Genomic DNA, 114,082 nt, shown 5'->3' with positions numbered 1-114,082 from the left:
GAGGTCTTCTACCTCACCGCCCGCACCAAGGCGCACGACGTCCGCTGGGATCTCACCCTGGACTGGTCCAGCGGCAACCGCCGCGGCACCGTGCACATCGACGACGGCGGTGTCCCGTTCCGCACCAGCGCCGACGTCGGCCGCCCCGGCTACGACTACCCGCTGGGCGGCGGCGAGTGGATCAGACGGGAGGAGCAGCCGGGAACGCGATGAGGGGGTACGGGCGGCGAAGCTCCCGCCGGTCGGCCCGCCCGCGAAAACGGCGGCGGTGAGTCCGCGCCGGGCCTCCTGGGCACAGACACCGGCCCCCTGACAACAGGGGGCCGGCGGCGGAATGCCGGGGATGGGGGTGCGGGGCCTGTCGGGCGGCTCACCTGCACGGATACGGCGACGAGTGCGGGCCGGACTTCCTCGGCGGACCCGCAGCGCCCCTTCGCCCAGTGACCCACCGGCCCCGGACAAAAAAGGCCGATCGAACGCCGGAAAAGGGGGGGTGTGGGTGGCGAAGCCCCCACCCGCGCGGCGAAGCCGCGCAAAAACAACGACGGCGAGCCCGGCCCGCGCTTTCCGCGGACACGGCTCGCCGATCGCCGTCGTGCGCCGCCAGGGACTCGAACCCCGGACCCGCTGATTAAGAGTCAGCTGCTCTAACCAACTGAGCTAGCGGCGCCCGCTGACGTCGTAGACCTTAGCACCCTGGTCGGCGGGACCGGAAATCGATACCCGCAGGGCGGCCCGGGTGGCCCGGACGGCCGCCCACAGCAGGACCTCGGGGCCCGGCAGCCACGGCCGTACCGTGTCCGGGGCGACGAGCCAGCGGGCGTCGGACCGGTCGGCGGCGGTGTCGCCGGCGACCGGCGGCACGGTGACCGGCGGCACGGTGACCGCGTCGCCCCGGCCGTGGCAGAGCAGCGGCGGCAGTTCGGCGCGGCGCCCGGCGCCCCACTCCTCCCAGCCGAGCAGGGACGGCAGCCGCTGGGCGGTGCCCGGGGCGGCGAACAGCAGCACGCGGCCGCGGAAGACGGCCACCGGGCCGGAGCCGGGCCCCTCGTCCCACAGCCGGTCCAGCATCCGGCGGCCGAAGACCATCGGTGCGTTGACCACGTCGAACACGGTGCCGCAGGGCAGGACGACCGGGGCGTCCGGGCGTTCCCGCCAGAGCGCGAGAGTGCTGCGGGGATGGGGGCCCGCCGAGGCCAGCCAGGCGGCACCGTCCGGGGTGACGTACGACACGTGCGACGCGTTCCCAGTACTGCTCATGGCGCATACGTCTACCTGCCGTGAGCGGCCGGTTCCCCTCGGTTGCCGAAATCGGGGACAGGAACGGACCGTACGGGGTATCTTGCCCGCCCGGCATATGCCTACACGGGGTTGCCCGCGGCCCCGGCCGGCCGCCGGCCGTCACACGGGGTCGGCGTGTCCGTCACACGGGGCCGACGTGTCCGTCACACGGGGCCGACGTGTCCGTCACACGGGGTCGGCGTGTCCCGGGCCCTCGACGCCGCGCAGCAGGTCGCGTCCGAACTCGACCATCTTGCGGGCGTAGTCCTCGGTCCAGTCCGCGCGCTCGGCGATGTCCGCCGGCGTGAGCCGGTCGAAGCGGCGCGGGTCGGCCAGCTGGGCGGCGGCGATCGCCTGGAACTCCACCGCCCGGTCGGTGGCCGCGCGGAACGCCTGCGTCAGCTCCGTCGCCCGGTCCAGCAGCAGACGCGGGTCCTCGATCGACTCCAGGTCGAAGAAGTGCTCCGGGTCGGCGGCCGCCTGTGCGGGCTCGAAGAGCAGGGGCGCGGGGCGTAGCCGCGGTTCGCTGCGACGCGGCGTGTGCTCCGCCATGTCTTCTCCTCCTCGTGGTACGTACCGGATGACCCGCTCGGGGCACAGGCCACCGTCCATTGTCTCGCGCCCGCGCAAGAGGGCCCTCGCACGGCGCCGGGGGCCGCGGGACGGCCCGGCGCTCCACTCGGTGCGCCGGTCATGACTACCGGACCGCCCGGTGCGCCGGCCGCGGTCGCCGGACTGCCCGGTGCGCCGGTCACGGCCGCCAGGCCACCCGGTGCTTCGCCAGGTGCGCCAGCACCGCGTGGTTGGCCTCCCAGCCGTCCGGGAACTTCACCGTCACCCCCAGCTGCACCGGTTCCGTCGACGGGTGGTCGTCGAGGAGTTCGGTCACGCCGGCGCGGCAGACGACGATGCAGGCGTGGCGGTGGCGGGAGGCCAGGACGCACAGGCGGCCGGTCTCCAGGTGGAAGGCGGTGGCGTCGGGGCGGCCGGAGAGGGGGTGCAGGACGACCGTGACGTCGTACTCGCGGCCCTGGAGCCGGTTGGCGGTGTCGACGGTGACGTCCGTGACGCCGAGCCCGGCCAGTGCCGCGCGGATCGCCGCGGCCTGGTCGCGGTGGGCGGTGCCGACGGCGATGCGGTCGGCGGTGAGCGGGGCGGGCTCGGGGGAGCGCTCCGAGACGGCCGCGCCGCCGCGCTCCAGCAGGCGCCGGACGACCGCGGCGACCGCGTGCACCGCCTCCGGGTCGGTGCGCGGGGTGTGCCGGGCGGGCAGCTCCAGCAGGCCCCAGCCGCAGGCGGCGGCCTCGTCGATGACCCGGTCCGGGCCGGAGCCGTCCGACGGGACGGCGAAGGCGAGCCGCCGGTCGCCCTCGCCGGTGCCGCTGCGGAACGGCGTGTACGGGTAGAAGGCGGCCGACACCAGTGGCGCGGCGGAGGCCGGCAGCCGCCAGGACACCGGCAGCCGGTGCTGCGGCAGGCCGGGGTTGTGCGCGAGCAGCGTCGTCACGGCGGACGCGGACGGGTCGTACGACAGGCCCGCCCACTGCTCGCTGCCCACGATCGCGAACGGGTCGAGCTGCCCGGGGTCGCCCACGAACAGGGCCCGTTCGAACAGCCCGGCCACCGCCAGCAGCGCGTCGGAGCGCATCTGGTACGCCTCGTCGACGATGGCGTGCCGCCACGGCTCGTCCACCTTCACGTGCGCCCACTTCGCGGCCGTCGACAGCACCACCGGCAGCCCGGCGAGGTCGCCGGCCTTCGCCGAGGTGCGGACGTTCGGCAGGTCGTCCAGGGCCTTGTCGTAGGGGTCGGAGTCGCTGCTGTGCAGGCGCCCGACCGGCAGCTCGGGGTCCTTCTCGGCCAGGCGCAGCACGAGGTCGTCGACCTGGGCGTTGGTCTGCGCGACGATCATCAGCGGGCGCCCGGCGGCGGCCAGTTCCAGGGCCGCGCGCACCACCAGGGTGGACTTGCCGGCGCCGGGCGGGGAGTCGACGACCACGCCGCGCTCGGTGCCGTGCAGCGTGTCGCGCAGGATCGCGTCGGTGGCCCTCGCCGCCGCGGCACCCGGGTCGGCCACGGCCTCGGCGGTCGTCACAGCAGGTCCTCCTCGGTCACGGGATCGGCGGGTTCCGGCCCGGGCTCGCCGGGCGGGCCGCCGTGCGTCCACGGCGTCCGCTCGGGCTCGGGCAGCTTCGCCCCGCCGCGCTGCTCGTGCTCGAACAGCGTGAAGCACACGTGCTCGCCCTTCTCGGGCACCGAACCGGGCTCCGGCTCCTTGCCGCGGCCCATCTTGTCGGTGATCCGCAGGACGATCAGGGCGCCGTCGGGGCAGGGCTCGTACCCGACGAACTCGGCGGTCTGCGGCCGGCCGCCCAGCGACCGGTACACCTTCGCCCGCTCCGCCAGGTGCGGCCGGTCCTCGGTGCGGACGGTGACCAGCGGGCGCGGGCTGGGCCGCTTCCCCTCGCTGTAGGCCATCACGACCTCGGTGACCTCCCCGGTGAACGCCTCCCCGGCCAGCCGCCGCTCCGCCATCACCAGCGGGTCGTCGAGGGCCTCCTGCGCGTCCAGGCGGGCCTGCTCCCGCTCGCGCGCGGCGAGCTTGTGCGCGGCGGTGACCGCGTCGTCGCGGCGCGGCTGCGGGGGCTCGCCGGCCAGGACGCGGTCGCGGTGGCCGGTGAACGACCAGCGGTCGCGCGTCCACCGCTCCTCGACATGCGCGCCCTCCGGCAGCGCCCGCAGCAGGTCCAGGCCCCGCCACACCGCGTCCCACGTGGGCCGCGTGACCCGCTCCACGAGCGCGCGGATCTCCCGCTCGGCGGCGGCCAGCGCGGCCAGCCGGCCGTCGGCCTCCAGGCCGTCCTCGGCGGCGGCCAGGGCGGTGCGGGCGCGGTCGTAGCGCTCGATGGCGGGGGCGAGCAGCCGGTTGTCGAACGCCGGGTCGGTGGCCGGGCCCGCCGGCGGGCACAGCAGCTGGCCGTCGGCGTCCCGCGCGAGTTCGGCGCGCAGCGCGGCCTGCGCGCCGGTCATGCCGTCCGGCGGGTCGATCCAGGCCAGCAGCGCGCCCAGGTGCTGGTCCTCCAGGCCGGACTGCCCGGTCGCCCAGTGCCGGGACAGCAGGTCGGTCAGGGCCAGCAGCAGCGACGAGCCGGGCACCCGGGCCCGCTCGCCGTAGTGCGTCAGCCACCGCCCCAGCAGCGGCACCCGCGGCGGCGCCGGATGCGGCGTCTCCGGGTCCTGCTCCGCGGTCCGCCGGAACCGCATCGAGCGCCCGAGCAGCCGTACCAACTCGATGCCGCCGCGGCTGGGCACGATGAGCTGCGGCGCGTCCGCGCACAGCTCGGCCTCCACCTTGACCCGCTTGCCGGTCTCCGGGTCGGTCTCGGTGCGCTCGGCGGCCTCCACCTCGCCGGCGTAGGAGTCGATGTACGGCAGGACGGCGTCCGCCAGCTCGGCGAGGAACGCGAACCGCAGGTCGCGGTCGCGCGGCTGCGGCACGACGAGCAGGCGCGGCGCGTCCCGGTCGGTGCCGACGAGCGCGCCGAGCGGGGCGCCGGCCTCACCGGCGGTGGTGAGCGGCACCAGGACCAGGGGGCGGTCGGACAGGTGCCGGTGGCGGACGGTGGCGGCGGGCTGGGCGCGGCCGGTGCGCACGGCCTCCAGACGGCCGAGGGCGTCGATCAGGGACACGGCGCCGCCCCCTCCCGGTCGGCCGCCGCCAGGGCCTGGGCGCGCAGCCGGGCCGCCCGGCGCAGCGCGGCGACCGCCGGGTCGTCCGGGTCGCCGGCCTCGCCGCGGGCGGCGGCCAGCACGTCGTCCACCGTCGACAGGCCGCCCAGCTCGGCGCGGACCGAACGGCCCAGGGCGGTCACCGCACCGGCCGCGCGGGCCCGCGCCCGGCAGTGGAAGGCCAGCTCGCAGGCGGACAGGCACTCCGGCGCGTACGTCGCCGGGACCGCCTCGACGGCGGCCGTGAGTTCCTCGGCGGGCAGGTCCGGGGAGAAGCACACGCCGTCGGGCAGGGTGCCGGCGATGTCCTCGACGCGGGTGAGCCGGGCGAGCTGACGGGCGGTCACCGCACGCTGCTTGCGCACGTCGACCGCCGAGGCGGTGGGCAGGTTGGAGAAGTCCTTCGGGCAGACCAGCAGGATGCGGTGGCGCACCTCGGGCGGCGGCTCCAGACGGGCGGCGGTCTCCTCCAGCGCCAGCACGTACACCGCCGCCTGCCGCGCGGCGGCGCCCACCTTCGCCGGGTCGGCGGAGCCGTCCAGCACGGGGAAGGACTTGATCTCCACGACCGTCCAGCGCCCGTCCGGGTGCACGACCACCGCGTCCGGCTCCAGCAGGGCGGGCGAACCGGCCACGTCCAGGGCGAGCATCGGGTGGTCCAGGAGGGTCCAGGCGCCGGCCGCGGTGGCCTCGCGCAGCGCCTGCTCCGTACGGGTCCTGCGCCCCTCGGGGCCGGGCGCGGTCAGGTCGGGGACGTGGGGGCGCTCCGGCGGTTCGGCACCGGGATCCAGCGTCTCGCGCACCAGCCGCAGCAGCTCCGCGCCGCCGTCGGCCTTGACCCGCGCCTCGAATGCGTTGCCCCGCATGAAGGCGAACTGCGACTGCCCGAACACCGGCGGCGCGCCCAGCGCGCTCGCCAGCGCCGCCTTGTCCACTCCGGCGCCGTCGAGGATTGCGCGCCGCCGGCAGCCGGGGTTGGCGGCCAGTGCCGCGAGGGCGCGCGCGTCCAGCGCTTTTGCCGGTACGTCAGGACCGCGCAGCTCAGCGAGCCGGTGTCGGAGCGCCGTCCCCCCTGTCCGCGGGGGCGGCACCCGGCTCGGCTCCCGACGCTGCGAACCGTGCCTCGCGCTGCCATGGAATCCGCTCACCCGGGGAAGTCTGGCATCCCTCACTGACAACAGGTGAACCTGCGCCGCGAGAGCGGTCTGTTGCGGCTGTGACGGCGACCGCCACGCGCACCCTGGCCCAGTCCAGACACCGGACCGCCCAGGGCGCCAGCAGCAGCCCGACGCCCATGACGACCACGCCCGCGACCGCGTCGAGGAGGTAGTGGTTGGCCGTGCCCATGACCACCAGGCCGGTCAGTAGCGGATAGGCCACGGCGACGGTTCTCGCGACGCGCGTGCGGCCGTGCCGCCACAGCATCACCCCGCACCACAGCGCCCAGCCGACGTGCAGACTCGGCATCGCCGCGTACTGGTTGGTCATGCTGCCCAGGCCGCGCGGCGCGCTGGCCTGGCCGCCCCACCAGCCGTAGGAGCTGTAGTACGCCATCGTGTCGACGAAACCGTGGGTGGGGGAGAGCAGCCGGGGCGGGCAGGTCGGCATCAGCGTGAAGCCGATCAGGCCGAGGAACGTGGCCGTCATCAGCCAGGTGCGGGCCGCGCGGTAGTGCGCGGAGTGGCGGCGGAAGACCCACACCAGGACCAGCGGCGTGACCAGGTAGTGCAGCGAGGCGTACCAGAAGTCCGCCGGCACGCCCAGCCACGGCTCGCGGGTGAAAAGGCGGTTGAGGGGGTGCTCGGCGTCGATGTGCAGCGTCTGCTCCAGGCGCAGGACGTCCAGGCCGTGGCCGACGGCACTCGAGACGTCGCCCCGGACCAGCAGCCGGCCCACGGAGTAGCAGCCGTAGACGAGCAGGATCAGTGGCAGTTCGGTCCACCAGCGCAGCCGCGCGCGCGGGGCCGCCCCGGTGCCCGGAGTCTCGGTCTGCGGCATCCGATCGCCCTCCCCCTTCTCGACACGCGGCTTCGGCGGCCCGGTCGTGCCACTCTACGGCTGGTGTCCACGGCTGGTGAGCCCGCCCTCGCCGGGCGTCTCGGCCCAGAGAGACGCAGAGATCGCCTCCCGGGTTGCCCGCCGGCCGGGCGGGCGGCCGTCCCGCCGAGTGGGTGGGCGACGGGCCCGCCGGCCGGGTGGGCGATGCTGATGCTGGGGGCCCGGTCCGGGAGCTCGTCCGTCACTCGTTCGTCGCTTGTTCCCGTCGTCGCTCGTTTCGGTCGTACTCGTTCCAGTCGAAAGGTCTCCTTTCCATGGCACCACGCGGCCTGCGGCCCGGCACGGGCAGACCGCGTGGTCGTCGGCCGGCACACCGGCAGGACCGACGTGCCCCTGCCCGACGAGTTCGCCGCCCGCCCGCGCCCGCATCCCGCACCGCTGTCGGTGCTGGGCTGGGCTGAGCTGGGCCTACGGGGAGCCGGCCGGCGAGCACTGGAACGACGTGGGCCGTGGGGCACCTGACCGACCGGCCGTCCCCCGTCCCCGTCACGCCGTAGCCGTCCGCGTCATGCCGTGACCGCCCGCGCCGCGCTGCGGTCGCCCGCGTCACGCCGCGGTCGCCGCCCTTTACCGGGGGCGCCTCCTACCGCGGTCGCCGCTCCCCTCCCCGGTCGCCGCTCCCCCGGTCGCCTGGATCAGGCCGTGCGCGGCAGGTCCGCGTGCCGCTCCAGGAACTGCGCGACGCCCGGGGTCCGGCGGTGCGGGAGCAGTACCCGTGCCGTGCCGGACAGCATCGTCAGGATGCGGGAGGACTGCACCTGGTCCATCAGGTCCAGGACGCGCAGGCCGGCGGCCGCGGCCTCGTCGGGGCGGCCGCCGCGGGCCAGGTCGTCGGCGAGTTCGGCGGTGTAGAGCGCGGTGTTGCGGGTGAAGTGGGGGTCCTGCAGGCGGGCCGCCCGGCGCGCGTGGCGGGCCGCGCGCTCCCAGTCGCCGAGGGCGGACCAGCACTGCGCCTCCAGCCCCTCCAGCTCGGCCTCGCCGTAGAAGCTCATCCACTCGGGGTCGGCGTCGCTGGGGCCGCGGTCGAAGAGGGTCTGGGCGCGGGCGAGGGCCCGTTCGCAGGCGGCGCGGTCGGCGAGACCGGCCCAGCCGCCGGCCTCGCGCAGGGCGAGGAGGGACAGCAGGCGCGCCGAACCGAGGCCGCGCGCGGCGCGCTGCGCGGCCTGCGCGGCCCGTACCGCCTCCCGCGGGCGCCCCGCGTCGCGCGCGAGGAACGCCGTGTTGCAGAAGGCGTGCGCCTCCAGGGGGTCGTCCCCGGTCATCCGGGCGGTGGCGAGGGCCTCGGCGTAGTGCGAGCGCGCGTCGTCGAAGCGACCCGAGTCGTGTGCCAGCCAGCCGACGGAGAGGGTGAGCTCGCCGACGCCCGCGTGCAGCCGGTCGGCGGTGGTCTGCCGGGTCGCGCCGGCGTCGAGCAGCGCGTACGCGGCGCGCAGCGGAGCGGCCGCGCGCCGGTAGAGCCCGTCCGCGCCGTGCCGGTCGTCCAGCAGCCGGATCTTGCGGACGGCCTCCTCCAGGGCGGCCGCCTCGCCGGTTCCGGCACGGCGCGGGGGCCGGCCCGCCGCCGCGGCGTCGGTGGCGAGGCCGAAGGTAGCCAGCGAGGCGGCCGCCACGGCGGCGCCCGAGCCGGTCATGAATGCGCGACGCAGCACGTCGCTCTCCTCGTGGTTGTCGTGCGTGTCGTACTGGTCCTGCTGGTCCTGCGTGTCATACGGCTCGTACGCCTCCGCCGTCTCCTCCGCGGCGCGCTCCCCGGCCGCGGCATGCGCCGGGCTGTGCGCCGGGCTGTGCGCCGGGAGATGTGCCGAGGGCGCCTCCCCGGTGCCGCGTCCCCGGCGCCCGCGTACGGACGAGCGGGGCGCGAAGCCCAGGTCGGTGAGGGTGCGGCCGGGGAACATGTGCAGGAACACCCGTTCGTAGGCGTAGTTGGGACAGCGGATCTCGCCCGCCTCGACGCGACCGATGTAGCGCGCGTCGCAGGCGACCTGTTCGCCGATCTCACGGGCGGCCCGCCGTACCGCCGCCGCGAACTCGGCCGGTGAGCGCTGCCCGCGCAGGCGCCGGAAAGCGAGATTCGGCTGCGGGATCCGGGGGGATGGGGACGAGGTCACTCGTGACGACGCCATGGTCGTGGCCTCTCGTGCGAAGCGTCGAACCGTGCCGGGGCAGGCGGGCGTGACGCCGGTTCGGTGCGCGTCGTTCCCCTGTGCCCGGCGGGCAAGAAAGTACCTGCTGTGGTCGACTGGACACGCAGTGTTTGAGTACAAAGCGGATGTCTCCCCCGGGATCTGCCATGAACTGCCATCCTTTGTGGCTGACTTCCGCCGTAGCCGTTGACGCGCCGCGGCCGTTGAACCCCGTGGGCCGGGAGCAGCCGTCTTCCGGCGCGCCCGCCCGAGCGCCCTTCCCCAGTCCGTTCCTAAGTCCGTTCCTAAGTCCGTTCCTAAGTCCGTTCCCTAGTCCGTTCCTGAATCCGAGGAGGGAATCCGTGGTGGAGACCGGGATGGAGACCGGCCGGAGCGCCGGCTCTTGTACGCCGCCGATGTCGGCGAGACGCCCGCCGGGCGGCGCGGACGGCGCCTGCGACCTGGTGACGGTGCCCGCACGACAGGGGCTGGAGGCGGTCGACATCCTGCGCCGCGGCGCGGGCGACGCGGTGGGGCCCGTCCTGCACGACGACGACCGCGACCTGCTGGGCTTCCTGGTGCCGCCGGGGACGGCTGCGGGCTGGGACGTGCCGGGCAGCACGTGCACCGAGACCGACGGGCGCGGACTGCGGATGCCGGCCGAGCCGCCCGTGGCGGGCTCGGACTGGCTGCTGCCGCCGGGCGACACGGAGCCGGCGACCGATCCGGCGGTGCTGCGGGCGGCGCTGGACGAGGCGGCGCGGCTGCTCGCGGCGCTGGACAACTGCCGCTGACGCCGCAGCCCCGCAGCCGCACCGACGGCACCGACCGCACCGACCGCACCGTTCGCCACCTGCGACAATCGGTGCGTGGCCAAGTCCGCCAAGTCCGCCAAGTCCGCGCAGCCCGCCAGATCCGCCAAGCCCGCCGGGTCCGCGAGGCCCACCAAGTCCGCGAAGTCCGGCATCCCCCGCCGTCGGCAGGCCGGCGCCGAGCCCGTCGTCGCGCAGGTCGACGGCGGCGTCGCCGAGCTGGTGCCCGACCGGGAGCGGGCGCGGGCCTGGACGCTGCTGATCGACGGGGCGCCGCAGTCGCACGTCGACCTGGACGACCCGGCGTACCTGTCCTTCGCCTACCAGCGGCGGCTCGGGCACGTCGCCGACCTCGCCGCGCCGGCCGGGAAGCCGCTGCGCGCCGTGCACCTCGGCGGGGGCGCCCTCACCCTCGCCCGCTACGTCGCCGCCACCCGGCCGCGCTCCACGCAGCAGGTCGTCGAGCGGGACGCGGCCCTGGTGCACCTGGTGCGGCGGGAGCTGCCGCTGGATCCCCACGCCCGGATCCGGGTGCGGTCCGCCGACGCCCGGGAGGGGCTGGCGAAGGTGCCGGACGGCTGGGCGGACCTGGTGATCGCGGACGTGTTCAGCGGGGCGCGCACGCCGGCGCACCTGACGTCCGTGGAGTTCCTCGACGAGGTGCGCCGGGTGCTCGCGCCCGGCGGCCTCTACGCCGCGAACGTCGCCGACGGGCCGCCGCTGGCGCACCTGCGCGGCCAGATCGCCACCGCCGCCGCCCGGTTCGCGCACCTCGCGCTGGCCGCCGACCCGGCGGTGCTGCGCGGCAGGCGGTTCGGCAACGCCGTCCTCGTCGCCGCCGACCGGCCGCTGCCCGTCGCCGACCTCACCCGGCGCGTCGCCACCGATCCGCACCCCGGCCGGGTCGAACACGGCCGGGAGCTGCTGGACTTCACCGGCGGCGCGGCACCGGTCACCGACGCGGCGGCCGTGGCCTCCCCGCAGCCGCCGCCCTCCGTCTTCTGATGACCGCCCTCCGGCGACCGCTTCCCGCGCTCCCCGGCGCCTTCCGGCGCTCCCCGGCGCCTTCCGGCGCTCTCCGGCGGTTTTCGGTAGTTTTCGGAGGTTCCGTTCGGCCCTTGGACCCTCGGTCCCCCGGACCCGGTGACTAGTAGTTCCCGATCTCCACGTGCGGCGGCCCGTCGTGCCAGGTGCACATCACCGACACGCGGTTCGTCCCCGAGGTGAACTCCACCCGGATCCAGGTGTCCGTCTTCCACACCTGCATCGACCAGCCGGTGCCGGGCGTCGCGGACACCAGCGTCGCGGAGGTGTCCCCGAGGTCGAAGACCGCGCGCCCGCCGTCGGTGTCGTACGTCTTCACGCGCCCGGAGTCGGTGGGCGTGGGCGAGGCGGTCGGGGTGGGGCGCGCGGCCGCCGTCCGGGCGGGCGTGCGGGTCGCGGCCGGGGTCGGGGCCGGGGTGCGGTGCGCGGTCGGGGCGGGAGAGGAGGAGCGGGGGCGGGGGCGGGCCGTGGCGGGCACGAGCGGCCGCGACTGCTGCGTGGTCGCCTCGGCCGCCGTGATGGGCAGGGCGCGCGGCGGGTCATAGGCGGTGCCGGCCAGCACGGTGTGCACGCCCCACCACGACAGCGTGACCGCCGCACCGGTGGCGAGCGACCAGGCGAGTACGTGTACAAGTCCTCTGCGCATCGCGGCCATACTGCCTCACGCGCCCCACCCGTGTCGCGCCCGCCCTCCCGCCCGCCCCCGCCCGCCGCCCATCTGGCCACCGTTCGGCCGGAGTTGTCCACAGGGCGGTCCGGGGAGTTGTCCACAGGCGCGGATGCCGCGCGGCCGCATGGCGTACGGTGCGGCGCATGGCAAGTGTGCTCGTGGTCGAGGACGACCAGTTCGTACGCTCGGCGCTCATCCGGCACCTGACCGACGCCGCGCACGCCGTGCGCAGCGTCGGTACGGCGCTGGAGGCGCTGCGCGAGGTCGCCCATCTCCGCTTCGACGTCGTGATCCTGGACCTGGGACTGCCCGACCTGGACGGGGCCGAGGCCCTGAAGATGCTGCGCGGCATCACCGACGTGCCCGTCATCATCGCCACCGCGCGGGACGACGAGGCGGAGATCGTCCGGCTGCTGAACGCGGGGGCGGACGACTACCTGACCAAGCCGTTCTCCGTGGAGCACCTCTCCGCCCGCATCGCCGCCGTGCTGCGCCGCGCCCGCGCCGGCGGCCGTGACGCCCCGCCGGAGACCGTGCTGCGCGTGGGCGGCCTGACCGTCGACCCGCTGCGCCGCCAGGCCGAACTGGACGGTAGGCGACTGGACCTGACGCGCCGTGAGTTCGACCTGCTCGCCTTCCTGGCCGCCCGTCCCGGCGTCGTGGTGCCCCGCAAGGAGCTGCTGGCGGAGGTGTGGCAGCAGTCCTACGGCGACGACCAGACCATCGACGTCCACCTGTCCTGGCTGCGCCGCAAGCTGGGCGAGACCGCGGCCCGCCCGCGCTACCTGCACACCCTGCGCGGGGTGGGCGTGAAGCTGGAGCCGCCCGCGGCCGACGCGCCGCGGGGCCCGGGAGCGGAGCCGCCGCGATGAGATGGGCCCTGGTCAAGGTCGCGCTGGCGGTCACCACGATGGTCGTCATCGCCTTCGCGGTGCCGCTCGGCCTCGTGGTGCGGGAGATGGCGCGCGACCGGGCCTTCTCCAACGCCGAACGGCAGGCCGCGGCCGTCGCCCCCGCGCTGTCCATCACCACCGACCGCGAGCAGTTGGAGCGGGTCCTGGCCGCCGCCGGCTCGGACGCCGAGATGGCGGTGCACATACCCGGCGGGGACGGCCTGGCGGCCGTCGACATCGGGCGGCGCCGCGCCACCGCCGGGGACGTCGCGGCCGTCCGCCGCATCGGCCGCGCCTCCACCACCGAGGTGCCCGGCGGCTACACCCTGCTGCAGCCGGTGGCGCTGAGCTCCGGCCGGATCGCCGTCGTCGAGGTGTTCGTGCCGCACGCCGAGGTGACCAACGGCGTCGGCACCGCCTGGGCGGTGCTGGCCGCGGTCGGTGCCGCGCTGGTCGTCGGCTCGGTCGCGGTCGCCGACCGGCTCGGCGTGCGCATGGTCGGGCCCGCCCGGCGGCTCGTCGAGGGCGCGCACGAGCTGGGGGAGGGCCGGCTGGGCGCCCGGGTGCCGGAGGAGGGGCCGCGGGAGTTGCGCCTGGCGGCCGTCGCGTTCAACTCCATGGCCGACCAGGTCGTCCAACTCCTCGCCAATGAGCGGGAGATGGCGGCCGACCTGTCCCACCGGCTGCGCACCCCGCTGACCGTGCTGCGGCTGAACGCGGCCTCGCTGGGCGAGGGTCCGGCGGCCGAGCAGACCCGGGAGGCGGTGGCCCAGCTCGAGCGCGAGGTGGACACCATCATCCGCACCGCCCGGGAGGCCAAGCCGCAGACCACGGCACCGGGGCCGGGCGCCGGGTGCGACGCGGCCGAGGTCGTGCGGGAGCGGATGGAGTTCTGGTCGGCGCTCGCCGAGGACGAGGGCCGCAAGTGGCGGCTGGCCGGCGTGGAGCGGCCGGTGCGGGTGCCGGTGGCCCGCGCCGACCTCGCCGCCGCGCTCGACGCGCTGCTCGGCAACGTCTTCCGGCACACCCCGGAGGGCACGGCGTTCGCGGTGGACGTGCACCACGCCGAGGACGCGGTGATCGTGCTGGTCTCGGACGCCGGGCCCGGCATCGCCGATCCCGAGGCGGCGCTGGCCCGCGGGCGCGGCACCGGCGCCGACGGCTCCACCGGCCTCGGCCTGGACATCGTGCGCCGGCTCGCCGAGTCCACCGGCGGCGACGTGCGGATCGGCTCCTCCGTGCTCGGCGGCACCGAGGTGCGCATCTGGCTCCAGCTCGACGGGCGCAAACCGGTGCGCCGGGGCCACCGGGGAACCGTCCGGCGGCGCCGTCCCGCCCGCCGATTGGTCTCGACCTTTAACCGCTCCCGATCCCATCCTTAAGCGCACCCTAAGATCCCCAACTCCCGTCCGGATCAGGAGTTTTGCCTGATTCCGGATCGCTAGCGTGCTGTCGCGTCCCGGTACCCGAGCAGCCGGCGCCCACCGACCGGCGGGCCCGTGCCCGGTGCCCGTCGGCCCGGTGCCCAGCGCCCCGGACCCGCGTGGGACGCCCCTGTGAACCCCCGTAGCAGCAAAGGCAGGCACGCGATGAGCACGCACCGGCGCAGGATCAGCGGCAGAAACAAGGCGATCGGCGGGGCTGTCGCCGCGGCCGTGATCGGCGGCGGCGCGGTCCTGCTCACCGGCACCGCCCACGCGGCCGGTATCGGGGCGGCGTACACCAGGACCAGCGAGTGGTCGACGGGCTACACCGCGCAGTACGTCGTCACCAACAACAGCGGGCAGCCCGAGAAGGACTGGACGCTGGAGTTCGACCTGCCCGCGGGCGCGAAGCTCAGCTCCCTGTGGAACGCGGAGTCGAGCGTGAGCGGGCAGCACGTCACCGTCAAGCCGCCCAAGTGGGACACCGACGGCCTGGCCGCGGACGAGTCCGTCACCGTCGGCTTCGTCGTCAACGGCACCGGCGATCCCAGCGGCTGCCGCATCGACGGCGGGAGCTGCTCCGTGGACGACGGCGCCACCCCCGAGCCCAGCGGCCGCCCCACCGCCTCCCCGACGCAGACGGCCGCCCCCACCCCCACCGCCCCCGCCACCAAGTCGGCCACCCCGACCCCGGCCGCGACGCAGAGCACCGGCAGCGGTACCACCGCCACCGCCCGCTTCGCGCCGTACGTCGACACCTCCCTCTACCCGGCCTTCGACCTGCCGGCCGCCGCCGACGCGACCGGCGTGAAGAACTACAACCTCGCCTTCGTCACCGACGGCGGCGGCTGCACCCCGAAGTGGGGCGGCGTGAGCGACCTCGGCAGCGACGCGGTGGCCGCGCAGATCGGGCAGCTGCGCGCCAAGGGCGGCGACGTCCGTGTCTCCTTCGGCGGCGCCTCCGGCTCCGAGCTGGCCACCACCTGCTCCTCGGCGGACGCGCTGGCGGCGGCGTACGGCAAGGTCGTGGACGCCTACCAGCTCACCAAGGTCGACTTCGACGTCGAGGGCGGGGCGCTGCCCAACACGGCCGCCAACACCCGCCGCGCCCAGGCCATCGCCAAGCTCCAGCGGCAGCACCCGGACCTGGACGTCTCCTTCACCCTGCCGGTGATGCCCGAGGGCCTGACCCAGGACGGCGTCAACCTGCTGTCGAACGCCAAGTCCAACGGCGTGAAGATCTCCGCCGTCAACATCATGGCGATGGACTACGGCCCCTCCTACAACGGCGACATGGGCACCTACGCCGAGCAGGCCGCCACCGCCACCCAGGCCCAGATCAAGGGCGTGCTCGGCCTGTCCGACGCCGACGCCTGGAAGACGGTTGCCGTCACCCCGATGATCGGCGTCAACGACGTCTCCGTGGAGGTCTTCAAGGTCGACGACGCCGCCCAGCTCGCCGACTTCGCCAAGTCCAAGGGCCTGGGCTGGCTGTCGATGTGGTCCGCCACCCGCGACAAGCAGTGCTCCGGCGGCGCCAAGAACACCGCCGACGCCACCTGCAGCTCCGTCGTCCAGGACCCGTTCGCCTTCTCGAAGGCCTTCGCGGCCTTCCGGTGACCGTCGCGCCGGTGACCGTTCCGGCGGACGCCTCGGCGACCGCCCCGACGACCGGTCCTTGACGGACCCCCCGCGCCACCCCCCACCGGACCGGGCGCCCGCTGCCACGAGAGCGGGCGCCCGGTTCCGTTGTCCCGCCGGCCGCCGACGCCCGGTTCCGCGGCCCCCAGCGCCCGCCCGGCGCGGCGGCGGGCACGGCGGCCGCGCCCGCCGCCGGCCGTATGCCGGAACAGCGGCACCAGCAGCGGGAACGTGGTCCGCGAGAGGCGGACTGGAGGGCGGCCAGAGAGCGGCAACAGCGCCGGGGCACTCCCGCACGAGACGCGTCGGAAGATCGTTGCGACTCCGGAGCCCCGGCTTGCATCCTGGTCGCCCGGCCGGCGTCGCCGCGCCGGAGAAAGGTGGTCCGGTGCCCGGCTCGCAGACCGCCCCGGCCGTGCCGGGACGCACCCCCCGATGGCGCGTCCTCGTGACGCGGACACTGATCGGTACGGCACTGGTCTGGCTCCTGCTGATCACGGCGCGGCCGCTGCTGGGCGGCCGCGTCTGGTGGTGGGTGCTGATCGACCTGCTGCCGCCCCTCGTCCTGGTCCTGGTGCCGTTCGCCCTGCTGACGGCGGGAGCGGCCGTCGCGCTGCGGCGGGTGCGCGGCCCGGTGCGGGAGGGCCGGTGGCTCGTGGGCCTGGCCGCGGTGGCGCTGGTCGTCGCGGTGCCGCAGTCGGGTCTGAACCTGCGTGCCGTCGGCACGCACCGGCAGCCGCCCCCGGGTGCGCTGAAAGTCGTGTCGTGGGACACGCTGGAATGGCACCAGGGAAACGACACAGGCCACTTCTACCGCTATCTGAGACAGCGCCGGGCGGACGTCTACCTGCTCCAGGAGTACATGGGGATACGGAAGGACGAGCCGGTGCCCGTCAACGACGAGGACCGGCTGCGCGCGGTCTTTCCCGGCCGCCACTTCGCGACGGCCGGCGAACTGCTCACCGTGTCGCGGTTCCCGATCAAGAAGCAGACCGTGGTGGAGGCCCACCTGCCCGAGCCGGCCACGTCCTGGGACGACTACTGGAACATACGGGTGCTACGCACGGACATCGTCGTGGACGGCACCGAGATCTCCCTCTACAACGTCCACCTTCCGGACCTGTTCTACCTGGGAGCCAGCCCGTTCTCCGCGGAGTTCTACCGGATCGCCGCCGATCTCGACCATCGCCGGACCGCGGTGCTGAAGGCGCTGCGACGGGACATCGAGGGCAACAGCAACCCCAAGGTGGTGGCAGGCGTGCTCAACCTGGTGCCCGGCTCCGGTGAACTGCGGTGGCTGGACGGCCTGACGGACGCGGCGCACTCCTCGGGCAGCGCCTACCCGGTGTCCTTCTGGGTCGGCGGGCTCCAGGCCTGGCGGCTCGACTGGGCCTTCTCCGCCGCGGGGGCCACGGCCGACCGCTACCGGCTGACCGATCCGGAGGGGCTGTCGTCGCACCGAGCCCAGGAGTTCTTCCTGTCCACCTCCTGAGCCCCGTCGGCCCGGTCCCGGCCGCCGTGCCGGCACCGCCCGGTGCGCGGATCACCTCACTTGGTCAGTCCCCGGCTCTCCAGCAGCCGTTCGAAGCACTTGAGCTTCACGTCCTCGTCCTGGGTGCCGTGCATGGAACCCGGCTGGTTGCGCAGGTCGCTGTGGCGGACCCGGAGGGGCCAGCGCTCCGGGTAGGCGATCCGGCGGCCGCCGGAGGTCCCGACGTGGCCGGCCAGGTTCTCCCACTGGTACTCGAATCCCTCGTGGCTGACGAAGGTGTCCCGGTGGAAGGCGCCGAGCCGGTGCGCGACGGGCGCGAAACGGGCGGTGTCGTAGGCGATGAGCTGGTCCACCACCCGGTTGACGGACCGCACTCCCGGCTCGATCTCCGGTCCGACGTCCGCGAGCGGCCGGTCCCACTCCTCGTGGTCGTCCACCTTGCTGATGAGCACCACCTCCGGGTTGCGCTCGAAGATCTGCGCGGTGGCGTCCAGCACGTCGAAGTCCTCGTCGGTCTTGTGGATGAACGTGTCGTCCGTGAACGTGATCAGGTACGGGCTGGTGGTCGTGAAGTGGTTGCCGTGGAAGTTGTTGGACGGGGCGCCGGAGAAGGCGTGGTGGTCCGTGCGGCGCCACCGCAGTTCGTCCACGCCGAGGTCGGCCAGCCGCGGCAGCAACCGGGCGACGGTGTCCTCGGTGGAGCGCTCGGCGACCAGGATCACCTCGAAGTCGTGCCGGGTGGGGCGGGTCAGGGAGCGGATCGCCAGCGGCAGCGTCCGCTCCAGGAGCCGCTCGGTGTCGTGGAAGGCACAGGCCAGGGTGAAGAATGCCATGTCGGATACCTCCGAAAAGCTACGCGAGGACCGCCGCGAGCGCGGCGGCCAGCTTGGCGCTGTCGTGGGCGGTGCCGTACCGGGGATCGGGGCGGGCCAGGTCGGCGCGGACCAGGCGGACGCCGACGTCTCCGGCCGGCAGCGAGCCGCCGTCGTGCGCCAGCACCACGTCCGGTGCGACACCGTGGGCGCGCAGCGCCTCGACGTGGGCGGCGATGTCGTACCCCTGGGTCTCGGCCACCTCGGGCTCCAGGTTGCAGACGTAGACGCGCTGGGCGCGGGTCGTGGCGAGCGCGGCGTGCAGGTCGTCGACCAGGGCGGCGGCGAGGACGGAGGTGTACACCGAGCCGGGGCCCAGCACCACCTGGTCGGCCTCGTGGATCGCCCGGGCCAGGCCGTCGGGCGGTTTGACGCCGGGCGGGTCGAGCGCGACGCGGTGCAGGCCCGATGTCTTGGAGATGGCGTACTGCCCGGTCACCCGGGTGCCGTCCACGGTGACGGCGCTCAGGTCGACCGGCTCCACGGTCGCCGGGGCCACCCGGCCCCGGTCCGGGGTCAGGCCCAGCAGCGCCGCCGTGCGGTCGGTCGCGGCCAGGAAGTCGCCCGTGACCGCGGTGAGCCCGGCCAGCAGCAGGTTGCCGAGGGCGTGGCCCGCCACGTCGGTGCCCGCGAAGCGGTGCTCCAGCGCCTGGCCCAGCGGCTCCTCCTCGACGCCGGCCAGCGCCGCCAGGCAGCGGCGCAGGTCGCCGGGGGCGGGGATGCGCAGCGCGCTGCGCAGCCGCCCGGTGGAGCCGCTGTCGTCCGCGGTGGCGACGATGGCGGTGGTGTGGCCGGCGTACCGGCGGGCGGCCCGGAGCGTGGCGGTCAGCCCGCGCCCGCCGCCCAGGGCCACGACGCGGGGGCGCACCGTGCGGGCGCTCATCCGCCGACGTCCCGGTGCGGCACGCCGGGAGCGCCGCCCGGCCGGCGCAGCACGGCGACGTACTCGCCGACCGGTGCGTGCGGGCAGGCCGGCGGGCGCGGCTCCTGGCCGACGGCGGCCACCGGACGCTGCTCGTCGCCGTCGACCGGCGGATGCCGGCGCCGGGTGTGGCCGTGGCGCTGTACGAGGACGTCGGTGGCCGCCTCCAGGAACAGCACCCGCGCCCGGGCCCCCGAGGAGAGCAACCCGGCCGGCGTGGGCGGGACCTCGTCCCGCTGGTGCGCGGTGCCCGGGGCCGGCACCACCCGGGTGAAAGACGACCGCGGGACGTGGGCCGGCTCGGCCACCTTGGGCACCGGCTCGGGCGGCAGGGTGTCGATGGTGAAGCGGCCGGGGTCCGCCAGGTGGTCGGCGGCGAGGCTGCGGCCGGCCCCGGACAGGCCGGTGATGACGACGAACCGGCTGTCGGATCCGGGCGGGGACGGCATCCTCAGCTCCCGGCGGGTTCGGCGGTGAAGCGGTCGAGCCGCCCGATGGGTTCCTCGGGGCGCCAGCTGAGCGCCGGGATGTGGGCGTTGACGAGTTCGCCGTCCTCCCTGAGGAGGGACGCCGGGGGGTGCTGCATGTGCAGCATCCAGTCGTCGTGGTGGAAGAAGGGCGCGGCGATGTCGAAGCGGTAGGCGAAGTCGTTGTCCTCGCCGCCCCAGCCCTCGTACCGCTCGTCCATGCCGCCCACCCGGTGGAAGATCCCGGTGCGCACCCACAGGCAGCAGCCCGGCGGGCGGCGCAGCTGGAAGACGCGCAGGTGCTCGGGGCCGGCCTCGGCGGCGCGGCGCCGGACGCGTTCGCGGACGGCCCATGCCGTGGTGGGCCCGTCCATGCAGCTCATCTTCCGGTACGTCAGATGACCGCCGACACCGGGGGAGCGGAAGCGTTCGGCGTTGCGGGCGACGAAGTCCCGGTCGGCGAGCACGTCGGCGTCGAGGATGCACAGCACCTCGTTGCGGCCGGGGGTGTTCACCACGCCCGCGTTGACCGCCCAGGACTTGTTGAACATCCCGCCCTTGGGGGCGAACAGGTAGTGGTCGGCGAACGGGGTGATCGCCTCGCGCCAGCGCGGGGAGTCGTCGGACTCGACGACGGTGACCTGGTATCTCTCGCGCGGGTAGGACTGGTCGCGCAGCGCGAGCAGGCAGGCCAGCAGGTTGCGCAGCCGGGCGCCGCCGGTGTCGCGGTCCCGGAACGGCACGACGATCAGCACCTCCGGGTCGGCTCCCGGGGGCAGCGCGGGCCCGGGCGGGAGGGCGCGCAGTTCCTCGACGGTGACCGGCTCGGCGTCGCGGGTGTGCCGCGCCCCGAGGTGGAAGCCGATGCGTGAGTTGCACTCCGCCTCCCAGGCTGCGTCGAACAGGGGAGCGGTGGAGGGCAGGGCGGCCCGGTCGAGGAGGACGGCCCGCAGCCGGTGGTAGTGGCCGGGAACGCCCGGTTCCTCGGCGAGCGCCTCGCCGAGGGCACGGATCTTGGGGTCCTCGGCCTTCCTGACCGCGGCGACGACGGCCTCGGTCCACGGGCGGGCCATCTCCCAGTAGAAGAGGCCGGAGCGGCGGGCGTCGGGGTCCGAGGCGACGACGACGCTGTCGACGACGGCGGTCGCCAGGACCTCCGGGTCCGTGGGACGGAGCTGGGTCACGGGAACTCCTTTCGGTGGCGGTCAGGGGCGGTCAGGCGAGGGGACCGGCGGCGCGGGCGGGCGGCGGCCCGGCCGGGGCCCGCTGCCCGGACGTGGCGACACGCAGCAGGACCGCGGCACCCAGCGCGAGCACGCTCACCGCGCCCAGCGCCACCGGCACCCCGGTGGCCTGGGCGAGGAAGCCGATCAGCGGCGGCCCGGCCAGGAAGCCGGTGCCGGCGATGCTGGACACCACGGTGATGGCCGGGCCGGTGGCCCGCCCGGCCATCCGCCCGGCCATCGAGAAGATCGCCGGCATGACGATGGACAGCCCCGACCCCAGGGCCGCGAACCCGCACACGGCCGCGGCCGGATGCCCGGCCAGCAGCCCGGCGGCGAAGGCGCAGCCCGCGAACGTCACCGCCCAGGTGACCACCCGTACGTCGCCCCAGCGGGCCAGGCACCGGTCGCCGAGCAGCCGCCCGGCCGCCATGGCCACGGAGTACGCGGAGTAGCCGAGGGCCGCGAACTGGGCGCTGGTGCCCAGGCCGTCCCGCAGGTAGATGGCGCCCCAGTCGCCGACCGCGCCCTCTCCCGCCATGCCGCACAGGCCGACGAAGCCCAGCAGCACCAGGGGCAGCCGGCGCTCGGCGGGCAGCCTGGCCCAGCCGCCCTCGGCCCGCCGCGGGGCGACGTCGCTGCTCGCGGGCAGCAGCCAGGCGGAGGCGACGAGCGCGACCCCGCCCAGCACCGCGGCGACGAGGGCGAAGTGCACCAGGGGGGACAGCCCCCGGGCCTCGGCACCGCCGCCGGTCAGCGCGCCGAGCAGTCCCCCGACGCTGTACACGCCGTGCAGGGAGGACAGCACGGGACGGCCCATGCGGTTCTGGACGGCGACGCCGTGCGCGTTCATCGCCACGTCCACGATGCCCATGGCCGCGCCGAACCCGACCAGGGCGAGCCCGAGGGCGACGAGGTTCCCGGCGAGCGCCGGGAGCAGCAGCGCCAGACAGCTCAGCGTGATGCCGAGCCGGGTGACGGGGCGGCTGCCGTGGCGGGCCACGAGCTGCCCGGCGACCTGCTTGGACAGCAGGGCGCCGACCGCCAGCCCGAGCAGCGCCAGTCCGAGGGGACCGGTGTCGGCGCCGACCCGGTCCTTGACGGCGGGGATGCGCAGCACCCAGTTGCCGAACAGGGCACCGTTGACGAAGAACACCACGCCGAGGGCGAACCGCGCCTGCCGCGGCCGCCGGGCACCGGACGCCGGTCCCCCGGTCATGCCGTGCCTTCGGGGTCCGCCGCCATCTCCTCGAAGCCCTGGGTGACCCAGATGCCCTTCCACACGTCGGGATCCGACGGCAGGACGATCTCGACCAGGCTGGGACCCTGCTCGGCGGCGCTCTTCTCCAGCGCGGCCGTCAGCTCGGACACCGCCGCCCCGACCGCCGTGGGCGTGTCGCCGAGGGGGACGGCCACCCGGTGGGCGGGCACGCCGAGCGCCTCGGCGACCTGGTGGTAGGCCATGTGGCCGACGTTCGCGAGATAGGAGCGCTCCATGTCGCCGTAGGAGGCGGCGGCCTGCTTCTTCAACGAGACGGACTCGCCGTTGTTGCACACGACGAACACCACCCGGGCCTGTTCCTGCACCGCGGCCACCAGCCCCTGAAAGGAATTGGTGAACGCCTGGTCGCCCAGGGTGCACATCACCCGGGCGTCCCGGTCGCCCACGGCCAGGCCGGTGGCGTACGCCAGCCCGCCGCCGACGAAGGCCCCGTGACCGCCGAAGACCCGCAGGCCGGACGGGAAGTCGTCGTAGTGCTCGGACAGCAACCCGCCGAACATCTGGCTGTCGTCGACCAGGACGGGCCGCTCCCAGGACGCGAGCGTCGCGGCCAGCGCCCGGGCGACGGCGCGGCGCCCGTCCTCCACGGCGGCGTCGGCCCGTTCCGGGCCGCGCAGGTGCTCGGTGAGGGCTTCGTCCGGGAACCAGGGCGTGCGCGGCGGCTCTTGAAGGGCGTCCAGCCGGTCGGCCAGCTCGGCGAGCACCTGTGACGGGTCGCCGACGACGAGCGGCTCGTCGTCGCCCAGGTACTCGTTCTTCAGGACCTTGGCGGGGTCGGTGTTGACCGCCGCCTTGCGGCAGCCGGGCAGGGGGCCGACGACCCGTTCGTAGATGTTGCGGTCCTCCACGGTCACCAGCAGGTCGCACGCGGCGAGCAGGGCTCGGTGCACGGCGCTGAAGGGGTTGAGCCAGCCGGCGAAGTTCGCCACCTCCTCGCTGCGCAGCCTCTCGAAGAGCATCGGGCCCCGGCGGTAGCGCACCTGGAGCACGGCCGCGCCGGTCAGGGTGCTCAGCCGGTCCAGCGCCGGGCGCAGCCCCGCGTGGTGCAGGGCGTAGTCGTCGAGGAGGAACAGCGGGCGGCGGGACTGCCGCAGCTCCTCGAGCAGCGCCTGGAGCGCCGGCTGCCGCAGGTCGGTGGACGGCGTCCCGGGCGGGGCGGTGCGCAGCGCCTCGCGCGGGATCCAGCGGCTCTCGGCGACGTCCTGGGGGATGCCGAAGATGGCCGGCCGGTGCGGTGGGGAGGTGCAGAAGGCCAGGGCCGCCCTGAGCCGTTCCACGAACCGCTCGGCGGCGGCCCGGCGCTCCTCGGGCCGCTCGGGCACCGCGGGCGCCTGCCACGACCAGTCGGCGAACCTGCCGATGCCGTCCAGCAGGCCGTGCTCGCCGTGCGGCGGCAGGAAGCGGACCGAGCCGCTGGAGGGCAGCCCGACCAGGAACAGGGCGCCCGCCTCGCTGCGCCGGGCGTCGGCGACGGCGCCGGCGGCGTTGGTCAGGCCGCGGGCGCCGTGCAGGACGGCGGCGCCCCGGCCCGGTCTGGTCAGGGAGGCGCCGGCGGCCATGAACGCGGATTCCTTGTCGCCGCGTCCGTTGGACAGGTGGATGCCGTCGGTGTGGTGCAGCGCGTCGCAGAGCGCGAGCTCCGAGGTGCCCGCGTAGACGAAGACGTTGCGGACGCCGCCCTCGGCGAGCAGCGCCGCCACGGCCTGCGCGCCGGTCAGCAGCGGGGTGGTGGGGTCGTCGGTGGCGTCGGGGAGGGGGAGGCGGGTGTCCTGGGCGGAGCCAGAGGGCATAGTGGTCATCCTGTTTCCCGGAAATCGTGCGAGACGAATGCGGCCAGCCACGCTCGGAAGTCCGGCCCCAGGTCATCGCGTTCGCAGGCCAGGCGGACGATCGTGCGCAGATAGTCGGCCCGGTCGCCGGTGTCGTAGCGGCGGCCGGAGAAGAGGACTCCGTGCACCGGCGCGCGGTCCGGCCCGGTGCGGGAGAGGCGGTCCAGGGCGTCGGTGAGCTGGAGCTCCCCGCCGCGTCCGGGGGCGGTGCGGCGGAGCGCGTCGAAGACGCCGGGGTGGAGGACGAAGCGGCCGATGACGGCGCAGTTGCTGGGCGCCTGGCCGGGGGCGGGCTTTTCCACCAGGCCGGTGACGCGGACGACGCCGGCCTCCTCGGTGGGGGCGACCGCGGCGCATCCGTACCGGTGGATGTCGCGCGGATCGACCTCCATGAGGGCCACGACGCTGCCGCTGAGGCGTCTCTGTACGGCGATCATGCGGTCGAGCAGCGGATCGCGGGGATCGATGAGGTCGTCGCCGAGCAGGACGGCGAACGGCTCGTTCCCCACATGCGCCCGCGCGCACAGGAGCGCGTGGCCCACTCCTTTGGCGACACCCTGGCGTATGTAGTGCAGCGCCGCGGACGCGCCGGGTCCGGGCACCCGGGCCAGGTGCGCTTCGGCGCCCTTGCGGGCCAGGGCTTCCTCGATCTCGGGGTGACGGTCGAAATGTTCTTCCAGCGGTCTCTTGTTGCGGCCGGTGACGATCAGGATGTCCGTCAGGCCGGCCGCGACCGCCTCTTCCACCACATATTGGATGGCGGGTCTGTCGACCACCGGCAGCATTTCCTTGGGAATTGCCTTGGTGGCCGGCAGGAGCCGGGTTCCCAGACCTGCTGCCGGAATGACGACTTTGGTGATGTGCGGGTGGGGCGGTGATTCCTGTTCACGTATGAACTCCGACAGCACGTGCTGTCCTTCCCGCTGTGTGCCGACACAGAAGGCCGCGATCGTGATATTTCCTATGCGCTGCGCCTTGTGCTGCGGTAGTCGTATCTTTCCGGAGTGCTTGTCTGTGATGTGATGATCTGCTGCTGGAGCAGTGTCAGACGTGCGGACGGTTCGAGGCCGAGTTCGCCCACAATCCGCCTCCGCAGGGAGTGATAGGCCTCCAGTGCCTCATTCCTGCGACCGGCCTGGGAAAGGGCTACCATCAGTTGTCCGTGCAGATTCTCGTGCAACGGGTGGCGGGCGGCCAGTTCGCGCAGTTCGCTCAGCACCTCCAGTGGGTTGCCGAGCTGCAGTTCGAGTTCGATGAGCTTTTCGGTGGTGTTCAGGCGGGACTCGTCGGCGCAGTCCGCCCAGACCCGCAGGACGGGGCCGCAGACGATGTCGGCGAGGGCCGGCCCGCGCCACAGGCCCAGTGCCGCGCGGTAGTGCAGCACGGCCTCCTCCGCCTGCTGGGCGCGCCGGGCCTCGTCCGCCTTCTCCAGCAGCTGGTGGTACCGCGTGAAGTCGTGTCCGTCGGGATCGACCCGCAGGAGGTAGCCGCCGGGCTGGGTGATCAGCAACCGCTCGGAGACGACGTGCGGCGCGACCGTCAGGGCCCGCGCCATGGCACGCCGCAACTGGCCGACGTAGGTGTGCAGGGTCGCGGCGGCTGTGCGCGGTGGTCGGCCGCCCCACAGCTCGCGATGGAATTCCTCGGTAAGTATCAGCTGGTTCGCGCGGGCCGAAAGGAGAGCCAGGACCCGGCGTTGTTTCGGAGCGGTCGGCGTCATGTTCCGCTGTGCGGCAAGAAGGGCTAAATCGCCCAAGGTTTTCACGGCTACTTCCATGTCAGGACTCTCCCCGTTGTCTGGCCGAAAGCCATGCGCAGCGCCATTCAAGAATCGCCAAAGATTGAAGCCCGTTCGATCAGCAATGCGCAGAAGGTAGCACGCGGTGCCCGCGCGCGGCCAGATTTTTTTATCGTTCCTCGGGGGTGCAGAATGGCTGAATCGGGCCGCTCTCCCGGCATGCACCAATGGTGCATGTCGGAACAATTCTGGCGCCCGGCTCTGGTAATCTTCCCCGCGGTTTCCGGCACCGGAGATTCCGGAACTCATTTTTCCGGGCCCGGGACACCGGGTGGGGCGGATGCGGAACGATCACGTCGAATCGAGTGTTCGACCGAGTGGACAGGTGTGCGCGTGGCCGCCCTTCCGGCCGGGGCAGGGTGCACCGCCGCGGCGCCGTACCGCCTTCCGCCTGTGCGCCGGGGCCCGGCCGCCGGCCGGTACGCCGCCGATCGGGTTCGGCCACGCCGGAGCGTGCGGCTTCGCCCGCCCGGGCGGCGCGGCGTCGCCCGGCGGCGGGCTCATCCCCTACAGTCCGGACGCCGGTGCGCCTGCGGCGACCCAGCACGGAATTCGCCGGGTGAGTTCCGGTTGCCACCTGCACAGGGCGAAACAAGAGGAGGACATCGAATGAAGCAGCGGCGAATCGGCGGGGCGTCCGGATTAGACACGAGCGCGATCTGCCTGGGAGCGATGCACTTCGGCACCAGCACCGACGAGGCGACGGCGTTCGCCGTCCTCGACCGGTTCCTGGAGGCCGGCGGCACTTTCATCGACACCGCCAACACGTACGCGTTCTGGGTCGAGGGCGGAACGGGCGAGGAGAGCGAGGCACTGCTTGGAAGGTGGCTGCGCAGCCGCGGCGCACGCGACCAGGTGACCCTGGCCACCAAGGTGGGAGCACTGCCCGTGCCCCTCGGCGCCCCGTGGCCGCAGGCTGCCGAGGGACTGTCCAGGGAAGTGATACACCGTCAGGTCAAGGGCAGCCTGGAGCGGCTGGGCACCGACCGCATCGACGTGTACTACGCGCACATCGAGGACCGGCGTACTCCGCTGGAGGAGACGGTCGCGGCCTTCGGGGACCTGGTCGAGCAGGGTACCGTCCGGCTGCTCGGATGCAGCAACCACGCGGCGTGGCGGATCGAACGGGCCCGTGCCCTCGCGCGGCAGCTCGGTGTCGCCGGCTACACGTGCGTCCAGCAGCGCGCCACCTACCTCCAACCGCGGCCCGGAGCCGACTTCGGCGCCAACCCCCACGTCAGCGACGAACTCCTCGACTACGTGCGCTCAGAGCCGGAACTGACGCTGCTCGGCTACTCGACCCTGCTGGGCGGGGCGCTGACCCGCTCGGACCGCGCAATCCCGAAGCAGTACGACCACCCCGGCACGCCGGACCGGCTGGCCGTGCTCCGCCAAGTCGCGGACGAGCTCGGCGCCTCGCCGAACCAGGTGGCGCTGGCCTGGCACCTGCACAGCTCGCCCAGCGTGCTTCCGGTCATCGGAGTGAGCTCGGTGGCACAGCTCGAGGAATGCCTGGCCGCGGTCGACCTCGAACTGGACGCCGGCCAACTGGAGCGGCTGAACACCGCCTGAACCGCGCGGCCATCGCCGCGCCCGAAGAGCCCGGCCCCGGTGCGTCACCACCGGGGCCGGGCTCTGCCGTTCCCGGTCGCCGGACCGCGGATCCGGCGGCCGCCGGACGCGGGCCGCCGCAGGGCCGCTGGCGTCCGGGCAGAGCCGGACCCGGCGGAGACCGGCAGGGGCGGTGCACCGGGGGAACAGCCCTTCCAGAGGGCCTCATGCGGCCGGGCGGAGAATCACCAGAGGCCCACTGAGGACGAGGGGCGCCGCTTTCCCGGCGCCGGCCGGGCAAGCGGCGCCGACCGGCGGGTTCGCGAGTCGGGCGGGCGCCGGCGACGCCACCGGAACAGGGGCGTCCGGATGCGCGGTCGGACTCGGGCGCGGCACGGCGGCCTTGCCCCCGCTCCCGTCGCGGGGCAGTCTCGGCCTGCCCGCCGGGCCACGAGCGAGCCCCGGCCGGGCCCCGGTCGGAATCACGAGCGAACCCCCGGTCAGGCCCCTGGCCGGGTCCCCGGAAAACCATCGTCTCCCGTCGCACGTGCGCGCTTTTTGTTCGCCACGAACCGCCGCCTTTCGGCCTTACGGCGCGGTCTGTAAGGAGAGCCATGACGACGTGCAATCCCCTCCCCTCCACCGCGCGCCCAGGCGGCGCGGGACGTCCGGCCGCGCGGGGCGGAAGACGCCGGCACACGCCCCCGGGGCATCCTCGCCCTCGCGGCCTCGGACCCGGCGGGGAGACGGCATGACGGTCACGGAGCCGCGCTTGCACGACCGCTCCACCAGCTCCGGCCTGCGCACCGGGGACCTGCTGCGGCTGGTGCGGCCCCGCCAGTGGCCGAAGAACCTGGTGGCCGTGACCCTGCCGCTGATCGGCGGCGAGCATTGGAGCCGGCACACGCTGCCCCGCATGGCCTGGGCAGTCGCCCTGTTCACTCTCGCGGCCTCGGTCGTGTACGTGATCAATGACCTGGCCGACCGCGAGCGCGACCGTCTGCACCCGGTGAAACGCGCCCGGCCGATCGCCTCCGGACGGGTCTCCGTCCCTGTGGCGATCGCCTGGGCGGCGCTGCTCACCGCGGCGTCGGCGGCGCTCGCCGCACTCGGGCCGTGGCCGCTCGCCTGGCCCGTGGCTGCCTATGTCGTGCTCAATCTGCTTTACAGCCACCTGCTCAAGCACATCGCCCTGGTCGACGTGTTCGTCGTCGCGGCCGGCTTCGCGCTGCGGGTCGTCCTGGGCTCCCTGGCCGACGGCATCCCGCTGTCGGTGTGGCTCGTCCTGGCCGTCTACGCGGCCTCCGTCATGATCAGCCTGGGCAAGCGGCGGCAGGAGCTCGACCTGGGGACGGCGGCCGACCGGCACCGCCCCACGCTGGAGGGCTATTCGCGCCCGTTCGTCGACCAGATGGTCGTCGTCACCGCAGTCGTCGCGGTACTGGGGTACGCAGGCTTCCTGCACGGCGACGCGGCCCAGCCCTTCGGCCAGGTGGCCCTCCTGACGACTATGCCGTTCGTCCTGTACGGCCTGTTCCGTTATCTCCAGATAGTGATCTCGGAAGGGGGCGGCGGGGACCCCGCGGAGACCCTGCTGCGCGATCGGCGGGTCGTCGTCAGCGCGCTGCTGTGCTTCGGCTGTCTCGCCTTCACCTCGGTGCTGGCCGGCCATCAGGAACTCGTGGGCGGACTGCAGGGCCGGTGAGACACGACCGGTGGGAAGCCCCGAGAACGCCGTACGAAGCCCCAAGGACGCCGCATGAAGCCTGACATGCCGACCGTGTCGGTCATCATTCCCAACTACAACTACGAGAAGACACTGCCCGCGTGCCTGGACGCGGTCTTCGCCCAGACGCTCCGGCCACTGGAGGTCATCGTCGTCGACGACGCCAGCACGGACCGCTCACGGGAGATCATCCGAAGCTATCCGTGCCGGCTGATCGAGAACTCGGGCAACAGCGGTGTCTCGGCGGTCCGCAACCGCGGCGCCGCCGCGAGCCGGGGCGACATCCTCTTCTTCGTCGATTCCGACGTGGCCCTCGCGCCCGACGCGCTGGAGAACGCCGTCCGGATCTTCACGGAGGATCCCGGCTGCGGTTTCGTCCACGGTGTCCCGGACGCGCGGCCGCTCTTCGACGATGGCCCGGTCGAGCGCTACCGGGTGCTGCACGCCCACTACTTCCACCGCCGCAGCGTCGGCGTCGTGGCCTCGGCCTTCTTTGCGCTGGGCGCCGTCCGGCGCGAGGTCTTCGAGGCGGTCGGCCCGCTCGACGAGCGGCTGCGCGACTCGGAGGACCTGGAATACAGCAACCGGCTCGACGGCCGCTGCCGCATCCGCCTGACGGACACCATCACCGGCCGCCACGACGACGCCGACAGCCTGCGCGCCCTGCTCCGCGAACAGGCCAGGCGGGCCCAGTTGCTGATCCCGTTCGCCGCGGCGCACCGGGCCCGGCGGAACGCGGTGCGGGCGCACAGCACGACCGGTGTCCTCGCGGTTGCCCTCACGGTGGCGACGCTGCCCCTGCTGCCGCTGGCCCCTGGCGTTCCGGCGCTGTGCCTCCTGGCCGCCGCCGTCGCGGACCCCGGCCTGAGCCGCTTCGTGCTGCGCGAGCGGGGCCCTGCCTTCCTCGCCTACTTCACCGGGGTGCACCTCCTGGTCCAGCTGTCGATCGTCACGGGCGCCGCCTGGGGAGGGCTGAGAATGCTGACGGACCGCGACTTCGGCCGCCCGGACGCCGGGCGGGTCGGGCCCCCCACCGAGGCGTCCGCGCGGTGACGACGACGGAGCCCCGGCCGGACCTGCGGGCGGCGGGGCGTGGCATCCGGCGCGGCGTGCTGTCCGGCGTGTTCTTCCTGGCGGTGCTGGCCGGGCTGTGGCTGTCGGTGCACGACGGGACCGGCACGCTCGCAAAGCTGGTGCTGCGCCCGCGATCGATCCCGTACCTGGTCGCCGCGTTCGCCGCCAACGCCGTGGGCGTGGCGCTCACCCTGGTCTCCTGGCGGGCGCTCCTGGACGGACTGCGCCCCGTGGCGGACGTTCTCGTCGCCGCGCGCATCTACTTCACGTCGTTTCTCGGCAAGTACATACCCGGCCGGGTCTGGGGCCTGCTCGCCCAGCTCCGCCTGGGCAGGGAAGCCGGCTACTCGGCGCCGGCCATGTCCGGCGTCTTCCTGCTGAACCTCGCGGTCGGTACGCTGACCGGCCTCGCCCTGGGCCTGACCTGCGGGCCGGGGCTGCTCGGCGGCCAGGCGTGGTGGCTGCTGCTGCCGGCCGGTGCCGTGGGCGCCCTGTTCGTCCGCCCCGGGCTGCTCACCTCGATGGTGCGGGTGGCGGCCCGGCTGGCCCGCAGAAGTCCCCCCGCCCACCTGCCGACCGACTCCGGGCTGCGCCGCAGCATGGTGGCGGCCACCGCCTCCTGGCTGGTCGCCGGGCTTCACCTGTGGTCGCTGGCGGTCCTGTTCGGCGCCGACGCGCTCAGGGCGCTGCCGCTGTGCGTCGGGGGCTTCGCGCTGGCCACCGCTCTCAGCAGCCTGGCCGTCGTCCTGCCGGACGGCTGGGGCGCCCGCGAGGCGATCCTCATGCTGGTGCTCTCCGGCGTGCTGCCCTGGCCGGCCGCCGGAGCGGTCGCGGTGGCCAGCCGCATCATCTGCACCGCGAGCGAGGTCGCGGTCGCCGGCGGCGCACTGCTGCTCGTCCGTGGCGGTGCCCGCCGACGGCACTCCGGCAGGACGCACTCCTCCTCTTCCCGGAAGACCTCCGTACCGCACGACACAGCAAGGACGGGGAAACCATGAACAAGCTGTTGACCATCGACGACACCCAGACTCTGACGGCGAAACAGGTGCACGACCTCTACCGGCGGCACGTCAACCGCAGCCAGGTGTCCCTGATGACGTCCTTCGGGTTCGGCAGGGAACTGGTCGAACGCGCCGAGGGCGCCTACCTCCACCAGCGCGACGGCCGCCGCATCCTCGACTTCACCGGCGGCGTCGGCGTCCTCAACCACGGACACAACCACCCGCGGATCCTGGCCGCGCGCCAGAGGTTCCAGCAGGAGCAGCGGATGGAGGTGCACAAGACCTACTTCTCCCCCTACGTGGCGGCACTCGGCCACAACCTGGCGCAGCTCCTGCCCGGCGACCTCGGCATGTCCTTCTTCCCCAACTCCGGCGCGGAGGCGGTAGAGGGCGCCGTGAAACTGGCGTACAAGTATCACAACGGTTCCCGCGGCCGCGTCCTGCGCGCCGACATCGCCTTCCACGGCAAGCTCCTCGGCTCGGGCAGCCTCACCGGGCAGGCGCAGGAGACGTTCCGGTTCCCCGGCATCCAGGGGGTGGTCACCTACCCGTACGGCGACCTGGGCGCGATCCGCGCGGAGGTCGCGCGCTCCCGGGCCGCGAACGGTGAGTGCGACATCTACGCGATCCTCGTCGAACCATTCAGCGCCTCCACCATGCAGTGGTGCTCGGAGGAGTTCCTGCGGGGACTGCGCGCCCTGTGCACGCAGGAGGACATCGTCCTCGTCTTCGACGAGATCTACACCGGCTGGGGGAAGACCGGCAGCCTCTTCTACTTCATGCGCTACCCCGGCCTCGTACCGGACGTGGTGACCACGTCCAAGTCCTTCGGCGGCGGCAAGTCGTCCGTCTCGGCCTACGTGGCCCGCGAGCCGGTCTTCCGCCGTGCCTACGACAACATGGTGGACGCCCTGCTGCAGAGCACCAGCACCACGTACTACGGGTTCGGCGAGGAGACGGCCACCGCCATCGAGGCGATCAACATCGTCGTGGACGACGACTACCCCGCGCGCGCCCGGGCCATCGAACGAGTCCTCGCGCCGGGACTGGAACGCATCGCGAAGGAGCACGCCGAGACCGTGGCCGACGTCCGCGGGGCCGGCGCCCTGCACGGCGTCTTCCTGCGCGAGGGACCCAAGCTGCTCGAACTGGCGGCCAGACTGGTGCCCGGCGGGATGACCCGCGACCCCCGGTTCCTGACCAAGCTGATCACCTCGTCGGTGGTGAACGCGCTGTACCGCGACCACGACATCTACACGTACTACACGCTCAACGGAAGCAACCCGCTGGTCGCCGCCCCGCCGCTGATCGTGGAGCAACCCGAGGTCGAGCGCTTCCTGGAAGCGCTCGACAGGACCCTGGCCAAGGGACTTCCGCGGCTGCTCACCAAGTTCGTCCAGGAAAAGGTGTCGTCGCTGTGGTGATGAACGTCGTGGTGACAGGCGGGGCCGGGATGCTCGGCTCCACCCTGATCGGCAGACTGCTGGACGAGGGACACCACGTGCACTGCGTGGACCTCCGGGAACCCGGCTCCGCGCGCTGGGCCGCCACCGGCACGGGCGGCGGTCGGCCGGACCGGCTCGACGTCACCGTCGCCGACGTCCGCGACGGCGCGGCGATGAAGAGGGCGCTCGCCGAGGCCGACGCGGTGGTGCACTGCGCCGCCGCGCTGCCCAGCTATCCGACCGACCAGATACGTTCGGTCATCGTGGACGGCACCCGGACCATGCTCACGGCCGCCGCCGCCAACCGGGTTCCGCGGTTCGTCCACATCTCCTCGACCGCGGTCTACGGGCTGCCCACGGTCGTGCCGACCACCGAGGAGTACCCGCGCCGGCCGGTGGACACCTACAGCGCCGCCAAGGCCGAGGCGGAGGAGGTCTGCGAGCGCTTCCGCGGCGGTGCGACGTGCCTGCCGGTCCTGCGCCCCAAGACCTTCCTCGGCCCGGGCCGGATGGGGCTGTTCGCGATGCTCTTCGAATGGGCCGAGGAGGGCCGCAACTTCCCCGTCCTGGGGCAGGGCGACGTACGCATCCAGATGTTCGACGTCAACGACCTCGTGGACGCCGTGATCACCACGCTGCACGCCCCGCCCGAGAAGGCGGATGACACCTTCAACCTCGGCGCGGCCTCCTTCGGCACGCTGCGGGAGAACTTCCAGGCCGTGCTGGACGCCGCCGGCCACGGCCGGCGGGTCGTGCCGATCCCGGCCCGGCCGGCCGTGGGGGCCCTGCGCCTGCTGGAGCGGACCGGACTCTCCCCCGTCTACGGCCGCCTGCTGCACAAGCTGCTCGACGACTCCTTCGTCAGCACCGATCGCGCCCGGGAACGGCTGGGCTTCACTCCCCGGTACTCCAACGAGGACGCCATCCTGCGCACCTACGCGTGGTGGCGGGAGCAGCAGCGCCGTTCCGGGCAGGCGTCCCGCCGGCCGGCGACCGGCGGTGTGACCAGCGTCGAGCCCTGGCGGCAGGGCGCGCTGTCCCTCGCCAAGGTCTTCTTCCGGCCGCCGATCCGCAGGAGGAGCCGTGTCTGAGCAGCAGCCCCTGGTGTCGGTCATCGTGCCGAACTACAACTACGCCAAGTCCCTGGGCCTGTGCCTGAAGGCGATCCAGGAGCAGGACTACCCGTCGCTCGAGACGGTGCTGATCGACGACTGCAGCACCGACGACTCCGTGGCCGTCGCCGCCTCCTTCGGAGTCGAGGCCGTCAGCACCGGCACGAACGGCGGCGTCTCGGTGGCCCGCAACCTGGGCGCCGCGCACGCCCGGGGGGAGATCCTGCTCTTCGTCGACTCCGACGTGGCCCTCGCCCCCGACGCCGTGTCGCAGGCCGTCCGCCTGCTGCGCGCCGACTCGAACCTGGGGGCCGTCTGCGGCATCTACGATCCGCACCCGCTGATCAGGGACAGTCGCATCGAGGAGTACCGCTGCCTCCAGCAGCACTACGCGCTGATCAGTTCCGAAGGCCCGATCAGTACCGTGCACACCAACACCTTCGCCATCCGCGCGGATGTCTTCGCCGAACTCGGCGGATTCAACCCCCTGCTGCGCCACACCGAGGATCAGGACTTCGGACTGCGCCTCACGCTGCGGTACGCGTCGCTCAGCACCTCGGCCGTGGTGGGCCGGCACGACAACGACGACACGCTGAGGCTGGTGCTGCGCAAGGTCTACCAGCGCATCCACCTTGCCATGCCGCTGTACCTGCGGCGGCGCGGGCTCCCCGGCGGCTACGCCTCCGGCCCCCGCGCTTGGGCGAGCGCGGTCTGCCTCCTGGCCGTCGCCGCCCTGCTGCTGCCGCTGCTGTTCGGCGCGGCCTGGGCCGTGGTGCCCCTGCTGGTGCTGGGTGCCGGGCTCGCGTGCGACAGCGGCCTGTACCGTTGTGCCGTGCGGCACAAGGGGTGGGGCTTCCTCGGCTACTTCACGGCCGTCAACGTCCTGGTGAACCTCACCGTGGCCACCGGGGTGATCACGGGCGGTGTACGGTGCGTGTTCTCGCGCCGGTTCCGCGAGGTCTACGACGCCGCCCTGGGCTCGGGGGTGAGGGCCCCCGCATGACCGTGCCCGACGCCCTCCTGACGACCGGCGCCGCCGGGTGGCTGCTCTTCCAGGTGGCGGACCGGCTGCTGACCAACCGCTGGTGGTGGTGGGCGACGACGGACGTGCTGCCGCCGCCGGCGCAGCTCGTCGTCCCCTGCGGGCTGCTGGCGGGCGCCGCGGCCACGAGCGGCGGTCCGCGCTGGTGGACCGCCGCTGCGGCCGGGCTCGCCCTCGCGCTGGGGATGAGGCACTCGGGGCTGGTACCGAGGGCGGCGTGGAACCTCCTGCGCGCCGCCCGCCCCGCGGGCGGCGTCCGCGTCGTATGCTGGAACACCCAGCACTGGGACGAGAAGGTCGACACGGAGCGTTTCTACGCCTTCCTCCGGCGGCTCGACGCCGACGTCTACCTCCTCCAGGAGCACATCCACGACGCCGGCGTCCACGCTCCGCCGATCCCAGTGGACTTCCGGCAGCGCCTGGTCCGTGAGTTCCCCGACCACCACGTCCTGGTCCGGGGGCAGTTCGTCACGCTGTCCCGGTTCCCCGTCGTCGCGACCCCCGACATCGGGGCCCCCGAGGTGTTCCGGGCGGATCTGCGCATCGACGCCCTGCCCGGCTCGCCGGTGCTGTCCACGTACAACGTGCACCTGCCGGTGCACGTGTTCCTCGAGAACCCGTTCCGGCTCGGGCTCTACCAGGAGATCAGGGAACGGGTGCTCAGCCGGAACCGCCAGCTCGACCGGCTGATCGAGGACGTCCGCGGCAACGCGCGCCCGGCACTCGTCGCCGGCGACTTCAACCTCAGCCGCGCCTTGGGCGACATCGTGCGACTGTCGTCCGTGGCCACGGACGCCCTGCGGGTCAGCCGGTCCCTCTACCCCGTCAGCTGGCACCGCGGCACGGCCTGGCTTCGCTGGTGGCGCCTCGACCTCGCCTTCACGGCCCGCGGCGCACGCGCACTCCGCTACCGCTTCCGCAGCCCCGAGGGCCTTTCGGACCACGCCGTCCAGGAACTGCTCGTCGACGTCCGCAGGGATTCCTGACCCCCGGCGGCCGCGGCGTCCCCCCGGTGGTCGCCGCGGCCCGGGCTGTTCCGCGAAGCCGGATCAGGCATCCACCGCCGGGGGCAGCGTCCCGGTCCGGGCCACCTCCGCGTACCACCGCGCACTGGACTTGGGGGTCCGGGTGAGCGTGGCGTAATCGACGTACACCGCGCCGAACCGCTTGCCGTAGCCGAACGACCACTCGAAGTTGTCCATCAGGGACCACAGGAAGTAGCCGCGGACGTCCGCGCCGTCGGAGAGGGCGCGGTGCAGCTCCGTCAGGTGGCTATGCAGGTAGGCGATCCGCTCCGGGTCGTGTACGCGGCCCTCGGGGTCGGGCTTGTCGTCGTAGGCCGCGCCGTTCTCGGTGATGTACAGCGGCAGGTTCGGCGCCTCGCGCGTGTAGCGCATGAGCAGCTCGTGCAGGCCGGTCGGGTCGATGGTCCAGCCCATCTGCGTGCGGTCGCCCGGTGTCTGGTGGAACATCACGTCGTCCGCGCCCGGCCACGGCGAGTGGTCGCTCGCCCCGTGTCCGTCCGCCCGCGGGCCGGAGGCCGCGCCGGTCGCCGCCGACACCAGGGCCGGCGTGTAGTAGTTGAGGCCCAGCGCGTCCAGCGGCTGGTGGATCGCCGCCAGGTCGCCGTCCAGGACGTACGACCAGTCCGTGATCGAGGCCGTCGCCTCGAACAGCGACTGCGGGTAGGCGCCGTGCAGCATCGGGCCGTGGAAGACCCCGTTGGCCAGGTCGTCGATCTTCCGGGCCGCCGCCAGGTCCGCCGGGTCCTGCGAAACCGGCCGCACCGCCGACGAGTTGAGGCTCACCGCGACCGAGTTGCGGGCCGGCATCACCGACCGCAGGGCGGAGGTGGCCAGACCGTGCGCCAGGTTCAGGTGATGGGCCGCCCGCAGCGCCGCCTCCGGTTCCGTGCGGCCCGGGGCGTGCACCCCGGAGGCGTAGCCCAGGAAGGCGACGCACCACGGCTCGTTGAGCGTGATCCACTGCTCCACGCGGTCGCCTAGCGCCTCACCGACGAGCTGCGCGTAGTCGGCGAACCGGTACGCCGTGTCGCGCTCCGGCCAGCCGCCCGCGTCCTCCAGGTGCTGGGGGAGGTCCCAGTGGTACAGGGTGACGGCCGGCTTGATGCCGTGCGACAGCAGCTCGTCGACCAGGCGGCGGTAGAAGTCCAGGCCGACCTGGACGGCCGGGCCGCGCCCCGTCGGCTGCACCCGCGACCAGGAGATGGAGAAGCGGTAGGCCTTCAGGCCCATCTCCGCCATCAACGCCACGTCCTCGCGGTAGCGGTGGTAGTGGTCGACGGCGATGTCACCGGTGTCCCCGTCGGCGGTCTTGCCCGGTGTGTGGCTGAAGGTGTCCCAGATCGAGGGGGTGCGTCCGCCCTCCCGCACCGCCCCCTCGATCTGGTAGGCGGACGTCGACGCGCCCCAGAGGAAGTCGGGGGGAAAGGCCACGGGGGTCACGGGCTCAGGCATGGAAGCGCTCCCATCAGTGGTCGTCGAGACCGTCGGAGGAAGAGGAAGGAAACCAGGACGAGGCGGCCGCGATCCGCCCGGCCGCAGGGGAGAGCGGCGCTGCCGCGCGTGGTCATCCCTTGACGGCGCCCTGCATGATGCCGCCCACGATCTGCTTGCCGAAAACAGCGAACACGACCAGCAGCGGAAGCGTGCCGAGCAGCGCGCCCGCCATGATCAGAGACTGGTCGGGAGTGTAACCACGGCCCAGGCCCGCGATCGCGACCTGCACGGTCGGGTTGCCGGTCTGGGTCAGCACCAGGAACGGCCACAGGAAGTCGTTCCAGGTCTGCACGAACATCAGCATGCCCAGCACGGCCATCGCGGGCCGCGCGGCCGGGAACACCACGTGCCAGACCACGCGCCAACTGCTCGCGCCGTCCACCCGGGCCGCCTCGATGAGCTCGTCCGGCAGCGCCTGAAGCAGGTACTGCCGCATGAAGAACACACCGAACGCGCTGACCAGCGACGGCAGGATCACCGCCTGCAGCTGGTCGGTCCAGTCCAGCCTGGCGACCATCATGTACAGCGGGATCACACTGAGCTGCGGCGGCACCATCATCGTGCCGATCACCACCAGCATCAGGGCGTCGCGGCCCTTGAAGCGCAGCTTGGCGAAGGCGAACCCGGCGATGGTGGACAGGAACACGATGGTCAGCGCGGACACGCCCGCCACGATGGTGGTGTTGAGGAACGCCTCGCCCAGGTTGGCGTCCTTCCAGGCGACCTCGAGGTTGTGCGGGAGGTTCGAGCCGAACCAGAACGGCGGCGGCGTCTGCGCCAGCCGGTTGTTGTCGCGGGAGGCGGCGATCGCCGTCCACACCAGGGGGAACAGCGAACCGATGGTGAACAGGGCCAGGACCGCGTAGGCGATCGGGCCGCCGTGCAACTGCCCGCCCGCCCGCGCGGACCGGGGCCGGCGCGTACGCCGGGGCTTTACGGCGTCCGGGTCGGCGGGTGCCGTCAGGGTTGTCGTCGTCACGGCCGGAACTCCTTACTGAATGGCGCGCAGCCGGCGCGAGATGACGTAGTTGACCACGCCGATCAGGATCAGGATCAGGAACATCGTCCAGGCGATCGCCGAGGCCCGCCCGAGGTGCTGGTTCACCCAGCCCTGCTCGTACAGGTACAGGCCCAGCGTCTGGAACTGGTGCTCGGAGCCGCCGGAAGCACCCCGGTTGGCGTCGAACAGCAGCGGCTCGCCGAAGACCTGGCTGGCGCCGATGGTCGACACGACGCACGTGAACAGGATGGTCGGCCGCAGCGACGGCAGCGTCACGTGGAAGAACTGCTGCCACCGGTTGGCCCCGTCCAGGGCCGCCGACTCGTACAGGTCGTGCGGGATGGCCTGCATCGCCGCCAGGTAGATCAGCGCGTTGTAACCGGTCCAGCGCCAGATGATGATGGCCGAGACGGCGATCTGCGACGGCCACTTGTCGTTCTGCCAGTCGACCTTGCCGATGCCGACCTGGTCCAGCACCCAGTTGATCATCCCGTAGTCGCGGCCGAAGAGCAGCACGAACACCAGCGAGGCCGCGGCGATCGACGTCGCGTACGGGGCGAGCATCACGACCCGGTAGAAGGTCGAGGCGCGCAGCTTGTAGTTGAGGATGTGGGCCAGGCCCATCGCCATCAGCAACTGCGGGACCGTGGAGATGATGCCGATGGTCAGGGTGTTCTTCGCCGCGTTCCAGAAGAAGTCGTCGTCGAAGATGCGGGTGTAGTTGCGCAGCCCGACCCAGTTCATGTCGGTGGGCGCCGTCAGTTCCACCTGGTGCAGCGAGGCCCAGCCCGTGTAGAGCAGCGGGAACAGGCCGAAGGCCAGGAACAGCAGGAAGAACGGTGCGACGAAGGCGTACGGGCTCCAGCGCACGTCCCGCTTCCAGCGGCGGGACAACCGGGCCCGGCGGCGCTCGTCCGCGGGGGCGGGCGCCGTGCGCGCGGCCGGGCGGGCCGGGGCCGCGCCCCCCTCCTCGGCGGGGAGCGCGGCGGTGTCGTGCCGGGTGGCCATGCTGGTCACTGCCCCAGGTTGTTGTCGATGGTCTTCGTGGCCGTCTCCCACGCCTGCTCGGGCGACTTGCCCTTGGTGACGAGGATGAGGCCGTTGTCATTCAGTGTCGACCCGATGATTTGGTCTTTCGGGCCGATCACCTGGACCGGGCTCGCCTTCGCCGCCTCGGCGAAGATCTTGCCGATCGGGGCGTCCCCGGTCATCTTGTTCTTCGCGTTCTGCACCGCGGGCGTGTCATAGGCGGCCGGCGTGCTGGGGAAGCTGCCCCGCTTCTCGAACAGCTTCGCCTGCTGCTCCGGCGCGGTCAGCCAGGCGGCCAGCTCCCTGGCCTCCTTCACGTGCTTGCCGCTCTTCGGCACGGTGAGGAAGGAACCGCCCCAGTTGCCGGCCCTGGGCGCGGGGGCCACGTCCCACTTGCCCTGGGCCTCCGGCTTCGACTTGCTCTCGATGTACCCGAGCATCCACGGCGGGCAGGACATCGCCGCGAACTTGCTGTTGGCGATCGTCGAGTCCCAGGCCGGCTGGAACTGGGTCTGGGAACCGACCAGGCCGTCCTGGGCGGCCTTCGCGGTCAGCATGAAAGCGCGCTTGACGACCGGGTTCGTCTTGTAGATGACCTTGCCGGACTCGTCGTAGAACCGGATCCGCTCACTGCCGAGGACGGCGTTCATCAAGCCGCCGGGGGAGTCCGTGAAGGTGGTGCCCTTGGGGGCCTTCTTCTGGTACTGCCGGCCCACGTCGACGAACTTCTTCCAGTCGCCCGCCCACATCTTCGCCAGCGTGTTCCGGTCGGTGGGCAGTCCGGCCTTCTGGAAGAGGTCCTTGCGGTAACAGATCGCCATCGGGCCCACGTCGGTGCCGAGGCCGATGGTGCGGCCGTCCTTGGTGGTGGCCTGCTGCCACTTCCAGGGCAGCCAGTCGCTCTTGTTGACGCCCGGAACCTTCGAGAGGTCCTCGAGCTTGTCCGCCTGGGTGTTCACGATCTCGGCGATGTTGCCCACCTCCACGCCCTGAATGTCCATCAGGCCGCTGTTGGTGGTGAGGTGGTTGACGAGCGCCGGGTAGTAGTTCTCGTTCCGCTCGGTGACGTTCTCCTGGATCTTGATGTTCGGGTGCAGCTTCTCGTACTCGGCGTAGAGGCCGGCCTCCTTGAAGCCGAACGTGCCGAAGAGGCCGAGCGTGATGACGGTCTTGCCGTGGGAGCCGCCCGACGAATCGGACCCGTCGCCGCCGTCGTCGGCACAGCCGGTCAGCAACCCGGCGCCCAGCGATGCGATGGCCGTGAGGGCCAGAGCCCCGCGGACGGTTCGAGTTCGTGCTGCTCGCATTGCGTCCTCCTGTTGCCCTGACGTGCCGACCCCCCGGCCAACGGCATGGCTGGGCCCGTTCAGCTCGTGCTGTTCGTCGCTGCGGCTCGGGCGGGGAACGTGCGGGATGTGTATGTGCCACCTGGTATGGGAGCGCTCCCATGAGTGATGTGTTGAAGGGTCGCGGGTTCCAGCGGGGGTGTCAAGGGAGTCGGCACGGAGGCATGCGTTCAGTTATCGGGCTGTTAACTGGCCCGTGCCGGCGGTGTTCCGGGCGGCGGCGGGCGACTCGGATGGGCCCTGCCTGCCGCGTAGGTGGACCCCGCCCGCTGCGTGGTTCCGCCCGCCGTGTGGTCCGGGCCCGCTCCATGCGTGGTCCCGCCCCGCTCCTTGCGCGGTCCGGCCTGGTCCGCCGGGTGCGGACGGGGCCGTACGGGCTGGGGTGATCATCCGGCTGGGCTGTTAGATTCCAGGTGGGACCAAGGACAAGGGGAGGCGGAGCCACCGATGGCAAGCCGTGGATCGCGCAGTCGCAGCGGCGGTCGGCCCACCCTCGAAGAGGTGGCCGCACGCGCCGGCGTCGGTCGTGGCACCGTCTCCCGGGTGATCAACGGCTCGCCCCGGGTCAGTGAGGCGACCCGCGCGGCCGTCGAGGCGGCGGTCGCGGAACTCGGCTACGTCCCGAACACCGCGGCCCGCGCCCTGGCCGCCAACCGCACGGACGCGATCGCCCTGGTGGTGCCCGAACCGGAGACCCGGTTCTTCGCGGAACCGTACTTCTCGGACATCCTCAAGGGTGTCGGGGCCGAGCTGTCCGACACGGAGATGCAGTTGCTGCTGATCTTCGCGGGCAGTGACCGGGAGCGGCGCAGGCTCGCCCAGTACCTGGCGGCCCACCGGGTGGACGGCGTCCTGCTGGTCTCCGTGCACGCCGACGACCCGCTGCCCGACCTGCTGTCCCAGATGGAGATCCCGGTGGTGATCAGCGGCCCGCGGTCGGCCACGGAGACGCTGGCGTCGGTGGACTCGGACAACTACGGCGGCGCCCGCCAGGCCGTGGAACACCTCCTGGAGCGCGGCCGCCGCACGATAGCCCACATCACCGGCCGCCTGGACGTCTACGGCGCCCACCGGCGCGTCGACGGCTACCGCGACGCGCTGCGCGAGGCGGGCCACGAGGTGGACGAGCTGCTCATCGAGCCGGGCGACTTCACCGAGGGAGGCGGCCGCCGCGCGATGGCGGCGCTGCTGGAGCGCCGCCCGCACCTGGACGCGGTCTTCGCCGGCTCGGACGTGACCGCGGCCGGCGCCCGCCAGGCCCTGCGCGAGGCGGGCCGCCGCATACCCGACGACGTGGCGCTGGTCGGCTACGACGACTCCGCCATCGCCCGCCACATGGACCCCTCGCTCACCAGCGTCCGCCAGCCCATAGAGGAGATGGGCCGCCGGATGATCGACCTGCTGCTGGCGGAGATCGCCGACCGCCGCCCGGCCGTCTCCCGCAGCCTGGGGCGCCGGCAGGTGATCCTGCCGACGGAACTGGTGGTACGGGCGTCGTCGTAGCCGGCGTACGCCCGGCCCGGGGCGGGTGGCCGGCATCCGGGACGTCGTGGTGCACCGGACCCCGGACCCGGACGTGATCGTCGCGGAGTATGGCGCGGAGCACGTCGCGGTCGCGGCGCCGGCGGCGCCCGGTGGCGCGTCAGGGCGCCTGGGCCGCGCTGGTACTTACTGCGGGTGAACGAGGGCGGGCGGCTTACGCACGTCCGCGACCGCATGGACGGCCACGGGATGGCCGCCGCGCGCGGGCACGGGCAACGGGGATGCGGCGCGGAAAAGGGGCATCGGACGGACGACCACGAGCGGGACACGCCACCTCCCGCCCCGCCAGTCCGCTTCTGCCGTCGCGGTACTCACTGCTCACCGCAGTACTCACTGCTCCCCGAGGTACTCACCGCCCCCGCGGACGGGTGATCGGGGGACAGGGATGGGCCGGTCCGGTTCGGCGTTGTTCACCGGGGCGGCCCGCGGGCCCGGTCCGGGCGGCCCGGCCCGGGGACGGGGGCGGTGGCCGAACCGGGGTGTCATGGACCCGAACGGGCCGCCCAAGCCGCGCACGGCCTGGTCCGGACCGCGCACGGTCTGGTCCGGGCTGCTGTTCACCCTTGTTCACCTGCGTGTTCAGGTCCTCGTGCGGCTCGTCGCGCCCTGGCTATACCGGTGCCCACGCCTCACGGCCGCTCCGTGAGGCGCACCGAGAACCCAGCCGGACGAAAGGCGGCACCTCCATGGCACTCCTGCGAACCCTGCGCACGGGCGCGGCGGTGGCGGGGACTCTCCTCGCCCTGCTCGTCCCGCTCGGCGGCACCTCCCACGCGGCGGTACGGGCGACCTGCTCGACCACCGGGTGCGACAATCTCGACCCCATCGACACCGGATGCGCGGGCACCAGCGCCACCGTGCCGCAGGGGACCGTTTCGGCCTACGACGGCCAACTGGAACTGCGCTGGTCGTCCACGTGCCGCACGAACTGGGCGCGCTTCTCACCCGGCTACAACTACAACGGTCACTACGCGATCTGGGTCGACCGGCAGGGCGCCCCGGGCGTGGGCGCGAAGACCGGCCGCCATTTCGAGTTCTGGGGCAGGCCGGAGGACGGCCCCTTCTGGTCCGACCAGCTCTACGCACCCGGCCCTGCCCGCGCCTGCGTCGCCAAGGAGAACGGCGGGGTCTGGGACAGGTCGACCTGCACCCCCTGGCTGTGACCCTCCATACCTCCGCTACGTCCGGATCGCCGCCGTCCGACGGCGATCCGGACTCCCCCGACGAGCCGGGCCACACCGACGAGAGAGAGCCGTGACATGACCGAATCTCCGCACACCGCGCCTGCCACCGCGCCCGGACCCAACGGCCGTACCGAGCGCCGCCGCCTCCCGGCCACCCGCCACCCGGCCGTACGGACCCTGCTGCCGGCGGTGGTGCTGGCGGTGGCCGCGCTCGGCCTTACCGCCCCGGCCCGGGCGGCCACGTACCAGGTGACCGGGGCCGACGCGCAGGGCCTGGCGGTGCAGAGCGAACCGCACGCCGGGCACGTGCTGCGCTACGTGCCCAACGGCACCGCGCTCGACATCGTCTGCCAGGTCAACAACGGCGACCAGGTCGACGGACGGACCTACGGCGGCAAGCCGTTCACCACCTGGGACCGGCTCGCGGACGGCACCTGGGTCTACGACTGGTACACCAACACGCCCACGGTGGGCTCCGACGGCTACAGCCCCGGCATCGCCCACTGCGGTGACTCGGCCGGCCTGCCTCCCCTCGCCCAGGGCTGCGTGGACTGGCCCAGCAACAAGTTCCTCCAGACGCCGTTCACGAAGGAGGCCAACGGCGGCGCCGGCTACGCGTGGCAGAACGGCAGCTACTACGGCGAGGGCTTCCACGTGAACTGCGCCACCACGAACCGCATGAACCAGTACTACGCCGTGGACCTCGGCCTGCGTCAGGGCGATCCGGTCCTCGCCCCGGGCGGCCCGGGCACCGTGCTCTACGCGGACTGGGCCCCGGCCGGCTGGGAGACCTGCGGGCAGTACGTGGTGGTCGACCACGGCGGCGGCTGGTGGAGCGTGGTGTGCCATCTCAGCACCATCAAGGTCGTCAAGGGCCAGCACATCACCGACTCGACGGTCATCGGGACCGTCGGCGGCACCGGGGGATTCGAGCCGCACCTGCACTTCTCCCTCGTACAGGGCGCCTCGCTCACTCCCGCCGGCGGCGTCTACGGCGGCCGCAGCGCCCGCCCGCGCCACCTGATGCACCTGGGCGACGGAGGGGGGTACTACGACACGATCACCAAGGGCCAGAAGGTCTGGTACTGACCGGTGACCACCGTGTCCGGCGGCGCTCGACGCCGGACACGCCACGGTCCGTCGTGCCGCCACCGGGGCTCACCCGGCGGCGGTACGACGGCTGTGCGCGTCGCGGGCGGCCCTCAGAACGGCAGGAAACGCACTGTCCGGATCACACCGGCCCGATCACAATGCCCTCGGAGAGGACTACTTGGGGGGCACATGACGGGGCGGCGCAGAACACCGATCACGGGAAACGGTCCTCGGGCCCAACTCGCGCTGAGACTCCGCGCACTGCGGGACGGCAGCGGCCTGACGCTGCGGCAGGTCGCCGCGCGGTCGGGCTACTCCCTGGCCGCTCTCTCCAACGCGGAGAGCGGCCGGCGCCTCCCGTCCTGGGACCTGGTGGAGGCGTTCGTCCACAGCTGCGGGTCCGATCCCGCCCGGTGGCGGCAGCTCTGGGAGGTCGCCCGCGAGAGCGCCCCGCCCGACGGGACGGAGGAGAAGGCCGTACCGTCCGGGACCGCGGCGAAGGACGATGCCGCCGCGGAGCCGTCCACCGACGCTCCGGCCACCGATGCCCCGTCCGCCGATGCCCCGGCCATTGACGCCCCGTCCGCCGATGCCCCGGCCACCGGCCCGGCCCCTGAAGCCGGCGACCGGGCCCGGAGCCGCCGGCGCGGGGCGTGGATCGCCGTGTCCGTCGCCTGCGCCGCTCTCGCCGTGACCGGGGGCGTCCTCCTCACGCGCCCGGACCCCCCGTCCGGCGCGTCCGGGAGGCCGTCCGACCGGCCCGCCGCCAGTGCGGTGCCGGCGAACGGAGTGGCCTCTTCGGCACCGCCCGCCGCCCGCCCCGCCCGGGACGGCAGCGATCCCTACGAGGCCGGGTGCCGGGCGGACCAGAAGCAGCTCGACTGGCAGACCGTGCGCTGGGCGGACGGCAAGACCTACGGCACCTTGATCCTGATGTACTCCCGAGCCTGCCGAGCCGCCTGGGGTTACCTCCAGGGCCCGGTGTCCCACCGGTGGACGGTGCACACCGACGCCCACCGCGACCCCGACGGCGCCACCGCCCCCGCCTCCTACCGCGGTGACCAGACCCTGCCCGGGAGCTGGGGCGACGTGCTGTCCACCCGCACCGGCTGCGTCTACGTCGAGGCCCACGTCGACACCCCCGGCCACCCCGGCCCGCACGCGCGCACCTCCTGCATCCGCCCTTGAGGACGACCGGGCCACGGGGGCTTCGCTTCCGATTCCGGGAAGGAGCGGGGGAGCCTCTGCGGCATGCCCCCGTGAGGGAGTGCGGAGGCGGGAGCGTGCTGCGGCGCACGGTTACGCCTCCCGCTCCCTCTCGAGGCGCTCCAGACGCGGCGCGGTGACGGTCAGCTTGTCGGCGTTCGGGACGGTCCACCTCAGGGCGAACGAGTACGTCTCGCGCAGGATGTACGTGCCGTCCCGCTTCACGTCGGTGACGATGCCCTCCTTGCCCGCGTCGGCGTCGTAGACCTGATCGCCCACCCACGGGGACTTCTGCTCGGTCATCGGGCCGCCTCGCTCATCAGCTCGACCCAGACCTGCTTGCCCCAGCGGTAGAGGTCGGTGCCCCAGCGCTCGGCCAGGGCGTCGACCAGGAGGAGGCCCCGACCGCAGGTGAGGAGGTCGTCACCGGGCTCGACCAGCTTCGGCAGCACCCTGGCCCTGTCCACGACACCGACCCGTACGAACCGCTCGCTCGGCCGGGTGACGATGACCCGGATCAGCCGGCTGTTGGTGTGCTTGACCGCGTTGGCCACCAGCTCCGAGACGAGCAGTATCGCGGTGTCCGTCAGATCCTCCAGGTACCAGGCCGCCAGGGCCGTCCGTACGAGCGTGCGGGCGGCCTCGGCGCTCTCCTCCAGACCTGGGAGGGTCTCGGAGTATCCGGGATGCCCGGTGTGATGCGGCTTCGCTGGCAGGATCATCTGGGCCTCGTTCGCCGTCGAACGGTCAGGAAGGACCGCCGACTTCGCGTCATGGGGCGGCCTGGGCGACGGCATTCCCCGGGAGCAAGTCGGTTGGCAGAGACCGTAGGAAAGGCGTCAGACGGGCCTCAACGAGTTTCTACGGTTTTCTATGCTCTCTACCCGAGATGGGTGATGGCCGCGGTGATCAAGTCACGTGCGGCACTGCCGTAGACGGCTGAACGACTCAGCATCTGGGAGGCCCTGACGTACTGTTCCACCTCGCTCGGGGCCGTGATCTTGACCGCCGCCGAGAGCAGTTCCACATGGACCCGGGCGTCGTCGAAGACGTTGAAGGTCTCCAGAGGCCACGTCGGGCGCTGTGCCGAGAAGGGGATCACGCCGAGGCTGACGGAGGGCAGGGACATCAGCGTGAGCAGGTAGCCCAGTTGCCCGGCCATCGTCTCGGCGTCACCGATGCGGTACCGGAGCACGGACTCCTCCACCAGCACCGAGAAGCGGTTCCCCGCGGTGAAGAGCACCCGGGACCGCTGCATCCGGGCCTCCACGGCCTCCGCGACGTCGTTCGGGGTGTTGTGGAAGCGCGCGATCGACTCCAGGAGCGCAGTGGCGTATGCGGGCGTCTGGAGCAGTCCGGGGATGACGGTGGAGCAGTACACCCGGAACAGGCGCGTGCGCTCGTACAGCTCGACACGGGACTCCTGAAGGTGCCGCAGCCCGGTGCGCTGAAGACGGCGCCACTCCATGTACATGGAGTCGGCGGACTGGGCGGAGGCCACCAGGTCGTCCACGGCGCGGTCGGCCCCGCACGCCGCGCACCAAGCCCTGATGTCCGCTATCGCCGGGGGAGTCCGGGCGTTCTCGATGCGGGAGACCTTCGAGGGATACCAGTCCAGCCGCCGGGCAAGCTCCGTGGCCGTCAGCCCCGCCTCCGTGCGGATCTCCCGCAGACGGGTGGCGAGCTGACGTCGGGCAGCTTGAACGGCGGCTGTTGGCGACTCGGTCATGCCCGGTGACTCAGACGGTGTAGCGGTCGTGCGGGATGGCGCGGCTCCAGACGTTCTCGAACGCCTCGGACACGTTCTTGATCACGTCAGGATCGTCGCAGAGGGTGTGCTCCACGAAGGCCCCGTCGCCGGAGAACAGACCGAACCGGATCAGGTCGTTGTCGAACAGCCAGAGGTCGTTGCCGGGGATCAGCAGGTCGGAGGCCAGACGGCGCGGAAGCCAGCGGACGTCCTCGCCGGCCATCACGTTCTGGAACGTGCAGGAGTGCTCGTAGCGTACGTACTCGGACAGCGGCTCGGAGACGATGCGGGCACGGCGGACACGGACGCCCCGGCCCACGGCTTCGGCGACGCAGGAGTGGAAGGAGTTCCACCACTGCTCCCGGTTGTCCGGGGTGTGCCGGTGGCCGGCTCGCCAGGCCGCGAAGTCCTCGTCCTCCTCCGGGACGCCGTAGACGTCGCGGGTCTCCAGGTGGACCGCACTGTGGCGGCAGCGGGCCAGCAGGTCAGCGAACGGAGGAACCGTCTGCGACATCACACGCCTCCCTGATCGCGGCCATCATGCGGGCAGGCAACCGGACGACCGCTTCGGTGTCGGGGATGCTCCCGGTCTTCAGGCACTCCCGCTCCGTCTCGCCGTCCGCCTTCCATCCCTGGATGACCAGGTCCTTCGTCTCCTCGTCCACCCAGACGGTCGGGCAGTTGTCGCCGTTGGTGTTCGGATCCTTCGCGATGAACCGTAGCGTCACGGATCTCCCCATTCCTCTGGCTTCTACGGACTTCTACGACCGTCGTCCGTCGGGAGGCCGGGGTCAATGGCGCACGTTTGTGCTGGGAGTTCACCCGAACGGAGAAAACGCCCCTTCCGGCCGAGGCCGAGAGGGGGCGTCATCCCGTGTGGCCACCGTGTGGCCATGGAGGCAACGAAAGAGGCCGACGACCGCATTAGTGCAGGTCGTCGGCCTCTCAGAAGAGGGTGAGTGACGGGACTCGAACCCGCGACATCCTGGACCACAACCAGGTGCTCTACCAGCTGAGCTACACCCACCACGACCGGCGTTCGGACTGCGTGGTCTCCCCGCTCGGCCGAGAAAAAGTGTACAGGGTCGGAAGGGGTGCTCGCGCCCGCCTTTCGCCGTGTCCCTGCCCGGGCCCCGTTTCCCTCACTGAGCAGGCAGAACGTGCTTGGCCGCGATCTCCTTGGCGGTGTCGGAGCCGGGGCCGGGCGGCGGCACGAAGATGGCCTCGCGGTAGTAGCGCAGCTCGGCGATGGACTCCCGGATGTCGGCGAGGGCCCGGTGGTTGCCGTTCTTCTGCGGGGCGTTGAAGTACGCCCGCGGGTACCACCGGCGGGCCAGCTCCTTGATCGACGACACGTCGACGATCCGGTAGTGCAGGTACTCCTCCAGCGTCGGCATGTCCCGCAGCAGGAAGCCCCGGTCGGTGCTCACGGAGTTCCCGCACAGCGGCGCCTTGCCGGGCTCCTTCACGTACTCCTTCACATACGCCAGCACCCGCTCCTCCGCCTCCGCCAGCGTCGTGCCGTGCGGCAGCTCCTCGAGCAGGCCGGACGCGGTGTGCATCCGCCGCACCACCTCCGGCATCGACTCCAGCGCCTCGTCCGGCGGCCGGATGACGATGTCCACGCCCTCGCCGAGCACGTTCAGCTCGGAGTCCGTGACGAGGGCGGCCACCTCGATGAGCGCGTCGGTCGACAGCGAGAGTCCGGTCATCTCGCAGTCGATCCACACCATGCGATCGTTCATGTGTCTAACCCTACGGCCCGCCTCCACGGGCCGGACCCGGCGTGCGGCGGGACAAAGATCCGGGCCCGCGAGGACATGCCTCGCGGGCCCGGATCCACGGACGGGGCCGCCTGCCTACGAACCGCTGCGCGGCGACGGCACCCCGGCCCCCACGGTGCTGGCGGCCTTGCGGCGCGTCTGGCGCGGCACCGGTCCCTCCCCGTGGAGGGGGGAGGACGGGGTCGGGCCGACGGGACCGGCGCCGTTGCCGTCACCGATCCGGGCGCCGGCGTTCGCGTGCGTGCCGCCCGCCGGGCCGGCCGCCGCCGCGGACGTGCCCGCGGGCGTCGCCGGCGAGGTGTCGCCGTCCCCGGACTTCTCGCCCTGCGGCCGCCGCGCCCGGTACGCCGCCCGGTAGGCGGCCGGGGAGGCCCCCAGCTGCCGCCGGAAGTGCCCGCGCAGTGCGACCGGCGAGCGGAAGCCGCACCGCCCGGCGACCTCGTCCACGGAGTAGTCGGAGGTCTCCAGCAGCCGCTGCGCCTGCAGCACCCGCTGCGTGATCAGCCACTGCAGCGGCGCGCTGCCGGTCAGCGACCGGAAGCGGCGGTCGAACGTACGGCGGCTCATGTACGCCCGCGCCGCCAGCGTCTCCACGTCGAACTGCTCGTGGAGGTGCTCCAGCGCCCAGGCGACGACCTCGGCGAGCGGGTCGGCGCCGATCTCCTCCGGTAAAGACCGGTCGAGGTAGCGTTCCTGTCCGCCGCTTCGGCGCGGCGGGACCACCAGGCGCCGGGCCAGCGCGCCCGCCGCCTCGTTGCCGTGGTCCGTGCGCACGATGTGCAGGCACAGGTCGATGCCGGCGGCGGTGCCGGCCGACGTGAGCACGTCGCCGTCGTCCACGAACAGTTCGCGTGGATCGACGTGCACCGACGGATAGCGCTTGGCCAGCGTCGGCGCGTACATCCAGTGTGTGGTCGCGGGGCGCCCGTCGAGCAGGCCGGCTGCCGCGAGCACGAACGCGCCCGTGCACAGCCCGACGATGCGGGCACCCTCCTCGTGCGCCCGGCGCAGTGCGTCGAGCGCCTCCTCCGGCGGCGGCGAGGTGATCGAGCGCCAGGCCGGCACGACGACGGTGCCGGCCCGGGAGATCGCCTCCAGGCCATGTGGTGCGGTGAGTTCCAGGCCCCCTGTGGTCCGCAGCGGGCCCGCCTCGCCGGCGCACACCAGCAGTCGGTAGCGCGGCACGCCGGCGTCCTGGCGGTCAACCCCGAACACCGACAGCGGAATGGAACTCTCGAAAATGGGGCCGCCGCTGAACAGCAGCACCGCGACGATCTCCTTGCGGCGCCGCCCGGACAGCTTCCGGGTCGCGCCTTCCGGCGTGGCGGTGGAGTCGTGGCTCATACTGCTAAGCCCCCCTCGGTGGTCGCGGCTCCTCGGTTGTGTCGCTCCTGCACGTTTCCCCTCGGTCCTGCACGAGTCCCCCGCCGTAGACGTCAAGATCGAATCTACTGTGTCGCGTTGCGCCGGGGTGGCTGGTTCGACACTCGGCGCATTGTCGACTTGGCAACTTGGCGTGAAGCATTCGATCACGAAGCGTTGCATTCGGGGAGTGCGCAGGGAAGTGCGCCTTGTCGCAGTGGCCAATCCCGGTAGGGTGCGCCGGGCCCGGTGGACCCTTTCCGTGCAGGTGGAACGGGGGGTGGGGGGTGCCCGTGCGGGGGGATGCATGGATTTCAGAAGTTGGCTGAAAAGATGCGCTCCCGTGCGCAAAAACCGGTCAGCCGACCGGTGTCCCTCCGCCCGCGTGCCGACCGCCCCGGCGGGCGCCCGCGCCGGGGCGGTGGCGGCGGCCGTGCGCCGGGGCGTGCCGTGCCGCCGCCGTCCGGGCCGCGCCGCGCTCGGACCGGCGCAGGAGCAGGCGGCAGGCGACGGTGACCGCGGCGAGGCCCAGCGCGGTGCCGGCGGCGCCGGCGAGCGAGGTGCCGCACCAGAGGAGGACCACGGGTACGAGGACGCAGCTGAAGATCGCCCAGCGGGTGAGGTCGGCGGTGAGGTCGGTGACGGTGGCGGGGTCGGCGGCGGGAACGGCGGCGGACTCGTGGGCGGACTCGTGGCTGGGCTCGTGGCTGGGCTCGGTGGTGCGGGGTGCGGGCACGGCGGGGCTCCCTGCGGCCGGGGGTTCACGGGATTAACGCCGGTCCGGCGCGTCGGTCACCCGGGGTGGCGGGCACGGGGCGCGCCGACCCCCGCCCGCCCCTGTGCAAACAGGCTGTGTGGGGCAGCGACCATTGCGTTACGGGCGGTCTCTCGTGCATGCTCCGGGGAACCACCCGCCACGGAGGGTGCGCGGGGTCTGGGCTAAGGAGGCGTGCCGCCGTACCCTTGGGGGTATGGGGTTGGGAAGATGATTCCCGGACACAGCTCCGCCGCACACTGTCGTCCCACCCATACATAAGGATCATTTCGCCGAGACAGCCATGGCCGGTCACGAATTCTTCGAACCCGCGGACCGTAAGCGGCCGGTCGCCGATCCGACGGCGGCCGATCCCCTGGCGGCGGACGAGTCACGCACTCCCTGCGATCCCGCGTTCCGGCACGGCGTCGTCGTCGGCTTCGACGGGTCCACCTCCAGCGAGCGCGCCCTGGCGTACGCGATCGGGATGGCGCAGCGCGCCGGCTCCGGACTGATCATCGTGCACGTCGCCAACCGGCTGCCCACCACCGTCTGGGCGGGCTGCGAGCCGCCCGTCTTCGTGGACGTGCCCGATCACCGCACCGAGGTGCTCGGCCTCGAACTGGCCTGCTCCGACTACCTCTCCGAGGTGCCCTGGATCCTCGTCGAGCGCGGCGGCGACATCTGCCACGAGCTGGAGGAGGTCGGCAAGGAGTACGAGGCGGACGCGATCGTCGTCGGCTCCACCCACGGCATCGCCGGGCGGATCTTCGGCTCCGTCGCCGGCCGGCTCGCCAAGCGGGCGCGGCGGCCGGTGGTCGTCATCCCCTGAGGCCGCTCCTTCCGCGCGTCCAGGTCCGTCGGGAGCCCGCTCCTTCCGCGCCTTCCGGTTCGTCGGGCGGTTCGTCGGAACCCCACTCCTTCCTTGGGCTCCGGTCCGTCGTGAGGACGCTCCTCCCGTGAGTCCCGTTCCGCCGCAAGTCGGTCCCGTCTACACCCGGTTGCTACCGAATCGTGTCCCGCCGCAGGTGTTTGTGCCTTTGTGAAGGGCATATACCGGTCGCGGACAACCGCACCTGCATGACATGAAGGGAGCCCGCCGTGGACAAAGACGTCTCCGCGGGAAGCACCACCACGATCGTCGGCCGGCTCGCCCTCGCGGTGACCCTGCTGGCCGCCGGTCTCGGCTACACCGGCGTACTCAACGACGTGACGGCGTCCGACACCGCGTCGCTCGCCCGGTACGTGGGCGGCGTCGCCCTGTTCGCCGCCGGTCTGATGGCCTTCCGCGACCGTGACACGGTCGGCGGTACGGCCTTCGCCGCGCTCGGCGCCCTGTGGTTCACCTGGGCCGGCCTGTCCGGCGCCCAGGCGGCCTCCGGCAACGCCGCCGGGCTCTTCCTGCTCCTGTTCGCCCTCGTGGCGCTGTCGCTGACCTTCGCGGGCGGCGACATGCTGGGCCAGGGCATGTACGGGCTGCTCTTCGTCTCCCTGGTGCTCCTGGCCGTGGCCGCGTTCGCGGACAACGGGACCATCGCGAAGATCGGCGGCTGGTTCGCCGTGGTGGCGGGGGCGGTGGCCTGGTACGCGGCGACCGCGGCCTTCGCGCACTGGCCCATGACGATGCCGCGGCGCACCGCGGGACGCCGGATGACGGTCACCGGCTGATCACCGGCCGACGGCCGACGGTCGACGACTGACGGTTGACGACTGACGGTTGACGGCTGACGGCCGTCGACCGGTCGGCGCGACGGGCCGGCCGGGGACGGGCGGCCCCGGCCCGGTCGGGAGCGGCCTCCCTGTGCGGATGGCACACAGGGGGGCCGCCGTCCGCTTTCCGCGCCCGCCGCACCGACCGCGCCCGCCCGCCCGTGCCTTCCGCCCCGTCGCGCCCTGTGCGTGCGGGGCGGGTGCTACTCCACCGTCACCGACTTCGCCAGGTTCCTCGGCTTGTCGATGTCCCGGCCCAGCGCCAGCGCCGTGTGGTAGGCGAGGAGCTGGAGCGGGATGCCCATGAGGATCGGATCGAGCTCGTCCTCGTTCTTCGGGACGACGATGGTGTGGTCGGCCTTCTCCTGCTCCTGGTGGGCCACGGCGAGGATCCTGCCCTGGCGGGCCTTGATCTCCTCCAGCGCGGCGCGGTTCTTCTCCAGCAGGTCGTCGTCGGGGACGATGGCGACCGTGGGCAGGGCGGGCTCGATGAGGGCCAGCGGTCCGTGCTTGAGCTCGGAGGCCGGGTAGGCCTCGGCGTGGATGTAGGAGACCTCCTTCAGCTTCAGGGAGGCCTCGCGGGCCACCGGGTAGCCCCGGACGCGGCCGATGAAGAGCATCGAGCGGGCCTCGGTGTACTGCAGGGCCAGCTTCTTGATCTCCTCCTCCTGCTGGAGGATCTCGGAGATCTGCGCGGGCAGCCTGCGCAGCCCCTCGATGATGCGCCGGCCGTCGCGCACGGACAGGTCGCGGGTGCGGCCGAGGTGCAGGGCGAGCAGCGCGAAGGCGACGCAGGTGTTGGTGAAGCACTTGGTGGACACCACGCACACCTCGGGCCCGGCGTGCACGTAGATGCCGCCGTCCGCCTCCCGGGCGATGGCCGAGCCGACGACGTTGACCACGCCGAGCACCCGCGCGCCCTTGCGCTTGAGTTCCTGCACGGCCGCGAGCACGTCGTAGGTCTCGCCGGACTGCGAGACGGCGACGTAGAGGGTGTCGGGGTCGACGACGGCGTTGCGGTAGCGGAACTCGGAGGCGGGCTCGGCGTCGGCGGGGATGCGGGCCAGCTCCTCGATCATCTGGGCGCCGATCATGCCCGCGTGGTACGAGGTGCCGCAGCCGAGGATCTTCACACGGCGGATCCGGCGGGCCTCGCGGGCGTCGAGGTTGAGGCCGCCGAGGTGCACGGTGGAGAAGCGGTCGTCGATGCGGCCGCGCAGCACCCGGTCCACGGCCTCGGCCTGCTCGTGGATCTCCTTGTGCATGTAGGTGTCGTGGCCGCCCATGTCGTACGAGGCCGCCTCCCACTCCACGGTGGTCGGCTCGGCCGTGGTGCGGGTGCCCTCGGTGGTGTAGGTGCGGAAGTCGTCGGCCTTGAGGGTGGCCATCTCGCCGTCGTCGAGGGTGACTATCTGCCGGGTGTGGGCGACCAGGGCGGCGATGTCGGAGGCGACGAACATCTCCTTCTCACCGATGCCGAGGACGACGGGGGAGCCGTTGCGGGCCACCACGATGCGGTCGGGGAAGTCGGCGTGCAGCACGGCGATGCCGTAGGTGCCCTCGATCAGGCGGAGGGTCTCGCGGACCTTGTCCTCCAGCTTCACCGCCTGCGAGCGGGCGATGAGGTGGGTGAGGACCTCGGTGTCGGTCTCGGAGAGGAACTCCACGCCGTCCGCCTCCAGCTTGCGGCGCAGGTCGGCGGCGTTGTCGATGATGCCGTTGTGGACGACGGCGACCTTGCCCTCGGGGTCCAGGTGCGGGTGGGCGTTGACGTCGGAGGGGGCGCCGTGGGTGGCCCAGCGGGTGTGGGCGATGCCGGTGGTGCCCTTGAAGCGGGCCGGGATCTTCGCCTCCAGGTCCCGCACCCGGCCCTTGGCCTTGACCGTCTTCAGGCCGCCGCCCTTGGCGGAGGTGACGGCGATGCCGGCCGAGTCGTAGCCCCGGTACTCCAGCCGCTGCAGGCCCTCCAGGAGCAGCGGGGCGACGTCACGCCTGCCGATGTATCCGACGATTCCGCACATGTGTTGTTTTCCGTGTCCTCTGCCGTGTCCGGTCCGATGCGGTGTCCGGTCCGATCCCGTGTCCGGTCCTGCGCCGTGTCTGGTCTTGTGCCGCGGCCGGGTCCTGTGCCGTGGCTGGTTCTCAGCCGTAGACGATGCGGCGTAGTTGCCGGAGCGAGAGCTCGGGCGGGGCCACCGCGCGGTACTTCAGGTCCGCCGCGATCCGTTCGAAGATCGTCGCGTTCACCAGGCCCTGGGCCTGCAGCTCGCGGTGGCGGCGACGGACGTACTCCTCGGTCGTCTCGTCGAAATAGGCGAGCACGTCCTGGACCACACGCAGCGCCTCGCCCCGGCTGAGGGGCGTGGAGCGCGTCAGGTGATCAACGAGTTCGTCGTGCACCCGGAAGATCCTGAGGGAAGGGACGCGGTTTCGCAAGGATCCTGCCCGATTTCGGGCAGAATGCTGTTGGGGTTCTGGTGAACTCCTGTTCGCAGGGTGTCCATCCTGCGTCTTGTGTTCCGTTGCTCGAGGACACGAGTTTCGGATGCCATGAACATTCCTCGCATGGGAGTACCCGAGAAGCCGGCCGCCCGCATGAGCATGGCCGAACAGCACGAGTACCTGCGCTCCAGGTTCTCGCGGCGCGCCATGATCAGGGGCGGCGCGGTCACGCTGGGCGCCGTCGCGGGGGGCGTGTTCGTGCCGGGCGCCACCGCCCCGGCCGCCGTTCCCACGCCCCGCACCGTCCCCGCGGCCGAGACGGTCGACGGCTCCTTCGTCGCCCCCTTCGGCCGCCACCTCGCCTACGGCACCGACCCGCGCACCGAGATGACCGTCTCCTGGCAGGTCCCGGTGCCGGTCAGGAAGCCCTTCGTCCGCATCGGCGCCCACCCCTGGGACCTCTCCCGCAGGATCGAGGCCGAGGTGCGCACCGTGCACACCCCGGCCGGGATCGGCGCGGGCCCCGACCACACCCAGTACTACGTCCACGCCAGGCTGACCCGCCTGCGCCCGGGCCGCACCTACTACTACGGCGTCGGCCACCAGGGCTTCGACCCGGCCGAGCCGCACCTGCTGGGCACCCTCGGCACCTTCACCACCGCGCCCGACCACAAGGCGCCCTTCACCTTCACCGCCTTCGGCGACCAGGGCGTCGGCTACCACGGCCTGGCCAACGACAGCCTGATCCTCGGCCAGAACCCGGCCTTCCACCTGCACGCCGGCGACATCGCCTACGCCGACCCGTCCGGCGCCGGCAAGACGACCGACACCGGCTTCGACGCGCGCGTGTGGGACCAGTTCCTGGCCCAGACCGAGACCGTCGCCAAGCAGGTCCCGTGGATGGTGTCGTACGGCAACCACGACATGGAGGCCTGGTACTCGCCCAACGGCTACGGCGGCGAACAGGCCCGCTGGGTGATGCCCGGCAACGGCCCGGACCGGGCGAACCTGCCGGGCGTGTACTCCTTCGTCCACGGCAACACCGCCGTCATCTCCCTCGACGCCAACGACGTCTCCTACGAGATCCCGGCCAACCTGGGCCTGTCCGGCGGCACCCAGACCAAGTGGCTGGAGGCGCAGCTCAAGAGATTCCGGGCGGCGAAGGACATCGACTTCGTCGTCGTCTTCTTCCACCACTGCGCCTACTGCACCTCCACCTCCCACGCCTCCGAGGGCGGCGTGCGCCGGGAGTGGGTGCCGCTGTTCGAGAAGTACACCGTGGACCTGGTCATCAACGGCCACAACCACGTCTACGAGCGCACCGACGTCATCAAGGGCGACCGGGTCGCCAAGAAGCTGGAGATCGGCGGCACCGTCTACCCGGAGACCGAGGGCGTGGTCTACGTCACGGCGGGCGCGGCCGGGCGCAGCCTGTACAAGTTCAGCGCCGAGGAGTCCTACGAGGGCCACGAGAAGGACGTCGAGTCCGTCTCCTCCTTCGTCTGCCTGAAGGACGGCGCCCGGCAGAACGAGGACGTGGCCTGGTCCCGGGTGCGCTACGACGACTACTCGTTCCTGCGCGTCGACGTCACCCCGGCGCCCCGGGGCCGCTACGCCACTCTGACGGTGCGCGGCATCGCCGAGACCGGCGCCCGGATCGACCACTTCACCGTGGCCCGCCGGGCCAAGTGACGACCGTGGCCCGCAGGGCCAAGTGACGACCGCGGCCCGTGGGGCCGGATGGCGGCGGTGGCCCGCAGGGCCGAGTGGCACGGCGCCGTGCCCGTGCCCGGTGCGGCAGGGCGCGGGTACGGCGGCGGGGGGAGCCCCCCGTCGCGACGGGCGCCCCGGCGGACCGTACGCCGGGGCGCCCGCCCGTTCGCGGCGGGGCTAGAGTCCCGCGATCGGGTTGGCCAGCGTGCCCGCGAGCTGCAGTGCGCCCGAGGGGTCGGTGAGGTCGACCATCTGCCGGTTGTCGCGGAGCTGGAGCCGGTTGAGGCAGGACAGCGCGAACTCGGGCGCGAACAGGTCGTACTGCCGGAACCTGTCGGCGAGTTCGGGCACCGACTCCTGGTACGCGCGGGCCACCTCGGCGACCGTGCGCCAGAAGCCGTCCTCCTCCAGGACGCCCTCGGCGGCCAGTTGGGCGGCGAGGAAGCGGAAGAAGCAGTCGAAGACGTCCGTGAAGATCGACAGGAGCTTCTTGTCCTCCGGAACGTCGACGCGGATGCGCCGCACCTCGGGCGGCAGGACCGCCTCGGGGTCCAGCACCGCGATCTCCTCGGCGATGTCCTTGAAGACCGCCCGCCGCACCACCCCGTCCTCCAGGACGAGGACGACGTTCTCGCCGTGCGGCATGAAGACCAGGTCGTAGGCGTAGAAGCAGTGCAGCAGCGGCACGAGGTAGGCCCGCAGGTAGTGCCGCAGCCACTCGCGCGGCGGCAGGCCCGACCGCTCGATCAGCGCGGCCGCCAGGCCCCGGCCTTCGTGGTCCACGTGCAGCAGCGAGGCCATGGTGGCGAGCTGCTCGCCCTCGCGCAGCGAGGGCACCGGGCTCTCCCGCCACAGCGCGGCCAGCATCTTGCGGTAGGGCGAGTGGCGGTCGGTGGCGGCCTCGTACTCCAGGTGCCGGTAGCCGACCGCCGCCCGCTCCCGGATGATCGTCAGGCCGGTCGACTTCAGCACCGGGTCGTCGTCGATCAGCCGGGCCAGCCAGTCGTTGATCGCCGGGGTGGCCTCCATGTAGGCGGCCGACAGTCCGCGCATGAAGCCCATGTTGAGCACGGACAGGGCCGTCTTGACGTAGTGCTTGTGCGGGTTGCTCGTGTTGAAGAAGGTCCGTATGGACTGCTGGGCCAGGTACTCGTCGTCGCTCTCGCCCAGGCAGACCAGGTCGCGGCGGGCGATCTCGGCGGCGAAGGTGACGGTGAGCTTGTTCCACCACTGCCAGGGGTGGACGGGGAGGAGGAGGTAGTCGGCCGGGTCGAGGCCCTGATCGGTGAGCGTGCGGTGGAAGCGCTCCACGGTGGGCTCGCCCAGCTCCTGCCGGACGAAGGACGCGTACTCGATGCCTGCCCCGGCCGTGAACACCGCCCGCAAGCGGTGCGCCGCCAGCCACACCAGCCGGACCGGGGTCGCGGTCTCGGGGGCGTACGCCAGGTACTCGTGGATGCCGAAGCCGAGCCGCCCGTTGTTGGCGACGAAGCACGGGTGGCCCTCGGTCATGCCGGTCTCGATCGCCTGGAAGTCCGCGTGCGCCAGTTGCGCCGACGTCACCGGCGGCTTGGCCAGTTTGTAGCAGGTGCTGGAGAGGGTGGAGGAGATCTCCTCCAGGTAGACCGGCAGGATCTCCTCGCCCAGGCCGAGACGGGCGCGCAGCTCCAGGAAGAAGTCGAGGGCGGCGAGCGGGAGTTCGGTGCCGTCCCGGTGGCGGGTGAGGGAGTCGGCGTCGATCTGCCAGTGGTCCAGGGCGCGGCGGGTGGCGGTGAACCGGTAGCGGGTCGCCCCGTCGTCGCTGCGGACGGTGTAGACGCCGCCGCCCTCCGGCTCGGGGGTGATCAGCCGCTCGTGGGCGAACTCGGCCAGCGCCTTGCGCACCAGCAGGCGGTTGGCCCGCTCCCAGCGCTCGGGGGAGAGGTGGGTCACGGCGTCGGCGGGCCTCATGCTCCCACCGCCCCGAGGAACTGCTCGCGCGTGCAGAAACTCAGCAACGCCCTCTTCTCCGGCTTCTGTATCTCTCTCTCGGGCACGAACCCGACGGCCTCGTTCAGCGCGTGCACGGCCGTGTTGCGCACGTCCGGCTCGACGACGACCCGCCGGGTGCGCGGGTCGTCGAACAGGAACCGCATCACGGTTGTGAGCACGGCCCGGGTGAAGCCGTGCACGGGCCGGTCGGTCGGCGCGACCAGGAAGTGCATGCCGACGTCCCCCGGCTGCGGCTCGTACAGCCCCACCAGCTCGCGGTGGGCCGGGTCGTAGTGCTCCATCAGGAAGGCCGGCCGGCCGTCGTGCAGCCCGAGGTGGGCGTGGTGGTGCGGGTCGGCCTCGATCGCCAGGTAGGCGCGCTCGACGTCCTCCAGGCGCGCGTCCTGCATCATCCAGAACACCGCCTTGGGGTGCGTGACCCAGCGGTGCAGCAGTACGGAGTCGGTCAGCGCGTCGAGCGGGCGCAGGGTGAGCCGGCCGATGCCGTTGCCGCCGGTGGTCGTGGTCATACGCCGAACTCCTGGAAGGCGATCGTCTTCTCGACGGGGTAGTACTCGGTGCCGAGCAGCTCGCGGATGATGTACGCGTTGCGGTAGGCGCCCATGCCCAGGTCGGGGCTGGTGACGCTGTGCGTGTGGACGCCGGCGTTCTGCAGGAAGACGCCGCGGCCGGTGACGTCGATCGCGTAGTTGCGGGCGATGTCGAAGTTGCCGTGCGCGTCGTAGCGCAGCCGGTCGCGGATCGGCTTGAGGAACTCCGGCTCGGTGTACCGGTAGCCGGTGGCCAGGACCAGCCCCTCGGAGCGGATCTCGAAGTCCCTGCCCTGCTCCTGCTGGCGGAAGCCGAGGACGTAGCCGCCGTCCTCGTACCGGGCCCGGGTGAGCGCCGAGTTGGTCAGCAGCCGGGTCGGCACCGGACCGGCCAGGCTCTTCTGGTACAGCAGGTCGAAGATCTCGTCGATCAGGTCCCCGTCGATGCCCTTGTACAGGCCCTTGTGCTGCTCGGTGAGGCGGTAGCGGGTCTCCTCCGGCAGGGCGTGGTAGTAGTCGACGTACTCCGGGGAGGTCATCTCCAGCGTGAGCTTGGTGTACTCCAGCGGGAAGAAGCGCGGGGAGCGCGTCACCCAGTCGAGCCGGTAGCCGTGGACGTCGATCTCGCTCAGCAGGTCGTGGTAGACCTCGGCGGCGGACTGGCCGCTGCCGACCAGCGTGATCGACTTCTTGCGCCGCAGCCGCTCCCGGTGCTCCAGGTAGCGGGAGGTGTGCAGGAAGTCCCCGGCCAGGCCCCGGCACGGCTCGGGCAGGTACGGCGGGGTGCCGGTGCCCAGGACCAGGTGGCGGGCGCGGTGGGTCTCGCCGTTGTGCGTGCGCACGGCGTACACCCCGTCCCCGTCCCCGCCCTCCTCCTCGTAGGTGACCTCGGTGACCGTGCGGTTGAAGCGGACGCAGCTCAGCTTCGCGGCGGCCCAGCGGCAGTAGTCGTCGTACTCCGCCCGCAGCGGGTGGAAGTTCTCGCGGATGTAGAACGCGTACAGCCGCCCCCGCTCCTTGAGGTAGTTGAGGAAGGAGTACGGCGAGGTCGGGTCGGCCAGGGTGACCAGGTCCGACAGGAACGGGGTCTGCAGGTGGGCGCCGTCGAGGAACATGCCCGAGTGCCACTCGAAGTCCGGCTTGGACTCCAGGAAGATCCCGTCGAGGGCGTCGATCGGCTCGGTGAGGCAGGCGAGGCCGAGGTTGAAGGGACCCAGGCCGATCCCGACGAAGTCGTGGATCCTGTCGCGGTCTTCAGCTGGCGCGGTCAAGGGACTCTCCCAGGTACTGCTCGGCGTGGCCGGCGATGAGGTCGAGGACGGCGGCGAGGTCGCCGGTGGTCGTCTCGGGGTTGAGCAGGGTGAACTTCAGGTAGTGCCGCCCGGCGACCTTGGTGCCCGCCACGACGGCGTCGCCGGAGGCGAACAGGGCTTTGCGGGCGTGCAGGTTGGCGCGGTCGATCTCGGCCGGGTCGGTGACGGCGGCCGGGACGTACCGGAAGACGAGGGTGGACAGCTGCGGCTGGGTCACGACGTCGAAGCGCGGGTCGGCGGCGAGCATCCGCCAGCCCTCGGCGGCCAGGTCGCAGACCTGGTCGAAGAGCCGGCCGACGCCGTCGGCGCCCATCACGCGCAGCGTCAGCCACAGCTTGAGCGCGTCGAAGCGGCGGGTGGTCTGCAGGGACTTGTCGACCTGGTTGGGGATACGCTCGGCGACCATGCGGCGCGGGTTGAGGTACTCGGCGTGGTAGGTGGCGTGCCGCAGCACGGCCGCGTCGCGGACCAGCACGGCGGAGGAACTCACCGGCTGGAAGAAGGACTTGTGGTAGTCGACGGTGACGGAGTCGGCGCGCTCGATGCCGTCCAGCAGGGCGCGGCGGGTGGGGGAGACGAGCAGGCCGCAGCCGTAGGCCGCGTCCACGTGCAGCCAGGTGCCGTACTGGGCGGCGAGCTCGGCGATCTCCGGCAGCGGGTCGATGGAGCCGAAGTCGGTGGTGCCGGCGGTGGCGACGACGGCCATGGGAACGAGACCGTCGCGGCGGCAGCGCTCCAGGGCGCGGGCGAGGGCGACCGTGTGCATCCGCCGGTCGTGGTCGACCGGGACGGGCACCACCGCGTCCGGCCCCAGGCCGAGCAGTTTCGCCGCCTTCCGCACGCTGAAGTGGCCGGCCTCGGAGACGAACACCCGCAGACGGCCGAGGTTTTGACTCCCCTCCCATCCGGCCCGCCCCGGCTCGGCCTCCTCGCGGGCCAGCAGCAGCGCCTGCAGGTTGGACTGGGTGCCGCCGGAGGTGAACACGCCGTCGGCGGCCGGGCCGAGGCCGATGCGGGCGGCCGTCCAGTCGATCAGCCTGCGTTCGATGAGGGTGCCGCCGGCCGACTGGTCCCAGGTGTCCAGGGAGGAGTTGACGGCGGACAGCACGGCCTCGCCGAGCACCGCCGGGATGGCCACCGGGCAGTTGAGGTGGGCCAGGTAGCGGGGGTGGTGGAAGTAGACCGCGTCCCGCAGGTAGATCTCCTGGAGTTCGTCCAGGGCCGCGGTGGTGTCGCCGAGCGGCGCGTCGAGGTCGACCGCGTCGATGCGGGGGGCCAGGGCGTCGACGGTGATGCCGGTGAACGGCCTTTTGACGGTGGCGAGTTGGGCGGCCACCCGCTCGACTCCTTCGGTCACCGAGCGGCGGTAGTGCTCCGCCGTGAGGTCGTTGAGCAGGTGCGAGCGCATGGGGGGGTCCTCCGGGGGGAGTCCGTGCGGACGGGGAGAGGGGCGAGTCGCCCGAACATCAACTTAGGTTAGCCTAACCTAAGTTTCTGTGAGCGAGGCGCGCCCCTCCCGTGACCGCGATCACGTCCGGCGCGGTTACTCGCCCCGCGCCCGCACCTGCTCCTCCGTCAGCCCCCGCCGCCAGTACCCGACGAACGTCACCCGGCGCCGGTCGACGCCGCGCTCACCCACGAAGTGGCGGCGCAGCGCCTTCACCCGGCCGGACTCGCCCGCGAGCCAGACGTACGGGGCGGCGGCGGACGGGAGGCGGGCCGCGCGCAGGGCGTCCAGGGCCAGGGGGGAGCCGTCGGTGCGGCCGGCGTGATCGGGGTGCTCGTCCCCGACCAGCCACGTCACCTCCGCGTCGGCGGCGGTGACCAGGTCCTGCACGTCGCCGGCGTGCGGCACCTCCAGCCAGGCGCGGACGCGGGTGCCGGCCGGCAGGGACTCCAGGACGGCGCAGGCGGCCGGCAGGGCGGTCTCGTCGCCCCACATCAGCACCAGGTCGGTGTCGGCGGGCGGCCGGAAGCGGATCGCGTGGTTGTCGGCGACCACCGGGCCGAGCAGCAGCACCCGGTCGCCGGGCCGGGCGCGGGAGGCCCACCGGGAGGCGGGACCCGCCGGGGCGGCGGCGCCGGGTGCGATGCCGTGCAGGACGAAGTCGATGTCGATCTCGGCGGTGTGCCCGTCGGCGTCCCGGCGCAGCGCCCGCAGCGTGTACGACCGCATCACCGCCCGTACGTCCTCGGGCAGTTCGCGCCAGCTCTGCCACCAGCCGTCCCCCAGGTCCAGGGGCACCACCGGCTCGGGCTGGCCCGGGTGCGGCAGGAACAGCGACAGGGACTGGTCGCGCCCGTCGGAGTGGAAGGCGTGCAGGTCGGGCCCGGTGAAGGTGACGCGGACCAGGGACGGGCCGAGCCGCCTCGTCCGTGCGACCCGGAGGGAGAAGAAACGGAACGGGGCGGCCACGGCAGTGGTCACGGCGCCTCCTGGGATTGGGTGCGGGCGGGGGTCAGGCGACCTTCTTCGCCTTCTCGAGGGCCTCGGCGAGGCTCTCGAGCAGCGGGGCGCACTTGTCGTAGGACAGGATCGGCTCGGGGTTGCGGGCGATGACCTGGCCGGCCTCGACCGCGGGGAGCCGCTTCCAGGTCGCCCGGGTGATGTCGGCGGGCTGGATGGCCGAGGAGCGGTTGTCCATCATGATGATGTCGGCCGGGTACTTGTCGACGTTCTCCCAGCTCAGCGACTCGTACCAGCCACCGCCCCGCTTCTTGGCGCTCTCCGGGGGCTCCACGAAGTTCACGCCGAGGGCCTTGAAGTACTCCAGGTCGACGGAGAGGTTGGTGCCGGAGACGTAGAACAGGTCCTGGCTCGCGGAGCCGACCATCACCCTGATGTCCGGCCTGGCCTTCGCCGCGGCGCGCAGCCGGGCCGCGGCGTCCTCGAACCTCTTCTTGGCCTGCTCGACCTTCTCGGAGGTCACGTTCCCGCCGAGCGACTCGGCGAGCTTCAGCATCCGCTGCAGCGGCACGGGCAGTTGGCGGTCATAGACGGAGATCCCGACGGTGGGGGCGCCGACGGCGAGGATCTTCTTCTTCGACTCCTCCGGCACGTACCACAGGGTGCCGGCGCCGTCGAACATCGTGGAGACGAGCAGGTCGGGCCGGAGGGCCGCGTACTTCTCGATGCTGAACTGGCCCCACGCGTTGCCCAGGACCGTCACCTTGCCGACGTCCAGGTCGCCGGCCTGCACATCGGCCGTGCCGTCCTTGGTCTTCGTCGGGCCGAAGACGCCCTGCACCCGCACGCCGTAGTCGTGCAGCGCGGCGGCGACGCCGACGAACGCCACGATGCGCGAGGGGACCCGGTCCGCCTTCGCCGTCTGCCCGCGGTCGTCCCGGAACGACCACGGGCCGGATCCGGCGGCCGCCGTCCCGCCGCCCGCGCCGTCGCTTTTCTCGCCGTCGCCGCAGGCGGCCAGGACGGCACCGAGGCCGAGGGCGCCGCCCGCGGCGAGGACGCCGCGGCGGGTGGGATGGGGGGCACGGACCTTGGGCATGACTGTCACTGCGCTTTCGACCAGGGCGGAACGCCCGCCGGACAATTCGAAGATAGGTTAGCCTAACCTCAGTTTTTGTCCAGGGTGGGTGCCCGGCCCGGCGTGGCCCCGGGGCCTCGGGGGAGCGGGCCGCGGGGGAGCGCGGTCACAGGTTCTTGAAGAGGCGCGGTCACAGGTCCTTGAAGAAGTGGGAGGTCGCGACCAGCACGGTCGTGGATCCCGCCTCGACGGTCCCGTTCTCCCGCAGCTCCGCGAGGGCGGCGAACACCGTGGTGCTGCTGCGCTCCCACACGTACCCGCGGCGGCACAGCCGGTTGACGTACGCGTCGGCGACGGCGTCCGGCACCACGGTCGCCGTCCCGCCGGAGAGGGTCACCGCCCGGTGCGCCTGCACGGTGGTGCCGTGGCCCGCGATGGACGACAGGCGCCCGTGATCGCCCGGGATGTGGTCGGTGAGGAACGCCGTGCCGCGCAGCACGGCCGACAGCCGGAGGAACGGCTCCACCAGGTGCAGCCTGGGCACGGGCCGGCCGTCCAGCCGGTGCAGGTCGCGGAAGCCCAGGTGGATGCCCCACGCCAGATCGCCCCGGCTCGACGGGACGACGACGTGGTCGGCCCGCTCCGGCACCTGCTCGGCGATCTCCACGCGATGCGCTTGTACCCCTCGATGCCCAGGGGGTGGCTGCCGGTGACGGGGTCGGTGACGCTGGTCACCGTCAGGGTCTCCGGATCGTCCACGAGGTCGCGGACGCACCGGATCCGGTCGGCGTCGTCGTCGAAGGTCCGCACCTCGGCCCCGAAGCCGGTCAGGTGGCGGCGGGCCGCCTCCGGCAGCCAGGAGAACGCCGCGACGGTGCAGCGCAGGCCCGCGGCCGCCGCGTGGGCGGCCACGGCCAGGCCGGCGTTGCCCGACGAGCCGACGGCGAGAGCCCGGTGGCCCGCGGCCCGGGCGTGCGCCGCCACGAGGGCGGCGAACCGGTCCTTGCGCGAACCGGTCCTTGTGCGAACCGGTCCTTGCGCGAACCGGTCCTTGCGCGAACCGGTCCTTGCGCGAACCGGTGTGGTGGACCGCCTCGTTCTTGACGTACACGCCCGGCTCCCACGGCAGCAGCGGTGTCGCGCCGGTGCCGAAGCCGGGGACGTCCCGGTAGGGGAGGCGCTCGTCGAGGGAGGCGTCCTCGTCGTAGACGCGGAACAGGTTGGAGTTGCGCCCCGCCCGGTCGCAGGTCGGACAGCCGCGGGGCAGGTCGGTGACCGGATACCGGGCCGCGCACTGGATGCACTCCAGTCCGCGCAGCGCCGGGGACGGCTTCGCGGGGTACGGGCCGGTGCTCATGCGATGTGAACCTTCCCTTACTTCACTCGCCCGCCGTTTGCCCGTTTGCCCGCTCGCCCGCGAGGCGCGGCGGGCGGGGCCGGGGCCGCCGCCCGCAGGACGGCGCGCACCCGCGGCCACCGGCGGGTCACCGGAACGCTGCCCGCCCGGCCCGCGCCCGTGGGTCAGCTCACCAGCCCCAACTCCCGTGCGATCAGCATCCGCTGGACCTCGCTCGTGCCCTCGCCGATCTCCAGGATCTTGGAGTCGCGCCACATGCGGGCGACCGGGTACTCGTTCATGAAACCGTAACCGCCGTGGATCTGGGTGGCGTCGCGGGCGTTGTCCACCGCGATGGTGGAGGAGTACAGCTTGGCCAGGGCCGCCTCCTTCTTGAACGGTTCGCCGGCGATCAGGCGGGAGGCGGCGTCGCGCCAGGCGAGGCGGGCGGTGTGCGCCTTCATCTCCATGTCGGCGATCTTGAACTGGATGGCCTGGTTGGCGGCGATGGGCCGGCCGAAGGCGTGCCGCTCCTTGGCGTAGCGCACCGACTCGTCGACGCAGCCCTGCGCCAGGCCGGTGGCCAGCGCCGCGATGGCGATGCGGCCCTCGTCGAGGATGCGCAGGAACTGGGCGTAGCCGCGGCCCTCCTCGCCCAGCAGGTTCGCGGCCGGCACGCGCACGTCGTCGAAGGACAGCTCGCGCGTGTCCGAGGCGTTCCAGCCGACCTTCGAGTACGCCGGCGCCACCGTGAAGCCCGGCGTGCCGGACGGGACGATGATGGAGGAGATGCGCGGCTTGCCCTCGTCGGTGCGGCCGGTGACCGCGGTGACCGTGACCAGGCCGGTGATGTCCGTGCCGGAGTTGGTGATGAAGCACTTCGTGCCGTTGATCACCCACTCGTTGGTCCGCTCGTCGAGGCGGGCCGTCGTCTTCGTCGCCCCCGCGTCCGAGCCGCCGTCGGGCTCGGTGAGGCCGAAGGCGCCCAGCAGTTCGCCCGAGCACAGGCGGGGCAGCCACTGCCGCTTCTGCTCCTCGGTGCCGAACCGGTAGATGGGCATGGCGCCCAGCGACACGCCCGCCTCCAGGGTGATCGCCACCGAGGAGTCCACGCGGGCCAGTTCCTCCAGCGCCACGCCGAGCGCGAAGTAGTCGCCGCCCATGCCGCCGTACTCCTCGGGGAACGGCAGTCCGAACAGGCCCATGCGGCCCATCTCGCGGACGATCTCGTAGGGGAACTCGTGCCGCTCGTAGTAGTCGCCGATCTTGGGTGCGACGACATCGTGGGCGAACTCCTCCACCGTGCGGCGGAGTTGCTCCAGCTCTTCGGGCAGCTTGTGGTCCATCGTTCACTCCTGGTGGGAGAGGGCACGCACGGTGCGGGAGGGGCTGGGCCGGCCCAGCCGGGAGGCCATCCACACGCTGGTGGCGGTGAGACGGCCGAGGTCGACCCCGGTGTCGATGCCGAGGCCGTGCAGCATCCACACGAGGTCCTCGGTGGCGAGGTTGCCGGTGGCGGACTTCGCGTACGGGCAGCCGCCCAGGCCGCCCGCGGAGGCGTCGACGGTGGTGACGCCGTGGCGGAGCGCGGCCAGGGTGTTGGCCAGGGCCTGGCCGTAGGTGTCGTGGAAGTGGACGCCCAGCCTTGCGGTGGCCACGCCCGCCTCGTTCAGGGCGGTCAGGAGGGCGGTCACGTGGCCCGGGGTCGCCACGCCGATCGTGTCGCCCAGGCTGAGTTCGTCGCAGCCCATGTCGACCAGGGCCCGGCAGACCCGGACCACCTGCTCGAGGGGGACCGCGCCCTCCCACGGGTCGCCGAAGCACATCGAGACGTAGCCGCGCACGTGCGCCCCGGTGTCCTTCGCCCGCGTCACCACCGGCTCGAACATGGCCAGCGCCTCGTCCGCCGTGCGGTTGAGGTTGGCCTTCGCGAAGGACTCCGTGGCGCTGGCGAAGACGGCCACCCGGCGGGCGCCGAGCGCCAGGGCGCGGTCCAGGCCGCGTTCGTTGGGCACGAGGACCGGCAGGTCGGCCGGCACCTCGGCGACGAGCGGGAACAACTGCTCGGCGTCGGCGAGTTGGGGCACCCACTTGGGGTGCACGAAGCTCGTCGCCTCGATCGTGGTCAGGCCCGCGTCGGCGAGGCGGCGGATGAACTCCGCCTTGACCTCGGTCGGCACGGTCCGCGGCTCGTTCTGCAGGCCGTCGCGCGGCCCGACCTCGTGGATGCGCACCCGCGCGGGCAGGCCCGCCTCCGGTACGACCATGGGAAGCCCTGGGACGGTCATGCCTCCGCCTCCGTCTCCTGCTCGCTCGCATGGGGCTGGATCACGGCCAGCACCTGGTCCATGGCGACCGTGGTGCCCGGCTTGACGTCCAGCTCGGTGACCGTGCCGGCGTGCGGGGCGGAGATGACGTGCTCCATCTTCATCGCCTCCACCACCAGCAGGCTCTGCCCGGCGGTCACCTCGTCGCCCACGGCGACCTTGACCACGGTGACCGTGCCGGGCATGGGCGCCGTCAGCGAGTCGGCGCCGGCGTGGGCGGCGCGGGTGAGGGACGCGGCCACCGGGTCGTGGTCGCGCACCTGCCAGGCGTCGCCGTCGCGGCCGAGCCAGTCGCCGGCGCGCTCAAAGGTGTGGCGGACGCCGTCGAGCGTCACGGACACCCGCTCCTCGGTGACGGTGTGGGTGCCGCGCGGGGTGTACGCCACCGGCTCCCGCACCCGCAGGTGGAAGGTGACCGGCTTCGGCTCCCCGCCCAGCCGCCACCCGCTCGGCACCGCGAACGGGTCCACCCAGCCGTCGCCCTTCGGGCGCAGCGCGTCCAGCCGTACGGCCGCCGCCGCCTCGTACACCTCCTCCGGCACCTCGGTGGGCACCAGCTCGTCCACCACCCGCTCGACCAGCCCGGTGTCCAGCTCGCCCGCCACCACCGCGGGGTGAGCCAGCAGCCGGCGCAGGAAACCCACGTTGGTCTGCACGCCCAGCGTCACCGTGTCCGCCAGCGCCGCGCGCAGCTTCCGCAGCGCCGTCGCCCGGTCGGGGCCGTACGCGATGACCTTGGACAGCATCGGGTCGTACAGGCTGCCCACCTCGGTGCCCTCGCTCAGGCCAGAGTCAGTGCGTACGCCGTCACCGTCAGGCTCACGCAGCTTCAGCACCGTCCCGCCGGAGGGCAGGAAGCCGCGGGCGGGGTCCTCGGCGCAGACACGGGCCTCGATCGCGTGCCCGGTGAGGCGGACGTCGTCCTGCTTGAAGGCCAGCGGCTCGCCGGCCGCGACCCGCAGCTGCCACTCCACCAGGTCCAGGCCCGTCACCAGCTCGGTGACCGGGTGCTCCACCTGCAGGCGGGTGTTCATCTCCATGAAGTAGTACGACGTCGGGTCGCCGCCGGGGACGATGAACTCCACCGTGCCCGCGCCCCGGTAGCCGCAGGAGCGGGCGGCCTGGACGGCGGCCTCGCCCATCGCGGCGCGGGTGGCCTCGTCCAGGAGCACGCTGGGCGCCTCTTCGACGATCTTCTGGTGACGGCGCTGCAGGGAGCACTCGCGCTCGCCGAGGTGGACCACGTTGCCGTGGCCGTCGGCCAGGACCTGGATCTCGATGTGCCGGGGGCGGTCCACCCACCGCTCCACCAGGAGCGTGTCGTCGCCGAAGGCGGCGCGGGCCTCCCGGCGGGCGGCGGCGATCTCGTCCGCCAGCCGCCGCTCGTCCCGCACCAGGCGCATGCCCTTGCCGCCGCCGCCCGCGCTCGGCTTGAGCAGCACCGGCATGCCGATCTCCCGTGCGGCGGCGGTGAGCTGATCGTCCGTCAGGCCGCTGCCGCTGGAGCCGGGGACGACCGGCACCCCGGCCGCCCGCACCGTCTCCTTGGCGCGGATCTTGTCGCCCATCAGGGCGATGGCGTCGGCGGGCGGGCCGATGAAGACCAGGCCGGCCTCGGCGCACGCGCGCGCGAAGGCGTCGTTCTCCGCGAGGAAGCCGTAACCGGGGTGCACCGCCTGGGCACCGGTGCGGCGGGCCGCCTCCAGCAGCCGCTCGATCGACAGGTAGCTCTCGGCCGCGGGCGGCGGCCCGATCCGCACCGCCGCATCCGCCTCGCGCACGTGCCGCGCCTCGGCGTCGGCGTCGGAGTACACGGCCACCGCGCGCACGCCCAGCCTGCGCAGGGTGCGGATGACGCGGACGGCGATCTCGCCCCGGTTGGCCACAAGAACGGTCTCGAACATCGTCGTACAGGCCCTCCCCTTCACATCCGGAAGACGCCGAACTGGGGCTCGCCCAGGGGCGCGTTCGCGCAGGCCGTCAGCGCCAGGCCCAGCACCTGACGGGTCTCCAGCGGGTCGATGACGCCGTCGTCCCACAGGCGTGCGGTGGCGTAGTAGGCGTTGCCCTGCCGCTCGTACTGCGCGCGGATGGGGGCCTTGAACGCCTCTTCCTCCTCGAGCGGCCACTCCTCGCCGCGGGCCTCCAGCTGGTCCCGCTTGACGGTGGCGAGGACCGAGGCGGCCTGCTCGCCGCCCATGACGGAGATCTTGGCGTTGGGCCACATCCACAGGAAGCGGGGGGAGTAGGCCCGGCCGCACATCGAGTAGTTGCCCGCGCCGTAGGAGCCGCCGACCACCACCGTCAGCTTGGGCACGCGCGTGCAGGCCACCGCCGTGACCATCTTGGCGCCGTGCTTGGCGATGCCGCCGGCCTCGTAGTCCCTGCCGACCATGAAGCCGGAGATGTTCTGCAGGAACACCAGCGGGATGCCGCGCTGGTCGCACAGCTCGATGAAGTGGGCGCCCTTCTGGGCCGATTCGGAGAACAGGATGCCGTTGTTGGCGACGATGCCGACCGGGTGGCCCAGGATGCGGGCGAAGCCGGTGACCAGGGTCTGCCCGAACTCGGCCTTGAACTCGGCGAAACGGGAGCCGTCCACCACGCGCGCGATGATCTCGCGGACGTCGTAGGGGGTGCGGGGGTCGACGGGCACGGCGCCGTACAGCCCGTACGGGTCGACCTTCGGCTCGACGGCCGGGACGACCTCCCAGGGCGGCTGCCGGCGCGCGGGCAGCGTGGCGACGATGTTCCGCACGATCCGCAGGGCGTGCGCGTCGTCCTCGGCGAGGTGGTCCGTCACGCCCGAGACGCGGGAGTGCACCTCGCCGCCGCCCAGCTCCTCGGCGGTGACGACCTCGCCGGTGGCGGCCTTCACCAGGGGCGGGCCGCCGAGGAAGATCGTGCCCTGGTTGCGCACGATGACGGCCTCGTCGCTCATGGCGGGGACGTAGGCGCCGCCGGCGGTGCAGGAGCCGAGGACGGCCGCGATCTGCGGGATGCCGGCCGCGGACATGCGGGCCTGGTGGTAGAAGATGCGGCCGAAGTGGTCCCGGTCGGGGAAGACCTCGTCCTGCAGGGGCAGGAAGGCGCCGCCGGAGTCGACCAGGTAGACGCACGGCAGCCGGTTGTCGAGGGCCACCTCCTGCGCGCGCAGGTGCTTCTTGACGGTCATCGGGTAGTACGTGCCGCCCTTGACGGTGGCGTCGTTGGCGACGATCACGCACGCGCGGCCGCTGACCCGCCCGATCCCGGCGATGACGCCGGCGGCCGGGGCCTGCCCGTCGTACATCCCGTCGGCGGCCAGCGGCGCCAGCTCCAGGAAGGGCGAACCGGGGTCCAGGAGGGTGTCCACCCGGTCCCTCGGCAGCAGCTTGCCGCGCGCGGTGTGCCGCGCCCGGGCCTTCTCGCCGCCGCCCAGCCGTGCCGCGGCCAGTTTGGCGCGCAGCTCCTCGACCAGTGCGAGATGGGCCCGTTCGTTGGCCCGCCAGGCCTCCGACGCGGGATCTGCCGCGCTCGTCAGCTCCGGTGCCTCGTGCATCCTGCGGTCCCCTCACCCAGCGATGGACTGTTAATGAGCGTTAACGCACTTCCCTTCAGGTTAACGACCGCTAACCTGCCTGTCTAGAATTGCCTCCATGACCACCAGGACCGACGCCCCCAGCCGCCGCGAGCAGATCCTCAAGGAGGCCGCCCGCCTCTTCGCCGAACGCGGGTTCCACGGCGTCGGCGTGGACGAGATAGGCGCCGCGGTCGGCATCAGCGGACCCGGTCTGTACCGCCACTTCGCGGGCAAGGACGCGATGCTCGCCGAACTGCTCGTCGGCATCAGCGGCCGGCTGCTCACCGGCGCCCGGCGGCGCCTGAAGGAGGCCGGGGACGGGGCCGCCCCGGCCGGGCCCGAGGCGGTCCTCGACTCGCTCATCGAGGGGCACATCGACTTCGCGCTCGACGACCGTCCCCTCATCACCCTGCACGACCGCGAGCTGGACCGCCTCCGGGACAGCGACCGCAAGCTCGTCCGCCAGCTCCAGCGCCAGTACGTCGAGCTGTGGGTGCAGGTCGTGCGCGAGGTCTACCCCCACCTGCCGGAGCCGGCCGCCCGCTCGGCGGTCCACTCGGTCTTCGGCCTGCTCAACTCCACCCCCCACCTGGCCCGCCCCGGCGCCCTGCCGGGCCGCGCGGACACGGCGGCCCTGCTGCACCGGATGGCCCGCGGGGCGTTCGCGGCGGCGGCCGGGGCGGAGTGACGGGGCGAACGGAGAGGGCGGGGGTACCGGAGCAGCCAGGGCGGCCGGAGAAGTCAGGGCAATCAGAGCGGCCGGAGTGGTCGAGACGACCGGGGCGGTCAAGACGAGTAGGGGCGGCCGGAGCGGTGGGCTCCCGCCGCCCCGAAGCGTGACGCGCGTTACTCCGTCTGGACGTACCTCCCTACTCGCCGGTACGGTGACAGCCTGAGCAAGCGCTTAGACAGCGGCAGCGGATCAGGCGGAGGAGGCGGCAGTGCGCCGTACGGTGTTCAACGAGGATCACGAGGCGTTCCGGGAGACCCTGCGCGCCTTCATCGAGGCCGAGGTCGTGCCGGTGTACGACGAGTGGTTCGCCGCGGGCCAGGTGCCGCGCGAGTTCTACTACAAGCTCGCCGAGCTGGGCCTGTTCGGCATCAACGTGCCGGAGGAGTACGGCGGCGCCGGCCTGGAGACGCACAAGTTCGAGGCGGTCCAGTACGAGGAGACCGCCCGCGCGGGCGTCACCTTCGGCGGCTCCGGCGTGCACGTCCTGCTCGCCCTGCCCTACCTCAAGATGCTCGCCACCGAGGAGCAGAAGAAGCGCTACCTGCCCAAGTTCGTCTCCGGCGAGGAGATGTGGGCCATCGCGATGACCGAGCCGGGCACCGGCTCCGACCTCGCCGGCATGAAGACCACCGCCAAGCTGAGCGAGGACGGCACGCACTACGTCCTCAACGGCGCCAAGACCTTCATCACCGGCGGCGTGCACGCCGACCGCGTCATCGTCTGCGCCCGCACCTCGCCCCCGCGCGAGGACGACCGCCGCTTCGGCATCTCCCTGTTCGCCGTGGACACCAAGTCCGAGGGCTACTCCGTCGGCCGCAAGCTGGACAAGCTCGGCCTGAAGGTCTCCGACACCGCCGAACTCGCCTTCGTCGACGTCAAGGTGCCCGTCGAGGACCTGCTCGGCGAGGAGAACAAGGGCTTTTACTACCTCGGCGCCAACCTGCCCTCCGAGCGCTGGGGCATCGCCTACGGCGCCTACGCCCAGGCGAAGGCCGCCATCCGCTTCACCAAGCAGTACGTCAAGGAGCGCACCGTCTTCGGCAAGCCGGTCGCCCACTTCCAGAACACCAAGTTCGAACTGGCCGCCTGCCAGGCCGAGGTGGACGCCGCCGAGGCCGTCGCCGACCGCGCCCTGGAGGCCCTGGACGCCGGCGAGCTCACCCCCGCCGAGGCCGCCAGCGCCAAGCTGTTCTGCACCGAGGTCGCCCACCGCGTCATCGACCGCTGCCTGCAACTGCACGGCGGCTACGGCTATATGAACGAGTACCCGATCGCCCGCCTGTACGCCGACAACCGCGTCAACCGCATCTACGGCGGCACCAGCGAGATCATGAAGACGATCATCGCCAAGGACATGGGTCTGTAACCACCGCGAAGGAGCAGCGAGAAGACCGCCGGATACAGCCGGATACCACCGGATACATACCGACGCATGAGTCAGGCATTGCGATCCCTGCTCGATCTGCTCGACCTGGAGCGGATCGAGCAGGACATCTTCCGCGGCCAGTCCCGCTCCGCCGTCGTCCCGCGCGTCTTCGGCGGCCAGGTCGCCGCCCAGGCCCTGGTCGCCGCGGGCCGCACGGTCCCCGCCGACCGGTACGCGCACTCCCTGCACGCGTACTTCCTGGTCGCCGGCGACCCGGGCGCGCCCATCGTCTACACCGTCGACCGCATCCGCGACGGCCGTTCCTTCACCACCCGCCGGGTGGTCGCGATCCAGCACGGGCAGCCGATCTTCCACCTGTCGGCGTCGTTCCAGACGCATGAGGAGGGCCTGGACCACCAGGAGCCCATGCCGGACGCGCCCGACCCGGAGACCCTGCCGACGGCCGAGGAGATGCTGCCCCGCTACGCCGACCGCTTCACCGACGACGGCGTCCTGCGGCGGTTGCTGGAGGCGCGCGCCGCCGTCGACCTGCGCTACGTCCACGAGCCGCCGTTCGCCACCGCGGGCACCGCGCGCGAGCCGCGCTCGCAGGTGTGGTTCCGCACCAACGGCAAGCTGGACGGCGAGGTCGACCAGCCGCTGCTGCACGTGTGCCTGGCCACGTACGTCTCCGACATGACCCTGCTGGACTCGGTGCTGCTCGCGCACGGCCGGGGCGGCTGGGTCACCGGGGACGTGGTCGGCGCCTCGCTGGACCACGCCATGTGGTTCCACCGGCCGTTCCGCGCCGACGAGTGGCTGCTGTACGACCAGCGTTCGCCCTCCGCGTCCGGCGGGCGGGGCCTGGGCCAGGCCCGCATCTACACGCGGGACGGCCGGCTGGCGATATCGGTCATCCAGGAGGGCGTGGTGCGCGTGCCGCGCTGAGCCCGAGGGGTGCGGCGAGGCGGGCGGGGCTCGGCCGGGGAGGCGGGCCCGCCCAGGGCCCCCGCCGCGCGTCCGCCGAGCGGAGCGGGGGCCGCGCGGTTCAGACGAGACCGGCCTGGTCCAGCAGGTACGCCGTCATCGGGTCGTAGTGGCGCGGGCTGACCACGTGGTCGTCGAGCGGCACCACGACCTGCACCGTGCCCTCGGCCTCGGCGAGGAAGAGCGCCGGGTCGTTGCAGTCGGCGTACCCGACGGCGTCGACGCCGTGCTGCCCCGCGTACCCGGCCCAGCCGTGGTCGGCGACGACCAGGTCGGGCAGCGGGCGCCCCTGCCGCTCCAGGGCGGTGAGGACGGCCTTCATCGGCTCGCCGGAGTGGGTGTGCCACAGCGTGGCGCCGTGCTCCAGCACCGCCACGTCCGCGAACTGCATCACGTACCCCTCGTCCGTCTGCAGCCCGTCCGGGATCACGACGATCTCGCAGCCCGCCGCCCGCAGCGCCGCGGCCGTGGCGTGGTGCACGTCCAGCAGCCCGCCGGGGTGGCCGGTGGCGAACAGCACCCGCTGCCCGCCGTCGGCGGCCTTGCGCAGCCGCGCCGCCATCCGCTCCAGGGCGGCCACGGTCAGCTCCGGGTCGATGGTGTCCTGCCCGTGCCGGTGTTCCGGGTCGTCGCTGACGCCGACCCGCTCCGCCATCACCGCCAGCACGTCCTGCTCGTCCGTCCAGCGGTCGCCGAACTCCAGACCGAGCCAGAAGCGGCGGTCGCCGTTGGCCAGTTTGCGGTAGTGGGAGAGGTTGTTCTCGCGGGGGGTGGCGACATCGCCCGCGATGCGGGTCCTCACGAGGTGGTCGACGAGCTCGGCGCGGCTGGGGATCCCGGGTATCGGCATGCCCCCATTGTGAGGCAGCCCCCGCGGCCCGCGTCCCGCGGTCCCGCACGCTGGGACGCGCCTCGTGCACCGCCGGTCACGGTGTATCGCCCGCCGCCGGTCACGGTGCATCACCCGTCGCCGGTGACGGCGCACCGCTGCCGCTGCCACCGCTGCTTGCCGTTTCCGGAGCCGGGGCTCACGGCTGCCGGAGCGCGAACCACAGCTCCATCCGTACGTCCGGATCGTCCAGGTCGGCGCCGAGCAGGGCCGCGCAGCGGGCGATGCGCTGCCGGACGGTGTTGCGGTGCACGCCCAGGGCGACGGCGGTGCGGTCCCAGCTTCCGTGCAGGGAGAGCCAGGTGCGCAGGGTCTCGGCGAGGGCGGGGGAGAGCGGCGCGAGGAGGGCGCGGGCGTGCGCCTCGGCCGCGTCGGGCGGCACCAGGTCGGCCAGGCCCGGGCGGGCCGGGTGGTGGACCAGGGCGGTGCGGGTGGCGCGGGCGCGGGCCAGGGCGCGGGCCGCCTGGGCGTCGGCGGCCGGCCAGTCGGCGGGGGCGGCGGGCGGGCTGACGCCGAGGGTCCAGCCGGGCTGCGGGGCCGGTTCGCGGTCGGCCGGGACGAGGACCCGGACGACCTCGTCCGCCACGTCGACCAGCGCCGAACCGAGGGCCGCGCCCAGCGCGGAGGCGGCGAGGGCGTCCGGCGGCTGCGTCTGCGGCCGCGCGTGCACGACCCGCCACCGCTCGGCGTCCCCCAGCAGCGGCGCCACCTCCCGCGGCGCCGCGCCCAGCAGCAGCCGTACGAGCGCCCGGGAGCGGGCGGCGCCGGTACCGCCGTGGTGCTCGCCGGTGAGGAGGGAGAGCAGCACGGCGGCGACGGAGGCGATGGTGTGGTCCCCCGGCTCGCGCCGCGGCGCGGCGACCCCGAGTACGAAGTCCGCGCCGGCGCCGAGCGCGTAGGCGGCGAGGTGGTGACCGGCGACGGTGTCGGTGGCGGAGGAGGGGGCGGGGGAGGGAGCCGCCGGGGCGGCCGCCGGGGCGGCCGCCGGGGTAGCGCCCGCGGGGGCGGGAGAAGCGGCTGCCGGAGAAGTGGCCGCCGGGGCGGTGGCCGAGGGGGCGGAAGCGGTCGCGGCTCCCGCAGCCGTGGTGGCCGTCGCGGTCTCCGCCGCCGCGGTGGCCGTCGTGGTCCCCGGGGTCCGTGCCGGCCGTACCACCCTCGCCAGCCGTGCCAGCCCCGCCCGTGCCCCGCCCCCCGGTTCCCGGCCCGCCGTGGCGAGTTCCGTGCCGTCGGGGCCGTACAGCACCGCCCATCCGGCGAGCCGCCGGGCGAGCTGCCGCAGGACCGAGGGCACGGGGTCGGGGCGGGCGGCCGCCGCGGCCAGGCGCTGCTGGGCCTCGGTGACGCGGCGCAGTTCGGCCAGCCGGGCCTGCGCCATGAGCTGCCAGACGGCGCGGGCCACGGCGGAGAACGGGGTCTGCGGAGGGACCTCCAGCAGCGGCAGCCCGTGCGCGTCGCAGGCGGCGACCAGCGCCCGCGGCACCGTGTCGTGCACGGGCGCCAGCCCGAAACCGAGGGCGGCGCCGCCCGCGGCCACGATCCGGGAGACGTAGCCGTCGAAATAGTCGGCATGGTCGGCATGGTCGGCGTAGTCGGCATGGGCGTTCGTCCCGGCCGTGTCGGGGACGTGCACCCCGGCGGTCAGCAGCAGCTCGCCGCCCAGCAGGTACGGGTAGGGGTCGGCCATCTCCGAGGTGTGTGCCCAGTGGATCACCGTGTCCCGGTCGGCGGGCCCGGCGATCAGCCGCAGGGCGAGGTCCTCGCGGGCGAGCAGGGCGGAGAGCGGGACCGGGGGAGTGGGTGGGGCGACGGACGGCTCCGGCATGGTGTGCACACCCTCCATCCACCGAGGCTCGGATGGAGGAAACGTACACTTCAGCGTCGCTTTCCGGCCACCTAGGGTCGGTCCTCGACACCGCCGCCCCGCGTGCGTGAAGGAGGCCCTCGCATGGCCGTCGACTACCTGGTGATCGTCGTCTATCTGGCCGGAATGCTGGCCATGGGCTGGTGGGGCATGCGCCGTGCCCGCTCCAAGAGCGAGTTCCTGGTCGCCGGCCGGCGCCTGGGCCCCGCGATGTACTCCGGCACCATGGCCGCCGTCGTCCTCGGGGGCGCCTCCACCATCGGCGGCGTCGGCCTGGGCTACCAGTACGGGCTGTCCGGCGCCTGGATGGTCGTCACCATCGGCCTCGGACTGCTCGCCCTGTCGGTCTTCTTCTCGGCCCGCATCGCCCGGCTGAAGGTCTACACCGTCTCCGAGATGCTCGACCTGCGCTACGGCGGCCGGGCGGGCGTCATCTCCGGCGTGGTCATGTGGGCGTACACGCTCATGCTCGCCGTGACCTCGACCCTCGCGTACGCCACGATCTTCGACGTCCTGTTCGACCTGAACCGCACGGTCGCGATCGTCCTCGGCGGCTCGATCGTCGTCGCCTACTCCGTACTCGGCGGCATGTGGTCGATCACGCTGACCGACATGGTGCAGTTCGTGGTCAAGACGGTCGGCGTGCTGCTGCTGCTCCTGCCCGTCGCGGTCGTCAAGGCGGGCGGCTTCGCCCAGATGAGGGCCGAGCTGCCGGCCTCGTACTTCGACCCGCTGGGCATCGGCGGCGAGACGATCTTCACCTACGTCCTGATCTACACCTTCGGCATGCTGATCGGGCAGGACATCTGGCAGCGCGTGTTCACCGCCCGCAGCGACCGCACGGCCCGGTGGGGCGGCACGGTCGCGGGCACCTACTGCCTGGCGTACGCCCTCGCCGGCGCGGTCATCGGCACGGCGGCCAAGGTGCTGTACCCGAAGCTGGGCAGCGCGGACGACGCCTTCGCGACGATCGTGAAGGACGAACTGCCCGCCGGCGTGCGGGGGTTGGTGCTGGCCGCGGCGCTCGCCGCCGTGATGTCCACCTCCTCCGGCGCGCTGATCGCCTGCGCCACGGTCGCCAACAACGACATCTGGTCCCGGCTGCGGGGCGCCGTGCGCCCGTCCGGCGGGGCGCACGACGAGGTCCGGGGCAACCGCGCGTTCATCCTGCTCATGGGCCTGGCGGTGATCGGCACGGCGATCGCGCTGAACAACGTGGTCGAGGCGCTGACGGTCGCCTACAACCTGCTGGTCGGCGGGCTCCTGGTGCCGATCCTCGGCGGGCTGCTGTGGCGGCGCGGCACCGTGCAGGGCGCCCTGGCCTCCGTGGTGGTCGGCGGCGTCGCGGTGATCACCCTCATGGCGACCCACGGCATCCTCGCCAACGAGCCCGTCTACTACGGCCTGGCGGCCTCCCTCGCCGCCTACGTCGTCGTGTCGCTGCTGACGCGGCCGACCGACGCCGCCGTCCTCGCCGCCTGGCGCGAGCGACTGGCCGGCCGGTCCCCCGAACACGCGTCCGAGCCGGTCCCGGCTCCCCAGTAGAGTCAACAGAGCCCCCAGGAAAGCAACAAAGCAGTACAAGCGCCAAGAAGCGCAAGAAAGAAGGCATTTCACTATGAGCAGCACCGAGACGCCCCGCGGCCCCGTCGACTCCTCCCGCATCCCGCGCTACGCCGGGCCCGCCACCTTCGCCCGGCTGCCGCGCCTGGACGAGGTCGGCGGACGCGCGGACGTGGCGGTGGTGGGCGTGCCGTTCGACTCGGGCGTCTCCTACCGGCCCGGCGCCCGCTTCGGCGGCAACGCCATCCGCGAGGCGTCCCGGCTGCTGCGCCCCTACAACCCCGCCCAGGACGCCTCCCCCTTCGCGCTCGCACAGGTCGCCGACGGCGGCGACATCGCGGTCAACCCCTTCCACATCAACGAGGCCGTGGAGACCATCGAGGAGGCCGCCGACCAGCTCCTGTCCACCGGCGCCCGCCTGATGACCCTCGGCGGCGACCACACCATCGCGCTGCCGCTGCTGCGCAGCGTGGCGAAGAAGCACGGCCCGGTCGCGCTGCTCCACTTCGACGCCCACCTCGACACCTGGGACACCTACTTCGGCGCCGCCTACACGCACGGCACGCCGTTCCGCCGCGCGGTGGAGGAGGGCATCCTCGACACCTCCGCCCTCTCCCACGTCGGCACCCGCGGCCCGCTCTACGGCAAGCAGGACCTGGACGACGACGCCAAGATGGGCTTCGGCATCGTCACCTCGGCGGACGTCATGCGGCGCGGTGTCGACGAGATCGCCGACCAGTTGCGGCAGCGCATCGGCGACCGCCCGCTGTACATCTCCATCGACATCGACTGCCTGGACCCGGCCCACGCGCCCGGCACCGGCACCCCGGAGGCGGGCGGCATGACCTCCCGCGAACTGCTGGAGATCCTGCGCGGACTGGCCTCCTGCAACCTGGTCTCCGCCGACGTCGTCGAGGTCGCGCCGGCCTACGACCACGCCGAGATCACCTCGGTGGCGGCCTCGCACGCGGCGTACGAACTGACGACGATCATGACCCGGCAGATCGCCGCCGCGCGGGAGGAGAACGAGGGCAAGTGACCCGCGACCACGACCCGGTGCTCCGTCCGACGGCGGCGCAGACCTCGGCCGCCCTCCACCCTCCCCCCGGCCGCACCGGCGGAGACCTGGTCGTGGAGACCCTGGCCGGGCTCGGCGCGACCACCGTCTTCGGCCTGCCCGGCCAGCACGCCCTCGGCGTGTTCGACGCCCTGCGCCGCTCGGACCTGCGGTACGTGGGCCTGCGGATGGAGAACAACGCCGGCTTCGCCGCCGACGCCTACGGCCGGATCACCGGCGAGGCGGCCCCGCTGCTGCTGTCCACCGGCCCCGGCGCGCTGATGTCCCTCCCGGCGCTGCAGGAGGCGGCCGCGGCCTCGGCGCCCGTGCTGGCCATCAGCAGCCAGGTCCCGGTCGCCGGGCTGGGCGGCGGCCGCCACGGCTACCTGCACGAACTGCCCGACCAGGCGGCCTCGTTCCGGGGCGTGGTCAAGTCGGTCCACACGGTCCGCACCCAGTCCCAGATCCCGTCCGCGATCGCCGCGGCCTGGAAGTCCGCGCTGAGCGTCCCGCACGGCCCGGTGTGGGTGGAGATCCCGCAGGACGTGCTGCTCGCCGAGACGCACCTGCCGGTGGTGACGGCACCGGACGCCACCCCCGACGAGCTGCCCCCGCGCCCCGAACTGACCGCCGTCGCCGCCGATTTGCTGTCGAACGCGGCCCGCCCGGCGATCGTCGCGGGCGGCGGAGTGGTCCGGTCGGACGCCTCGGGCAAGCTGCTCGCCCTGGCCGAGAAGCTGCGGGCGCCGGTCGTGACGACGTTCGGCGGCAAAGGCGCCTTCCCCTGGGAGCACCCGCTCTCCCTGCAGTCCTGGCTGGAGGACCGCCACACCACCGACTTCCTGGAAGACGCGGACGTCCTGCTGGTGGTCGGCTCCGGCCTCGGCGAACTCTCCTCCAACTACCACACGTTCCAGCCGCGCGGCCGGATCGTCCAGATCGAGGCCGACCTCGGCAAGCTGGAGTCCAACCACCCGGCGCTCGGTATCCACGCCGACGCCCGCCTCGCCCTGCAGGCCCTGCTGGAGACCGTGTCGGAGCGGACCGACCCGGCCGCCGCCGGGCGCGTGCGGGAGGTCCTCGGCAAGGTGCGCGAGCGCATCGCCTCCCAGGACCTCGCCCTGGAGCAGGACGTGCTGGCGTCGGTGCGCAGAGCACTGCCGGACGGCTCCCCGTCCTTCTGGGACATGACGATCCTCGCCTACTGGGCGTGGTCGGCCTTCGACCCGCGGGGCGCGAACACCCTGCACTCCGCCCAGGGCGCCGGCGGCCTCGGCTACGGCTTCCCGGCCGCCCTCGGCGCGGCGGCCGCCGATCCGGGCCGCCCCGTCCTGGCGGTGTCCGGCGACGGCGGCGCGCTCTACTCGATCGCCGAACTGGCCACGGCCCGCCAGCACGACCTCGACGTCACCTGGCTGATCGTCGACGACGGCGGCTACGGCATCCTGCGCGAGTACATGACCGACGCCTTCGGCACGCCGGCCGCCACCGAACTGACCCGCCCGGACTTCGTGGCGCTCGCCGAGTCCTTCGGGGTGCCGGGGGTGCGGACGTCGCCGGAGACCCTGGAGGAGGACCTCGCCAAGGCACTGGCGACCCCCGGCCCCTCGGTGGTCGTCCTGCCGGCAGTGCTGCGGATGTTCGCGCCCACGCACCGGAGGTGAGGCGCGCGGCGGTTCACGCCAGGAACCGGGCCGCCGTGGCCACGAACCGCGTGGGATCGTCCAGCCACGGGAAGTGGCCGGCACCGGACTGGACGACGAACTCCGCGCGCGGGAACAGGCCGGCGTAGGCGGCGAGCGCGGGTGGCGGGGAGTTGAGGTCGACCTCGCCGGCCAGCACCAGCACGGGGGAGGACAGGGCGGCGAGCGCGGCCCGGGTGGCGTCGGGGTCGAAGGCGCCCTCGCCGGCGTGGGCCGCGGCCGCCTCGGTGTTCTTCTGCTCGGCGTCGGCGGCGTCCAGGGCGCGGGCCGTGTCGTCCCACCGGCCGTGCAGGAAGGGGGCGATCGCCTGCCAGTCGGCTCCGGTGCCGGTGCCGGCGGTGACGCGTTCCAGCGCCGCGTATGCCGCCGGGAACCACGGCTCGTGCCGGCGCAGCCGGGCGGTCTCGCGCCGGACCTCCCCGGGGACGGGGATGCCGACGGCCAGGACGCTCGGCGTGATCAGCGCCAGCCGGCCGACGCGGTCGGGGTGGCGGGCGGCGTACAGCACCGCCAGGTTGGCGCCGGCGCAGTGGGCGAGCAGGTCCACGCGGTCCAGGCCGAGGTGGACGCGCAGGGCCTCGACGTCGTCGACGAGACGGTCGCAGCGGTACGAGCCGGGGTCCTCCGGCACCGCCGAGGAACCGGTGCCGCGCGGGTCCGACAGGACCAGCCGCCGGTGCGCGGACAGACCGCCCAGGTCGCCGAGGTAGGCGGAGGCGCGCATCGGTCCTCCGGGCAGGCAGAGCACCGGAGGACCGGCACCGCGGAGGTGACAGGCGAGCGGGGTGCCGTCGGGTGCGCGGAAGGTGGGCATGGCCCGGACCCTGGCAGGTCGCCGGGCCGACGGCAACCGGCTTTCGACCGCGAGGTCTTGGCCCGGGTCAGCAGCCGCCCGGGGCCACCCCGTCGATACGGCCGCCGAAGTCGCCGAGGTAGCGGGAGCGCCAGTCGCCGCTGAAGACGTTCCGCTTCTCCAGCGGGCCCCAGTTGATGAAGCAGGCGCGGGTGTTGGCGACGAAGGAACCGACGTGGTCGTGGAGGAAGGGCGGCATGTCGCGGTAGCCGCTGCGGGCGGTCCACTCCCACGTGGAGCCGTGGAAGTTCTGGCCGCTCCAGAAGCAGACGGAGCCGCCATTGCAGGCGGGCACCGCGGCCCGGCCCTGCGTCTGGGCGACCGCGCCGGGGGCGGGCAGGAGGAGGGCGGTGAGGGCGACGGCGGTGGCGACGGCCCAGGAACGAAGCTTCAAGGCACTCTCCATTGACAGGACGGACGGAACAGGACAAGAGTGGACAGAGTGTGGCGAAGGTAGGGCGGAGCGGGGATGGGCGGGGCAGGGATGGACGGGACCGGTGACAGGACCGGTGGGCAGGTCTCGGCGGATGTGCCGAGCCACCGTCATAATCCCGGCCGCGTCCGGCGACACGCCCGGCGGTACGAAGGACACCACCTGTGTGAGGGAACTAGTCGTACGAGCCCCGCCGGAGGTGATCTGCCGCCGCCGGCTCGGCCGGTGTCCGGCGGGTCGGGTGTCGCGTCGGTGGAAAGGTCGGTGGAAAGGCGGTCGGGGGCCGAGGTCACCCGCGTGTGGTGCCCACGGGATGCGGGTGCGGGTGCGGATGCTGGTGCGAGCTGTGCGGTGTCCTGCCGCCTGTGAACGGGCCTGTCACGTAAGGCCGTCGGACGCCGCCGTGGACGGCCGTCGGGCACCGGCCCGCGCCCCGTACGGACCTTTCGCGAACACCCGTACAACTTTCCGCGCCGCCGCCGGGTCAACAGGAGCATGACACACATCACCGTCCGCCGCGCCCGGGCGCTCGCCGCGGCCCTCGGCGCCGGACTGCTCATACCGTGCGTGGCCGCCGCCACCCCCGCCGCCGCGGCCGGAACGACCGTCGGCTGCACCTCCGCCAAGGCCGGTCTGGCCACCAAGCTGCAGAAGGACATCACGGACGCGCTCGCCACCCGCAAGGGCAGCATCGCCCTCGGCCTGTACGACCGGTCCACCGGCACCACCTGCACGCTGAGAGCGGGCAGCGCCTACGACTCCGCCAGCGTCGTCAAGGTGACCGTGCTCGCGACGCTGCTGTGGGACGCCAAGAAGCACAACCGGTACCTGACGAGCACCGAGCAGTCGCTCGCCAAGGCCATGATCACCCAGTCCGACAACACCGCGACGAGCAAGCTGTGGAGGCAGCTCGGCCTGACGAAGATCAAGGGCTTCCTCGCCGCCGCCGGGATGACGCAGACCAAGCCCGGCGCGGACGGCTACTGGGGCCTGACCCAGATCACCGTCACCGACGAGCAGAAGCTGCTGAAGCTCGTCACCGCGCACAACGCCGTCCTCAGCGACAACTCCCGCGCCTACATCCTGAAGCTGATGGGCCAGGTCGTCTCCTCGCAGCGCTGGGGGACCCCGTACGGCGCGCCGTCCTCCGTCGCCGTGCACGTCAAGAACGGCTGGCTGCAGCGTTCCACGCACGGCTGGCGGGTGCACAGCGTCGGCACCTTCAACGGCGGCGGCCACGACTACATGATGACCGTGCTGACGCAGGACAACAGCACGATGAGCTACGGCATCACCACCATCCAGGGCGTCGCCAAGGTCATCCACCGGGACCTGGCCGCCAGTTGACGGGCTCGCCGGGTCGCATTGACGGGCCCGCCGGGTCGCACGAGCGGATGCGGCGCGGGACGCACGAGACGGTCTCCACGGCGTCACCGATCCGCCCTACGGTGACGCCCATGCACCAGAGAACCCGTCGTGCCGCGTTCGCGGCCGGCCTGCTCGCGGCCGCCTGCCTCACCGCCGCCCCGGCCGCGACCGCCGCCCCCGGCACCCCCGCCGCGACCGCGACCGCGGCCGCCCCGGCCGCCGGCCACGCCTGCTCGCCGTCCGTCTCCCTCGACCGCTTCTCCGACGCGCTGGACAAGACCGCGTACGACGGCACGTACGTCGGCAACCTCTCCGCGCTCGCCGTCGACCTCCCCCGCTCCCGGCCGCACGCGAGCGGGGGCGCCCCCACCGGCTCGATCGCCGCGCTGTCCGACCGCTCCTTCCTGTTCGACCTGGACGCGCGGACGCTGCGGCCGACGGGCGTGGTCCGGCTCGCCGACGAGAACGGCGCCCCGCTCGACGCCGAGGGCCTGGTCGTCGACCGCGACGGCACCCGCCTGGTCACCTCCGAGACCGAGCCGTCCATCCGCCGCTACTCCCGCGACGGGAGGATCCTCGACCGGCTCCCCGTACCGGACGCGCTGCGGGTCGCCCCCGCCGGGCGGGCGCAGTCCAACGGCACCTTCGAGGGCCTGACCCTGCTGCCCGGCGGCCGTACCCTGCTCGCCTCCATGGAGTACGCCCTCTCCGGCGACACCGCCGGCATCGTCCGCCTCCAGACCTGGCGCCGCGCCGCCGACGGCCGCTTCCGCCCCGCCGCCCAGTACGCCTACCGCGCCGACGCCGGCCTCGGCGTCCCGGAGGTCCGGGCCACCCCCGACGGCCGCCTGCTGGTGCTGGAGCGCGGCTTCACCTCCGGCGTCGGCAACACCGTCCGCCTCTACCTCGCCGACCTGCGCCACGCCACGGACACCAGCGGCATCGAGCACCTCACCGGCCAGGACGGCGTCCGCCTGGTGAAGAAGACCCTCCTCGCCGACCTCGCCTCCTGCCCCACCCTCGGCGCCACCGCCAGGCAGCCCCAGCCCAACCCCCTGCTCGACAACATCGAGGGCATGACGGTCACGGGCCGCGCCGGCGACTCCCTGAAGGTCCTCCTGGTCAGCGACGACAACCAGAACGCCACCCAGACGACCCGCTTCTCCTACCTGCGGGTACGCACCTGAGGAAGACCGGGCCCCGGACCGGACAAGGCCCGGGCCCCTGACGGGGGCCGGGGCGGGAACCGTGACGGGACCCGGGGCGGGAACTGTGACGGAGGGATGAAATCCGTTTCCGCCCGCGTTGGTGCCTTCCGGAGCACCAGGTCCGACGACGGAAGGCACCGACGTGGCAGCGCAGCCGGGATGGGCGCGGAGACTGGCCGGGTACGCGTGGCGGCACCCGAGGGACGTCGTCCTCGCGCTCGGCGCGTCGCTGGCCGGGATGGCCGTCACCGCCCTGGTGCCGTTGATCACGAAGGTGATCGTCGACGACGTGATCGGCGACCGCACCCGGGCCATGGCGCCCTGGGCGGGACTGCTGATCGCCGCCGCGCTGGCCGTCTACGTCTTCACGTACGTGCGCCGCTACTACGGCGGCCGGCTCGCCCTCGACGTCCAGCACGACCTGCGCACCGAGATGTACGCGGCGATCACGCGGCTGGACGGGCGGCGGCAGGACGAGCTGTCCACCGGGCAGGTCGTCGGGCGGGCCACCAGCGACCTGCAGCTCATCCAGGGCCTGCTGTTCATGCTGCCCATGACCATCGGCAACATCCTGCTGTTCGTGGTGTCGCTGGGGGTCATGGCGTGGCTGTCGCCGCCGCTGACCCTGGTCGCGCTGGCCGTCGCACCCGCCCTGTGGTGGATCGCCCGCCGCAGCCGCACCCGCCTGCACCCGGCCACCTGGTACGCGCAGGCGCAGGCCGCCGCCGTCGCCGGCGTGGTCGACGGCGCCGTCAGCGGCGTCCGCGTCGTGAAGGGCTTCGGGCAGGAGGAGCAGGAGACGCAGAAGCTGCGCGAGGTCGGCCGCAGGCTGTTCGCCGCCCGGCTGCGCACCATCCGGCTCAACGCCCGCTACACCCCCGCCCTGCAGGCCGTGCCCGCCCTCGGGCAGGTGGCCATGCTGGCGCTCGGCGGCTGGCTGGCGGTGCGCGGGCACATCACGCTGGGCACCTTCGTCGCCTTCTCCACCTACCTCGCCCAGCTCGTCGGCCCGGTGCGCATGCTCGCCGTCGTCCTCACCGTCGGCCAGCAGGCCCGCGCCGGAACCGAACGCGTCCTGGAGCTCATCGACACCGAGCCGTCACTGAAGGACGGCACCAAGGAGCTGCCCGCCGACGCCCCCGCCACCGTCGAGTTCGACGACGTCTCCTTCGGCTACGACCCCGCCCACCCCGTCCTCGACCGCGTCTCCCTGGAGATCCGCTCCGGCGAGACCCTCGCCGTCGTCGGCACCTCCGGCTCCGGCAAGTCCACCCTCTCCCTGCTCCTGCCGCGCTTCTACGACGTCACCCACGGCGCGGTCCTGGTCGGCGGCCACGACGTGCGGGAGCTGACCCTGGACTCGCTGCGGGCCGCGATCGGCCTGGTCCCGGAGGACTCCTTCCTCTTCTCCGACACCGTCCGCAACAACATCGCCTACGGCCGCCCCGACGCCACCCGGGAGGAGATCGAGGCCGCCGCCCGCGCCGCCCAGGCCGACCGTTTCATCGCCGAGCTGCCCGACGGCTACGACACCAAGGTCGGCGAGCACGGGCTGACCCTCTCCGGCGGCCAGCGCCAGCGCATCGCCCTGGCCCGCGCCCTGCTCACCGACCCCCGGCTGCTCGTCCTGGACGACGCCACCTCCGCCGTGGACGCCCGCGTCGAGCACGAGATCCACGAGGCGCTGAGGCACGTCATGCGGGGCCGCACCACCCTGCTGATCGCCCACCGCCGCTCCACCCTCAACCTCGCCGACCGCATCGCCGTCCTGGACCGCGGCCGCCTCGTCGACCTCGGCACCCACGAGGAGCTGCAGGAACGCTGCGCCCTGTACCGGCGCCTGCTCACCGACCCCGACGAGCTCGGCGGCGTCTCCCCGGGCCACTCCCGCCCCGCCGAGCCGCGCGAGGACACCTCCGTCCGGGCCGAGCTGGACGCCGAGTTCGACGCCGAGCGCGGGGTGACCCCGCGCCTGTGGAACGGCGACCGCGCACCGAAGGACACCGCCCTCACCGGCATGCCCGCCACCCCCGACCTCCTCGCCCGGGTGGCGGCGCTGCCCCCGGCCACCGACACCCCCGACGTCGACGAGGCGCGCGCGGTGCGCCCGGAGGACTCCTACGGCCTGCGCCGGCTGCTGCACGGCTTCGGGCTGCCGCTGCTGGTCAGCCTGGCCCTCGTCGCCGTCGACGCCGGCGCGGGCCTGCTGCTGCCGATCCTGATCCGGCACGGCATCGACCAGGGCGTGACGCGGCTGGCCCTGGGCGCGGTCTGGTCGGCGTCCCTGCTCGGCCTGCTCGTCGTGGCCGTGCAGTGGGCGGCGCAGATCGGCGAGACCCGGATGACCGGCCGCACCGGCGAACGCGTCCTGTACGCGCTGCGGCTGAAGATCTTCTCCCAGCTCCAGCGGCTCGGCCTGGACTACTACGAGCGGGAGCTGACCGGCCGGATCATGACCCGGATGACGACCGACGTCGACGCGCTGTCGACGTTCCTGCAGACGGGCCTGGTCACGGCGTTCGTCTCGGTCGTCACCTTCTTCGGCATCCTGGTCGCCCTGTTCGTCCTCGACGTGCGGCTCGCCCTCGTCGTCTGCGCCACCCTGCCGCCGCTGGTGCTGGCCACCTACGTCTTCCGCCGGGCCAGCGTGAAGGCGTACGAACTGGCCCGCGAGCGCATCTCCGTCGTCAACGCCGACCTGCAGGAGTCGGTGGCCGGGCTGCGCGTCGTGCAGGCGTTCCGGCGCGAGCGGGACGGGCGGCACCGGTTCACCGGGCGCAGCGACGCCTACCGCCGCGCCCGCATCCGCGGCCAGCGGCTGATCTCGCTGTACTTCCCGTTCGTGCAGTTCCTGTCGTCCGTCGCCGCGGCCGCCGTCCTGGTCGCGGGCGCCGGGCGCATCGAGGCGGCCACCCTCACCACCGGCGCCCTGGTCGCCTACCTGCTCTACATCGACCTGTTCTTCGCGCCCGTGCAGCAGCTCTCCCAGGTCTTCGACGGCTACCAGCAGGCGACCGTCTCCCTCGGCCGCATCCAGGAGCTGCTGCGGGAACCGGCGTCGACCCAGTCCGCCGAGGAGCCGCTGGAGGTCCGCTCCCTGCGCGGCGACATCGCCTTCGAGGACGTCCACTTCTCCTACGGGGACGACGAGGAGGCCCTGCGCGGCATCACCCTGCGCATCCCCGCCGGGCAGACGGTGGCGTTCGTCGGCGAGACCGGCGCGGGCAAGTCGACGCTGGTGAAGCTGGTGGCGCGGTTCTATGACCCGACGCGCGGCCGGGTCACCGTCGACGGCACCGACCTGCGCGCCCTGGATCTGACGTCGTACCGGCACCGCCTGGGCGTCGTCCCGCAGGAGGCGTACCTCTTCCCGGGCACCGTGCGCGACGCCATCGCCTACGGCCGCCCCGGCGCCAGTGACGCCGAGGTGGAGGCGGCGGCGCGGGCGGTCGGCGCGCACGAGATGATCGCCGGTCTGGAGGGCGGCTACCTCCACGAGGTCGCCGAGCGCGGCCGCAACCTCTCCGCCGGCCAGCGCCAGCTGATCGCGCTGGCCCGCGCCGAGCTCGTCGACCCCGACGTCCTCCTCCTCGACGAGGCCACCGCCGCCCTCGACCTGGCCACCGAGGCCCAGGTCCAGCAGGCCACGGACCGCCTGGCGGGCCGGCGCACGACCCTGGTCGTCGCCCACCGCCTCACCACCGCCGCCCGCGCCGACCGCGTCGTCGTCCTGGACCACGGCCGCGTCGTCGAGGACGGCCCGCACGAGGAACTCCTCGCCCGCGACGGGCACTACGCGCGGCTGTGGCGCACCTTCACCGGCACCGCCGAACCGGAGGAGCCGGTCGGCGCCTCCCGCTGAGCCGGGCCCGGCCGCGCGACCACCGGCCGCCTGTGCCACCGGCCGTGCGACCACCGGCCGCCTGCGCCATCGGCCGTGCGACCACCGGCCGTCTGTGCCACCGGTCGCCTGTGCCGTGTCGCACAACCACCGGCCGCCCGCGCCGCGTTGCGCAACCGTCGGACACCTGTCCTGCGTCCGTACACCCGTACGTCGTGACATCGTGACGGTCGTGACACGGGAGGGACGACAGTGGACAAGGGTGCGATACGCCGGCGGCTGGCGCTCGGTACGGCCCTGCTCGCCGCGTCGGGGCTGATCGCGCTGGCCGCACCGGGCACCGCCCAGGCGGCCGGCGGCTGCGCGGGCCGCAGAGCGGCGACCCTCACCTTCTCCACCGGCTCCGTCCAGATCTACCGGGCCCGCGGCTACGTCTGCGCCGTCACCCGCCCCGAGCACCCCGGCCGGCGCATCACCATGTCGGTCAGCGTCCAGGCCCGCGGCAACCGCCCGGTCACCGACCGGGGCCGCTACGTCCGCCAGGCCGGCCCGGTCACCGTCCACGCCGGCCACCGGTGCGTGCGCGTCGGCGGATCGGTGGGGCGCGGCTCGGTGCGGTCCGGCTGGATCCTGTGCTGACCCGGCCCGGCCGCCCGCACGGCCGGCGCACCTGACACCCGGGTCGGCCGCCCGCACGGCCGGCGCACCTGACACCCGGCCCGGCCGCCCGCACGGCCGGCGCGCCTGACACCCGGGTCGGCCGCCCGCACGGCCGGCGCACCTGACACCCGGGTCGGCCGCCCGCGCGGTCGGCGCGCCTGACACCCGGGTTCCGCCCGGTACGCGGGTCTCGGTACCCAAGCCCCGGCAACCCAGGCCCGGCACGCGGGTCCCGGCGCCCAGGCCCGGTACGTGAGTCCCGTCACGTGGGTCCCCCGTTGCGCAGGTCCGGCACGCGGGCCCCCATCGCGCGGGTCCCCGTCGCGCGGGCCGGCGCTCAGCGGTCCGCGCGTGCCCGCCCCGCCCTGGCCGGCATCGGGCGGGCGCAGCCCACCGGGCGGCTGCCGCCGAGCCGGACGTAGAGCGTGGTGGACGCGGGGCAGTCGGCGCGGTCGGCGACCGCGGCGGTCACCCGGTACCGCGGCGCCCGCCCGCCCGTGCCCGCGCAGGGCGTCTCGCGCACCCGGCCGCGGCCCGCGTCGCGCACGCAGTCGCCGACGACGGTGCGCGGCCCGCCTCCCTGGCCCGGGTCGCCGGGGTGCGGCGGCTGCAGGTTGCGCATGCAGGCGTAGCCCTGCGGGACGGCGCCGTCGCCGTCCTCGTCGGCGGCGGGCCGGTGCGCGTCGATGTGCAGGACGAAGTCGGTGTACGGCGGGCACGGCGGGCCGCCGGCCACCGCGCCGTCGTACCGCGCGGCGACCCGGGCCGCCGCCCGCTCGCCGTCGCACGGCACCTCGGTGACCCCGGCCGTGCCGAACGAACTGCACTCGCCGACGCCGAGGAACACCGCGCCGTGGCCGGAGGGGGAGGCGGAGCGGGCGGCGGCCGTCGCCGGGGACGCGCCCGCGCCCGCCGGGTACTGACACGCCGTCAGAAGTGCCGCGCAGGCGGCGAGAACGGCCGGCACCCCGCGTCGCGCCCGCGCCGCCCACCCGAATCCCCGTCGTGCCATCCCCCGGTCCACCCCCGCTCCAGCGTGGCCCGTACGGCGGGACCGCGCCAGCCACGCGAGGTGCTTTACGCCCGCCGCCGGTGGCGCGGCGCGTACCGGGCGCACGGGGCGTACGCCGGGCCCGCGGACGCGACTAGGCGTGCCGGTACGTCAGCCCGTACCCGATCGGATACAGCACCCGGGCGGGGTCGTCCGCCCGCTGCACCGGCACCGGCAGCCGTCCGCGCGGATCCACCCGCCCGGCGATCACCCGCGCGGCCGCCCGCACCTCGACGTCGGTCCACGAGTAGGACGCCAGGAAGGCGGAGACGGTCGGCAGGTGGGCGACGTCGTACGGGTTGCGCACCGCCAGCGCCACCACCGGCCGGCCGGTCGCCACCAGCCGTTCCACCAGCGTCTTCTGGGCGCTGCCCGCGGTGACGTTGTACGTGCACACCACCACCGCGTCCGCCTCGCCGGCCGCCGCGACGGCCCGGTCGATCGTCGCCGCGGACGGGGCGGTGCCGGTGGACAGGTCGGTCGCGGTGAAACCCAGCCCGGTCAGCGCGGCGGCCAGGACCCGGGTGGGCGGGCCGTCGGTGCCGCTCGGGGAGGCCGGGTCGGCGCCGGCCACCAGGATCCGGCGGTGCGTGCGGCGGGAGAGCGGCAGGGTGTGCCGCGCGTTGACCAGCAGCGTCGTGGTGCGTTCGGCGATGCGGTCGGCGGCGGCGAGGTGCGCGCGCGTGCCGACGGTGCGGTCGACGTCCGCGGGGTCGGCGTACGGCCGGTCGAACAGCCCCAGCTTCGCCTTCAGCCGCAGGATGCGCAGCACGGAGGTGTCGAGGCGCTCCTCGCTCAGCTCGCCGGTGCGGACGGCCGTCAGCACGGAGTTCCAGGCCAGGTCCAGGTCGGGCGGGTTGAGGAGCTGGTCCACGCCCGCCTTCAGCGCCAGCACCGGCACCCGGTCGTCGCCGTACTTGGTGCGCACGCCCTGCATGCCGAGGGAGTCGGTCACCACGACCCCGTCGTAGCCGAGTTCGCCGCGCAGGATGCCGGTGAGGACGGGGCGGGAGAGGGTGGCCGGGTCGCCGGAGTCGTCGAGGGCCGGGAACTGGAGGTGCGCGGTCATGATCGAGTCGACGCCGGCCCGGATCGCCGCCCGGAACGGCACCGCGTCCAGCTTCTCCCACAGCGCGCGGCTGTGCGTGATGACCGGGAAACCGGTGTGGCTGTCGACGGCCGTGTCGCCGTGCCCGGGGAAGTGCTTGGCGGTCGCCGCCACCCTGGACGCCTGATACCCCGTCACCTCCGCGGCGACGAGCGCGGCGACCGTGTCCGGGTCGGCGCCGAAGGAACGCACCCCGATGACCGGGTTGGCGGGGTTGACGTTGACGTCGGCGTCGGGGGAGTAGTCCTGGTTGACGCCCATCGCGCGCAGCTCGGCCCCGGAGATACGGCCGAGGGTGCGGGCGTCGGCGGGCGAACCCCCGGCGCCGATCGCCATGGCGCCGGGCAGCAGGGTGGCGGGCCGGCCGACGCGGCAGACGATGCCGTGCTCCTGGTCGGTGGTGATCAGGACGGGCAGGCCGCGCGGCTGCGCCAGGGACGCCCGCTGGATGCCGTTGGACAGGTCGGCGATCTGGTGCGGGGTACGGGTGTTGTGCGCCCAGGCGAAATAGATGATGCCGCCGACCCGGTACCTGGCGACCAGTTCGGCGGCGGTGCGGACGCCGATCTCCTTGAGGTTGGCGTCGATGTCGGCCTGGTCGGGTGCGGTGGCGGAGTGGCCGTAGACCCGCATCACGAAGAGCTGGCCGACCTTCTCCTCCAGGGTCATCCGGGCGACGATCGCACGGAGCCGGGCATCGCGGATGGGACCGGCGGGACTGACTGGGCTGATGGGACCGGCGGGGCGGGCGTGCGCCGGCAGCGCGCCCGCGGCCAGCGCGGCGCCGGCGCCGGCGGTCGCGGCGAGGACGGTGCGTCTGGAGGGGCGTGCGGTGTTTCCCTTGCCGTCCGTGCTGGTGTCGGGCACGTGCGCTCCTTCCGGAGGGGATGCGCTGAAGGAAACTTCCGAGAAGTCACCAATATCCGGGAAGTTTCTTCCGGTCAAGGGAACGCGCAGCACCCGCGCGGAGGCCGACGCCGATCCAGGGAGGGGGCTTCCGCGCACGCGCCAGGCTCGGCCGCGACCTCGAGGCCGCCGCCGGCGCAGGGAGGGGGCGCGCCGACGGCGGCGTGCTGCCGGTGGCGGCGCGGCGGAGAGGGGGCGTCGGTGATCGCGGCCGGCCCGCGAGACCGACACCGCGCCGCGGGGGGCTGGTCCGGCAGCCTGTGGCTTGGACGGGCAACGGGGCGGCGGGGTTCCTACGCCGGGGTGCCGCCCGGCACACCGGGGCTTCCGGGGCGGACGGGAGTGAAATCGGCTTCCGGAGCGGGCGGGAGTGAAATCGGCTTCCGGAGCGGGCGGGAGTGAAATCGGCTTCCGGAGCGGGCGGGGGTGAAATCGGCTTCCGGATTGGGCGGTTCAGAGGTTCAGGCCGCCGCGGCGGTGGCCGGGGAGGACACCGTCGGCCAGTGCTCCCGCAGGGTCCGCACCGTCTCGGCGATCGCCGGACGCCGTCCGGCACCGGCGCGCCACAGCGCGTACAGCCGCCGCACCGGCATCGGCTCCAGCCGCACCGGCACGACCCCGGAGGGCAGCGGGCCGCGGCCGAGGCGCGGGATGAGGGCAATGCCGAGACCGGCGGCGACGAGGGCGACGAGGGTGGGGTTCTCGTCGGCCTGGTGGACGATGTCCGGCTCGTGCCCGGCGGCGCGCAGCGTCCGCACCAGCCACTCGTGGCAGACCCGGCCGGGCGGCTGGCAGATCCACCGCTCGCCGCCCAGCTCGCCCCGCCGTACGGCCGTACGGCCGGCGAAGGGGTGCCGCTCGGGCACCAGCAGGTCGCACAGGTCCTCCCCGATGACCGCCTGCTCGACGCCGGGCGGGCAGGGCAACGGGGCGACGTCCCAGTCGTGCGCGACGGCGAGGTCCACGGCGCCCTTGGCGACCAGGTCGACGGACAGGTGCGGGTCGACCTCGCTGAGCCGGGCGTCCAGCGCCGGGTGCCGGGCGGCGAGGTCGGCCAGGACCGACGGCATCAGCCCGCGCGCCGCCGACGCGAACGCGGCGATCGTCAGCCGCCCGGCCGGCACCCCGCGCCGCTCCTCCAGCTCCGTCTCCGCGCGTTCCACGATCGCCAGCAACTCCTGTGCCGTGGCGGCAAGATGACGTGCCTCGGCGGTCAGCCGGACGCCGCGCCCCTCGCGCTCCAGCAGCACCGTGCGGGTCTCCCGCTCCAGCTTGGCGATCTGCTGGGAGACGGCGGAGGGCGTGTAGCCGAGCGCGGCGGCGGCCGCGCCGACGGAGCCGTGGACGGAGACGGCGTGCAGGGCGCGCAGCCGCTGGAGGTCGAGCATGGGGGACTCCCTGACGAGGGGACATCGTTCACCGTTGAGGAACGCTTCATCCCACCATGCAGCAATCATCGCTGGTGCTTCACGGTCGCGGGGCGGGATGCTCGACGGCATGCGACCCGCCCACCTCACCCTCGCCGTTGCCGTCGCCGCCGTCTGGGGCGTCAACTTCACGGTCATCGAGCTCGGCCTGGACCATTTCCCGCCGCTGCTGTTCTCCGCCCTGCGCTTCCTGGCGGCCGCGCTGCCCGCGGTGCTGTTCGTGGGGCGCCCCAAGGTGGCGTGGAAGTGGATCGTGGCGGTCGGCCTGGTGCTGGGCGTGGCCAAGTTCGGGCTGCTCTTCCTCGGCATGGCCGCGGGGATGCCCGCCGGCCTGTCCTCCCTGGTCCTCCAGATTCAGGCCGTCTTCACGGCGCTCATCGCCTTCGCGCTCCTCGGCGAACGCCCCACGCGCCTGCGGGCGCTGGGCATGGCGGTGGCCCTCGGCGGCGTGGCCCTCGCGGCCGTCGACGAGGGAACGGCCGGTCCGCTCGCCGCGTTCACCCTGGTGATCGTCGCGGCGGCCTGCTGGGGACTGTCCAACGTCCTCACCCGCAAGGCGTCCCCGCCCGACCCCCTGAACTTCATGGTGTGGGTGAGCACGGTGCCGGTGCTGCCCCTGCTCGCCCTGTCCCTCCTCACGGAGGGCCCGTCCCGCGACCTCGCCGCGCTGCACGCCCTCGACTGGCAGGGCGTCGGCATCGTCCTCTACGTCGCCTGGATCACCACGGTCTTCGGCTTCGGCGCCTGGGGCCGGCTGCTGCGCCGTCACCCGGCGTCCACGGTGGCCCCGTTCTCCCTCCTGGTCCCGGTCTTCGGCATGTCGTCCGCGGCCCTGTTCCTGGGCGAACCGATCAGCCCTCTGCGCTGGTGCGCGGCGGCCCTGCTGGTGGGCGGGGTGGCACTGACGTCCCTGACCCCGGCGAGGCCGGTCCGGTCGAAGGAGGGCCGGCCGGCGGACGATCCAGCGCGCGAGCCGGTCGGCGAGCCGGTGTGATCCCATGCCCGTAGTTGAGTTCCCCGGCTCCAAGTCCATCGCCGCTCGCGTGCTCTTCCTGGCCGCAGCCGCCGGCGGAGTCGTGGGAGGTCGGGGAACGGTGCGTGGGGAAGACGGTGCGGGCCCGTGTCGTCGTCCGGCCGGCGGGCGGTTCGTCCGGCTCAGTCGCGTATCTCGACACGTGCGAGGAGGTCGCCCCGGCCGCCGCCTCTGAGATGGATGACGCCGAGGCCGGCCAGGCGCACGGTCTGGCCGTCGCGGATGCCCGGAGGGATGCGGACGGTATGACGGCCGTCGAGCGTCTCCAGGGGAAGAGTGCCTCCCGCCGACGCCAGGGCGCGCGGAACGGTCAGGGTTCGGTGCAGGTCGTCGCCCTTCCGTTGGAAGACCGGGTGCGGACGTTCCACGATCTCGATGTACAGGTCTGCCGCCTCACCGCCGCCGGGACCGACCTCGCCCTCGCCGGCGAGCTGGATGCGGGTGCCGTTGTCGACACCGGCCGGGATCTTCACCGTCAGGGTGCGGCGGGCGCGCACCCGGCCGTCGCCGGCGCATTCGGGGCACGGGTGGGGCAGGAGTGTGCCGTACCCCTTGCATTTCCCGCACGGATGCGCCCGGCCCGGCTCGCCGAAATAGGCTCGCCCGAGTTCACCGAACAAGCTCCGTCGGGGGTCCGGCGTCTCGCCGCGCCCTCCGCAGGCGTCGCACTGCACGGGCCAGGTCCCCGGCTTCGTACCCGAGCCTGTGCAGACGCCGCACACGACGGCGGTATCCACCTGAATGTCCTTCGTCGTGCCGAACGCGGCCTCGTCCAAGTCGAGTTCGATGCGGATCATCGCGTCCCGGCCGCGGCGGGTACGTGAGCGGGGGTACTGCCCCTTCGGCTGCCGGCCGGCCTCGGCATCTGCCCCGTCCCCGGTCTCGGACGCCGCTCGTGGCTCGGCAACCGTGTCTCGCGCGTCCTCGCCGGTTCGCGGTCCCACGCCGTGGGCGCCGGTCCTTGCGCCGACCGTACGCGCGACGGTCACCTGATATTCCAGGTCGGCCCACATCCGAGGCCGCTGTCTCACCCCGTCGCGGTGCAGCGACTCGTACACGTAGTCGTACAACTCGGTGACCGTGATCCGGCCGTCCCGGTTCAGGTCGGCCGCTCCCGTGGCCAGGCCGTCGATCAGCGCGCCGGTGAACCGTGAGGGCTGCGGCACCTTGGACTCGACCCGCTCGCCCTCCCACGCGTACTCGGTCCGGCTCGTCGCGGTCAGGACGGCTCTGCCGTGGCCGCTCAGTTCGTCGCGTACGTAGATCCGGTCGTCGCCCTTCGCGCCGGGCAGGAACGCTCCGCTGTAGCAGCAGTCGAGCAGGACGACGATGCTGCGGGCCCGGCAGCGTTCCATGCGGTCGCGCAGGAAGGCGGCCGGGATCGCGGTGGAAGCGGGCAGGTCGCGGTCCGTGTCGCGGGCGGCGAAGTACAGGTGGCCGTCGTCGTCCTTGATGCCGTGGCAGGACACATGCAGAAGAAGCAGGTCGTCACGGCTGCGGTCCCGGAAGAACCGCTCCAGTGCGCGCATGACTTCGTGGGCCCGGGCATCCTTCACCTGCTCGGTGCGGAACCCGCCTATGCGGGGGTCGGAGAGTACGCCGGCGAGACCTGCGCAGTCCTGGCCGGGGGAGCGCAGTGTGCCGAGTGTCCGGTCGTCGTACGTTCCGGTCGCGATGAGCAGCGCGTCCCTGCGGCCCGTGCCGAGGGGAAAGCCGGTCATGGGGCGGTCTGCTCCTGAACAGCGGGCGGTTCTCCGGTATCTCCCGTGACTTCGGTATCTCTCGTGACTCCGGCCGCTTCGCCGGGTGCGGTCGGGTTCTCCTCGGCTTGGGCCCGCGTACGGATTTCCTCCAAAAAGGCGTCCACCAGGCGCTGTTGCTGTTCGGCCGAGGCGTGACCGAGCTCGAGGGTGCGGCCGTCGACGTCGACCTTGACCGTGCGCACGGGGCGGTTCTGCAGCCAGGTCTCCACCAGATGCAGCGCGGGTCGCAGGACGGCGGGCGCGAGGCTGACGGCGAGGGCGCCGACCGCGAGGAGCCCACCCGGCTTCGCGCCCTCGGGCACCGGCGTGCCGGACCGCTCCACCCGTACGTCGTCCACGTCGAGTTCCAGCAGCCGCCGCCTCAACTGCAGGGTGAGCTCGTCGAGCTCCTCCTGGTCCACGTCGGCCCCACCGGACACGACCAGACGCATAGTGCTGGCTGCCGCCATGTCGTCCCCCTGTTCAACAGCGGCTTCCAGTGTATGGGGGAAGGGCAAAGCCGTTGTGGGACTGGCGAGTTCGTACGGGCTGCGGCACAGGGCCGTCGGGTCCGCGATGGGCCGCGCTCGGGGGTGGACCGGTGGTGCGGGCGGGCCCTTGGTGCGACACGTCCGGCGGATTTCTTGGCGTGACACGTCCGGCGGATCCGTCGCACTCCGGGAGGTGACAGGGTCCGGGCCGGGCCGGTGAGCGCTGGGTGGGGGCGGGCGCGTCGGCGGCTCGGTGGCATGCCGGGTCGGCACAGCGCCCGTCGGGTGAGTTGAGGGACCGCAGGACGTTCGCGCGGCTGTGCCGCAAGACGTTCGCGCGGCTGTGTCGGCCGACGGATCTGCGAAGCTCACGGGTCGCTGAGACCGGTTCAGGTGTTCCTACGCCGACTCGTTGAGCAGCCGCGCCAGGTGCTCCCGGCCCGCGTCGAGCAGGCCGGGCAGCGGGGCCGCGGCGTCGTACCAGCGCTTCTCGTACTCCCAGCACAGCCAGCCGTCCCAGCCGTGCCGGGAGAGGACCTCGACGCACTCGGCGAGCGGGAGGACGCCGGCGCCGAGGGGGAGGGGGGTGGTGTCGTCGGCGGAGGCGATGTCCTTGACCTGGACGTAGCCGAGGTACGGGGAGAGCGCGGCGTACGTCTCCGACGGCTGCTCGCCGCCCAGCCAGGTGTGCATCACGTCCCACAGCGCGCCGACGCTGCCGTGGCCGACCGGGCCGAGGACGCGGATCGCGGCGGCGCCGGTGCGGTGGGAGTCGTGGGTCTCCAGCAGGATGCGCACGCCCGCGTCGGCGGCGTGGCGGGCGGCGTCGCCCAGGCGCCGGGCGGCGGTCGCGTCGGCCTCCTCGGCACTCTGCTCGGGGGAGGCGCCGGGGAAGACGCGGACGTGGGGGGCGCCCAGGTCGCGGGCGAGGTCGACCAGGGCGCGGAGCTCGGCGAGGACGGAGGCGTCGTCGTCGGGCGCGGCCACTCCGACGTACCCGGCCAGGCCCAGCAGCTCGACGCCGGAGTCCTGGAACGCGTCGGCGACGGCGGACCGCTCGCCCGGGCCGAGGGCGGGGTGGACCGGTTCCTCCGGGTGGGCGCGCAACTCGACGCCGTGGTAGCCGTGCGCCGTCGCCAGCCGCACCACCTCGGGCACGGGCAGACCGGGCACTCCGAGGGTGGAGAACGCGAACTTCATGCCTGGGACCTTACGTCGTCACTCACGTGTCCTGCCTCTCTTCAGGTGCCCGTGTCCCGCCGCGCCTCACCTGTCGTGGATCATCGCCGGTCCTGTCGTGGATCATCGCCGGGCGTGTCGTGGATCATCGCCGGGCGTGTTGTGGGCCGGCGCCGCGCCTGACGTGGACCGGCGCCGCGCCTGTCGTGGATCATCCCTCCCCGCGCTCGTTCCGGCCGTCCAGCTCCAGCCGCCAGTCCTGCCCGACCAGGTCCTGGCCGAAGGAGCGGTGGGGTTTCTCGGCGACCAGGGTGAAGCCGTGCCGCCGGTAGATGCGGCGCGCGGCGGTGAGGCAGTCGTTGGTCCACAGCACCAGCGCGCGGTAGCCGGCCCCGCGGGCGAAGTCGATCACGGCCCGCACCAGCCGGTCGCCGATGCGCAGCCCGCGCGCCTCCGGCTCGACGAGCAGCAGCCGCAGCCGGGCCGTGTCCGGGGCCCGGTCGCGCACGCACATCACGCACCCCACCGGCCGCCCGTCCAGCTCTGCCATCCACACCCGCTCCAGGCGCGGGTCGTGGTCCTGCGCGAAGTCCGCGACGATCCGCGCCACCAGCGCCTCGTAGTCGGCGTCCCAGCCGTACTCGGCGGCGTACACGGCGGCGTTGCGCTGCACGATCCAGCCCAGGTCCCCCGGCCGCGGCTCGCGCAGCACCACGTCCTCGGGCCGGGCGGCGGCCCTCGGCGCGCGCCCGCCGGAGAGGATGTCCCGGATGGTGCGCATCGCCTCCGCCAGCCGCGGCCGGTCGGCCGGGGAGACGGTCGCCAGCAGCGCGCCGACGCTCTCCCGGGCCCGCTCCTCCAGCAGGTCCGCGGCCTCACGGCCGCGCGCGGTCAGCGTGATCCGCCGCCGCCGCGGATCCGTCTGCGACGGGCCGCGCTCGACCAGCCCGTCCTTCTCGAACCGGTTCAGGATCCGGCTCAGGTACCCCGCGTCCAGCGACAGCTGCTCCCGCAGGTCGGCCGCGTCCGTCCGCGGCGCGTGCGCCAGCTCGTACAGCACGCGCGCCTCGGTGAGGGTGTACGGGGCGTACAGGTGGCGGCCGTAGTCGAGCGCGCCGATGACGTTGGTGTAGAAGCGGTTGAAGGCCCGGACGTCCTGGACGGTCATGGCGGCCCCGATCCTTGACTCAGTCAGAGATACCGTGGCTTTCGAGACTAGGACGCGGCGGGGCGCGCGTCCATGGCGGCCGTCGCCGTACGCACGCGCCCGGCGCCGGCCGCCCCCCGCACACGTCCGGCACTGGCCCCGCGCCATCACCGTGAGGAAGCCCCGGGTGAGCCGCCGGCCGCCAGGAGACCGCAAGCCGTCAGGAATCAGGAGACCGCCGGCCGTACAGGAGACTGCCGGCCGTGCAGGAGACCGCCACGAGACCTCTGCGAAGCCCGCGGCACCCCGCTCCCGCTGGAAGCCCGCGGCACCCCGCTGGGAACGTCAGGAGGCCCGCGGCACCCCCGTCGACCCCCGCACCATCAGCTCCCCCCGCACCGTCGCCACCCCGCCCGGCGGTGGTTCCTCGCGTCCCATGGCGATGCGGCCGGCCCGCGCGCCCGCCTCCGCGAGCGGCAGCCGGACGGTGGTCAGGGAGGGCACCGCGTCGATGCTGAAGGGCAGGTCGTCGAAGCCGGCCACCGACACGTCCTCGGGGATGCGCAGGCCGGACTCGCGCAGGGCGGCGCAGGCGCCGAGGGCGACGGAGTCGTTGGCGGCGACCACGGCCGTCAGGCTCGGGTCGCGGCGCAGCAGCTCCAGCGTGGCCTCGTAGCCGGAGCGGCGGTCGTAGCGGCCGTGCACCGTCCAGCGCTCGTCCTCCTCGATGCCGGCGGCGGCGAGCGCGGCGCGGTGGCCCTCCAGGCGGTGGCGGGTCGTGGTCCGCTCCTTCGGGCCGGTGAGGTAGCCGAGGCGGCGGTGGCCGAGGCCGATGAGGTGCTCGGTCAGTTCGCGGGCGCCGCCGCGATGGTCGAAGTCGAGGGCGACGGCGCCGGTGTCGGGGGCCGGCGGGCGGCCGCACAGCACGACCTTGGTGCCCGCGTCGCCCAGCTTGCGCAGCTTCGTCGACATCGCGGCCGCGTGCGCCGCGTCCTCCACCGTCCCGCCGGTCAGCACCACGGCGGCGGCGCGCTGCCGCTGGAGCAGGGTGAGGTAGGTCAGTTCGCGCTCCGGGGAGCCGCCGGTGTTGCAGACGACGGCGAGGCGCTCCCCGCCCGCGCGCCCGCCCGCGCCGCCGATCTCCGACTGGATCGCGCTCGCCATGATCCCGAAGAACGGGTCGGCGATGTCGTTGACGAGGATGCCGACCAGGTCGGAGGTGGCCGCGGCGAGCGCGCTGGCGGGGCCGTTGAGGACGTAGTCGAGCTCGTCGACCGCCTTCAGCACCCGCTCCCGGGTGGCGGCGGCCACCGGGTAGTTGCCGTTCAGCACGCGCGACACCGTCGCGGGCGAGACCTGGGCGCGGGCCGCAACGTCCGCCAGGGTCACCGTCATCTCGTCGTCCTCCGGTCGCGCATCCTCGTCGTCCGTCCTGCTAGACGCCAGACCCGGGGCAGGGGTTCGGTGCAGACCGTACCGGCCGCGGCGCGGACTGTATCGGGCGGCCGACGCGCCGGCCGAGCTGGGCCCGTACGCCGAGGAACGCGGCGTCCGCCTCGCCGTCGAGGCGCTGCACCCCATGTACGCCGCCGACCGCTGCGGGGTCTCCACCCTCGCCCAGGCCCTCGACCTCTCGGCGACGGCGCGGTCGACCTGCGCGCGGGGAAGGGGTACGTCGAGGCCGCCGGCCGCACCGGCCCCATCGAGGTGGAGCTGTTCAACGACGCGCTGTGGGCCCGCGACGGCCGTGAGGTCCTCGCGGAGACGGCGCAGCGGTTCCCGCGGCACGTGATGCGGTGGGCCGCCGGCGGTGATGTGCCGGACGCCGACGGTGATGCGCCGGACGCGCGCCTGCGCACGGAGAAAAAAATCTTGCGGAGGCCGTGCAACCCTTCCCGGACCCCGCGGGTCGTACTTGTCATCAGGACCCGGGGGACCCTGGGGGGGATCACGAGGGGTCCTGACAGGGAGGGAAGCCGAGGGGCCCGGTCTGGGGGGACCGGGCCCCTCGAAACGTCTGTGCGCCTCTGCGCCTTTCCACCTCCCCGTTTTCAGACCCCGCGCATCCGGACCCGCGCCCGCCGCGGGCCGGGACCACGACGGCGAACCGCCCGCCTCACCAGGCCGTTCACAAGGCCCTTCACAGGGCCGCTCACAGGGCCGCGACCTCCTCCGCCGTCGGGAACGACTCCTGCGCGCCCCGCCGTGTCACCGCCGCCGCCCCGACCCGCGCCGCGTACGCCGCCGCCTCCCGCAGGGGCGCGCCGGCGCCGAGCCGCCAGGCCAGCGCGGCGGTGAAGGCGTCCCCGGCGCCCGTGGTGTCCACGGCCCGCACCGGCACCGACGGCACCCGCGTCACGCCCTGCGCGTCGGCGGCCAGCGCGCCCCCGGCGCCCAGCGTCACCACCACCGAGCGCGGGCCGCGCGCCAGCAGCAGCCGCGCCCACTCCTCGGGGGTGCCGTCCGTGGCGGAGGCGCCCAGGATCACCCGCGCCTCGTGCTCGTTGACGATCAGCGGGTCGCAGGCGTCCAGCACGGCACGCGGCAGCGGGCGCGGCGGGGACGGGTTGAGTACGAAGCGGCCCCCGTCGGGGAGGTTGCGCACGATCTCCTCGACCGTCTCCAGCGGGATCTCCAGTTGCGCCGACACCACCCGGGACGCCTGCAGCAGGCAGGCGGCGGCCCGCACGTCGCCGGGCGCGAGACGGGCGTTGGCGCCCGGCGCGACGACGATGCTGTTGTCGCCGGACGGGTCCACGGTGATCAGCGCCACCCCCGTCGGCGCGCCGCCGACCAGCACGCCCACCGTGTCCACGCCGGCCGCCCGCTGTGTGTCCAGCAGCAGCCGCCCGTACGCGTCGTCGCCGACGCGGGCCAGCAGGGCCGTACGGGCCCCGAGCCGCGCGGCGGCGACCGCCTGGTTGGCGCCCTTGCCGCCCGGGTGGACGGCCAGGTCGGAGCCGAGCACCGTCTCCCCGGCCGCCGGGCGCCGCTCCACGCCGACCACCAGGTCGGCGTTGGCGGACCCGACGACCAGCAGGTCGTAGTCGTACATCGCCCTCTGCCCTCTCCCGTCTCCCCGGCCGGGACCACCCTCACCGGCGTCCACGGTCCACCACGGTCCACGAGGATCCTGCCCAGCCCGGTGGCGGAGCCCAGCATGATCCGAGGGTGAACCTACGGGGAACCTACGCCCGTACGGTCCCGTCCCAACGCCAGCTCGTCAGCCGGGGACGGCCGGGCAGTTCGCCGCGCCCGGTGGCCCACAGCAGCGTGGGCCAGGGCGGCGTGGACGTCGGCGCGTCGGGGAACAGCCGGGCGAGCACCCGCGCGCACAGCTCGGCGGGCGGGTCCCAGGCGAGCCCGAGCCCCTGCGCCAGGTCGTGCGTGTGCACCAGGGTCTCCACGATCCCCATCGCGGCGAACCCCTCGGGGTCGGAGACGCCGAACACGTGGTGGGCGCGGGTGTCCGCGGGCCTCGTCCGCACCATCGCGGCCAGCAGCGCGCCGCACGCCTCCAGCACCTGCAGCAGCCCGGCGGGCCCCGCCGCCCGGTCCGCGTGCACGGCGTTCGCCGGCCCGCCGGGCCGCCGGCTCTCCCACACGAAGGGCACCTCGCCGTCCAAGGGCGGTGCTGCGGGCCCCAGTTGGGCGGCGTACGCGAACAGGTCGTCGCTGAGGTGCTCGACGGTCTCCCAGCAGGTCCACTCCAGCGAACCGGCGTTCTCGTCCCAGGCGTCCGGCGGCGCCTGGCGCAGCACCGACACGGCGAGTCGTACGGCGAGTTCGAGGTCGTCGGCGGTGACGGGGGAGGTGCCAGATGGGGAGGGAGACATGGCAGGACCCTACCGCCGGGGTGCCGGCGCCGTCCGGCCGCCGCCCCACGGGCCGTCGCCCCACCGGCCCGTGGAACCGCCGGCCCGTGGAGCTGCCGCAGGGGTAACCCGGCTTCTCGTGGGTACGCGTGTCCGGCACGGCACCCCTTCGTCCTGGTGACGAGCTCGTCCTGGTGACGAGCGCCCGCACGCAGCACCCTCGGAAGCAGTGGGAGAGGACATGAGGTTCCGCCAGTCGGCGTCGGCACCGTCCGGACGGTCCGCGGAAGTGCTGGCCGGGCGGTACCGCCTGGACGCGCTCATCGGCTCGGGCGGCGCCGCCGACGTCCACCGCGGCTTCGACCTGCGCCTGAAACGGCCGGTGGCGGTCAAGGTCTTCCGCACCGGCGCCGACGCCGACATGGAGGAACGCTTCGGCAACGAGGCGGTGATCCTGGCCCGGTTGCAGCACCCCGGGCTGGTCACCGTCTACGACGCCGGACGGCACGACGGCCGCGCCTACCTGGTCATGCAGCTCATCGAAGGCCCCACGCTCAAGGCCCGCATCGCCGAGGGCACCCTGTCCCCCGGCGAGACCGCCGCACTCGGCGCCCACCTCGCCCGGGCACTGGCCCACGCGCACGAGGCGGGGATCGTCCACCGCGACGTCAAACCCTCGAACATCATCCTGGACGCCTCCAGCCGCCCCCACCTGACCGACTTCGGCATCTCCCGGCTGCTCGACGCCACCACCCGCACCGCCCCCGGCGCACTCGTCGGCACGGCCGCCTACCTCTCCCCCGAGCAGGTGCTCGGCCGGTCCGCCGGCCCGCCCGCCGACGTCTACGCCCTCGGACTGGCCCTCCTCGAATGCCTCACGGGCAGGCTCGAGTACGACGGCGGCCCCCTGGAGGCCGCGATCGCGCGCCTCCACCGCCCGCCCGTCCTGCCCGACTCCCTGCCGGAAGAACTCGCCGCCCTGCTACGGGACATGACCGACCTGGACGAGCAGGCCCGCCCCTCGGCACACGCCTGCGCCCGGAGGCTGGCCGCCCTGACCACCCTGGCCACCCCGGCCGACACGGCGGCCGGTCCCGCCCCCCTGCCCGTCCCGTCCCCGGCCGTCACGAGCGTGATCCCCAGCGTGATCCCCGGGGAAGCACCGGAGCGGGACACCGACTTTACGCACCGGCATTCGTCGCCCGCCGCGGCACCCGCGGCGGGCGACGCCGCGTCGAAGGCCACGCCCGCACGCGGACGCGTCCTGGTCGCCGGCGGAGCCGCCGCGCTCGCCGCCGTCATGGCCGCCGCGTTCACCGTCTCCGACGGCACCGGGCACCAGGGCAGCGGCGACGGGACGCCACGGGCCGTCAGCCGCCCCTCCACGGAGGCCGGCTCCCCGGACACGTCCGCCGGAAGGAACACATCAGGCCCTGCGGACCCCACGCCCTCCCCCCGCGGCGTCTCCACCGGACGACTCCGCGACGCCGCCCTCGCCCGGAACTCCGGCCCCTCCTCCACCTCCGACCCCGCTTCCGACTCCGCTGCTCCGCGCCGGAAGCCGGCCACCGGCAGGTCCACCGCACCCGGCACCACAACCCGGCCGCCGCACTCCGGTCCGGCCGGCACACCAGGCAGCCGGACCACGGGGACGTCCGGTACGGCGACGCCCACCGAGACCGGAACGCGGACCCCCGGCGGACAGTCCGGCACCTCCGAGGAGCCCGAAAAGCCCCAGAAGAAGACCAGGGAGGAGGACAAGGAGTAGAAGGACAAGAGCGGGTAACGAGCCACCATCGCTCCGGCATGCCCAACAGGCCGTCAGGACAGCGCCCGCCGAGCGCCTGGCGGTTCCGCCGGAGCAGGGGTCGTGGAACGGGCCGCCGCCAGCTCGCACCACACGTACTTTCCCCGGTTGCCCTCTCTGGCCAGCGGCTGCCACCCCCACACGTCGGCGCAGGCCCGCACCAGTGCCAGCCCCCGCCCCTCCTCCGCCTCCGCCTCCCCGAGCCGCTCCAGGGACTGCGGCGGCTCCGGCGGCGCGGGGTCGGCGTCCCACGCCCCGATCCGCAACACCCCGGCCGACCACCGCACCCGCAGCGCGGCGGGCCCCTTGGTGTGCCGTACGGCGTTGGACACCAGCTCCGCGGCGAGGAGTTCGGCGACGTCTACCAGGCGGATCAGGCCGTGCAGGGTGAGGATCAGACGCAGGGTGCGACGGCTGACGGTGACGGCACGGACGTCGTTGGGGATGTACAGGCTGTACTCCCAAGGGGTGTTTTCGGGCATGGATGAACTCCGTTCGATGAGCGGGGAGTTGAGAATCGGCTGCGAGGACGGGCGGTGGCATTGCCGCAGCCGCCACGGCAGGACGGAGCGGTGCGCTTCCGGCACCCCGGAGTTTCGCAGCGTGTGCGCTACGTCACTGAAGGTAGGTCTAAATGTAGAGGTTAGGCAAGCTGGTCGCGTAATCTGACCCCGAACGAGTCGCGCTCACAGGCGCGTTGCACCGAGGAGCACGTCGATGGCGCTGAGGCGCGAACCAACGGCACGTCAGATGCGTCTGGCCACTGAACTGCGCAGACTCCGTGAAGCAGCAGGTCTCACTGCTCGCCAGGCGGCAGCGCTGCTGGGAGTGAGCCCCGCCCAGATCACCCACATCGAGTCCGGACTCTCAGGTGTGAGCGAGAAGCGACTTCGCCGCCTTGCCTCGCACTACGCCTGCACGGACGAGAAGTTCGTCGACGCCTTGGTGGCCATGGCCACCGACCGGACCCGCGGTTGGTGGGAGGAGTACCGCGGCCTGTTGCCGACGTCGTTCCTGGATCTCGCCGAGCTGGATCACCATGCGTTGTTCCGGCACGAGGTGGCCATCCTGTTCGTGCCGGGACTGCTTCAGACGGAGGAGTACGCGCGCGCCGTCTTCTCGTCGCGGGTGCCGGAACTTACCTCTGAAGAACTGGAGTTGCGCATCCGCCACCGGGTGGCACGCCGTGTGATCATCGAAGGGCCCTCCCCGATCCCCTACACGGCAGTGATTCACGAGGCGGCGCTGCGCATCCGGGTCAGCGACCGTACCGCCTCAAAGGCCCAACTGGCCCGCCTCCTTGAACTCTCCGAAGCGGACCACATCACCTTGCGTGTCATCCCCTTCGACCTGGATGGCTTCGCAAGAGCCTCAAGCACCATGACGTACGTGGGTGGTCCTCTGCCCAAGCTGGACACAGTGGTGCGCGACGCACCTCACGGCTCGGTCTTCATCGATTCCGAAGCGCAACTCAGCGCTTATCGAGCGCGCTTTCGTAAGGTAGAGGCCGTATCACTCGAGCCCGGACAGTCACGCGACTTCATCCATGACCTGGCGAAAGAACTGTGAGGCGGCCCATGACCACCCCTGACAACTGGCGGAAGTCGTCCTACTCGGGCGAGGGCGATGGCAACGACTGCGTGGAGATCGCCCACTCGCCTGCTCGCGTGGCCATACGCGACTCCAAGGTCCCCCACCGAGCCATGCTCACCTTTCCCACCACTGCGTTCGCCTCCTTCGTCGAGGCCCTCAAGAAGCGCCCCCGCCCCTGACATGCGCCGCACCGACATCGACACCTTTGAGAACTGGCGGAAGTCCTCCTACTCCGGCGGCGGCGACGGGAACAACTGCGTGGAGATCGCCCACTCGTCCACCCACGTGGCCATACGCGACTCCAAGATCCCCCACCGGGCCACGCTCACCTTCCCCACCACCGCGTTCGCCTCCTTCATCGAAGCTCTCAAAAGAAGGTGCGTTGATGCGGCTTGAGAGAGGAGCGACCGGGTTCTGGGACTACGGTGGCGAACCGGCTCCCGAGATCGACCTGTCACTCCTTCGCAGTGCTTGCTGGGAAGCCGCGAGGCGGATCGGTGGCCGCGTCGGTGAGGTGGTCCGCGCCGAGATGTCCAGCTTTCACTCGGTCACTGTCACCGGCCGTGCGAAGACGCCTGTCGTCCTGTGCCACGCGCACCTGCCGGTCATCGCCTTTGCCGACGTCCCGCCGGTGCCGGGACAGCCGCTGTCGGGCTTCGTGGGGGCGCCGCCGTGGGCGGACAGCTTTGCGGCCGCCGGGTTCCGCTGTCTGTCCGTCGAGGAGCTGAGTACGCCGATGTCGAGGGTCGACGTGGCGGAGCTGGCGCAGGCAGAGCTCGCTCAGATCCGTTACTGGCGCCCCGAGGTCTTGAGCGATCTGTTGTTCAACTGGTGGGACTGAAAGCGGTCCTCCTGACCGCTGTCCGGCCCGGCACCCGCCCCGGTCCGCCGCGGGAAGCCCGCCGGACCCACCGTGTGAGGCGACGCCTCACCCTCCCGCCGGGCCCGGCCGGCCGCCCTCGTCCCTGCCGTACCGCCGGAAATCCGAGGTCTCCACGATCCAGGGTCCGAACGGCACCGAGTCCCCGAAGATGTAGGGCTCCTTCTGGCTGTAGCGGCCCTTGCACGGCTCGGAGTGGACCTCGATCGTGCCGGTGCGCGGGTCGACGATCATGTAATGGGGGATTCCCATCGCGGGGTAGTCGGCCAGCTTTTCGCTGTAGTCGTTGTCCGGGTTGGACGGTGAGACGATCTCGATCACCGCGAGCGCCTGGGTGGCGTCGACGGCGAGCCCTTCCTCGTCGAGCACTCGCTCGGGGATGACGACGGCGTCCGGGCGGCGCATGCGGCCGATCGCCGGATGCTCGATCTCGGGGCCGTTGGCGCAGATGTATCCGGGGTGGGTGGTGGGGAGCTGCGCGTCCAGTTGCTTGCAGATGCGGCGGACCGTGCCCTCGTGGCGTTTGGACGGGCGCACCATGGCCAGGACCGGACCGGACGGGCCGATCTCGACGCTCCAGGCCCCTTCGAGCCGTTCCGCGTAGGCCCCGAGGTCCTCGGCGATGGCGCGCATCTTCGCGTACTCCACGCGCCAAAGTTACTGAAGTTACTGAGAAGGACCTTTTGCGGCCGTGAGCAGTCGCCCTCCCCGGCCGACGGTGCCCCCTGTCACACTCCGGCGGTACCGTCGGATCATGGTCAGTCAGCCGAGTTCCGCGGGAAGCCGGGCGGGGGAGGGACGGCCGGGTGCCGGGGAGCGGCGCCCGGCCGTCGTCGAGGGTGTGCTCGAGCGGATCACGTACGCCAACGAGGAGAACGGCTACACGGTCGCCCGTGTCGACACCGGCCGCGGCGGCGGGGACCTGCTCACCGTCGTCGGCGCGCTGCTCGGCGCCCAGGTGGGGGAGTCGCTGCGGATGGAGGGCCGCTGGGGCTCGCATCCGCAGTACGGGCGGCAGTTCCACGTGGAGAACTACACGACCGTCCTGCCGGCCACCATCCAGGGCATCCGGCGCTATCTCGGGTCGGGGCTGGTCAAGGGCATCGGCCCGGTCTTCGCCGACCGCATCACCCAGCACTTCGGGCTGGACACCCTGCGCGTCATCGAGGAGGAGCCGGAGCGGCTGATCGAGGTGCCGGGGCTCGGGCCCAAGCGGACCAAGAAGATCGCCGACGCCTGGGAGGAGCAGAAGGCGATCAAGGAGGTGATGCTGTTCCTGCAGACCGTGGAGGTCTCCACCTCCATCGCCGTGCGCATCTACAAGAAGTACGGCGACGCCTCGATCTCCGTCGTCAAGAACCAGCCCTACCGCCTGGCCGCCGACGTCTGGGGCATCGGCTTCCTGACCGCCGACAAGATCGCCCGCTCGGTCGGCATCCCGCACGACAGTCCCGACCGCGTCAAGGCGGGCCTGCAGTACGCGCTGTCGCAATCCGCCGACCAGGGCAACTGCTTCCTGCCGGAGGAGCAGCTCATCAAGGACACGGTCAAGCTGCTCCAGGTCGACACCGGGCTCGTCATCGACTGCCTCGCCGAGCTGGCGGAGCCTCCCGAGGACGGCGGGGACCCCGGTGTCGTACGCGAGCGGGTCCCCGGCCCGGACGGCGGCGAGCCCGTCACCGCCGTCTACCTGGTCCCCTTCCACCGCGCCGAGCTGTCGCTCTCCGCCCAGTTGCTGCGCCTGCTGCGCGCCGACGAGGACCGGATGCCGTGGTTCCGCGACGTCGACTGGGACAAGGCCCTGGGCTGGCTGAAGGGCCGTACGGGCGCCGAACTCGCCCCGGAGCAGGAGGCGGCCGTCAAGCTGGCGCTGACGGAGAAGGTCGCCGTGCTCACCGGCGGCCCGGGCTGCGGCAAGTCCTTCACCGTGCGCTCGGTCGTGGAACTGGCCCGCGCCAAGAAGGCGAAGGTGGTGCTCGCCGCGCCGACGGGCCGCGCCGCCAAGCGGCTCGCCGAGCTGACCGGCGCCGAAGCCTCCACCGTCCACCGGCTGCTGGAGCTCAAGCCGGGCGGCGACGCGGCCTACGACAAGGACCGCCCGCTCGACGCCGACCTGGTCGTCGTCGACGAGGCGTCCATGCTCGACCTGCTGCTCGCCAACAAGCTGGTCAAGGCGGTCCCGCCCGGCGCGCACCTGCTCTTCGTCGGCGACGTCGACCAGTTGCCCAGCGTCGGCGCCGGCGAGGTGCTGCGGGACCTGCTGGCCGACGGCAGCCCGATCCCGGCGGTGCGCCTCACCCGCGTCTTCCGCCAGGCCCAGCAGTCCGGGGTGGTGACCAACGCGCACCGGATCAACGCCGGGAAGCATCCCGTCACCGAGGGCATGAAGGACTTCTTCCTCTTCGTCGAGGACGACACCGAGGCCGCCGGCCGGCTCACCGTGGACGTGGCCGCCCGCCGCATCCCGGCCCGGTTCGGGCTCGACCCGCGCCGGGACGTGCAGGTGCTCGCGCCCATGCACCGCGGCCCGGCCGGGGCGGGCGTGCTCAACGGGCTGCTCCAGCAGGTCATCACCCCGGGCCGGCCCGACCTGCCCGAGAAAAGGTTCGGCGGCAGGGTCTTCCGAGTCGGCGACAAGGTCACCCAGATCCGCAACAATTACGAAAAGGGGAAGAACGGTGTCTTCAACGGCACCGTGGGCGTCGTCACCTCGCTCGACCCGGTCGACCAGCGGCTCACGGTGCTGACGGACGAGGACGAGGAGGTTCCGTACGACTTCGACGAACTGGACGAACTGGCGCACGCGTACGCGGTGACCATCCACCGCTCCCAGGGCAGTGAGTACCCGGCCGTGGTCGTCCCGGTCACCACCGGTGCCTGGATGATGCTGCAGCGCAACCTGCTGTACACGGCGGTCACCCGCGCCAAGCACCTGGTCGTCCTCGTCGGGTCCCGCAAGGCGATCGGGCAGGCGGTACGCACCGTCTCGGCCGGCCGGCGCTGCACGGCGCTCGACTTCCGGCTCGCGCCCCGCCCCTTGGAGTGATTCCGCCCCTCGGAGCGGCTTCGGCCCCTGGAGCGCCCGGCGGTCCCGGAGTGGCCCGGCCTCCGAAGCGGCCCGGCCCCCGGAGCGATCCCGGGAGCCGGTCCCGGGAGCCGGCCCCGGTGGGGTCCGGGAACCGGTCGCCGCGAAAAATGATCGATCAAACAAGTCGCAAAGGTCACACAACACTTCCGCCCGCCCCGCCGAGGGGGCAGGATGAGCAGGTTGGCGGCACTGAGTGCCGTCCACTAGCCCAATGGTCGACCCCGAGTGCACTCTCCTGAGCCAAATGGGGGATGGTAGAGACAGTCAGGGCACCTCGAAGATGAGGCACTACGTCGGTGAGGGAAGACGTGAGCGACAACTCTGTAGTACTGCGGTACAACGGCGGCGAGTACACCTACCCGGTGGTCGACAGCACCGTCGGTGACAAGGGCTTCGACATCGGCAAGCTCCGCGCCCAGACCGGTCTGGTGACCCTGGACAGCGGATACGGCAACACGGCCGCCTACAAATCCTCGATCACCTACCTCGACGGCGAGCAGGGCATCCTCCGGTACCGCGGCTACCCGATCGAGCAGCTGGCCGAGCGCTCCACCTTCCTGGAGGTCGCCTACCTGCTGATCAACGGTGAGCTGCCGACCGTCGACCAGCTCACCGCCTTCAAGAACGACATCACGCGGCACACCCTGCTGCACGAGGACGTCAAGAACTTCTACCGGGGCTTCCCGCGCGACGCGCACCCGATGGCGATGCTGTCCTCGGTCGTTTCCGCGCTGTCCACCTTCTACCAGGACAGCCACAACCCGTTCGACGAGCAGCAGCGCTACCTGTCCACCATCCGCCTGCTCGCCAAGCTCCCGACGATCGCCGCCTACGCGTACAAGAAGTCGATCGGCCACCCGTTCGTCTACCCGCGCAACGACCTCGGCTACGTCGAGAACTTCCTGCGCATGACTTTCTCGGTGCCGGCGGACGAGTACGAGCTGGACCCGGTGGTCGTCTCCGCGCTGGACAAGCTGCTCATCCTGCACGCCGACCACGAGCAGAACTGCTCGACCTCCACGGTCCGCCTGGTCGGCTCCTCGCAGGCCAACATGTTCGCGTCGATCTCGGCCGGCATCAACGCCCTGTGGGGTCCGCTGCACGGCGGCGCCAACCAGTCCGTGCTGGAGATGCTGGAGGGCATCCGCGACTCCGGCGGCGACGTGGACGGCTTCATCCGCAAGGTGAAGAACAAGGAGGCCGGCGTCCGCCTGATGGGCTTCGGCCACCGGGTCTACAAGAACTTCGACCCCCGCGCCAAGATCATCAAGGCCGCCGCGCACGACGTGCTCTCTGCCCTGGGCAAGGAGGACGAGCTCCTCGACATCGCCCTGAAGCTGGAGGAGCACGCCCTGTCCGACGACTACTTCATCGAGCGCAAGCTCTACCCGAACGTCGACTTCTACACCGGCCTCATCTACCGCGCCATGGGCTTCCCGACCGAGATGTTCACGGTCCTGTTCGCCCTGGGCCGGCTGCCGGGCTGGATCGCCCAGTGGACCGAGATGATCAAGGAGCCGGGCTCCCGCATCGGCCGCCCGCGCCAGATCTACACCGGCGTGGAACTGCGTGACTTCGTGCCGGTCGAGGAGCGCTGAACTCCTGCTGCCCGAGTCCCGCGGGTGACCTCACGGCCGCCCGCGGGGCCCGACGGCCAAAGATGCTCAAGAGACGCCCGAAAGGCGCCGGAAAGGTGCCGAAGGGCAGCGCGAGACGCGACAAAGCGGCGAAGCAGCAGAGGCACAGAGCCGCAAAGCAACAAAGCAGCAAAGCGGAAGGCGCCCTGAGACGCCGGTCCCCCCACGGGCCGGCGACCAGGGCGCCTTCCCGTGTCCCGGTGCGGATTCCCCCCACGGGATCCGGCCGGGCGCTTGGTGAGGACAGCGCCTGAATCGCTGTTCGGACGTGAGCACAATGAGCAAAACTCGGCGTGCTCCCGCCTTGCGGTCTGCCGGGACAGCGCACGTCCGGGAGGGCCGCTCAAAGCTTCCCGCCGTACGTGCCCCGGCAACGCGTTCCTGAGGAAGTCCCCCAAGACGACCTCAGCTGCCAGTCGGCGCCCCCCAAGACGCTTCCTGACATCGACAACTTAGACCTTCGAATCCCTTCGAGGGTTACGTTCACATCACTGTGATCTGCGTCTCTTGCGCATCCCCGTCCGACACGCAAGAGCCCCGACACGCGATCGGGGCCCCAGCGTAAGGAAGATGCGTGAGCCGTGTGAAGAGCTTATGGGAGGACGTCTCCGGACTCCAGGGGCCCCTCGCCCTTACCGCCGAGTACTTTCGTCCGGTTCGTGCCCGTCCCGCGGCCGATCACCCGAAACGCCGCAGCCGCAGGCTGTTGGTGACCACGAACACCGACGAGAACGCCATCGCCGCACCCGCGATCATGGGGTTGAGCAGTCCGGCCGCGGCCAGCGGCAGCGCGGCGACGTTGTAGCCGAAGGCCCACACGAGGTTGCCCTTGATGGTGGCCAGGGTGCGGCGGGAGAGCCGGATCGCGTCGGCGGCCACCCGCAAATCCCCGCGCACCAGCGTCAGGTCGCCCGCCTCGATCGCCGCGTCCGTGCCGGTGCCCATCGCCAGGCCCAGGTCGGCGGCGGCCAGCGCGGCCGCGTCGTTCACGCCGTCGCCCACCATGGCGACCGTGCGGCCCTGCGCCTGCAGCCGCCGTACGACGTCGACCTTGTCCTCGGGCAGCACCTCGGCGATCACCTCCTCGATGCCCACCTGGCGGGCCACCGCCTCGGCCACCGCCCGGTTGTCCCCGGTGAGCAGGACGGGCGTCAGGCCCAGGGCGCG

96 protein-coding genes, 2 tRNA genes and 4 pseudogenes (2 of these 102 only partly in view) are annotated in these 114,082 nt (G+C 73.0%); 41 read left to right on the top strand and 61 right to left on the bottom strand.

Going from position 1 to position 114,082, the window contains the following annotated elements; translation table 11 throughout:
* On the top strand, positions 1-213 hold the 3' end of the coding sequence (locus tag IE225_RS08015) for a helix-turn-helix domain-containing protein (RefSeq protein WP_190056660.1). 1,296 nt of this gene lie to the left of the window's left edge; 213 of the gene's 1,509 nt are visible here — the last part of the coding sequence; its start codon lies beyond the left edge, outside the window; its stop codon occupies positions 211-213.
* A gap of 383 nt (positions 214-596) precedes the next feature.
* Here the strand turns inward: IE225_RS08015 and IE225_RS08010 are convergent.
* The 8 genes from IE225_RS08010 to IE225_RS07975 form a co-directional block, all read right to left on the bottom strand.
* Positions 597-670 (bottom strand) — tRNA-Lys (locus IE225_RS08010).
* Positions 661-1,260: a bifunctional DNA primase/polymerase gene (locus tag IE225_RS08005; protein WP_190056659.1), complete on the bottom strand. Its 600-nt coding sequence runs from the start codon at positions 1,258-1,260 to the stop codon at positions 661-663. The genes IE225_RS08010 and IE225_RS08005 overlap by 10 nt, the downstream gene beginning before the upstream one ends.
* 207 nt (positions 1,261-1,467) lie before the next feature.
* A complete protein-coding gene (locus IE225_RS08000; protein WP_190056658.1) occupies positions 1,468-1,833 on the bottom strand; it encodes a DUF8844 domain-containing protein in 366 nt (121 codons plus the stop codon).
* A gap of 199 nt (positions 1,834-2,032) precedes the next feature.
* Positions 2,033-3,376 (bottom strand): AAA domain-containing protein, encoded by a 1,344-nt coding sequence (locus IE225_RS07995; protein WP_190056657.1) that lies wholly within the window; start codon positions 3,374-3,376, stop codon positions 2,033-2,035.
* A complete protein-coding gene (locus IE225_RS07990) occupies positions 3,373-4,971 on the bottom strand; it encodes a hypothetical protein (protein WP_190056656.1) in 1,599 nt (532 codons plus the stop codon). The genes IE225_RS07995 and IE225_RS07990 overlap by 4 nt, the downstream gene beginning before the upstream one ends.
* Positions 4,962-6,101, bottom strand: a complete 1,140-nt coding sequence (locus IE225_RS07985; protein WP_190056655.1) for a hypothetical protein — start codon at positions 6,099-6,101, stop codon at positions 4,962-4,964. The genes IE225_RS07990 and IE225_RS07985 overlap by 10 nt, the downstream gene beginning before the upstream one ends.
* Positions 6,052-7,008, bottom strand: coding sequence for a phosphatase PAP2 family protein (locus IE225_RS07980; RefSeq protein ID WP_190056654.1), 957 nt, complete (start codon positions 7,006-7,008; stop codon positions 6,052-6,054). Before IE225_RS07980 ends, IE225_RS07985 begins: the two co-directional genes overlap by 50 nt.
* A gap of 695 nt (positions 7,009-7,703) precedes the next feature.
* Positions 7,704-9,191: an NsdA family TPR-like regulatory protein gene (locus tag IE225_RS07975; protein ID WP_190056653.1), complete on the bottom strand. Its 1,488-nt coding sequence runs from the start codon at positions 9,189-9,191 to the stop codon at positions 7,704-7,706.
* A 416-nt stretch (positions 9,192-9,607) separates the two neighbouring features.
* Here IE225_RS07975 and IE225_RS07970 point away from each other — a divergent pair, with 416 nt between their 5' ends.
* Both IE225_RS07970 and IE225_RS07965 read left to right on the top strand, forming a co-directional pair.
* The gene (locus tag IE225_RS07970) at positions 9,608-9,985 is read left to right on the top strand and encodes a hypothetical protein (RefSeq protein WP_229879321.1); all 378 of its coding nucleotides are present in this window, start codon (positions 9,608-9,610) and stop codon (positions 9,983-9,985) included.
* Positions 9,986-10,156: 171 nt separating this feature from the next.
* Complete coding sequence (locus IE225_RS07965; RefSeq protein ID WP_190056837.1) at positions 10,157-11,008, top strand: spermidine synthase; 852 nt, start codon at positions 10,157-10,159, stop codon at positions 11,006-11,008.
* A 142-nt stretch (positions 11,009-11,150) separates the two neighbouring features.
* Here IE225_RS07965 and IE225_RS07960 read toward each other — a convergent pair whose 3' ends face one another.
* Positions 11,151-11,693 carry a hypothetical protein gene (locus IE225_RS07960; protein WP_190056652.1) on the bottom strand — a complete coding sequence of 181 codons (543 nt, stop codon included), beginning with the start codon at positions 11,691-11,693 and terminating at the stop codon, positions 11,151-11,153.
* A 167-nt stretch (positions 11,694-11,860) separates the two neighbouring features.
* On the opposite strand from IE225_RS07960, the gene IE225_RS07955 reads away from it, so the two are divergent.
* The 4 genes from IE225_RS07955 to IE225_RS07940 all read left to right on the top strand — a co-directional run bounded on the left by IE225_RS07955 (position 11,861) and on the right by IE225_RS07940 (position 17,167).
* Complete coding sequence (locus IE225_RS07955) at positions 11,861-12,589, top strand: response regulator transcription factor (RefSeq protein ID WP_190056651.1); 729 nt, start codon at positions 11,861-11,863, stop codon at positions 12,587-12,589.
* Positions 12,586-13,992 carry a HAMP domain-containing sensor histidine kinase gene (locus IE225_RS07950; protein WP_190056650.1) on the top strand — a complete coding sequence of 469 codons (1,407 nt, stop codon included), beginning with the start codon at positions 12,586-12,588 and terminating at the stop codon, positions 13,990-13,992. Before IE225_RS07955 ends, IE225_RS07950 begins: the two co-directional genes overlap by 4 nt.
* A 207-nt stretch (positions 13,993-14,199) precedes the next feature.
* Positions 14,200-15,654 carry a glycoside hydrolase family 18 protein gene (locus IE225_RS07945; RefSeq protein ID WP_190056649.1) on the top strand — a complete coding sequence of 485 codons (1,455 nt, stop codon included), beginning with the start codon at positions 14,200-14,202 and terminating at the stop codon, positions 15,652-15,654.
* Positions 15,655-16,063: 409 nt separating this feature from the next.
* Entirely contained in the window at positions 16,064-17,167 is a 1,104-nt protein-coding gene (locus tag IE225_RS07940; RefSeq protein ID WP_190056648.1) for an endonuclease/exonuclease/phosphatase family protein, read from the top strand.
* A gap of 56 nt (positions 17,168-17,223) precedes the next feature.
* On the opposite strand, the gene IE225_RS07935 is transcribed toward IE225_RS07940, so the two are convergent.
* The 8 genes from IE225_RS07935 to IE225_RS07900 form a co-directional block, all read right to left on the bottom strand.
* Positions 17,224-18,000 (bottom strand): glycosyltransferase family A protein, encoded by a 777-nt coding sequence (locus tag IE225_RS07935; protein ID WP_190056647.1) that lies wholly within the window; start codon positions 17,998-18,000, stop codon positions 17,224-17,226.
* 19 nt (positions 18,001-18,019) lie between these two features.
* A complete protein-coding gene (locus IE225_RS07930) occupies positions 18,020-18,922 on the bottom strand; it encodes a gluconeogenesis factor YvcK family protein (RefSeq protein ID WP_190056646.1) in 903 nt (300 codons plus the stop codon).
* Entirely contained in the window at positions 18,919-19,410 is a 492-nt protein-coding gene (locus tag IE225_RS07925; protein ID WP_190056645.1) for an RNase adapter RapZ, read from the bottom strand. Before IE225_RS07925 ends, IE225_RS07930 begins: the two co-directional genes overlap by 4 nt.
* A gap of 2 nt (positions 19,411-19,412) precedes the next feature.
* Entirely contained in the window at positions 19,413-20,612 is a 1,200-nt protein-coding gene (locus IE225_RS07920) for a glycosyltransferase family 2 protein (RefSeq protein WP_190056644.1), read from the bottom strand.
* Positions 20,613-20,643: 31 nt separating this feature from the next.
* The gene (locus tag IE225_RS07915) at positions 20,644-21,870 is read right to left on the bottom strand and encodes an MFS transporter (RefSeq protein ID WP_190056643.1); all 1,227 of its coding nucleotides are present in this window, start codon (positions 21,868-21,870) and stop codon (positions 20,644-20,646) included.
* Positions 21,867-23,723 carry a thiamine pyrophosphate-binding protein gene (locus tag IE225_RS07910; protein WP_190056642.1) on the bottom strand — a complete coding sequence of 619 codons (1,857 nt, stop codon included), beginning with the start codon at positions 23,721-23,723 and terminating at the stop codon, positions 21,867-21,869. The genes IE225_RS07915 and IE225_RS07910 overlap by 4 nt, the downstream gene beginning before the upstream one ends.
* 5 nt (positions 23,724-23,728) lie before the next feature.
* Positions 23,729-24,655 (bottom strand): UTP--glucose-1-phosphate uridylyltransferase, encoded by a 927-nt coding sequence (locus IE225_RS07905; protein WP_190056836.1) that lies wholly within the window; start codon positions 24,653-24,655, stop codon positions 23,729-23,731.
* Positions 24,656-24,723: 68 nt separating this feature from the next.
* The gene (locus IE225_RS07900) at positions 24,724-25,539 is read right to left on the bottom strand and encodes an AfsR/SARP family transcriptional regulator (RefSeq protein WP_190056641.1); all 816 of its coding nucleotides are present in this window, start codon (positions 25,537-25,539) and stop codon (positions 24,724-24,726) included.
* 630 nt (positions 25,540-26,169) lie between these two features.
* Between IE225_RS07900 and IE225_RS07895 the strand changes: the two genes are divergently transcribed.
* The 8 genes from IE225_RS07895 to IE225_RS07860 all read left to right on the top strand — a co-directional run bounded on the left by IE225_RS07895 (position 26,170) and on the right by IE225_RS07860 (position 35,497).
* On the top strand, positions 26,170-27,132 hold the full coding sequence (locus IE225_RS07895) for an aldo/keto reductase (protein ID WP_190056640.1): 963 nt from the start codon (positions 26,170-26,172) through the stop codon (positions 27,130-27,132).
* Between the two features lie 730 nt (positions 27,133-27,862).
* Complete coding sequence (locus IE225_RS07890) at positions 27,863-28,816, top strand: decaprenyl-phosphate phosphoribosyltransferase (RefSeq protein WP_190056639.1); 954 nt, start codon at positions 27,863-27,865, stop codon at positions 28,814-28,816.
* Positions 28,817-28,870: 54 nt separating this feature from the next.
* A complete protein-coding gene (locus tag IE225_RS07885) occupies positions 28,871-29,890 on the top strand; it encodes a glycosyltransferase family 2 protein (RefSeq protein WP_190056638.1) in 1,020 nt (339 codons plus the stop codon).
* Positions 29,887-30,909, top strand: a complete 1,023-nt coding sequence (locus IE225_RS07880; RefSeq protein ID WP_190056637.1) for a lysylphosphatidylglycerol synthase domain-containing protein — start codon at positions 29,887-29,889, stop codon at positions 30,907-30,909. Before IE225_RS07885 ends, IE225_RS07880 begins: the two co-directional genes overlap by 4 nt.
* Positions 30,906-32,336 carry an aspartate aminotransferase family protein gene (locus tag IE225_RS07875; RefSeq protein ID WP_190056636.1) on the top strand — a complete coding sequence of 477 codons (1,431 nt, stop codon included), beginning with the start codon at positions 30,906-30,908 and terminating at the stop codon, positions 32,334-32,336. The genes IE225_RS07880 and IE225_RS07875 overlap by 4 nt, the downstream gene beginning before the upstream one ends.
* Positions 32,336-33,448 (top strand): NAD-dependent epimerase/dehydratase family protein, encoded by a 1,113-nt coding sequence (locus tag IE225_RS07870; protein ID WP_190056835.1) that lies wholly within the window; start codon positions 32,336-32,338, stop codon positions 33,446-33,448. Before IE225_RS07875 ends, IE225_RS07870 begins: the two co-directional genes overlap by 1 nt.
* Positions 33,441-34,472, top strand: coding sequence for a glycosyltransferase family 2 protein (locus IE225_RS07865; RefSeq protein ID WP_190056635.1), 1,032 nt, complete (start codon positions 33,441-33,443; stop codon positions 34,470-34,472). The genes IE225_RS07870 and IE225_RS07865 overlap by 8 nt, the downstream gene beginning before the upstream one ends.
* Complete coding sequence (locus IE225_RS07860) at positions 34,469-35,497, top strand: endonuclease/exonuclease/phosphatase family protein (RefSeq protein WP_190056634.1); 1,029 nt, start codon at positions 34,469-34,471, stop codon at positions 35,495-35,497. The genes IE225_RS07865 and IE225_RS07860 overlap by 4 nt, the downstream gene beginning before the upstream one ends.
* A 63-nt stretch (positions 35,498-35,560) precedes the next feature.
* Here the strand turns inward: IE225_RS07860 and IE225_RS07855 are convergent, their stop codons facing one another.
* The 4 genes from IE225_RS07855 to IE225_RS07840 all read right to left on the bottom strand — a co-directional run bounded on the left by IE225_RS07855 (position 35,561) and on the right by IE225_RS07840 (position 40,366).
* Positions 35,561-36,988, bottom strand: a complete 1,428-nt coding sequence (locus tag IE225_RS07855; RefSeq protein ID WP_190056633.1) for a GH1 family beta-glucosidase — start codon at positions 36,986-36,988, stop codon at positions 35,561-35,563.
* A 112-nt stretch (positions 36,989-37,100) separates the two neighbouring features.
* Entirely contained in the window at positions 37,101-38,009 is a 909-nt protein-coding gene (locus tag IE225_RS07850) for a carbohydrate ABC transporter permease (protein WP_190056632.1), read from the bottom strand.
* A gap of 12 nt (positions 38,010-38,021) precedes the next feature.
* Entirely contained in the window at positions 38,022-39,038 is a 1,017-nt protein-coding gene (locus tag IE225_RS07845) for a carbohydrate ABC transporter permease (RefSeq protein ID WP_190056834.1), read from the bottom strand.
* Positions 39,039-39,043: 5 nt separating this feature from the next.
* Positions 39,044-40,366 carry an ABC transporter substrate-binding protein gene (locus tag IE225_RS07840; RefSeq protein ID WP_190056631.1) on the bottom strand — a complete coding sequence of 441 codons (1,323 nt, stop codon included), beginning with the start codon at positions 40,364-40,366 and terminating at the stop codon, positions 39,044-39,046.
* 486 nt (positions 40,367-40,852) lie between these two features.
* Here IE225_RS07840 and IE225_RS07835 point away from each other — a divergent pair, with 486 nt between their 5' ends.
* From IE225_RS07835 to IE225_RS33705, 4 genes are all read left to right on the top strand, one after another.
* Positions 40,853-41,908 carry a LacI family DNA-binding transcriptional regulator gene (locus tag IE225_RS07835; protein WP_190056630.1) on the top strand — a complete coding sequence of 352 codons (1,056 nt, stop codon included), beginning with the start codon at positions 40,853-40,855 and terminating at the stop codon, positions 41,906-41,908.
* Between the two features lie 725 nt (positions 41,909-42,633).
* Positions 42,634-43,110 carry a DUF2690 domain-containing protein gene (locus IE225_RS07830; RefSeq protein WP_190056629.1) on the top strand — a complete coding sequence of 159 codons (477 nt, stop codon included), beginning with the start codon at positions 42,634-42,636 and terminating at the stop codon, positions 43,108-43,110.
* Positions 43,111-43,206: 96 nt separating this feature from the next.
* On the top strand, positions 43,207-44,220 hold the full coding sequence (locus tag IE225_RS07825) for a M23 family metallopeptidase (RefSeq protein WP_190056628.1): 1,014 nt from the start codon (positions 43,207-43,209) through the stop codon (positions 44,218-44,220).
* Positions 44,221-44,412: 192 nt separating this feature from the next.
* The gene (locus tag IE225_RS33705) at positions 44,413-45,411 is read left to right on the top strand and encodes a helix-turn-helix domain-containing protein (RefSeq protein WP_190056627.1); all 999 of its coding nucleotides are present in this window, start codon (positions 44,413-44,415) and stop codon (positions 45,409-45,411) included.
* Positions 45,412-45,522: 111 nt separating this feature from the next.
* Here IE225_RS33705 and IE225_RS07815 read toward each other — a convergent pair whose 3' ends face one another.
* The 9 genes from IE225_RS07815 to IE225_RS07775 form a co-directional block, all read right to left on the bottom strand.
* The gene (locus IE225_RS07815; protein WP_190056626.1) at positions 45,523-45,732 is read right to left on the bottom strand and encodes a hypothetical protein; all 210 of its coding nucleotides are present in this window, start codon (positions 45,730-45,732) and stop codon (positions 45,523-45,525) included.
* On the bottom strand, positions 45,729-46,151 hold the full coding sequence (locus IE225_RS07810; RefSeq protein ID WP_190056625.1) for an ATP-binding protein: 423 nt from the start codon (positions 46,149-46,151) through the stop codon (positions 45,729-45,731). The genes IE225_RS07815 and IE225_RS07810 overlap by 4 nt, the downstream gene beginning before the upstream one ends.
* Before the next feature lie 158 nt (positions 46,152-46,309).
* Positions 46,310-47,158 carry a helix-turn-helix domain-containing protein gene (locus IE225_RS07805; protein ID WP_190056624.1) on the bottom strand — a complete coding sequence of 283 codons (849 nt, stop codon included), beginning with the start codon at positions 47,156-47,158 and terminating at the stop codon, positions 46,310-46,312.
* Positions 47,159-47,168: 10 nt separating this feature from the next.
* Positions 47,169-47,693 carry a DUF6879 family protein gene (locus tag IE225_RS07800; RefSeq protein ID WP_190056623.1) on the bottom strand — a complete coding sequence of 175 codons (525 nt, stop codon included), beginning with the start codon at positions 47,691-47,693 and terminating at the stop codon, positions 47,169-47,171.
* Positions 47,665-47,907 carry a hypothetical protein gene (locus IE225_RS07795; RefSeq protein ID WP_190056622.1) on the bottom strand — a complete coding sequence of 81 codons (243 nt, stop codon included), beginning with the start codon at positions 47,905-47,907 and terminating at the stop codon, positions 47,665-47,667. The genes IE225_RS07800 and IE225_RS07795 overlap by 29 nt, the downstream gene beginning before the upstream one ends.
* Before the next feature lie 226 nt (positions 47,908-48,133).
* Positions 48,134-48,206: transfer RNA gene (locus IE225_RS07790), tRNA-His, on the bottom strand.
* A 115-nt stretch (positions 48,207-48,321) separates the two neighbouring features.
* On the bottom strand, positions 48,322-48,924 hold the full coding sequence (gene orn / locus IE225_RS07785; protein ID WP_190056621.1) for an oligoribonuclease: 603 nt from the start codon (positions 48,922-48,924) through the stop codon (positions 48,322-48,324).
* Positions 48,925-49,038: 114 nt separating this feature from the next.
* A complete protein-coding gene (locus IE225_RS07780) occupies positions 49,039-50,307 on the bottom strand; it encodes a GlxA family transcriptional regulator (protein WP_190056620.1) in 1,269 nt (422 codons plus the stop codon).
* 376 nt (positions 50,308-50,683) lie between these two features.
* Positions 50,684-51,061: a hypothetical protein gene (locus IE225_RS07775; protein ID WP_229879320.1), complete on the bottom strand. Its 378-nt coding sequence runs from the start codon at positions 51,059-51,061 to the stop codon at positions 50,684-50,686.
* A gap of 322 nt (positions 51,062-51,383) precedes the next feature.
* On the opposite strand from IE225_RS07775, the gene IE225_RS07770 reads away from it, so the two are divergent.
* Positions 51,384-51,911 carry a universal stress protein gene (locus tag IE225_RS07770; protein WP_190056619.1) on the top strand — a complete coding sequence of 176 codons (528 nt, stop codon included), beginning with the start codon at positions 51,384-51,386 and terminating at the stop codon, positions 51,909-51,911.
* 269 nt (positions 51,912-52,180) lie between these two features.
* Positions 52,181-52,747 (top strand): GPR1/FUN34/YaaH family transporter, encoded by a 567-nt coding sequence (locus IE225_RS07765; RefSeq protein WP_190056618.1) that lies wholly within the window; start codon positions 52,181-52,183, stop codon positions 52,745-52,747.
* A 245-nt stretch (positions 52,748-52,992) separates the two neighbouring features.
* On the opposite strand, the gene glmS is transcribed toward IE225_RS07765, so the two are convergent.
* Positions 52,993-54,810, bottom strand: a complete 1,818-nt coding sequence (gene glmS / locus IE225_RS07760; protein WP_190056617.1) for a glutamine--fructose-6-phosphate transaminase (isomerizing) — start codon at positions 54,808-54,810, stop codon at positions 52,993-52,995.
* A gap of 121 nt (positions 54,811-54,931) precedes the next feature.
* Entirely contained in the window at positions 54,932-55,189 is a 258-nt protein-coding gene (locus IE225_RS07755) for a hypothetical protein (RefSeq protein WP_190056616.1), read from the bottom strand.
* 165 nt (positions 55,190-55,354) lie between these two features.
* Here IE225_RS07755 and IE225_RS07750 point away from each other — a divergent pair, with 165 nt between their 5' ends.
* Positions 55,355-56,923: a purple acid phosphatase family protein gene (locus tag IE225_RS07750; protein WP_190056615.1), complete on the top strand. Its 1,569-nt coding sequence runs from the start codon at positions 55,355-55,357 to the stop codon at positions 56,921-56,923.
* 198 nt (positions 56,924-57,121) lie between these two features.
* Here the strand turns inward: IE225_RS07750 and IE225_RS07745 are convergent, their stop codons facing one another.
* From IE225_RS07745 to IE225_RS07690, 11 genes and pseudogenes are all read right to left on the bottom strand, one after another.
* Complete coding sequence (locus IE225_RS07745) at positions 57,122-58,894, bottom strand: IucA/IucC family protein (protein WP_190056614.1); 1,773 nt, start codon at positions 58,892-58,894, stop codon at positions 57,122-57,124.
* Positions 58,891-59,445, bottom strand: coding sequence for a GNAT family N-acetyltransferase (locus IE225_RS07740; RefSeq protein WP_190056613.1), 555 nt, complete (start codon positions 59,443-59,445; stop codon positions 58,891-58,893). The genes IE225_RS07745 and IE225_RS07740 overlap by 4 nt, the downstream gene beginning before the upstream one ends.
* Positions 59,442-60,737 (bottom strand): lysine N(6)-hydroxylase/L-ornithine N(5)-oxygenase family protein, encoded by a 1,296-nt coding sequence (locus IE225_RS07735; protein ID WP_190056612.1) that lies wholly within the window; start codon positions 60,735-60,737, stop codon positions 59,442-59,444. Before IE225_RS07735 ends, IE225_RS07740 begins: the two co-directional genes overlap by 4 nt.
* Positions 60,721-62,187: a lysine decarboxylase DesA gene (gene desA / locus IE225_RS07730; RefSeq protein ID WP_190056611.1), complete on the bottom strand. Its 1,467-nt coding sequence runs from the start codon at positions 62,185-62,187 to the stop codon at positions 60,721-60,723. Before desA ends, IE225_RS07735 begins: the two co-directional genes overlap by 17 nt.
* A 135-nt stretch (positions 62,188-62,322) precedes the next feature.
* On the bottom strand, positions 62,323-63,207 hold the full coding sequence (locus IE225_RS07725; RefSeq protein ID WP_190056610.1) for a siderophore-interacting protein: 885 nt from the start codon (positions 63,205-63,207) through the stop codon (positions 62,323-62,325).
* A gap of 31 nt (positions 63,208-63,238) precedes the next feature.
* Positions 63,239-64,285: an ABC transporter substrate-binding protein gene (locus IE225_RS07720; RefSeq protein ID WP_190056609.1), complete on the bottom strand. Its 1,047-nt coding sequence runs from the start codon at positions 64,283-64,285 to the stop codon at positions 63,239-63,241.
* Between the two features lie 169 nt (positions 64,286-64,454).
* Positions 64,455-65,248: pseudogene (locus IE225_RS07710) on the bottom strand (threonine synthase).
* 537 nt (positions 65,249-65,785) lie between these two features.
* Entirely contained in the window at positions 65,786-66,946 is a 1,161-nt protein-coding gene (locus IE225_RS07705) for an acyl-CoA dehydrogenase family protein (protein WP_190056606.1), read from the bottom strand.
* Positions 66,947-66,949: 3 nt separating this feature from the next.
* Positions 66,950-67,888: a hydroxymethylglutaryl-CoA lyase gene (locus tag IE225_RS07700; protein WP_190056605.1), complete on the bottom strand. Its 939-nt coding sequence runs from the start codon at positions 67,886-67,888 to the stop codon at positions 66,950-66,952.
* Positions 67,885-69,831, bottom strand: coding sequence for an acetyl-CoA carboxylase biotin carboxylase subunit (locus tag IE225_RS07695; RefSeq protein WP_190056604.1), 1,947 nt, complete (start codon positions 69,829-69,831; stop codon positions 67,885-67,887). The genes IE225_RS07700 and IE225_RS07695 overlap by 4 nt, the downstream gene beginning before the upstream one ends.
* A 20-nt stretch (positions 69,832-69,851) precedes the next feature.
* Positions 69,852-71,468: a carboxyl transferase domain-containing protein gene (locus tag IE225_RS07690; protein ID WP_190056603.1), complete on the bottom strand. Its 1,617-nt coding sequence runs from the start codon at positions 71,466-71,468 to the stop codon at positions 69,852-69,854.
* Between the two features lie 97 nt (positions 71,469-71,565).
* Between IE225_RS07690 and IE225_RS07685 the strand changes: the two genes are divergently transcribed.
* From IE225_RS07685 to IE225_RS07675, 3 genes are all read left to right on the top strand, one after another.
* Positions 71,566-72,177: an SACE_7040 family transcriptional regulator gene (locus IE225_RS07685; protein WP_190056602.1), complete on the top strand. Its 612-nt coding sequence runs from the start codon at positions 71,566-71,568 to the stop codon at positions 72,175-72,177.
* 253 nt (positions 72,178-72,430) lie between these two features.
* Positions 72,431-73,588, top strand: a complete 1,158-nt coding sequence (locus tag IE225_RS07680; protein ID WP_190056601.1) for an acyl-CoA dehydrogenase family protein — start codon at positions 72,431-72,433, stop codon at positions 73,586-73,588.
* A 66-nt stretch (positions 73,589-73,654) separates the two neighbouring features.
* Complete coding sequence (locus IE225_RS07675) at positions 73,655-74,536, top strand: acyl-CoA thioesterase (protein ID WP_190056600.1); 882 nt, start codon at positions 73,655-73,657, stop codon at positions 74,534-74,536.
* Between the two features lie 100 nt (positions 74,537-74,636).
* On the opposite strand, the gene IE225_RS07670 is transcribed toward IE225_RS07675, so the two are convergent.
* Entirely contained in the window at positions 74,637-75,425 is a 789-nt protein-coding gene (locus tag IE225_RS07670) for a phosphatase (protein ID WP_190056599.1), read from the bottom strand.
* A gap of 178 nt (positions 75,426-75,603) precedes the next feature.
* Complete coding sequence (locus IE225_RS07665) at positions 75,604-77,286, bottom strand: PucR family transcriptional regulator (protein ID WP_190056832.1); 1,683 nt, start codon at positions 77,284-77,286, stop codon at positions 75,604-75,606.
* A 123-nt stretch (positions 77,287-77,409) separates the two neighbouring features.
* On the opposite strand from IE225_RS07665, the gene IE225_RS07660 reads away from it, so the two are divergent.
* The 3 genes from IE225_RS07660 (at position 77,410) to IE225_RS07650 (ending at position 81,609) form a co-directional block, all read left to right on the top strand.
* Positions 77,410-78,870, top strand: coding sequence for a sodium:solute symporter family protein (locus IE225_RS07660; protein ID WP_190056598.1), 1,461 nt, complete (start codon positions 77,410-77,412; stop codon positions 78,868-78,870).
* Between the two features lie 73 nt (positions 78,871-78,943).
* On the top strand, positions 78,944-79,927 hold the full coding sequence (gene speB, locus IE225_RS07655; protein WP_190056597.1) for an agmatinase: 984 nt from the start codon (positions 78,944-78,946) through the stop codon (positions 79,925-79,927).
* Complete coding sequence (locus tag IE225_RS07650) at positions 79,924-81,609, top strand: thiamine pyrophosphate-binding protein (protein WP_190056596.1); 1,686 nt, start codon at positions 79,924-79,926, stop codon at positions 81,607-81,609. The genes speB and IE225_RS07650 overlap by 4 nt, the downstream gene beginning before the upstream one ends.
* Positions 81,610-81,622: 13 nt before the next feature.
* Here the strand turns inward: IE225_RS07650 and IE225_RS07645 are convergent, their stop codons facing one another.
* Both IE225_RS07645 and IE225_RS07640 read right to left on the bottom strand, forming a co-directional pair.
* Positions 81,623-82,462 carry an alpha/beta fold hydrolase gene (locus IE225_RS07645; protein WP_190056595.1) on the bottom strand — a complete coding sequence of 280 codons (840 nt, stop codon included), beginning with the start codon at positions 82,460-82,462 and terminating at the stop codon, positions 81,623-81,625.
* A gap of 67 nt (positions 82,463-82,529) precedes the next feature.
* The gene (locus tag IE225_RS07640) at positions 82,530-82,895 is read right to left on the bottom strand and encodes a peptidase inhibitor family I36 protein (RefSeq protein ID WP_229879318.1); all 366 of its coding nucleotides are present in this window, start codon (positions 82,893-82,895) and stop codon (positions 82,530-82,532) included.
* 534 nt (positions 82,896-83,429) lie between these two features.
* On the opposite strand from IE225_RS07640, the gene IE225_RS07635 reads away from it, so the two are divergent.
* The 4 genes from IE225_RS07635 to IE225_RS07620 all read left to right on the top strand — a co-directional run bounded on the left by IE225_RS07635 (position 83,430) and on the right by IE225_RS07620 (position 89,990).
* Entirely contained in the window at positions 83,430-84,281 is an 852-nt protein-coding gene (locus IE225_RS07635; protein WP_190056593.1) for a serine hydrolase, read from the top strand.
* A 110-nt stretch (positions 84,282-84,391) separates the two neighbouring features.
* On the top strand, positions 84,392-85,489 hold the full coding sequence (locus IE225_RS07630) for an esterase-like activity of phytase family protein (protein ID WP_190056592.1): 1,098 nt from the start codon (positions 84,392-84,394) through the stop codon (positions 85,487-85,489).
* 163 nt (positions 85,490-85,652) lie between these two features.
* Positions 85,653-89,372, top strand: a complete 3,720-nt coding sequence (locus IE225_RS07625; RefSeq protein ID WP_190056591.1) for an ABC transporter ATP-binding protein — start codon at positions 85,653-85,655, stop codon at positions 89,370-89,372.
* 231 nt (positions 89,373-89,603) lie between these two features.
* Entirely contained in the window at positions 89,604-89,990 is a 387-nt protein-coding gene (locus tag IE225_RS07620) for a hypothetical protein (protein ID WP_190056590.1), read from the top strand.
* Positions 89,991-90,348: 358 nt separating this feature from the next.
* Here the strand turns inward: IE225_RS07620 and IE225_RS07615 are convergent, their stop codons facing one another.
* The 3 genes from IE225_RS07615 to IE225_RS07605 form a co-directional block, all read right to left on the bottom strand.
* Positions 90,349-91,023 (bottom strand): hypothetical protein, encoded by a 675-nt coding sequence (locus IE225_RS07615; RefSeq protein WP_190056589.1) that lies wholly within the window; start codon positions 91,021-91,023, stop codon positions 90,349-90,351.
* A 133-nt stretch (positions 91,024-91,156) separates the two neighbouring features.
* Positions 91,157-93,037 carry a glycoside hydrolase family 3 protein gene (locus IE225_RS07610; RefSeq protein WP_190056588.1) on the bottom strand — a complete coding sequence of 627 codons (1,881 nt, stop codon included), beginning with the start codon at positions 93,035-93,037 and terminating at the stop codon, positions 91,157-91,159.
* 500 nt (positions 93,038-93,537) lie between these two features.
* On the bottom strand, positions 93,538-94,464 hold the full coding sequence (locus IE225_RS07605; protein ID WP_190056587.1) for a LysR family transcriptional regulator: 927 nt from the start codon (positions 94,462-94,464) through the stop codon (positions 93,538-93,540).
* A gap of 109 nt (positions 94,465-94,573) precedes the next feature.
* Between IE225_RS07605 and IE225_RS07600 the strand changes: the two genes are divergently transcribed.
* Positions 94,574-95,497, top strand: a complete 924-nt coding sequence (locus IE225_RS07600) for an EamA family transporter (protein WP_190056586.1) — start codon at positions 94,574-94,576, stop codon at positions 95,495-95,497.
* 170 nt (positions 95,498-95,667) lie between these two features.
* On the opposite strand, the pseudogene IE225_RS32925 reads toward IE225_RS07600, so the two are convergent.
* The 6 genes and pseudogenes from IE225_RS32925 to IE225_RS07575 all read right to left on the bottom strand — a co-directional run.
* A pseudogene (locus IE225_RS32925) lies at positions 95,668-96,366 on the bottom strand (DnaJ C-terminal domain-containing protein); the annotation flags it as partial.
* 186 nt (positions 96,367-96,552) lie between these two features.
* A pseudogene (locus tag IE225_RS32920) lies at positions 96,553-97,257 on the bottom strand (caspase family protein); the annotation flags it as partial.
* Positions 97,254-97,748, bottom strand: a complete 495-nt coding sequence (locus tag IE225_RS07590; protein WP_229879316.1) for a hypothetical protein — start codon at positions 97,746-97,748, stop codon at positions 97,254-97,256. The gene IE225_RS07590 and the pseudogene IE225_RS32920, both read right to left, overlap by 4 nt.
* A gap of 420 nt (positions 97,749-98,168) precedes the next feature.
* A complete protein-coding gene (locus IE225_RS07585; protein WP_190056584.1) occupies positions 98,169-98,969 on the bottom strand; it encodes a sugar phosphate isomerase/epimerase family protein in 801 nt (266 codons plus the stop codon).
* A gap of 190 nt (positions 98,970-99,159) precedes the next feature.
* Complete coding sequence (locus IE225_RS07580; protein WP_190056583.1) at positions 99,160-100,116, bottom strand: bifunctional helix-turn-helix transcriptional regulator/GNAT family N-acetyltransferase; 957 nt, start codon at positions 100,114-100,116, stop codon at positions 99,160-99,162.
* Positions 100,117-100,440: 324 nt separating this feature from the next.
* Positions 100,441-101,490, bottom strand: a complete 1,050-nt coding sequence (locus tag IE225_RS07575) for a LacI family DNA-binding transcriptional regulator (RefSeq protein ID WP_190056582.1) — start codon at positions 101,488-101,490, stop codon at positions 100,441-100,443.
* Positions 101,491-101,593: 103 nt separating this feature from the next.
* Here IE225_RS07575 and IE225_RS32915 point away from each other — a divergent pair.
* Positions 101,594-101,889, top strand: a pseudogene (locus IE225_RS32915) (sugar phosphate isomerase/epimerase); the annotation flags it as partial.
* Positions 101,890-102,247: 358 nt separating this feature from the next.
* Here the strand turns inward: IE225_RS32915 and IE225_RS07570 are convergent.
* The gene (locus IE225_RS07570; RefSeq protein ID WP_190056581.1) at positions 102,248-103,150 is read right to left on the bottom strand and encodes a ribokinase; all 903 of its coding nucleotides are present in this window, start codon (positions 103,148-103,150) and stop codon (positions 102,248-102,250) included.
* Between the two features lie 133 nt (positions 103,151-103,283).
* Complete coding sequence (locus tag IE225_RS07565; protein WP_190056580.1) at positions 103,284-103,931, bottom strand: DinB family protein; 648 nt, start codon at positions 103,929-103,931, stop codon at positions 103,284-103,286.
* Positions 103,932-104,151: 220 nt separating this feature from the next.
* On the opposite strand from IE225_RS07565, the gene IE225_RS07560 reads away from it, so the two are divergent.
* Positions 104,152-105,678: a serine/threonine-protein kinase gene (locus IE225_RS07560; protein ID WP_190056579.1), complete on the top strand. Its 1,527-nt coding sequence runs from the start codon at positions 104,152-104,154 to the stop codon at positions 105,676-105,678.
* Positions 105,679-105,731: 53 nt separating this feature from the next.
* Here IE225_RS07560 and IE225_RS07555 read toward each other — a convergent pair whose 3' ends face one another.
* Positions 105,732-106,199, bottom strand: a complete 468-nt coding sequence (locus tag IE225_RS07555) for an ATP-binding protein (protein WP_190056578.1) — start codon at positions 106,197-106,199, stop codon at positions 105,732-105,734.
* Between the two features lie 235 nt (positions 106,200-106,434).
* On the opposite strand from IE225_RS07555, the gene IE225_RS07550 reads away from it, so the two are divergent.
* From IE225_RS07550 to IE225_RS07535, 4 genes are read left to right on the top strand one after another with little or no spacing between them, the layout of a single operon-like run.
* Positions 106,435-107,286 carry a helix-turn-helix domain-containing protein gene (locus IE225_RS07550; protein ID WP_190056577.1) on the top strand — a complete coding sequence of 284 codons (852 nt, stop codon included), beginning with the start codon at positions 106,435-106,437 and terminating at the stop codon, positions 107,284-107,286.
* A gap of 8 nt (positions 107,287-107,294) precedes the next feature.
* A complete protein-coding gene (locus IE225_RS07545; protein WP_190056576.1) occupies positions 107,295-107,489 on the top strand; it encodes a DUF397 domain-containing protein in 195 nt (64 codons plus the stop codon).
* A gap of 1 nt (position 107,490) precedes the next feature.
* Positions 107,491-107,706, top strand: coding sequence for a DUF397 domain-containing protein (locus tag IE225_RS07540; RefSeq protein WP_190056575.1), 216 nt, complete (start codon positions 107,491-107,493; stop codon positions 107,704-107,706).
* Positions 107,696-108,151, top strand: coding sequence for a hypothetical protein (locus IE225_RS07535; RefSeq protein ID WP_190056574.1), 456 nt, complete (start codon positions 107,696-107,698; stop codon positions 108,149-108,151). The genes IE225_RS07540 and IE225_RS07535 overlap by 11 nt, the downstream gene beginning before the upstream one ends.
* A gap of 87 nt (positions 108,152-108,238) precedes the next feature.
* Here IE225_RS07535 and IE225_RS07530 read toward each other — a convergent pair whose 3' ends face one another.
* Entirely contained in the window at positions 108,239-108,838 is a 600-nt protein-coding gene (locus IE225_RS07530; protein WP_190056573.1) for a Uma2 family endonuclease, read from the bottom strand.
* 106 nt (positions 108,839-108,944) lie between these two features.
* Between IE225_RS07530 and recD2 the strand changes: the two genes are divergently transcribed.
* On the top strand, positions 108,945-111,236 hold the full coding sequence (recD2, locus tag IE225_RS07525) for an SF1B family DNA helicase RecD2 (RefSeq protein WP_190056572.1): 2,292 nt from the start codon (positions 108,945-108,947) through the stop codon (positions 111,234-111,236).
* 350 nt (positions 111,237-111,586) lie between these two features.
* Positions 111,587-112,876, top strand: coding sequence for a citrate synthase (locus IE225_RS07520; RefSeq protein WP_190056571.1), 1,290 nt, complete (start codon positions 111,587-111,589; stop codon positions 112,874-112,876).
* Positions 112,877-113,593: 717 nt separating this feature from the next.
* On the opposite strand, the gene IE225_RS07515 is transcribed toward IE225_RS07520, so the two are convergent.
* A protein-coding gene (locus IE225_RS07515; protein WP_190056570.1) for a heavy metal translocating P-type ATPase crosses the window boundary here: on the bottom strand, positions 113,594-114,082 show its end. The gene runs 1,791 nt beyond the window's last position; 489 of the gene's 2,280 nt are visible here — the last part of the coding sequence; the start codon falls outside the window, past its right edge; its stop codon occupies positions 113,594-113,596.

Source organism: Streptomyces echinoruber, from assembly GCF_014651135.1.
Taxonomy (GTDB): Bacteria; Actinomycetota; Actinomycetes; order Streptomycetales; family Streptomycetaceae; genus Streptomyces; species Streptomyces echinoruber.
Note: the sequence above shows the minus strand (reverse complement) of the source record. Positions and strands in the feature narration are given on the sequence as shown.

Excerpts from the sequence above, each read along its gene's own strand:
- IE225_RS08005 (WP_190056659.1), bottom strand. The coding sequence starts at position 1,260 with ATGAGCAGTACTGGGAACGCGTCGCACGTGTCGTACGTCACCCCGGAC.
- IE225_RS08000 (WP_190056658.1), bottom strand. The coding sequence starts at position 1,833 with ATGGCGGAGCACACGCCGCGTCGCAGCGAACCGCGGCTACGCCCCGCG.
- IE225_RS07980 (WP_190056654.1), bottom strand. The coding sequence starts at position 7,008 with ATGCCGCAGACCGAGACTCCGGGCACCGGGGCGGCCCCGCGCGCGCGG.
- IE225_RS07975 (WP_190056653.1), bottom strand. The coding sequence starts at position 9,191 with ATGGCGTCGTCACGAGTGACCTCGTCCCCATCCCCCCGGATCCCGCAG.
- IE225_RS07970 (WP_229879321.1), top strand. The coding sequence starts at position 9,608 with ATGTCGGCGAGACGCCCGCCGGGCGGCGCGGACGGCGCCTGCGACCTG.
- IE225_RS07960 (WP_190056652.1), bottom strand. The coding sequence starts at position 11,693 with ATGCGCAGAGGACTTGTACACGTACTCGCCTGGTCGCTCGCCACCGGT.
- IE225_RS07955 (WP_190056651.1), top strand. The coding sequence starts at position 11,861 with ATGGCAAGTGTGCTCGTGGTCGAGGACGACCAGTTCGTACGCTCGGCG.
- IE225_RS07950 (WP_190056650.1), top strand. The coding sequence starts at position 12,586 with ATGAGATGGGCCCTGGTCAAGGTCGCGCTGGCGGTCACCACGATGGTC.
- IE225_RS07945 (WP_190056649.1), top strand. The coding sequence starts at position 14,200 with ATGAGCACGCACCGGCGCAGGATCAGCGGCAGAAACAAGGCGATCGGC.
- IE225_RS07935 (WP_190056647.1), bottom strand. The coding sequence starts at position 18,000 with ATGGCATTCTTCACCCTGGCCTGTGCCTTCCACGACACCGAGCGGCTC.
- IE225_RS07930 (WP_190056646.1), bottom strand. The coding sequence starts at position 18,922 with ATGAGCGCCCGCACGGTGCGCCCCCGCGTCGTGGCCCTGGGCGGCGGG.
- IE225_RS07925 (WP_190056645.1), bottom strand. The coding sequence starts at position 19,410 with ATGCCGTCCCCGCCCGGATCCGACAGCCGGTTCGTCGTCATCACCGGC.
- IE225_RS07915 (WP_190056643.1), bottom strand. The coding sequence starts at position 21,870 with ATGACCGGGGGACCGGCGTCCGGTGCCCGGCGGCCGCGGCAGGCGCGG.
- IE225_RS07910 (WP_190056642.1), bottom strand. The coding sequence starts at position 23,723 with ATGCCCTCTGGCTCCGCCCAGGACACCCGCCTCCCCCTCCCCGACGCC.
- IE225_RS07900 (WP_190056641.1), bottom strand. The coding sequence starts at position 25,539 with ATGGAAGTAGCCGTGAAAACCTTGGGCGATTTAGCCCTTCTTGCCGCA.
- IE225_RS07895 (WP_190056640.1), top strand. The coding sequence starts at position 26,170 with ATGAAGCAGCGGCGAATCGGCGGGGCGTCCGGATTAGACACGAGCGCG.
- IE225_RS07890 (WP_190056639.1), top strand. The coding sequence starts at position 27,863 with ATGACGGTCACGGAGCCGCGCTTGCACGACCGCTCCACCAGCTCCGGC.
- IE225_RS07885 (WP_190056638.1), top strand. The coding sequence starts at position 28,871 with ATGAAGCCTGACATGCCGACCGTGTCGGTCATCATTCCCAACTACAAC.
- IE225_RS07875 (WP_190056636.1), top strand. The coding sequence starts at position 30,906 with ATGAACAAGCTGTTGACCATCGACGACACCCAGACTCTGACGGCGAAA.
- IE225_RS07870 (WP_190056835.1), top strand. The coding sequence starts at position 32,336 with ATGAACGTCGTGGTGACAGGCGGGGCCGGGATGCTCGGCTCCACCCTG.
- IE225_RS07860 (WP_190056634.1), top strand. The coding sequence starts at position 34,469 with ATGACCGTGCCCGACGCCCTCCTGACGACCGGCGCCGCCGGGTGGCTG.
- IE225_RS07855 (WP_190056633.1), bottom strand. The coding sequence starts at position 36,988 with ATGCCTGAGCCCGTGACCCCCGTGGCCTTTCCCCCCGACTTCCTCTGG.
- IE225_RS07845 (WP_190056834.1), bottom strand. The coding sequence starts at position 39,038 with ATGGCCACCCGGCACGACACCGCCGCGCTCCCCGCCGAGGAGGGGGGC.
- IE225_RS07840 (WP_190056631.1), bottom strand. The coding sequence starts at position 40,366 with ATGCGAGCAGCACGAACTCGAACCGTCCGCGGGGCTCTGGCCCTCACG.
- IE225_RS07835 (WP_190056630.1), top strand. The coding sequence starts at position 40,853 with ATGGCAAGCCGTGGATCGCGCAGTCGCAGCGGCGGTCGGCCCACCCTC.
- IE225_RS07830 (WP_190056629.1), top strand. The coding sequence starts at position 42,634 with ATGGCACTCCTGCGAACCCTGCGCACGGGCGCGGCGGTGGCGGGGACT.
- IE225_RS07825 (WP_190056628.1), top strand. The coding sequence starts at position 43,207 with ATGACCGAATCTCCGCACACCGCGCCTGCCACCGCGCCCGGACCCAAC.
- IE225_RS33705 (WP_190056627.1), top strand. The coding sequence starts at position 44,413 with ATGACGGGGCGGCGCAGAACACCGATCACGGGAAACGGTCCTCGGGCC.
- IE225_RS07815 (WP_190056626.1), bottom strand. The coding sequence starts at position 45,732 with ATGACCGAGCAGAAGTCCCCGTGGGTGGGCGATCAGGTCTACGACGCC.
- IE225_RS07810 (WP_190056625.1), bottom strand. The coding sequence starts at position 46,151 with ATGATCCTGCCAGCGAAGCCGCATCACACCGGGCATCCCGGATACTCC.
- IE225_RS07805 (WP_190056624.1), bottom strand. The coding sequence starts at position 47,158 with ATGACCGAGTCGCCAACAGCCGCCGTTCAAGCTGCCCGACGTCAGCTC.
- IE225_RS07800 (WP_190056623.1), bottom strand. The coding sequence starts at position 47,693 with ATGTCGCAGACGGTTCCTCCGTTCGCTGACCTGCTGGCCCGCTGCCGC.
- orn (WP_190056621.1), bottom strand. The coding sequence starts at position 48,924 with ATGAACGATCGCATGGTGTGGATCGACTGCGAGATGACCGGACTCTCG.
- IE225_RS07780 (WP_190056620.1), bottom strand. The coding sequence starts at position 50,307 with ATGAGCCACGACTCCACCGCCACGCCGGAAGGCGCGACCCGGAAGCTG.
- IE225_RS07770 (WP_190056619.1), top strand. The coding sequence starts at position 51,384 with ATGGCCGGTCACGAATTCTTCGAACCCGCGGACCGTAAGCGGCCGGTC.
- glmS (WP_190056617.1), bottom strand. The coding sequence starts at position 54,810 with ATGTGCGGAATCGTCGGATACATCGGCAGGCGTGACGTCGCCCCGCTG.
- IE225_RS07750 (WP_190056615.1), top strand. The coding sequence starts at position 55,355 with ATGGGAGTACCCGAGAAGCCGGCCGCCCGCATGAGCATGGCCGAACAG.
- IE225_RS07745 (WP_190056614.1), bottom strand. The coding sequence starts at position 58,894 with ATGAGGCCCGCCGACGCCGTGACCCACCTCTCCCCCGAGCGCTGGGAG.
- IE225_RS07740 (WP_190056613.1), bottom strand. The coding sequence starts at position 59,445 with ATGACCACGACCACCGGCGGCAACGGCATCGGCCGGCTCACCCTGCGC.
- desA (WP_190056611.1), bottom strand. The coding sequence starts at position 62,187 with ATGCGCTCGCACCTGCTCAACGACCTCACGGCGGAGCACTACCGCCGC.
- IE225_RS07720 (WP_190056609.1), bottom strand. The coding sequence starts at position 64,285 with ATGCCCAAGGTCCGTGCCCCCCATCCCACCCGCCGCGGCGTCCTCGCC.
- IE225_RS07705 (WP_190056606.1), bottom strand. The coding sequence starts at position 66,946 with ATGGACCACAAGCTGCCCGAAGAGCTGGAGCAACTCCGCCGCACGGTG.
- IE225_RS07700 (WP_190056605.1), bottom strand. The coding sequence starts at position 67,888 with ATGACCGTCCCAGGGCTTCCCATGGTCGTACCGGAGGCGGGCCTGCCC.
- IE225_RS07695 (WP_190056604.1), bottom strand. The coding sequence starts at position 69,831 with ATGTTCGAGACCGTTCTTGTGGCCAACCGGGGCGAGATCGCCGTCCGC.
- IE225_RS07690 (WP_190056603.1), bottom strand. The coding sequence starts at position 71,468 with ATGCACGAGGCACCGGAGCTGACGAGCGCGGCAGATCCCGCGTCGGAG.
- IE225_RS07685 (WP_190056602.1), top strand. The coding sequence starts at position 71,566 with ATGACCACCAGGACCGACGCCCCCAGCCGCCGCGAGCAGATCCTCAAG.
- IE225_RS07675 (WP_190056600.1), top strand. The coding sequence starts at position 73,655 with ATGAGTCAGGCATTGCGATCCCTGCTCGATCTGCTCGACCTGGAGCGG.
- IE225_RS07670 (WP_190056599.1), bottom strand. The coding sequence starts at position 75,425 with ATGCCGATACCCGGGATCCCCAGCCGCGCCGAGCTCGTCGACCACCTC.
- IE225_RS07665 (WP_190056832.1), bottom strand. The coding sequence starts at position 77,286 with ATGCCGGAGCCGTCCGTCGCCCCACCCACTCCCCCGGTCCCGCTCTCC.
- IE225_RS07660 (WP_190056598.1), top strand. The coding sequence starts at position 77,410 with ATGGCCGTCGACTACCTGGTGATCGTCGTCTATCTGGCCGGAATGCTG.
- speB (WP_190056597.1), top strand. The coding sequence starts at position 78,944 with ATGAGCAGCACCGAGACGCCCCGCGGCCCCGTCGACTCCTCCCGCATC.
- IE225_RS07645 (WP_190056595.1), bottom strand. The coding sequence starts at position 82,462 with ATGCCCACCTTCCGCGCACCCGACGGCACCCCGCTCGCCTGTCACCTC.
- IE225_RS07635 (WP_190056593.1), top strand. The coding sequence starts at position 83,430 with ATGACACACATCACCGTCCGCCGCGCCCGGGCGCTCGCCGCGGCCCTC.
- IE225_RS07630 (WP_190056592.1), top strand. The coding sequence starts at position 84,392 with ATGCACCAGAGAACCCGTCGTGCCGCGTTCGCGGCCGGCCTGCTCGCG.
- IE225_RS07615 (WP_190056589.1), bottom strand. The coding sequence starts at position 91,023 with ATGGCACGACGGGGATTCGGGTGGGCGGCGCGGGCGCGACGCGGGGTG.
- IE225_RS07605 (WP_190056587.1), bottom strand. The coding sequence starts at position 94,464 with ATGCTCGACCTCCAGCGGCTGCGCGCCCTGCACGCCGTCTCCGTCCAC.
- IE225_RS07600 (WP_190056586.1), top strand. The coding sequence starts at position 94,574 with ATGCGACCCGCCCACCTCACCCTCGCCGTTGCCGTCGCCGCCGTCTGG.
- IE225_RS07590 (WP_229879316.1), bottom strand. The coding sequence starts at position 97,748 with ATGGCGGCAGCCAGCACTATGCGTCTGGTCGTGTCCGGTGGGGCCGAC.
- IE225_RS07585 (WP_190056584.1), bottom strand. The coding sequence starts at position 98,969 with ATGAAGTTCGCGTTCTCCACCCTCGGAGTGCCCGGTCTGCCCGTGCCC.
- IE225_RS07580 (WP_190056583.1), bottom strand. The coding sequence starts at position 100,116 with ATGACCGTCCAGGACGTCCGGGCCTTCAACCGCTTCTACACCAACGTC.
- IE225_RS07575 (WP_190056582.1), bottom strand. The coding sequence starts at position 101,490 with ATGACGGTGACCCTGGCGGACGTTGCGGCCCGCGCCCAGGTCTCGCCC.
- IE225_RS07570 (WP_190056581.1), bottom strand. The coding sequence starts at position 103,150 with ATGTACGACTACGACCTGCTGGTCGTCGGGTCCGCCAACGCCGACCTG.
- IE225_RS07565 (WP_190056580.1), bottom strand. The coding sequence starts at position 103,931 with ATGTCTCCCTCCCCATCTGGCACCTCCCCCGTCACCGCCGACGACCTC.
- IE225_RS07560 (WP_190056579.1), top strand. The coding sequence starts at position 104,152 with ATGAGGTTCCGCCAGTCGGCGTCGGCACCGTCCGGACGGTCCGCGGAA.
- IE225_RS07555 (WP_190056578.1), bottom strand. The coding sequence starts at position 106,199 with ATGCCCGAAAACACCCCTTGGGAGTACAGCCTGTACATCCCCAACGAC.
- IE225_RS07550 (WP_190056577.1), top strand. The coding sequence starts at position 106,435 with ATGGCGCTGAGGCGCGAACCAACGGCACGTCAGATGCGTCTGGCCACT.
- IE225_RS07545 (WP_190056576.1), top strand. The coding sequence starts at position 107,295 with ATGACCACCCCTGACAACTGGCGGAAGTCGTCCTACTCGGGCGAGGGC.
- IE225_RS07540 (WP_190056575.1), top strand. The coding sequence starts at position 107,491 with ATGCGCCGCACCGACATCGACACCTTTGAGAACTGGCGGAAGTCCTCC.
- IE225_RS07535 (WP_190056574.1), top strand. The coding sequence starts at position 107,696 with ATGCGGCTTGAGAGAGGAGCGACCGGGTTCTGGGACTACGGTGGCGAA.
- recD2 (WP_190056572.1), top strand. The coding sequence starts at position 108,945 with ATGGTCAGTCAGCCGAGTTCCGCGGGAAGCCGGGCGGGGGAGGGACGG.